Source organism: Oleiagrimonas sp. MCCC 1A03011, assembly GCF_003267965.1.
Classification (GTDB): Bacteria; Pseudomonadota; Gammaproteobacteria; order Xanthomonadales; family Rhodanobacteraceae; genus Oleiagrimonas; species Oleiagrimonas citrea.
Genome location: NZ_MSPY01000003.1, coordinates 392,490 through 504,971 on the forward strand (window position 1 = coordinate 392,490; position 112,482 = coordinate 504,971).

Consider the following 112,482-nt stretch of genomic DNA (forward strand, 5'->3'; position numbering starts at 1 on the left):
TGGTGCGCCGCGTGCCCGTCTGCTATGACGCGGCCTGCGGCGAGGATCTTGGCCCGGTTGCGCAGACGCTGGGGTTTTCCATCGAAGAACTCGTGCGTCGGCACAGCGCGCCGATCTATCGCGTGGCCATGATCGGTTTCGCGCCCGGTTTTGCCTACCTGCTGGGCATGGATCTGGCCTTGAACATTCCGCGGCGTGACACGCCGCGAACCCGAGTACCTGCTGGCTCGATCGCCATCGGCGGTGCCCAGACTGGCATCTATCCGCGTGAATTGCCCGGCGGCTGGCAGTTGATCGGGCGGACGCCGTCACGCTTGTTCGATCCGACCGATGTTGCACGCCCCTGTCTGCTGGCACCGGGCGACCGGGTGCGCTTCGAGCCCGTATCGCACGAAACGTACGCGCGCTTGCTCACGGGGCAGGGCGCATGATCGAAGTGCTCGACCCCGGCCTGTTGAGCAGCCTTCAGGATCTCGGACGCCCCGGATGGGCCCATCTGGGCATCGGTCGAAGCGGTGCGGCCGATGCGCCGGCGCTGCGTCTGGCCCAGGCACTGGTCGGCAATCCAGCCGATGCCTGCGGCATCGAATGCACGCTGCGCGGTCCGAAGCTGCGCATCGAGGCCGGTGCACACGTCGCCTTGACCGGTGCGCCCACGCCGCAGGCGCGTCTCAATGGCGAACCGTTCTCCGCCTGGACCTCGGTCTGGTGTCCGGCTGGGAGCGAGCTGGATATCGGTCCGATGGCCGCAGGTTGCCGCAGCTACCTGGCCATCGAGGGCGGCATTGATGGCCCGCCATGGCTGGGCAGTCGAAGTGTCGACCTCAATGCTGGTCTGGGGCCGCTGGATGGCCGGGCACTGCGACGCGGGGATCGGTTGCCGCTCGGACCGCGACGTCTGCCTGAGCGCGCGACGTCCAACTGGTCGCTGGATCCTCGGCCGTGGTTCATCGATGTGGCTTCCCACACGCCGATGCGGTTGCTGGAATCCCGTCACACCGCTGTGCTGAGCGAGGCCTCGCGCGATGCGCTCACGCAATCGACGTTCCAGGTGACCGCCGACAGCAACCGCGTCGGCATTCGACTGCAAGGCGAACAGGCGCTGCAGCTGCGCGATGCCACCGAATGCATCAGCGAAGGCGTGGTCGCCGGCGTCATGCAGCTGCCGCCCGGCGGACAGCCGATCCTGCTGGCGGCCGAGCATCCCGTTACCGGTGGTTATCCACGCATTGCGCAACTGGCAGCGGCCGATCTTCCTCGCCTCGGTCAGTGCCGGCCGGGCGATGCGTTGCGCTTCGAGTGGATCGATCTGCAGCAAGCGCGCCATCTGCTTGCCGCGCAGCGCCGAAGTCTCGATGATCTGTGCAGGAACATCGCGCGACGACTGGAGCAGGGCACATGAAGCGCATCGATCTCAATTGCGACATGGGCGAATCCTTCGGTCCCTGGAACATGGGCGCGGACGCCGAAGTCATGCCGTGGATCACCTCGGCGAACGTCGCCTGCGGATTCCATGCCGGCGATCCCTCGATCATGCGTAGGACCGTGGTTCTGGCGGCGGAGTCCGGTGTTGCGGTCGGCGCGCATGTGGGATTGCCCGATCTCGCCGGATTCGGCCGACGCGCCATGGCGCTCAGTGCTCAGCAGGTCTACGACCTTGCCGTGGTGCAGATCGGGGCCTTGAGCGCGGTCGCGCGCACGCAGGGCGTGAAGGTCATGCACATGAAGCCGCATGGCGCGCTCTACCACATGGTCGAACGGGACGAGGGTCTCGCCAAGGCACTGGCACGCGCTGTGTACGACATCGATGCGAGCATGCGCCTGCTCGGCCGTTCCGACGGCCGGCTGGTTGCATGCGGTCAGCAACTCGGATTGTCCGTCGCACATGAAGTCTTCGCAGATCGGCGTTATCTGTCTGACGGACATCTGGTGCCTCGTGGCGAGCGTGGCGCCGTCATCGAGGATGTGAACATTGCAGCCGCGCAGGCGGTGAAACTGGCGGAAGAGGGCGCCGTCGAAACGGTCGACGGAACCCTGCTTTCGCTTCGCGCGGACACCATCTGCGTGCACGGTGATCGACACGACGCGGTGGCCTTTGCCCGTCTCATGCACCAGCAGCTCAGGGCATCAGGCGTTGAACTGCGCTCGACCGAGCATTGAGCCGCCAGAGCGTCCGACAGCGCGTTCATCACCGACGCTTTTTTCCCAACATGCTGCGAAGTACGCCGTCACGGCGTATCAGAGCGTGATACAGCGCGGCGTCGACGTGCCCGAGGATGACGACGAAGAAAAGCATCGCCAAGATGATATGCGTCTGCCGGTTCGCTGGTGCGGCGCAGATGTGAACGCGCATAGACCACGGAGCGGGCCGGAAGCAGCGGATCGTCGGAGATGCGGATGCCTTTCGGGGGCGCGGTCGGGTCGCAGTTGATGTCGCGGCACGTTCCCGTGGTTTACGACGTGTTGGCGGTCAGTACCAGGGTGCTCGCGTCTACTTGCTGCGGATTCGCGGACCACACGCGGGTAGCGTCGTCGGTGGAGTTGTCGATGAAGTTGCCGGCGTGCCGGAATGCGCCGCCATCGTCCTGATGGATGGACGATGAAGGTTGGAGACCTGCGATGCGAAAGATCAGGCGTCGCCGCCTTCGAGCTCGGAATCGATGTACAACGTGACCTGTACGCGCTGATCGGCCTGGCGGCGCGACATCGGTTGCGGACCGGGTGCGCCGTTCAGGCGTGCGCGAAGTTCCGGATCGAGGCGATAGGAAAGCGCCGTCTGCAATCGCGGCGGCAGCGGTTCGTCGATCGTGGCCAGTTCCTGCTTGCGCGGATTGGCATGCGAAGGGCCGGCCTGCATGGCTGCGCGTGCGCGGCGGTCATCCTCGACCGGCTCGGACTTGCCCAGTACAGGGCGACTGGATATCGGCAGCTTCAACACGCTGATACGTCCTTGCGCGACACGTCCCCCGCGATGGGTGGGTGACTTCATGGTCGAACCTCGGCGATGATCGGAAAAGGCATCCTGCACGGGGGATAGTGGAACCGATGGCACGCATCTATCAAGTCTGGACCATGGGAGAGGCGGATGTGCGCGTCGCACTGGTGCACGATCGCGGCCAGGCCGATGTGTGGGTGCATCGCGTATCCAGCTGGGGGTTGGCCCATGGCGACACGCGCTGGTTCATCACTCGCGAACGCAATGATGCGACCGCCTGGGTCTACTTCTGCAGTATCGGCATGGCGCAGGTGAAGGTCTGTTTCGTGGACAGCTACGGCGAAACCGGCTGGCGCGATCCCGAGAAGGCGCGACGGGGCCTGTTCGCGTCACGACGCGGGTTTTCCTGAGGCCGGAAGGCGAATCACCGAAAGGTTGCGCATGCCGAGGATGCTGGCAATGCGGGCGGACGACTGCTGTGCGTCCGCCGTCGACGGGAAGCGTCCCACGGCGACCACGATCCAGCGATGGCCGCCTGCATCGAGCACGCTGATCCGAGTCAGCGGCAGGTCGATGCCCACGGTTTTCACGCGGCGCTCCTCGTCGTCGGCGGCCCGCTCGGAAACATACATGCCCAGTTGCAGCGCATACGCCGTCGCGCCTTTCTTCGGCGCGGGATGCTTCACGGTGGAGGTCACCAGCAAGGCGTTCAGCGTGGCTGTCGTGGATGCGCTGGGCGGTGCCGAGGCGGAGGCGCCGACTGCAGGATTCGATGCCTTGCCGGCGGTCAGCTGCGGCGTAGGCATGCCGGGTGGCGGGGTAGACGAAGACACGCCGGGCAGGTGCCCGACCGCGCTCTCGATGCGCTGCTGCCAGGTGTCCGGGGCCATCACGCCTGCCACGAACATGCATGCGCCGAACAGAACCACCAGAAGAATCAGCGCCAATTTCGCCAGCATGTTGCCATCCCTGTCGCAGCGATCGTCGCCACCCGCGGTCCATGGTGCCATTCCGGTCGCGGCAAGGCGAGGGGAGGCGCAATGCGAATATTTCGCATTGAATCTGCGAATGGCTTCGTGGTACCACTTGCACCTCGTTCGATATCGAACTCGGGGAGCATCGGACGCGTCGCAGGTTCCATTCACAGGTGCCGGTTCACGCCGGAAGCCGTGGCAAAGCGACCGCTGCAATGGTCTCCCGTACAATTCAGGGGCGTGTCATGGATGATGCATTGCGATTCAATCTTCTCGGTTCTTCGCCTCAGTTCGCCCATGTGCTGGCGCAGATCCGTCGCGTGGCGCGGTTCGACATCACGGTGCTGGTCAGTGGGGAAACCGGCACGGGCAAGGAACTCGCCGCTCATGCCGTGCATTATCTCGGCGACCGCGCCGGCGGCCCCTTCATCCCCATCAACTGCGGTGCGCTGTCCGAATCGCTGGTCGAGAGCGAGCTGTTCGGACACGAACGCGGCGCCTTCACCGACGCCCGTCAGGCCGCGCCGGGACTGATCAGCGAAGCCGACGGCGGAACGCTGTTTCTGGATGAAATCGACGCTTTGTCGTCCAAGGCGCAGGCGTCGCTGCTGCGTTTCCTGCAGGACGGTACCTACCGCCGAGTCGGCGGTACGCAGATGCGGCAGGCCGATGTGCGCCTGATCGCCGCCAGCAATGCGGATCTCGATGCGTTGGTCGAGTCGCGCCGTTTTCGACGCGATCTGCTGTATCGGCTCAAGGTCCTGCCGCTACACATGCCGCCGCTGCGCGAACGCGGGGAGGATGTCGTGGAGCTGGCGCAGACCTTTCTCGACCGCCTCAATCAACGCTACATCGACGACATGCCCGGCAAGCGGTTCCATCCGCGCACGATTGCGGCGCTGGCCCATCACGACTGGCCGGGCAATGTGCGCGAACTGGAGCATTTCGTGCAACGCGAGTTCCTGATGTGCGAGGACAGGGTGATTCACGCGATGCCCGACCATCACGCCAGCGATTCGCGCTCGCATGCCGCCGAACCTCGTTTCAATGGTGCTTTTCGTGAGGCCAAAGCCAGGGCCATCGCGGAATTCGAGCGCCGTTACGTGGCCAGCGCGATGAAGCGTGCCCACGGCAATATCTCCGAAGCCGCGCGTATGGCCGGCCAGGATCGCAGTGCGTTCAGCAAACTTGTGCGCAAATATAGGGAAAAGGCCGAACCCGCCGTGAGGCGGGAGAAGCACTCCGTCGATCCATGAGCCCAACAATGACAAGAGGAGCTTCTTCAGCTTCCGATCATGGCAAGCAAGTCACCACCCGAGACCGCAACCGGGGATGAGCGCATTCATGCAGTAGCCGATGCCATCGCATCCCATCTGCAGCGGCATCCACGCAGCGCGGATACCGTTCGAGGTATCCGTCAATGGTGGCTGCAAGCCGTTGCCGTGAATGCCTCCGATGCCGAGGTCGAGCAGGCGTTGTCCCTGCTGGAAGCAAAAGGCATCGTGGAGTCGTTGCATGCCGGACCGCAACGGCTCTGGCGTCGCCGTCGACACCGCTGACGAATACTTCGTTCGATTCACTTCCTGCGTAGAACTTCATGCCGTCCGGAATTGGAGCGGTGATGTACGACTGTGCCCGGGGAGCGAGCCGGGGCATTTTTCACACGCCGTGTAAAAACTGACACACCCCGCGCGAATGTCATACACAGGAAATACGGTAAGTCATGAAAGCGCATGCTCATGTGCTTTCACCTCGTGCGCGGCGATTCCCGCCATCTCGATGCTCATGTTTCGAGTGGGTGGAAAAGCACACGGCGGAAGTGGTTTTCCCAAAGAGAAATTTTGTAAAATCCAATGAAAACAATAAATTAAATAGTTGGCACGCATCTTGATAACAGTCATCGCACGGCTACATCGGGCGGCATTCGAACGAACGGAATCCGCAGCCTTCCACCAACCGAGGCGCGAACATGACTGTCGAGAGTATTCAGAAGAAGTTGTTGCGTGTGCGTCCGCCGCGCGTACGCATCACCTATGACGTGGAAACCGGCGGTGCCAGCGAGAAGGTCGAATTGCCCTTCATCGTCGGCATCTTCGCCGACCTGTCCGGAGAGCGGAGCGCGGATTCGTTGCCGGCGGTGAAGGATCGCCGCATGCGCGACATCGATGCGGAATCCTTTGACCGGATCCTGTCCGAGTGTGGACCGACGATTCGGCTGGATGGTCTTCCGGATCTGATCACCGGCGATGGCAAGAAGCTCAATGGGCCACTGACCTTCAACTGCCTGGCCGACTTCGAACCGTTGGCCGTGGTCAACAAGGTTCCCAACCTGCAGCAGCGCTACAAGGCGCGTGGCGATCTGCGCAGTTTGCAGTCGATGGCCGAATGCAACGATTCGCTGGCGAGCCTCCTCGATCAGACGATCCAGGATGCCGACGCGATGGGGGCGCTGAAAAAGCTGTTCCCGACCGACAACGCCGAGGACTGGGTCAAGGTCAATGTGGCGCCGTCCTCCGCGCCGGCGCAGGGGCCTGTCGAAGGCAAGGACGTACCGGTCGCCCTGATGACGCAGTTGGTGGCGCAGATGGGTGACAGCGTCAAGACGGCCGAGGCAGCGAAGGATGCCGCCGACGCCGCGCAGGAGGCTGCCGAAAATGCCAAGCAGGCGGCCACGGATGCGGATGCCGCGCTGGAAACGGCCAAGAAGGCGGCCAAGGATGCCGCCGATGCGCTGGACAAGGCCGAAACGGCCGCCAGCAAGGCTACCGGCGATACGGCTATCGCCAACGCCAACAAGGCGTTGATCGAGGCGCGCAAGACCAAGGACGATGCCGACGCCGCGTTGCTGATGGCCCAGTCCAAGGCCGACGCCTCCGATGCCATGGCCGAACAGGCGACGCAGACCGCCAGCGATCGTCAGGAAGCATTCCTGTCCATCGACCCGCTGTCGCGTGCGCGCCGCCTGTCGGCCCGTCTCGCCCACGAGATCATCGTGCCGATGGAGAGCAAGGACCTGACGCACGTGGAACTGGGCTGCAATGGCCTGATCGACGAACGCGTGGGCGGCATCGACGTGCAGATCGGTCGCCAGCTCGACGTCATCATGCATGCGCCGAACTTCCAGAAGCAGGAAGCGACCTGGCGCGGGCTGTTCTATCTCGTGTCGCGCTCCGAGACCGGCACCATGCTCAAGCTGCGCGTGTTCAACGTCAGCAAGGACGATCTGCGCAAGGAGCTGGAGAAGGCGGCCGATTTCGATCAGAGCTGCATCTTCAAGATGATCTACGAGGCCGAGTTCGGCACCTACGGCGGCATGCCCTACAGCATGCTCGTGGGCGACTACGAATTCGGTCGTCTGCCGAACGACATGTCGCTGCTCAGCAACATGACGACCATTGCCGCGTCCGCGCATGCGCCGTTCGTCGCTGCGGCCGCGCCTTCGCTGTTCGGCCTGGACGGCTTCGACAAGCTGGCCAAACCGCGCGATCTGGCTCAGTTGTTCGAGTCACCGGAAATGCAGCAGTGGGTCGAGTTCCGCGGTACCGAGGACTCGCGCTATGTGGCGCTGACGCTGCCGCACGTGCTGCTGCGTCTGCCGTACGGCAAGGACTCGCGTCCGGCCGAAGGGCTGCACTACGAGGAAACCGTCACCGGCAAGAACGGTCCGGAACACAACGCCTTCCTGTGGGGCAACGCCGCCTACGCACTGGCCGAGCGCATCACCAATGCGTTCGCGCTGTATCGCTGGACGGCGGCGATCCGCGGTGTCGAGGGCGGCGGCCTGGTCAGCGGTCTGCCGATCTTCACCTATCGCGATGACGCCGATCTGGTGAACATGATCTGCCCGACCGAGGTGTCCATCACCGACCGCCGCGAGAAGGAACTGAACGATCTCGGCTTCATCTCGCTGTGCAACTGCAAGGGCACCGGGCAGGCCGCGTTCTTCGGCGGTCAGACGGCCAACCAGCCGCGCCAGTACCTGACCAACGACGCCAACGCCAATGCGCGTCTGTCGGCGATGCTGCCGTACATGCTGGCCGCCTCGCGTTTCGCGCACTACATCAAGGTCCTCATGCGCAAGAAGGTCGGCGCATTCCTGACCCGCGGCAACGTCGAGGCGTATCTCAATACCTGGATCACGCAGTACGTGCTGCTGGACGACAACGCCTCGCAGGACGTCAAGGCCAGCTATCCGCTGCGCGCCGCACAGGTCAATGTGACCGACGTGCCCGGCGAACCCGGTTCGTACAAGGCGACGGTCTTCATCAAACCGCATTTCCAGCTCGAAGAGCTGACCACTTCGATCCGTCTCGTCGCCGACCTTCCCAAGGGCTGATCGCCTAGGCACCGGATCCCATACAAGGAGCGACCATGGACCTCATTCTCTTGCAACCCGGCGACCCGTCGATCTTCGGCGGCAAGAACAGCTGGGACAACGGCGGCAGCCTGATCGACGATGAGTGGCGCGACAAGGTGCTCAAGCTCGGTCAGTGCATGGAGCTGGTCTCTGTGCACCACGGCATGAAGCAGCAGATCACCACCGACGTCAGCAACTCCGCACGTACGTCCGGCCGGCCCATCATCACTGAGTTCACCTGCGTGAAGTACGTCGACAAGACCTCGGTGAAGATGTACGAGGCGTGCCTGGCGGCGAAGACGCTCGGTTCCGGGGCGAAGAACCCGACCAAGATCTACATCGCCCGCAACTCGGGCGAGAGCACTGCCAACATCATGACCATCGAACTGCGTGACGCGATCATCAGCGAGATCCAGTTCCAGTCCAACGCGGACGACATGCCGACCGAGCAGTTCAAGCTCAACTTCACCGAAGTGCTGTGGACCTACACGGTCCAGCGCGCCGACATGAAGTCGGCCGGCAATCTGTCGGCAGGCTGGAGTATCTCGCGCAATCGTCCGATCGGTCAGTTCACCTCCTGAAGCCGTCGCCGCGTGCCGGCGAAGGGAAGTCCGCGATGCAGTTTCTGCTCGAAAAGCTGGTCAACCGGGATGAACCCGGCATGGGCAAGGCGCCGCCGTTCGAGCTCGCTGCGGCGGTGGCGGAGCAGATCCAGCGTCTGGTGCAGTGCCGCCCGAGCGTCGCTTCCGGCGACATCCGCATCGATGACTTCGGCATGCCCAGCATCGTCGAATTCGGCATCGGAAGCAGCGACCGCGAGCGTTACGGTCGCTGGCTGATGCGTGCGATCGCCCATTACGAACCGCGTTTGCTGGAACCCCGGTTGGAGTGGGTCGAAGGCGATCGCGACTCGTTGACGGCGGCGTTGAAGATCCACGGTCGGCTGCCTGGCGAGAGCACGGCACGCGAGTTCCGCTTTGCCGTGCCCCGGGCGGAGCAGCGTCGATGAATCTGGACACGCCGCGCCTGAAAATGTGGTTCGAGAGCGAGCTGGCTTCGCTGCGCGACGAGGCGGACGAGTTCGGCCGTTCGTTCCCGGCCATCGCCCAGAACCTTCAGCTCAGCAACGGACGCAGCGGCGACCCGCATGTCGAGATGCTGATGCAGTCCTTTGCCTGGTTGACCGGACGTCTGCGCTATCAGCTCGAAGCGGATCAAGCCGTGTTGCCGAACGCCTTGCTCGGCATCCTGTATCCGCATCTCGAGGCACCCTTGCCGGCCATGCTGCTCGGCGAGATCGACGTACGTGCCGATGGTGCGAATTTCGTGCACGGCGCAGCGCTGGAGCGGGGGCGGCTGGTGTCTGCGACGGCGACCTCCGAGGATGGCCAGCAGATTCGCTGCCGGTTCCGCACCTGCTTTCATACTCCGCTGTGGCCACTCAAGGTCACGCAGCTGGGCACGGTCGCGACCAATGCCTTCGCGCTCGATCCTTCCGACACGCGCACGGCTTCGGTGCTCCGGGCGAAGGTGCGCGCCTTCGGCAAGGACAGTCTGCAGGCACTGAAACCGCCATTCCTGCGTTTCTGCATCCATGCCGAGAACAAGCATGCGTACCGTCTCTACGATGCGCTGGCGCTGCATCTGGTGCGCATGGCCGTCCGTATTCCGGGGCAGGAAGAGCTGCGCTACATCGAACCCGAACATCTGCGCTGGTGCGGTTTCGACGAGGACCAGGCTGTGCTCGACGCCCACCCGTTGACGCATCCGGGCTATCGGCTGGTGCAGGAGTACTTCGCGTTTCCGCAGAAGTTCATGTTCTTCGAGGTCGACGGGCTCGACCTGAGCGGCGGCGACAAGGAATTCGAACTGCTGTTCCTGCTCGATCTACCGCCTATGAAGGCGGCGATGGACGCTTCACTGCTTCGCCTGAACTGCTTGCCGCTGGTCAATCTGTTTCCACAACGCCTCGAACCGTTCGTGCTGGACCAGCAGAAATACGAATACCGGCTGATCGGCGACGAGCAGCATCATCGCTTCTGCGAGATCTACTCGCTACGCGAGCTGGTGTCGATCCTGCCCGGCAAGAGTCCTCGGCCGATTGCGCCGTACTTCTCGATGGACGAGGCGGCGAATCTGGAAAGTCAGGATTATTTCTATGCCTCGCGGCGCGGCATCAACCAGACCGGCGCCGTGCACGGCACGGAGACCTACATCTCGTTCCTCGATCCCGACTTCGCGCCGGCGCACCCGGCGGAGGAAATGATCGGCGGCACCGCGGTGTGCACCAACCGCAGACTGCCGTCGCGCTTGCGCGCCGGAAAACTGCTGTACCTGGAGGGCGCGGGCGCGGTGTCTTCGCTGACTGTGGCCAGCAAGCCGACGCCGAACCAGCCGCCGCAGATGATCGGCGATCGGCCGTGGGCGCTGGTTTCCCAGTTGTGTCTGAACCATCTGTCGCTGGTCGACAGCGACAACGGCCCCGAGGCGCTCAAGAACCTGCTGCGCTTGCATGTGGGCTCGGCCAGCGTCGACGGCCATCGCCAGATCGACGGCATGCGCGGGCTGCAGACCCGACGGGTGCAACGCGCCATGCCGAAGGGGGCAACCGTGCGCGGTTTCACCGATTGCCTGCAGATCCGCCTACAGGTCGATTTGGGGCATTTCGAGGGCGCCAGCGCCGCGCTCTTCGCATCCGTGCTGCGGCACTTCATGGCGCTCTACGCGGAGGTCAACACCGTCGTTGAACTGATTCTGGAATCGACCACCCATCGAGGGGAACTGAAGATATGGCCTCCACTGACTGGCGCACAGGCGAACCTCTAGCCGCGCGCCTGCAGGCGCGGCCGGCGAGTTTCGACTTCTTCCAATGGGTACGACTGGCGTCGTGGCCCGATGCGGACAGCGATGCAGCCACGCGCGAGCAGGGCGCTTCGCGCGTGCATCCGAATCTTCGGTTCCGAGGCGAATTGTCATCGGCATTCCCGGGCAGCGAGATTTCGGCGGGTCGCATGCGCATACCGCGGCGCATGATCGGCGAGAAACGCCGCAAGGAACTGTTCGTCTCCAATTTCACCGTGCTCGGCATGCTCGGTCCGATGCCCGACAGTTTCACCGAATGGGTACGTGAACGACTCAACGAGCGCGACGCCGGCATGGCGGAGTTTCTCGATATCTTCAACCACCGCATCAGCACGCTGCGCTACGAACTGAAAGCGGCCAGCGTGCCCGCTTTCGATGCGCTGCGTCCGGAGCGCACACGCTATGCGGCGGCGGTCGGCGCCCTCATGGGACTGGTCGCATTCGATGGCGCTGCCGCCCGCATTCTGGACCAGCGAGTGCCCCTGCCGCGGCGTTCGCTGCTGGCGCTGGCCGGTCTGCTTTCGAGCGGACGGCGCAGCGCGGCCACGGCGGCCCGCGTGCTGACGCTGTACCTCGGCGCTCCGGTTCGGGTGCGTTCGCTGCTGGGCGGGTGGCGCGACATCGAAACCCGCGACCGTACGCGGCTCGGACACCGTCGTCTTGCCGATCCGGCGCCGCTGGGGCGTCGAGTATGGGTCCAGCATGCGCGTGTGGGCATGGATATCGGTCCGCTCGACTACCGGGCGCTGTGCGCCTTGCTTGCCGACCGTGCACCGAAAGGCCTGGATCAGCGCAGTGACACCTTCGGACGCAATCACGGTTCGCTGGTGGCCATGCTGCACTATCTTTTCGATCGTCGTGTCGACGTCCTGGTTACGGTCTCGCTGCACGACATGCACTTGCCTGAGGCGATACTGCGTCTGCCGCGCGGACGCGCCGAAAGCCACGGCCTGCGTCTGGGTCAAACGGCCTGGTTGCGTGGAACACCACGCGCCTCGCGCAAAGTGCAGTTCCTGGTGCGCGCCGACAGCGACAGGGCGGTGGCCGCATGAGTCCGCGCAGCGAGCACAAGGTCGGTGTGACCCATGTCGATACGGTCGGCCATGCCGGCGAACCGGATTCGCCGCTGCTGTGGCTGCATTGCGCCATCGCCATGCCGGGCAATCGCTGGCTGGGGGACGAAACTTTCCGGCTGATCGACTTCAAGGGGCAGGAGAGCATCTCCCAGCCCTTCGAGTACCAGTTGGAGCTGCGCGGCAACACGAATCCGTCCGCGCCGCTGGAACTGGACTTCAGTGCGCTGATGGGTCGACCCATCACGGTCGGCATCAACGATGCGATCAAGAGCGACCGACCCGATGCCGCCGCGCGATTCGTGCAGGCGGTGAAGCAGGGTAGTGCGCCGGGCATGAACGTCTTCAACGGTGTGGTGACGTCGTTCTCCATGGCGCAGCCCGCGGTCTACAAGATCACCATGAAGCCGGCGCTGTGGAAGCTGACGCTGACCAACAACTACCGCGTGTATCCGCAGATGAGCGTGCACGACGCCATCGAGCAGCTGATGCGCCGTCACTACCTGGACTATTCGCTGGAGGACATCTCCGGGCAGAACAATCTCGCGGTGGCCCGCGTGCAGGACTGGTTGCAGTCGGGCGAGAGCGACTACGCCTTCCTGCAGCGCCTGATGAGCAAGGCGCACATCTTCTACTACTTCAAGCACTACGGGGACCGGCACGTGGTCGTGTTCTCGAACCGTGCGGTGTATCCCCAGGCATTCGGCGACCGGCCGCTGCGCTACACCTACACGTCGATCGACGACCTGGGTCGTCATTTCAACGATGTGGTCTACCAGTACAGCTACGAGCAGTCGCTGGCCAGCAGCGGCGTCAGCGGCGGTTTCGTGCACCAGGAAAGCGCCTCCGAGGAGGACACGGTCGCCGATTACCAGACCTTCTCGTCGCAGATGCCGGCCGATCCCGGCGAGCTGCCGTTCAACCAGTACCGGACCTACGAATACGGCTTCAGCAACGACAGCGCACAGGAATACGTGAAGAACACCGCGTCGTGCCTGGCGTCGTCGGCGAGCCAGCTCAACGGCGGCAGCATGTGCTGGCATTTCCGCGTCGGTCACCGCTTCACCCTGCGCGGCGACATGGACGAGGGCACCTCGCCGCGTCCGGTTCGGCCGACGCTGGAGAACCGGCAGTTCGTGCTCAGTCAGGTGCAGCATTCGGCGTCCAGCCAGGGCAGCTACACCAACACATTCGAGGCGACCGAGGCGGAAGGGCTGCTCAGTCCGTTCTCGGTCCAGGATACCCAGCAGGGTGCGATCATCGCCCGCGTGGTCGATGTGGAAGGGCAGCGTCCGCAGGACTGGCGTTTCTATGAACCGCAGAACTTCGACCCGGAGTCGGCGCGCCTGCGCGACACCCAGGCCTCGCCGACGGATCTGATGACCAAGGGCGTCTACGTGCAGTTCTCCAGTCCCGGTTCGCCTGGCGATCCGGTCTGGGTGAAACTGGCGCCGCACATGCAGACCGTGCCGGAAATCGGCGTCATGGTGCTGGTTTCCCGCGCCAATGACGAATCCGAGCTGCCCGAGGTACAGAGCATCGTGCAGGCCAACGGTTCGCTGGTGGTCACGCCTTCCGGCTGGACCGCGAACACGAACGTGGGCAGCAGCTACTCGACCAGCTACGGCGACAACCAGAGCATCCGCTTCGGCCTGCATTCGGACTACGACCTGGACAAGGCGGTCAATATCGTCACGTCCAAGTACGACACCGGCGACTATCGCGACACGAGTTATTCGCAGGGTGGAAGCTACAGCTACTCCACGTCCGAGAACGGCAAGGACGGCCTGTTGAGCCGGTCCGATTCCTTCGGTTGTACCTACAGCACGCACGAGGGCGCCGAGGTGTGGAGCAAGAGTACCGTCGGCAAAACGACCTCGTACTCGACCGTGACCGGTGACAGCTACAGCGAGGACGTTTCGCAGGGCACGGCGACGCGCAAGTCGACCCAGAACATCGTGGTCGGCACGTCCACCACGGCGATGCAGACCAACATGTCCGCGACCGGCATGAACAGCTCGACCGAAACCGTCGGCGTGACCACCAGCGCCTCCGCGATCGGAGTCAGCACCGGCATGTCGATGACCGGCGTCGCGCTGCAATCGTCGGTGACCGGCGTGCGCACCGAGAGCTCGTTGACCGGCATGGTCACCAGCGCCTCGCTGACCGGCATGAGCAGTTCGGTTTCGGCGACCGGCTCGACGGAAGCCGTGTCGGTGACCGGCAGCGCGATCGACACGCGCGTCACGGGGTCGAGCATCACGACCTCGGTCACTGGCAGCAACATTCAGACCAACGTCACCGGCTCCAGCGTCGATACCAGCGTGGTCGGTGCGTCCACGCGTCTGAACGTCGTCGGCGAAAGCACCGGCATCTCGGTCACCGGCTCCAGCACCGAGATCGGCGTGTCTGGCTCGGAGACCCACATCGGCGTGAAGGGCGATACCACGTCCGTGGAAATCGTCGGCGGCGGCATCGCTTTGAACGTGGCCGCGGCCCGCATGGCCGTGGACATCACCGGGATCAGCATCTCCATCCCGATCACGTACATCTACGTATGAGGCGCGCATGAAGATAGTCAAACCCATGACGCTCGGCCTGATGCACCGCCCGTACCGGTGGCGCGGACGCGACCGCCTGCTCACGGCGACCCTGCAGTTCTTCCAGCTGGGCGGGCGCGCGGAAAGCCTGCTGCGCGACAACCTGCAATGGCGCAAGCTCATCGATCAGCTTCCGATGGGTCGGCCGCTCGATGAATTGATGCCCAAGCAGCGCGGCGAAGTGTTGCTGACCGGGCAGGCGCATGCGGCGCATGGGTTGGCCACCACCGAAATGACGGTGCGGCTGACGCTGGGCGAGATCGACAAGTCCGTGCGCGTCATCGGCGACCGGGAATGGATGTACGGCATGCTGCCACTTTTGCAGATCACGCCGCCCGCGCCTTTCACCAGCATGCCGCTGCGTTGGGAGAACGCGTTCGGTGGCGATCGGCATCCGGGCAATCCGAAGGGGCGCGGATACCTTCCCAAACGACTCGCCGCGCTGGTCGGCCGCAACCACGGAAGCATGCCGAATCTGGAGCGCGTCGGTGAGCCGGTGCGCAATCATCGGCGTGTCTACGAGCCCGCCGGGTTCGGCCCGCTGGACGTGAGCTGGATGCCGCGTCGGCAATGGATCGGCACCTACGACAAACAGTGGCATGCCAAGGGATTCCCTGGACTGGCCGACGATACCGATCCCGAATTCTTCAATGCCGCGCCGCTCGACCAGCGTATCGAGAGCTTGTTCCAGGGCGGGGAAGGCTATCGGCTCGAAGGCATGCATCCGCAGCGTCCGGTGATCGAGGGATGTTTGCCCGACATGCGGCCGCGTGTGTTCCTCCACCGCAAGGGCGCCGCGGCCGATGTGGTCGAAGAAGTGCCGCTGCGCTTCGATACCGTCTGGTTCTTTCCGGAAGTCGAGCTCGGCGTGGCGATTCACCGCGGCGAGGCGATGACCCAGGATTCCATGGCGCTCGACATCGACGCGCTCATGTGTGCCTACGAGCATCAGTCCGACGCACCGCGCCCCGTCCAGCACTATGGCGAAACGCTCGCCGTGCGCATGAACCGGGATACGCTCGCGCGGCACGTATTCAACGAGTCCCAGCTCACGCCCGACCTCGATGCCGCCACACAGGCCCGGCACGCGCACGAAGAGGAACAGGAGCGTGCGAAGAAGCGGCGTGCACGGGAGACGCGCGAGGCGGACATGCGCGCCGAATTCGAGGCGCACGGAGGATTGCCGCCTGCTGAGGCACCGCAGGAAGAGGAGGATCCGGTCTCCATTCAGACACCTTCGGCAGCAGCGTTGAAGCGTGGCGATTTCGACTTGGGCCCGCTTCTGGACAGCGCGCAACAGGCGGCCGAGCAGGCGCGCCAGAAGGCCCAGGCGCGGCGCGAGGAGGCGCTGGCGAAATTCGGCGAACTGCCGGAAGCCGCACCGCCCACCGCGATGAACGAAGCCGAGGCCCTCGACCTGGCGCAGCACGGTGATGTCGCGCTGGGCATGTTGTCCGAAATCGGCGACACGCAGCCATCGCCGCCGCCTATCGCACAACTCGAGGATCTCCAGCGCAAGGCGCGTCTGGCCGCGCCTACACCCACGGCGCCGGTGCGGCCCCTGACGTCCGCCGCCGCCACGGCGATCGGACAATGGATCGTGCAGCGCGTGCGCGAGGGCGAGTCTCTGCGCGGATGCGATCTGGCCGGCGCCAATCTGCGCGGCGCAATTCTGTCCGGCGCCGATCTCAGCGGAGCATTGCTGGAATCCTCCGACCTCAGCGGAGCGCGACTGGAAGGTGCGAACTTCAGCGAGGTGGCGTTGACCGGCGCGTGCCTGGACGCAGCCGACTGCACCAGCGCGATGTTCGACGGCGCCAACCTGGCGCGAACCAGAGCGCGTCGCACCGTGTTCCGAAGCGCCAGTTTCAAGGGCACCCAATCCGCCGAATCGGACTGGCAGGACGCCGATCTCAGCGGCGCGCACATGGATCAGTGGACGGCGTCCAACATCAACCTGGTTCGCGCCGACCTGCGCGGCACCCGGCTCAGCGACTGTGTACTGCTGCATGCACGCGGGCAGGGCAGCCGCTGGGAGCACTCGCACTGGGAGAGAACGGTCGCGCTGGGTTCGGATTTCAACGCCAGCGACTGGAGCGAGGCCGCGCTGGAGCGCAGCGTGCTGATGGAATGCCTGCTCACTGACAGTCGCTGGTCCGGAGCCCGGTTGATCCGGGTCCAGGCCGGTGGCGGCGCCGACTGGAGTCGTGCCGACCTGCAGCGCGTCGATGCCGACCGCAGCAGCTGGCGCGATGCCACGCTGCTCGATGTCGATCTCACCGACGGTGAATTCCGGCAGTGCGATTTCAGTGGCGCCAATCTGGCTGGGTCCACGCTTCAACGCTCGCTGTTCTACCGTTCGCTGTTCATGGGCAGCGATCTCGGCAGCGCGCGGGCCGAGGCCGCGGACTTCTATCAGGCCATGTGCCGACGCGCGGATTTCCGCGACGCGGATTTACATGGCGCCAACTTCATGCAGGCCGATTGCACCGAGGCGCACTTCGATCACGCCTGTCTGGACGAAGTGCGTCTGGAGCCGGGGCGGAGGTTGCCGCGATGACGAGTTGGGACGACATCGCCCGTCTGCAGCGCATGGGCAAGCCTCTGCACGACGTCGACCTGGGCGAACTCGACGGAAGCGGTCGGCACATCGACGGGCTCGTGCTGAGCAAGGTGCGCTGGCGCAACGCGCGTCTGCGCGGTGCGACGCTGAATCGAGCGACCTTCATCGACTGCGATCTCGAAGGCGCCGACTTCGAGGCGGCGAACCTGGAAAGCTGCAGCTTCACGAAGACCCGGCTGGGCGGTTCTTCCTGGTCGAAGGTGAAGGTTACGCAGAGCGCCTTCACTGCATGCGCACTGCCCGCCAGCACCTGGTCGAAGGCGGAGTGGTCGGTCAGCGTCGCCACCCGCAGCGACCTGCAGCGCAGCGACTGGAGTGCGGCGACGATGCATCGAAGCGTGTTCGCCCAATGCGAACTCGATCAGGCCGCATTCCGAGGCGCGATACTGGACCAGTCGGTGCTGCCGGATGTCGATTTCCGCAGCCTGGACATCCTGGGTCTGAACGCGAAGGCCTGCGTGCTGAAGCAGGCCCGTTTCGACGGCATGGACCTGCGTTCGGTGTCGCTGGAGCGCTGCCTGCTGGAAAGCGCATCCTTCGTCGGCAGCGATCTTCGCGGCACGATTCTGCGCGAGGCGAATCTGCGCAAGGCGCACCTCGCACAGTGCAGGGCCGAAGGCGCCGATCTGAGCCGCGCGTTGCTGCTGGAATCCGTGCTCGAGGATGTCGACGCCCGCGATCTGTGCGCACCCAACGTGATCTTCCAGGGCGCGGAGCTGCGCCATGTACGCCTGGACGGCGCGAAGCTCTCCGCCAGCAACTGGGACGAAAGCCGTCTGCAGGATATCGATTTCACCGGCGCCGATCTCACCTACGCGCGATTCGAGCATGCCCGCGGCGAGCGCGTCGCCTTCGATCACACCGATTTTCGTCACGGCAACCTTCACGACGCACGTCTCGCCGATGCGTCGTTCGAGGATGCCCGATGTACCGGCCTCCGCGGCACCTCGGCACAACGCCTGGCCGTCGAAGCCCGATCCCTCTCACTGGAGATGCACTGATGTTCGCCACCCAACGACGCCGATTCACTCGTGCGCAACAAGCACCCGAATGGTCCGAGGCCGTAGTCCGCGAAGCGCTGGACGGCGGCATCTGGTTGATGCAGGACGGACGCAGCGCACGGCAGGCCGTGTCCTGCCTGATCACGCCGCAGCCCGGCGACGTAGTCCTGCTGGTTCGCACCGCCGAAGGCCGCTACCACGTGCTGCATGTGCTCGATCGCGAGGAACGTGAGGAGGTGGTGATGGCCGTGCCCGGCGCGCAGCGTCTGTCGATCCGCCAGCCGGACGTGGACGTGACCGCCGAGAAGACCATCTCCATGCGCGCCGCCGACACAGTCGACATCACGGCTGCGCGCGGTCCGCTTTCGCTCAATGCGCGCAACGTGTTTACCAGCGCGGCCGAGTCCCTGGTGCAGACGGCCAGCCACTACGTCGGTCAGGTCGAGCACTTCCTGGTTACTGCACGGCAACTGCTGCGCATCGACAGCGAGCAGGCCCTGATCACCGCGCGGCAGGATGCCAAGATCGACGCCGAGCGCGTCAGTCTGGGGTGATCGGAAGATGTTCGCGAACACCAACCTCGGCGTGATGAGCCTCGCTTTCCCGGACGTCTGCAATGTCCCGATCGCGGGCGTGCCGACGCCGACGCCGTTCCCGAATATCTCGCTGTCGTTCATGGACATCCCGGTGCAGTTCGAGATCATCATCGGCGGGGGGCTGGGCGAGAACCTGCTGACCATCAGCAGCATGACGCAGGGCGACGAAGCCGGCCTGCAGGGTGGCATCGAGTCGGTCATGTTCATGGGGCCGGGGCGCACGCTGCTGGGCAGTTTCACGGTGTATGTGGGAGGCATTCCGTGTTCGCACCTCTTCGACCTGACCGGCCAGAACGGCATGCTGCCGAACGCCGAGGGTACGTCGCTGACGCCGGCGCAGATTTCCGTTCTGGTGTTCAGCTGATGCGCCGCCGTATCGCCATCGTCACGTTCACGCTGATGGTTCTGACCGGACTGTCCGGCTGCAGTTTCCTGTCCAAGCTGGTGCCGTGGGGCGGCAAGACCGCGGCGGTGAAGGACATGCGCGTGGTCGCGGTGCCGGACGCGAATGCCGATTCGGCCACGGCACTCGATCTGGTGTTCGTCTACGACAAGACGGCCATGGCGCTGATACCGAAGACATCCCCGGACTGGTTCAAGAAGAAGGCCAGCCTGCGCAATGGTCTCGGCACGTCCGCCGACGTCGTGTCCCTGCAGGTCACGCCGGCCTCGATGGTCGATGCCGTCAAGCTTCCCAAGCGGCACGGCAAGGCCGTCGCCGTCTATGCCTTCGCCGGTTACCTGAGTCCGTCGGGGCAGGGCCGCATCGACCTGACCGGATACAAGCACCCCACGATCTGGCTGGAAGCGTCGGCCGTCCACGTTAGCGAACCCTGAGGTAGAACCATGTCCGCCGCCGACTCCACGCAATTGCTTCCCGAGGCCGTCTCCTGGACGGAGGGCATGCTGCTCTCGCCGCAGCACTTCCAGCAGAACGATATCTACTGGCACGCCACGCTGCGCCAGCGCCTGGCTGCCGTGCAACCGAACTTCTGGGGCATCCAGGAGTTGGCGCTGGACATGACCGAACTGGTCAAGGGCAGGGTGGTCGTCGAGCGTTTGCGCGCGGTGATGGGCGATGGCCTGGTGATCGATTACCCCGGTCACTATGCCCCGCAGCCGCTGATGCTCGATCTGTCCAAACACGACTGGACCGGCGCGCCGAATGTCACCGTGCACCTGCGGATTCCGGTCCGCGGAAGGGGCGCGGCCAGCAACATCGGCGACATGCAGCGCTACACCACCGAGCCGGGTGCGCTGGAAGCGGATGAAAGCAATGTGCAGGACGAGATCAATGTCGACCGGCTGCGTCCGCGCATCGGACTGTACGTCGGCGACAGCGTACCCAAGAGCTACTGCTCGTTTCCGCTGCTGCGACTGCGCGGCGACACACGAGGCGTGCATCTGACCGATTTCCACCCGCCCATGCTCGATCTGGCCGCGAGTGCATTCCAGGGCGATGTGTCGCTGCGCAATCTACTGGACAATCTGTCGGCCAGATTGTGGGCCAAATACCGCGAACTGCTCGGGGTGCGTATCGGCGAACAGCCGCGCTACGGCGAGGACAGCGTCGCACAGGTCTACGCCGCGCGTTGCCTGGCGATGGCCTTGCCGGCCTTCGATGTGGCGCTGAAGTCCGGAGTCGCGCATCCGTACGAGTTGTACGTGGCGCTTGCGCAATTGGTCGGCTTTGTCGCGGCCACGCCCAGTGCGCCGCAACCGCCGGCCTTGCCCGGTTACGTGCACAACGACTGCATGCCGGCGTTCCAGCAGGCCATCCGCTACATCACGACCCAGATCGACCAGCTCAATGCGGACTACCGGGTACTCGAATTCGAGCCGGTCGGCCGTTCGGGCTTCCGTTGCCGTTTGCCGGCGGGCACGCGTACCGACTCGCTGTTCATCGAACTGCGTCCCCGTTCCGGCCAGACCGGTCCGGCGCTGGGCAACTGGTTGCGCAACGCGCGCATCGCCGCGCATGAAATGCTGCAGACGCTGCTCCGCCGACGCTTCCCCGGTGCCGGCGTGCGCGAGGCCGACGCCACCAGGATCGCTGCGCTGAATCTGCGTCCGGGATCGTTCGTGTTCGAGATCCGCAATGCCAACATCGAACTCGACGAGGGCAAGACCCGACGTCTGATCGTGGACGATGACGAACTCGTGATCCTCGGCGAACCTGGCGACGAAGTGCCAGCGTCGATTCTCCTGTATCTGCCGCGCACGCGCGAAGCCATGCCGACGGCGCCACCGAGTGGAGACGGTTGATCGATGTTGATGAGGCGATCCGACCGGAATTTCCTGCTCGAGCATTTCTCGGCGTTCTACGAGGAACTCGCGCGGATCAAACAGGCTGCACGCAGTCAGGAACTGACGCGCCTGCTCGAACCGGATACGCCGCATGCGGAAATCGATCCGCACGTGATGGCCGAGCGCGTCGCCGCGCGGCTGCTGGCCGTGATGGATGCGCAGATGCATGAAGTTCGCGGCACCGCCACGGGTGCGGAAATGGATGCCTATCGGCGCACCCGCTACGTGATGGCGGCGCTGGCCGACGAGATCTGCATCTTCGATCTGTCGCGTCCCGGCACCAACGACTGGACCGCGCACTGGACCGAACATCTCATCGAATACTCGATCGCACGCAGCCGCATTGCCGGCCGCCAGTTCTTCGCGCTGGCCAAGGCGCTGGTGGAATGCCGTGCGCCTTCCGTGCTGGAAGCGAATCTGGCGGCCGTCTTCCTGCTGGCCCTGCAGCTCGGTTTCCAGGGCATGTACCGCGGTCCGGAAGGTCGCAATGTCCTGCGTGCCTACCGCAGCCGGCTGTACAAGCTTGCCCGTCTGGGCGACATCGGAAAGCAGCGCGAGCACGCCTTCCCGCAGGCCTACGACTATGCGGTGCAAGTGGATGAGTCGAGCGTGCAGATTCGACCGGCGCTGTCGCCGTGGCTGCGAGCGGCCGCCTATGTCACCGTCGGCTACCTGCTGGTGTCCTCGGCCATCTGGCTCACGTTGACCTGGTCGGTGGTGAACACTCTGGGTGGTGCGCCATGAGCACGTTGTTCATCGTGAGCTTGGTCGTCGCGGTCGTTGCACTGGCACTGATCGTGGTCTTGATGTGGCGGGCACGGCGCGCCAAGCGCCCGCCGAAACCTTCGGTCGCACCGCAGCCCAAGCAGAGCAGATGGAAAAGTCTGTTCGATGCCTTGCGGCGGCGTTTTGCCGTGATCGAGCGTGCCGTTCGCTATGTGCTGGCGCGCCGTGACTGGCGCTATCGCAGCCCGTGGCTGCTGCTGATGGGACTGCCGGGCGACGGCAAGAGCAGTGTGGCCGCATCCATTCCACCAGCGATGCTGCATCGAAAGACCCGCAGCGATAGCCGCCAAGAAGCCTACCTGAAGTCCTGCACGCCCTACGCACACTGGCACTTCCTCGATCAGGGCATGCTGCTCGACCCGGAAAGCGGCGTGAGTCTTCCGCCCGGCAATACCGAGGTGGATGCCCGCTGGAACAGCCTGCTCGAAGACATCGACAGCCTGCGCCCGGACCGCGCGCTGGACGGCATCGTGTGGGTCGTTTCGGCCGAGCGCCTTCTGCGCGGCGACGATGCGGCCTTGACGGAGGACGCCGCACACGCGTTCCGGCGCATCCAGGAAGTGCAGGAAGCCTTCGCCTTTGCGCTTCCGGTCTATGTCGTGGTCAGCCACAGCGATGCCGTGCAGGGATTCGATGCGTTCTGGAAGGCGCAGCCGGAGGCATTGCGCGCGGAGATGATCGGCTGGTCGAGTCCCACCATCAACGACAACGGCACGCCCGATGCCTGGGTCGAAGAAGCCTTCGGCAAGCTCTCGCGCGGACTGCGCGATCTGGTGCTCGATGCCGCCGCCAGTCACGATCACATCGACGACGTCGACGATTTCTTCCTGTTCCCGCGTGCGATGGGCGGATTGCAGTCGGCATTGCAGCGCTATCTGGGCATTGTCTTCAAGCCCAACAGCTACGAGACACGCGCATTCTGCCGCGGCATCTATTTCACGGGCGCCATCCGTGCGGAGAACGTCAAATCCGACTCCCCGCGTCGTGACATCGCTTTCGTCGAAGGTTTCCTCCGCGACAAGGTCTTCGCCGAACGGCGTCTGGCCCAGCGTACCCAGCGTGGCTTCTTTGCCCGCAATCGCCTGATCCGTCGCATCCAGGTCGGCATGGTCGCCGCAGCCCTGTTGCTGGCAGCGGCATTGCCCTGGTCGACATGGCGGCTCCATGCGCAGGTCGACGCTTTGCGCAGTGCGCTGGTCGACATCCATCTCAGCGCCAAGGCGCAGCATGAGGGGTGCCTGGGCCGCGATCATGTATACGGATTGATTGCCCAGGTGGCACAGCTGGACACGCATATCGGGCGTGTGGCGATCCCGTTGTCCTGGGTCGATGATCGCGTGAGTGACGGCGTGGCACGGGAAGTGTCCTCGAAGACGCTGGGGTCCGTAGTCTTTCCGGCGCTCGCATGCCAGCTCCGGCAGCGCATGCTGGAACTGTCGCGCACCACCCTGACCACGAAGAACGGGAACAGCACGCCGGGGCAGGACTTCGATGCCGAGCGCGGACAGCTGACGCAGATGCTCAACGCGCTGTCGACGCTGGAAACCAATCTCGACCGCCTGGCCCGACTGTCCGAACCCGGCTTGCGGAGCCGGCGCAAGGCAGAGTTGCAGGAATTGTCGGCACTGGCTCTGTACGTATACGGAAAACCCTTGCCGGCCGTGGCGATGCGTCCGCGGAGTGCGTTGACGACGGCCCTGGCCGAAACCACCTACGGCAATGCGCCGCATCTTTCGTCGCAGCAGCGCGACAGCTACACGAAGCGCATCGATTCGATGGTGCGGCAAGTACGCGACGACCTGCTCGATGACGTCGATTCCGGACCGCGCTTGCTCGGCAGGCTGCAGGCGACACGCGCACCGATCCTGGACCCGCTGCGCAACTTCAACGACTGGCTGGACTGGATCAACAGTTCATGGCTGACGTCGACCGCCTACGACAACCCGTGCGAACGCACCCGGCGCGCCATCACGCCCGGTATCGAACAGCTGATCGGCATTCATCACTACGATGACTCCCTGCGCAATGCGCTGAGCTATCTGAACGAAAAGTCGTGCTACCAGCCTGCCGTGGACAGTCTGCGTCAGGCACATCTCGCACCCTACGGTTCCCTGTTCGTGGTCGATGCGGCCACCGAGCAGCTGCAGGGCATCAGCCCGGGGTTCCAGCGTGAGGCAACAGGATTGAAGGCACTCGCCACACTGGGGTTTGCGCAAGTCAAAACACTGCAACCCTTCAGTTGCGACGGCTCGGTCAGCGGCTGGAAGTCGGGCACCTTCACCGAAGTGCTGACGCAATTGCGCGACTACCAGAATTTCATCGCTGCACAGCTGCCGCCGAGCGGGCAGAGCGGAAGCGACGACACACCGCTCTATCAGCGTCTGGCACTGACCCAACTGGATGCGGTGGCCGAGAGCGATATCGCACAGAACCAGCTCGGCGCACCGGATACGCAAGATGCGGCGGGACTGGACGCGACCTCGCAACTGGATCGGGAACTCGCCGCCGAGAGTAATCATCTGTCCACGGCACTGGGACCGATCCTGCAGGCACAGCAGCAGCTTCGACAGTTGCAGCTGACGCCGCTGGCGAATCGCATCGGCCAGTGCATGCGCAACTACGCTTCGGATCGTCTGGCCGACGTGTCGGGTCTGGCCGTCGCCAGCCAGCTCTACGATCCGCCGGTCCAGTCCGCCGACGACAGCAGCAACAGCGTGTTCGATCTCGGCCCGCCGGCCGTGGTGCAATCCTATCTGAGTCGTCAGCTGGAGCGCGTGCAGGTACTGGCCGGCTATGCCGCTCCGTTCGTGACGTTGCTGAAGAACTCCACCGGCACCAACGACAGCCAACGCAAGAACGACCAGACCGATGCGTTCTGGGGCAACACTATCGATGCGCTCAACAGCGCGGTGCAGTTTTCCGATCCGGCAGGTCAGACGGCCAAGCTCGATGATTTCTTCGTCAAGCAGTTGCAGCCGATGACCTACGACAACTGCGCCGCCACGCTGGCCGCCTACAAGGGTTCGACGCTCGGCAACGACCTGTTCTCCAAACGCCGCGAGGCGATGGAGAAGGTCGCGAGCATGGCCTGCACTGGACACGGGCAGTCCAGCATGGATCTGCATTACTACCGTATCGCCATGCTGTTCAACAGTCAGATCGCCGGACGCTATCCATTCGGCGCAGCGGGTACGCACGATGTCTCACTGAGCAATGTCCGCGCGTTCTTCGTCTACTACGACAGCGAGAAACCGGAGCTGGAGACCTGGCTGAAGACAGCTCAGGGCGACAAGGCCGCGAAGATGCGCGACTTCGTCGCAAAGCTTGATGCCGTGGAGTCCTTCCTCGCGGGCAACCTGCTGGCCAAACCGCAGCCGAAGCCGCTCGATCTGGGAGTCGGTTTCCGGGCCATGCCACAGAAATCGCCGTACAGCGACCAGTTGATCGCCTGGAATCTGAGCTCGGATGGCAGCGCGGCGACGTGGCCGAATGGCGACAGCACGCTTCCATGGAACTACGGGCAATCGCTCACACTGTCGCTGCAGTGGGCAACGGGTTCACGCTTCATGCCGTTGCCGGACGCGAGCCAGCGCGATCTCCAGGTCAGCGGCGACGACGCCTTGTTCAGCGCCAGCGGTCCCTGGGCGCTGCTGCATCTACTCGATCTGCATCACGCCAGTAGTGTGACTACGGACAGCATGAATCCGGGACGGCAATGGCTGCAGTTCAACGTGCCCATGATCCATCGGGACAGCACCGGCAAATCGTCCGCTTCGGCATCCACCACGTCGCCGCAGCGTGCCACGTTCTACCTGACCCTGGACCTCAGCGCCCAGGACCCGAAGACCAAGAAACCCACCTCGCTCGATCTACCCGTGTTTCCGCAGAACGCGCCGGTTCTCTGGTGAGCCGTTCAGCGATGAGGATCCGACCATGAATCAGCCCGCACATGCCACGCCATCGCCCTCGACATCGGACGCAGTTGCTTCACCCGCTCATGATGCCCGGGTTTGCGATTATTTCGTGCGGCACCTCGGCGAGGACGCCGCACGTCTTCTTGATACCATCGATGGTTCGCATCCGGCCGGACAGAATCTGCGCGGTACCCCCACAATGCGTGCGATCGAGGAGGCGCGGCGCAGCGATGATCCGACCTTGCCCATGGGGCCGTGGGCGGTGGAGCTCAAGCATGCCAACTGGCCGAGCGTGTCGAAGCGCATCGTCGATGCACTGTGCACACGCAGCAAGGATCTACGACTGACCGCCTGGCTTCTGGAAGCCGAAATCCATCAACGCGGATTCGCCGCCCTCGCGCCATGCATCGACCTGATGCGCGAAGTCTGTATCCGCTGGTGGGACGACCTTCACCCGCATCCTCTGGACGGCGACCAGGAACCGCGCGCCAACATCGTGCGCTGGGTCAACGACAAGCTGCTGGCCACGCTGTCACTGGTGCCGCTCGTGCAGATCGACGAACACGTCGCCAGCTGGTCGGGCTGGGAACTCGCGCATCACCATGAGCGTATTCGTGCCGCCAACGGCTCCTTGCCCGAGGAAGCCGAAGAGGTCGCTTCGCTGGAAGACCTGCAGGCGCTGCTGGCCCAGGTGTCGCCCACGCTGCTGCGCAGTCGCCATGCCGAGATCGCCGGTGCACGCGAGGCGATCGCCGCGCTGGATGCCGCCTTACGCGAGTTCATGCACGACGACGCACCGACTTTGCACAAGATGGACGGGCTGCTGGCTCGCATGCAATCGCTGTTGCGCGGAGAACTGTCCCGTCGTCACGAACCGCTGGAAGAACCCGAGGCTACGCCGATCGCGAACATGGATGAAGCCGAGGCCGAGACTTCGGTTGTACGCGCCGAGAAGGCAGACGACAGCCATCCCGCCACCGGTGCACGACGGACGACCGGCAACCGCGAACAGGCCTATCGAGAACTGGCTGGCATCGCCGAGTACTTGATGCAGATTGAGCCGCACAGTCCGGTGCCGTATCTTCTGCAGCGAGCCATTGATTGGGGCCGCCTCGACGCGGCCAGCCTGTACCACGAGCTGTTCCTGAAGGCCGGCGGGCAAGTCAGTATTTTCGAGCTGATGGGCCTGGCCGGCACCGAGGCGGTCGACGAGGAAGGAGAGGGCAGCGATGGCTGACATCTGCCTCGCGGAGCGCTCGATTCATCCCGTCGACACCGGCCCTGACGAGGGGGCGTTTCGCGCACCGGGGCAGGTGGCGCATTTCCTGCCTCACGTATCGGCGCGGCCGCCGGTCCCCGAACAACGCGGTGCTCGTCTCGTTGCGCTGCGCGAACAGCTGCACGACATGCCGGAGTTGCTCGAGGCGAAATGGCATGCCGACCTGCGAGGGCATCTGTTCGCGCATGCATGCGCATGCGATGACTGGCCGCTGGTCGCTCACCTGGGCTTCGCGATGGACGCGTTCGGAGAACTCTCCCCCGATGCACTCTGCCGAGTCGCCGAAGCATGCTGGCGCATGGGAGACATTGCATCGACCGTCGACCTTCTACGGCGGGTTCTCCTGCAGACGCCACGACATCGGCAAGCGGTGCTCCTCTCCGATGGCCTGCATGCCTGGTTCCAGGCCAGCCGTCGGGCAGGGCGCGATATCGTCATCGACGACGACACGCTGAGTCTGCAGCCGCTAGAGCACCACCACGTCGACGACTTCCGCTGGCACTACGCGGACCCGAGCATGATCGACCTGTGTTGTCTGCCCGATTTCGTCGATGACGACGACTGGCACGACTGGCTCGATGAAATCCATCAGGAGGGCGACCAGGCGCTATTCGGCATATGGCATCGCCACTGGGGATTCATGGGCTGCGTGAGTCTGATTTTCAGCGGTGACCTTGGGCTTTTCTATTATTGGATCGGTCGTGACTTTCGTGGCGCCGGTCACGGCCCTCGGGCCGCTCAGTTACTTCTAGAACACGCCCGGACAGAGTGGGGCATGCGCGCATGCTACGCCAAGGTGTACGCGCACAATCATCCCTCGCTGCGCGCTCTGGCCAAGATCGGATTCGTGCACACCGGTATACCGATCTTGCGCGCCGGCGCCGCACCGGAACATCTCGTGCGCTGGCCGGAAGCCGATGGCGTGTTCGACGAGGAAGCCTGGTCGTTTCTGCAGAAGATCGACGCGACGACTCAGGTGCTCAGTCTGGCTGCCGGAAACGAAGCCCTATCACACTGCCGTCATGCGTTCCGTCGCGGCGTTGTCATGCCCGCAGGCGGTTCGCTGAGCGAGATGCTCGGAGTGGATTGCCATGTTCAGTAGTTCACGCAAGCGAAAATTCAGCGAGATCAGTTCATCACCATCGACCATCTCCAAAATGAGAAGCCTGGAGCCGCCCAGAAAACGACGAAAGCTCAACCCGAAGCCGAAATCGAAACCATTCAACTTCAAAAGCCTGGATCTGAAGCAGACCGTCAACGAGTCCGGTCTCTGGCACATGGACTCGACGCAGCTCGGACTCCTCGACAAACAGCGTCCGACATTCCTCAGCACCACCAGCCCCAAGAGCAGCGATATCCGCATCACGTCGTCCACGGGGTTCAATCAGCAATGGGGCAACAGCGCGGACGAGAACGTGCGCACCCAGTTGCAACGCGATCAGCGCAAGCACATGACGCGTGACGAGGCCGAGACGGTTTTCAATCAGCGCAGCCAGCAATCCGCATTGGTCTGGAAGACCGGGTCGGAGACTCTGACCCAGTACGGGGATGAATCGGATACGTCCGAGCCGATTTCCGCGCATACCCCCGGCGTGAAGCACGAAGTCATCGGGGGCACCAAGGGCGCGATGACCAAGGAGCATGGCCGTCGCGACATGCGCCGGCAGTCCATCGTCAAGACGACGCTCGATGACGAGGATCGAGGCCCCCATGACACGGCCATCATGTCCAGACTGGCAACGATCCAGTTGATGCAATCACCGAAAGAGGAGCTGCAGACCGTCAAATCGCAGGTGCTCTCCTCGAAGAAACCGATTTTTTCGCAGTTCACAGACATCGGTCAGGTCTCGGGAAAGACCAACGGTCCCAAGTTCGATAGTTTCACCGATCGGCTTCAGGTGATTCGCGAAACGGACAAGATGCATGCGGCGAAATCGTTGCTGGCTCGCGGCCTCGACGAGTTGGTGCCGGATACCCACAAGACTCTTCTGAGCCAGTCGAAAGGCAGCGTATCCGGTGCGATGAAATTGCTCCATAAGCAGAGCACCAGTTCCAAGCCGAGCATCACATTCAATACCAAGCCGAAGTCGGATACGGAACGACTCGACCGAAGGGGGCGGAGCCTGCATAGGATGAAGAAAATCGATCGTCCGCTCAGTCCAGTGCGTCGCGTTTCCTCATCCGGCTACAAGTTCTGAAAAGCCGCAAGTGGATCACCTCCTGCGGACGCACTTCGTTTCGGGATTAGGATGCCTCTTGAGGACAAACTGACACTCGATGACAGGCGGGAGGTAATGCGTCTAAGGCGTGCTTTACCTGGGTTCCAGGCGCTGGCGGATCAAGCTCGAACTGAATCGACCATGTTCTGATCCTGGTTATGAGGAATTTAACAGAGTAGGTCGTTCCATGTGGCGTTGCAGTCGCCTGTTTGGACGAAATGCCGCCGCTATGCTGATCTTCAGCCATGCTCCCTACAGCGCATCTAGCGCAGGTGTTGCACTTCTAAATAGCACCACTGTTGCACGCATCCAATAGGTGATGCCTGTACGAGGTCCAAGATCGCACTGCGATCCTCTGACAGAAGAACGGCCAAGGCGCGGAAGATGTCACTGGAGAACCCTGGCCACCGCATTCGGCGCAGTGATCAAAGTGCTCAGCCGGAATCAGGATTCACACCACTAAAACGGCAGGTCGCCTCGACCGGCGCCATGGAAAGCACTGGCTGCGCACTCCCCAGATCGCCTGGGATTTTGTCCGGACCGGTCTCAGTGCCTGCCATGCGCCTCGCTTCGAGGGCGCCCCGGGAAGTCTCTGGCAGCTCATTCCACCAGCTGGGGCGTAGCATCAGATTTTCCTGATCCTCGAAACCACCGTGCATAGCGGCGTTGGCTTTTTGGTCGTCGGCAAGCGCCTCGAAGGAACGCACGTAACGCTCGGCCGGGCCGTCCGATTGGCCAGTCCAAGCCAACGTAAAGAGAGTCTTGCCGTTCCAAGGCGTCAGAGTGGCGCACAGCATCTCGAATGGGGCATCACCATGGCCCAAGCGCTGCAAAGGTGTGCCGCGGATATCGCTCTCCGGATAAAAGGCACCGGAGTAAGCGAGGGGAAGGAGCTCGGAGAAGAGCCACCCTACGGCGCGAAACCCAGCATAGTTCCCGCTTCTATACATCTGGTCCAATCTTTCCTTCATTGCCGTCAGGTCCGCCGCTAGTAGCTCAGCCCCGACCTGCATGCTAAGAATCGTGCGCTGGTAGTGCGCTTGACATTCGAGTTGGCAACCTGCATCCAGCTGTCGATAGAGCCCCACGCGCGCATGAGCGAGCGCTTGGCGATGGCGGGAGTACGCTAACGCGCGGAATGCTAAGAGGAACAACGCAGCTATGTCGAGGGGGCGCGGCCCTGATTCCACCGGAGCAAATAGGGTGCCGTCGTGGGCATTGCAGAAACCTTCGAACGTGGAAGCAACGCCGATGCCTTTGGGCACCTGACGCAACACCCCGTCATCCAGCAAAAGCTCGGTCACGTGGCCGTCTTCGGCCAGTACGCTCAACCCGCCGTTCTTCTGGATGGTGTGCGCGTCGACAATCTTGCCGCATCCATTGGGCGCGTCCGGATGCGCGCAGGTGCGTGGTAATTTCAGGCGCTTTATCGCCTCCTCAAAGGCCTTTTGGTGCGGCAGCTCGGCGTGCTCTCGGTTTTGGTGGCATGAGCCGAACGGCTGCCCCGAGTGGCACCAGCACAGGTCGCTTGCCGCCATGTTGTTACGTGGCCAGATTGAGGGGAGCGGCATCGGCGCCGCCGTGAGAGATGGGTGGTCCGGCATACGAGGCTCAAAGGAGGTATTGAACAAGTTCGAGCTTATGACGAACGCCGGCGGGTCACCACCGTAGCTACAGCTGTCGCCATCATGTTTCGGCCTCGCTTGGGTGGGGTATGTCGTCAGGGATGCATAGAGAACATGCTAGAACAGTCTGTGATCGCTCACTTACCAAGGGCATTGGGTAAATGAGCTTAAGGAACAGTAATGCGAGGAAAGCAATGAAAGTGATTGACGCAGATTCAACACTGAAGGATCAGATTAAAGACATCAGCAATGCGCACATACGCATCGTGACTGCCTACGTTACGGACGTCTTGGAAACACTTCAGGAACTAGTCAGCCGCAATTGTCGAGTCGAGATCATCGTTGGAACGATTGACTGCTTCAACCATCCTAAGCACCTAGCCCAGATCGGCGTGTTGCCAGGTATCGATCTGCATGTCGACTTCAGGCGCCAGAATAGCGTGCATTGGAAGCTCTATTTACTTGAGCCATTTGACGTCATTATTGGCAGTCCGAACTTCACTGGCAGAGGTCTCAAGACTAGCCGGGACATCGCTGTTTCTTTTAGTGATCAGACGATGTTCGTGGAGTTCAAGCAGCGCATCAACGTGTTGTTGAAAGCGCCTCGCGTGATCAAATTTGGCACTGCCGCATACCAACGCGAGATGGCACAGTACGAGGCTGACTTTGAGATCGAACAGCGCCATCGCCGGTCAGCGATCGCTGATGGCTCGACGCCCTCGGTATCGGACTGGCTTGCGGACGAACGCAATCAAGAACTGAAACTCTACGTATGGGAAGACCACCACCAAGAACCGGAGAAGCAGCGTGCACGCGAGATGGCGGTCAAAGGGAGGAAGGCGGCGGCCATGCCCGAGTCAGAAAAATCGCCAATCCGTGAGTTTTTCACGACGAGTCAAAAGCGCACCCCGTTGAAGGCTGGTGACATCGTGCTGTGCTGCAGAACTAGCGGAGCCTACATGGATTTCTTTCGTTTGGACTTGATCGAACGAGGTGGTGACGGACTGCTATACATGATAGACATGAAGTCATCGAAGCCGGCGCGTTTGTTCAACCTTTCTGAAGCGAAGGCGCGTCTTGCTGGGTACGTCCAAGACAACGAGCTAGTCGGTCCGGTTACCATCACTCGCTCCGAACTACTGGATCTCTTCAACATAAGTGCATAGGTGAAAGGGGCTCTTGTAGGTACCCTCGCACGGTGGGCCGAGAGTTGTTCAGAGGCCGAGTTTGTTGCGCGGACCTCGTAGCTGTCGCTTAAACTTTGCCCGTAGGCCCCGCAGAAGTGCAGGGCCCTCACAAGGGAAGGGAGGCCGGCATTAGTACCGGCACCATTGCTAGATGAGGAAGTTCATGGTCGACACCGCCCAGTCCCCCGCTGTCATCGCTGAGGATAATCCCCCGTCGCCATGGAAACCTCATGATCACCCCGATTACGACATCCATCTCAGCGCTGCATGCCAGGCTGCACTCCGTGCGCTTCCCAGCATGCCATTCAAAGATCTGAGGGCCTTTGTCAGCGACCCGAGGCCAACACATCGTAAACTGTACGAGGCACTCACACCTCCTGATCATCCCGAATACGCTGGCACTTATCGAGGTGAGCCGGGCACGTCGCTTGAAAATCGCATTGTGGTGGTTCAGAGCCCACTTGGCGGCAAACCTCAGCCGCTACAAAGCCCGGGCCAAGTTCCCGGGGATATGGCGAAGATGTGGCAGAGCGGTCTGCAACAGCTCTTTGTTCAGCAAGACTACTGCACGCCCAAGGATGTATTCGAAGCTGCCGTAAAACTGTTCTATTTTTTTGGACGAATCCATCCGTTCCTAGACGGAAACGGGCACATCCAGCGTCTCATTTTTGCGGCGCGGATCGCGGCCGATTCGAGGCTGACGCTGCATGACTCTTGGACCATTCACCCGCGGCCTTACGATATTGAGGTAGCTAGGGTGCTTGAACTCGACGATTCTGTGAAAAGCATGCAAGGGCTTGCGCGAGAATTTAAACAGCATGTCGTTTGCCGCTGAGAAAGCCACTCATAACACTCATAAAATGAACTCGGACCCTAAAGCCTCCCGTTACTCGAAGCGGGGGACATCAGTTACGGGCGCGTGGCTAGATCGCCGTACTTCGGTGCAAGTGTCACATCGTCATTTCGGCTGGTCGTTGAGATGAAACCTCTCCCTAGCCACCAATGCGTACGTTTTCGTGAGGAAGAACGCCCAGAGCCCGCTGTAGAGCCATTCTCGCCGGCTGCAGCGGTGATGAAGAACTCTCAAGGGATCCTCCGAAGGATCTTCGCGTGATGAAGAACTCTCACGAACAGCCAGGTGCTGCGTCACCGATGACATGGTTAAGCGGGGGACATGATTAGCTGGTGAGGTGACACGATTAGCTGGGGAGCGACATCAGGACAGACGCGCAACAGTAACGGAACGTCTTGTTATTGACATAATATACATTATGCGCAATAAAAAGTGCCGTACCGGAAGTTCGCGGAAGCGCTTCGGCACTGTCGAGCATATCCCCGTTGTCTGCGCATCGGCATGGATTTGGGTTACTTTGCTTAGCGAGTCTGCATGCTGCAAATCTACTTGGTCGAATCTACGAGGTTCTCATGAGCCAGTGCCCGCCAGAAGCGATCAATGTCGTCACCGACGATGACCTGTTCGCGCGCTGCTTCAGTTCGAGTCCGACAGCGCTGCTGCTGGTCGAATTGCGCGCTCCGACGTTTCCGATCGTCAGCGTCAACGCCTCGGCCGAGACGCTTTTCGGGCGCGATGCGGAGTTCTTGTGCGGCATCGCCTGGGAGCGGGCGTTCGGCGCTGAATCGCCGTTTGCGGACATCTTGCAGGGCCTCCGCAATGGCGTGGGCGTTCCCGATGCGCTCGGCACCTACACGAAAGACCGGGAGCCTCCGTTCTGGTGTCGATTGCGTTCGCGCCTCATCTTGTCGCAAGACGGCGTCGCCACACATGCGTTGTGCACGGCTTCGGATGTCAGCCAGGAGATCGACAACGAAGCGTCCCGGAACTATCTGGCGACCTACGACACGGTTTCCGACCTGCCCCGCATCCACGTCTACGAGGAACATCTTTCCGCCGAATTGGCGCAAGCGATCCATCACTGCTATCGACTTCTGATGTGCTACATCAATGTCGACCGCTTCGGTGTCATCAACGAAACCTACGGCTTCGATGTCGGCGATCGCCTGATTCACTGCATTGCCGACCGCCTGGCCGAGTGCGCGGGCAGTCGCGAGCTGGTGTGTCGTCTGGCCGGCGATGAGTTCGTGCTGGCCGTGCCAGACCACGCCTCGGACACCGATCAGTGGGAACTGGCGCAGCGGCTGCTGGATGCGCTCAACGAGCCGATCGTGCTCGACGAGCTCGGTTTGCGACTCACGGCCAGCATCGGCGTCGCCAGCTTTCCCGACACCGCCACCAGCGTGCACGAGTTGATGCAGCAGGCTTCGGTCGCGGCGCGCGAGGCCAAGCGCGAAAACGGCGGCGACAGCATCCGCGTGTTCAGCAAGGAGCAGCGCGACGAATTGGACGAGCGTCTGCGCATCGGCGCGCATCTGCGCAACGTGGTCGAACGCGACGAGCTGGAACTTCACTATCAACCCGTGATCGACGCCGGCAAGCGCGAGATCGTAGGTATGGAGGCGCTGGTGCGCTGGCGCAGTCCGCAGTTGGGTCTGGTCATGCCCGAGCGCTTCATTTCCCTGGCCGAGGATTTCGGCATGATCGCCGAACTCGGTCAGTGGGTGCTGCTGCGCGCATGTACGCAGGCGCGCAGCTGGCTGGATCAGGGCGTGGGCGATTTCACGCTGTCGGTCAATGTGTCGGGTCTGCAGATGCGCGGGCAGCAGTTGATCGAGGACGTCAATCGCGCGTTGAACAAGTCGCGTCTCCCTGCCCGTCTTCTGGAACTGGAGCTGGCCGAAGACGTCATCATGACCAACGTCGAGCACGTCACGTCCGTGATGCGCGAGTTGCGCAAGATCGGCGTGAAGCTGGCCATGGACGATTTCGGCATCGGTCAGTCCAGCCTTGGTCACCTTCAGCGTCTGCCGGTGAATCGGCTGAAGATCGACCGCTCGTTCGTCGCGGCCGTGCCAGACGACGTCAGCGCCGCGCGCATCTCTCGTGCGGTGATCGGCCTGGCTCACGAATTCGGTTTCACGGTGGTTGCCGAGGGTGTGGAAAAGCCGGTGCAACTGGCTTTCCTGGAGCGCAACGGCTGCGAATTCGTGCAGGGCAATTTCTTCAGCAAGCCGGTAAAGGAAGAAGCCATGCTGGCCATGCTGCGTCGTCCGGAACTGGCGCCGCGCGAGGAAATCGGCGACGACCAGGGCGGCACGATCCTGCTGGTCGACGACGAACAGAACGTGCTGCGCGCCCTCGCCCGCCTGCTGCGCCGCGATGGCTACCGCATATTCACGGCGTCCACGTTCAAGGAAGCCTTTGAAATCCTCGGCACGCACCCGGTCCACGTCGTGGTCTCCGACCACCGCATGCCCGACGGCAAGGGCACGGAATTCCTCGGGCGCGTGAAGGAGACTCACCCGCACACTGTTCGCATGATCCTGAGTGGGTACGCGGACCTGGGCGTCGTCACCGAAGCAATCAACGGCGGCGCAGTCTATCGCTTCCTCACCAAGCCCTGGGACGACGACGAACTGCGCAAGACGCTTCATGAGGCGATGCGCATGGCGAGACAGGGAGCCGCCACGGAGACCGACTCCTAGCCCGGCTCACCGCTCGACGCACTCAATCGCTGTCGAATTCGTTCTCGTCGATGAAGATGGCGCCGGTTTCGTCGCGCTCGACATGCGTGATCCCCGGGCTGTCAGCCTCCAGATCGCGCAATGCCTCTTCCTGTCGCGAAATCGTGCTGCGCTGAACACGCACCACGTCGGCAAGGCGCTGATTCTCACGTAGCAGCATGCAGTTGCGCAGGGCTTGCGCCACACCCATCTGCAGCTCGGTATCGTTCCACGGCTTGTCGATGAAGCGGAACACCTGGGTATCGTTGACCGCCGACATCACGGTCGGCAGGTCGGCATGTCCGCTGATGACGATGCGCATGGCATCCGGCTGCAGTTCCCGTGCCTGCCGCAGGAAATCGAGGCCATTCATGATCGGCATGCGCAGGTCGGAAATGACCAGGTCATAGTTGCGCTCGCCAAGACTCGCCAGCGCCTCGTGCGGATCCGTGAAACCCTTCACAGCACACGGCGCATCGAGCCATTCCGAAGGCATCCGCGCCAGCACGCGGGTCATGGCCTTGACGATCTGCGGCTCGTCATCGAGCACCAGCAGGGAATACGCGGAGATTCGTTCGTTCATGAGGTCGCTTCCGTACCGTGGTTCGCCTGACGCAAAGGAAGGGTGATGACGAAAGTCGTGCCCTTCCCGATTTCCGACTCGACCGTGATGCGGCCGCCATGCTTCTGGATGATGCCGTAGCTGATGGAGAGGCCGAGGCCGGTCCCCTTCCCCACTTCCTTGGTCGTGAAGAAGGGCTCGAAAATATGCAGCCGGGTTGCCTCGTCCATGCCGCAACCGTTGTCGCTGATGCGGATGCCAATGTGATCCCCGGAAAGTTCGGTATGAATCTCGATGGCTCCGTCGTCGTCGATCGCTTGCGTGGCGTTGACCAGAATGTTCATCAGGACCTGATTCAGTTCGGTCGGATTGCATTCGATCAGCGGCAACTGCTGGAAGTAGGTTGCGAAACGGATGCGCCCGCCTCCAAGGCTGCGCACGATGTCGAGCGTGGTCTCGATCGCGCGATGTACATCGAACAGACGGAAGGACTCGGTAGGATCCAGACGCGAGAAATCGCGGAGATTCTGCACGATCTGGCGAATGCGCTCGACGCCTTCGCGTGACTCCTCCAGCAGCGCCGGAAGATCCTCGGCGATCATCTGGTAATCGGCCGCCTGCTTGCGCATGTCCAGCGCATCCAGACGCTGCTCGGGCGTCATCTCGCGATCGCGCACCAACTGATCGCTGAGTTCGAGAATGCCAAAGAGTTTGTTGAGGTAATCGCGCAGGGTGCCCAGGTTCGACTGCACGTAGCAGATGGGATTATTGATTTCGTGCGCCATGCCGGCAGCGAGCTGACCAACGGTGGCCAGCTTCTCGGCGTGAATCAGGCTTTGCTGCTCATTGGCGGACTTGCCGTCCAGCGTCGATGTAGGTGTCGACGCCTGCATGGCATCAGGCGCGGCTTCGTTGCGTGCGGGACGCACGGTCACGCTGACTTTTCCGTCGTCGCCCGACACACGCCATTGCCGAATCACCCCGAGTGCTCGCCCGCCCTCGGTGGCACAGTCGAAACGATCCTCGCAATCGCGCGGCGCATGCTCGGCATCGGCCACATCCGACTGCGGCGGATGGTCGACAAGTCGCTGCAGCCCCTGCCGGATATCACTGTGTATCACTCCGGCCAGACGCTGCGCGGATGCATTGGCGAAACACACCGCACCTCGATGATCGAGAACGATCACGGCAACCGGCAACGCCCCAAGCACCGCCGTTGCAGCGGCCAGGTCGAAATCATCGCCCTGCGCTGCATCACGGCATGCGTCCAGCCCCTTGCTGACGTTCATAGTCATCGGACCTTCCCGGTACTCAAGCGCGCGCTGAACCGAGGATCAGCGCATCCACATGCGCTGCGCCATGAACTTCGTACAACTTCAAGGCTATCAGAGACTTGCCGAATGTACAGCCCGGGATGGAAATCGTTGCGCGAACTTTCCGTGAGGCGCAGATAAACGACAGCGGCCATGATGCCGCTTGGCTCCAGAACATGCGATCTTTCCCGTTCGAGGGTTTACCCGAGCGGACGCACGCCGCCGGCAAGCACAGACATCATCATTCCGACTCCAGGTCGCCCGCGACGCCGGAATTCAGTCGCATAATGCGCAGCGAAATCGTTTTCATGTGTGATGCTTGTCACGTATCCGCCGGATGCCTTGCACGACCACGGCACGCCCCTGAGGCGTCCTTCAGTGCGAAGAGGTGTCGGCGTCGTTCCAGCACTGCAACACTGCCGGCCAGGGACGGTACGATGTCTTTCCGGATGCGTCTTTCGTGACGTAATAGAGCCGCTGGCCGTAGCAGCGAATGCGATGCTGGCGGCGAGCGACACCCACTTCGCAACGCCAGCGGGCCTTGTCCGGGGAAACATTCACGCAGCTCGGAAAGGAACTGCTCGCGGGGGCGGGAGCATGTACGGGAGGAATTGCTTCGGCCGAATCGACACGGCTCGACTCGCGGGATCGGTAGACCACCATCCCCGCCAACACCAGCGCGACGACACCGGCCGCGGCAATCCATCCATCCACTGTCTTCATGTTCGCGCCGATACTCGCCACTGACTCGCTGAGTCGCGCATCATAAGGCGATGCAGCCTCAGACGATACGAGATGGATGCTGCAAGCCCGCCGGACAGGCAAAAAAAAACCGCCCCACAAGGCAGGCGCTACAGCTACGAATCGGGGGGAGGAGGAGGACCGAAGCTGTGTTGGTTGCGCCGCTTGTGAGGCGGATACTCGCCGTCCAGGGGGGGAGGGGAACGGCGAGATGGGTGCATCTTAGGCTTGCACTTACCTGTTATCAAATATATTTTTCAGCTGTAACAAATATGGAAAACCTATATGTTTAACCTGCGCCAGTTGCGCTACTTCGTGGCCGTGGCCGAGACCCTGAGTTTCACACGCGCCGCGCAGAGCCTGCATATCTCGCAACCGCCGCTTTCGCAGCAGATACGCGCGCTGGAGGATGATCTGGGCGTGCGTCTGCTGGATCGGACCAAGCGCCGCGTGCGTCTGACTGAACCCGGTCGTCTGTTCCTGGAAGAAGCGCGCAAGCTGCTGGCACAAGCCGAAAGCGCTCGCGTCACGGTCATGCACGCGGCGGCAGGCTACGGCGGGCGTCTTCGGCTGGGCTACCCGGTCTCGGTCGCCTTTCACCCGGCCCTGCCCCGTACATTGCTCGAATACGCACAAGTGGCGCCGACCGTTCAGGTCGAACTGCGTGAGATGTACACCGGCGCGCAATACGAATCCCTGCTCGCCAACCAGATCGATGTCGGCTTCGTGCGCGCACACCCGGCGCAGAGCCTGCGGGGACGCGACCGCCTGCACATCCGGGTACTGGATCGCGAGCGCATGCTCCTGGCGATGCCGTCCGCGCATCCGCTGGCCAAACGGTCCCGAATCGCCCTGCGCGAACTGGCCGACACGCCGTTCGTGGCCCAGCCCGGACGTTACGGAACCACGCTCTACGATGCGCTGATGACCCTTACGACCCGTGCTGGCTTCCATCCCGCCATCGTCCAGGAAGCACAGCAGGTGACAGGATTGCTGGCGCTGGTCTCGGCCGGCATCGGTGTGACCCTGGTGCCAGCGTCGCTGCGCGCGGTGAAACTGACGCATGTGCGCCTGCTGGAGCTGGAAGACCCGGATGCGTTTCTCATGCTGGGCCTGGCCACACGCAAGGAAGACAATGGCCCGGTCCTGCAGCGTTTCCTCGGCGTGGTCGACCGTCTGCAGGAACAGGCAGCCGAGAACGATGACGGATGATCTTCGCGTGCGAACAAGAACTTGCCATCACCAAGGCGCATCGCTACAATTGCGGGCTTGTCATCCGCGTTAAGCACATTTTCGGGAGTTTGCCGTGAAGGTTCTGTCCTCGCTCAAGTCTGCCAAGCAGCGCCACCGCGACTGCAAGGTCGTGCGTCGTCGCGGCAAGGTGTTCGTGATCTGCAAGAGCAATCCGCGTTTCAAGGCGCGTCAGCGCTGATCGCGGCACTGCTGCACAGGCACAGATGAAGGGTCGCCGTTGGCGGCCCTTTTTCGTATCCGCCGCCCGCTGTGTGCGCCGTCATGAAAACCGCGTCGCACCATGGATAAGGCGAGGTACATCTGCTACAACATGAACGTTGGCGCCGTGGCGCATTCGTGCGGAGTTTCATCCATGTCCAAACATCTTGTTTCCCTGCCCGCCCTGGCTCTGGCGCTGGTGATCGGCGCGGCCGTCGGCGCCCCTGCGCATGCCGACAATCTGTTGGTCCATCGCGTGCAGAAAGAAAGCACCATGAACATGCCCACGCGCGGCATGACGATGGCGCAGGTCGAGCACAAGTTCGGCGCGCCGCAGCGCAAGCTGGATTCGCGGGGCGGCGACACCCCCAAGCACCCGGTCATTCATCGCTGGGAATATCCGGGCTACATCGTCTATTTCGAGCGCAGCCACGTGATCCACAGCGTGCTGAACACGCCGGCGGGCAACAACAAGCACCCGCAGAATACGCACTGACCGAAACATGACCCCGACTCGAACCGTACTGCCTTCGGAATGGGAACCGCAGGCAGCGATCCTGATTGCCTGGCCACATGCCGGCACCGACTGGGCGTCTCGTCTCAGCCAGGTGGAACGGACTTATGTCGCGCTGGTCGCGGCCATCGTCCGTTTCCAGCACGCCGTGATCTGCGTGCCCGATGCCGAGCTCGAACATGAGGTGCGTCGCCACCTGGAAACTGCCGAGGTCGACCTGCAGCGCGTACGCTTCGTGCAGCGTTCGTACGACGACACCTGGCTGCGCGATTCCGGCCCCATCACGCTGCGCACGCCCGAGGGTTTCCGTCTACTGGACTTCCGTTTCACCGGCTGGGGCGGCAAGTTCGAGGCCAGCCGCGACGACGAGCTGGTGAGCGGCCTGGTCGAAGCCGGCGTCTTCGTGGAAGCCGAACACCGCCGCATCGACTGGGCACTGGAAGGCGGCGCCATCGAGAGCGACGGCGCGGGCAGCATCCTGACCACCTGGCGCTGCCTGCATCAGCGTCATCCGCAGCAAACGCGCGAAGCCATCACGGCCATGCTGACCGAGTCGCTCGCCGCCGACAGGGTCTTGTGGCTGGAGCACGGCTATCTGCAGGGCGACGACACCGATGCCCACATCGATACGCTGGCGCGGTTCGCACCCGGCGACGCCATTGTCTATCAGCACTGCGACGATGTCTCCGATCCGCATCATGCGGAACTGGAGCTCATGCGCCGCGAACTGGAGGCGCTACGCACTCGCGATGGCGCGCCCTATCGTCTGCATGCCTTGCCCTGGGCTGCGCCGGTGGTCGACGACGGGCGGCGCCTGGCGGCGTCGTACGCCAACTATCTGGTTCTGAACGATGCCGTGCTGGCCCCGGCCTACGACGACCCCTCCGATGAGGTTGCCGCGGCGGTGCTGGCCGCGGCTCATCCGGGGCGGCGCGTGGTGCAGATTCCCTGTCGACCCTTGATCTGGCAAAACGGCAGTCTGCACTGCGTGACCATGCAACTGCCCGCCGGCCTGCTGGCATCCGCCTGACGCACGGAACAAGGAAAACCCGAATGGATGCGCGCATCATGGTCCGGCTTGTTCTCGCTGTTCTCCTCCTGACTGTCGCCATCTCGGCGCAGGCCGGTTCCAGCTTTACCGTGACTGTCGACGCCGGCGACGGTCACGGTCATGTGCGACGGCATTTCGTGTATCCGGCCTGCGGGGGCGACAACGTCTCACCGCACGTGCATTGGACGCACGCCCCACACGGCACCCGGGGATTCGCCCTGACCGTGTTCGATCCGGACGCCAATCGCGGCAAGGGCTGGTGGCACTGGTTCGTGATCGACCTGCCTGCGACGGCGACCGCACTGCAGGAAGGCGCCTCGCCCCGAGCGCCCGCGCACAGTCTACGCAACGATTTCGGCACACGCGGCTGGGGCGGTCCATGCCCGCCGGTCGGCGACGGCCCGCATCACTATGTGTTCACGCTGTACGCGCTGGACACAGCCACGCTCGGACTGCCCGCCAACGTTACGCCGGCCGCCGCACTCGAGGCCGTTCACGCACACACGCTGCGTCGCGCCAGCACGACCTTCGTCTACGCACGCTGAACAATCGGCCTTCGGGGCATGCCTCGATGCCCCATCGCCGCTAGACTTGGCGACTGCCCTTCACCGTTCCAGGACATCGCATGGCCCGCATGCTGAAAACCGCACTGCTGCAGGAAACCGACCGAGGTAGCCGCGACGCCAACCTCGACGCCATTGAATCGGGGCTTCGCGAAGCCGCGGCGCAGGGCGTCCAGCTGGTGCTGCTGCAGGAACTGCACAACGGCCCGTATTTCTGCCAGAGCGAGAATGTCGACATCTTCGACCTGGCCGAATCCATTCCCGGTCCGAGCACGGAACGGCTGGCAGCGCTGGCCGCGGAACTCGGGCTCGTCGTGGTCGCCTCGCTGTTCGAGCGACGGGCGGCCGGTCTCTACCACAACACTGCCGTGGTGTTCGATCGCGACCGAGGGATGATCGGACGCTACCGCAAGATGCATATCCCCGACGATCCCGGATTCTATGAGAAGTTCTACTTCACACCGGGCGACCTGGGCTTCGACCCCATCGATACGTCGGTCGGTCGGCTCGGTGTGCTGGTGTGCTGGGATCAGTGGTACCCGGAAGCGGCGCGGCTGATGGCACTGGCCGGTGCGGAGCTGCTGCTCTACCCCACCGCGATCGGCTGGGATCCGGCTGACGATGCCGCCGAGAAGGAACGCCAGCGCGAAGCCTGGATCACCGTGCAGCGCGGCCACGCCGTCGCCAACGGTCTGCCGTTGCTCGCCTGCAACCGTACCGGCTTCGAGGCGGACCCGAGCGGCCAGGGCCGTGGCATCCAGTTCTGGGGATCGAGTTTCGTTGCGGGTCCGCAGGGCGAGTTCCTGACCCAGGCCGGCCGTGATGCACGCGAGTTGCTGATCGCCGAGATCGACATGACCCGCAGCGAGGACGTCCGCCGCATCTGGCCGTTCCTGCGCGACCGTCGCATCGACGCCTACGCCGACCTGCTGAAGCGTTTCCGCGACTGATTCCACGCTCGCTGGAGCCGGCGTGGGTTGTCCTGCCCGCCGGACGCCCCCATGCTCGAACCGTTGCCTGCCTGATCCGAATTCATGAACGATACCGTCGCATCCCTTCCCTCTAGCGAAACGCCCGACGCCCTCGACGGCCAGCCGATCGAACGCGTCACGCGTGACGGCGTCGAATACGTGATCCTGGGTACCGCTCACGTTTCCCGCGCCAGCGTAGCGGCGGTCGAGGCGCTGTGCGAACGCGAAACCTTCGACGCCATTGCCGTGGAACTGTGCGACAGCCGCGCCCGCAGCATGCTCGACCCGGATGCATTCAAGCGCATGGACCTGTTCCAGGTCATCCGTCAGGGCAAGACCGGCATGGTCGCCGCCAGCCTGGTGCTGGGTTCGTTCCAGAAGCGACTGGCCGAACAGTACGGGATCGAGCCGGGCGCGGAGATGAAAGCCGCGATGCAGTGCGCTGACCGCGACGGACAACCGCTGTGGACTGTCGACCGCGACGTCGGCCTGACCCTGAAGCGCGCCTGGCGCTCGCTGGGCTTCCGCGAAAAGTTCGGTGTGCTGATGAGTCTGGTCGGCAGCCTGTTCGAACGCGAGGACATCGCCGAGCACGAGATCGAGAAGCTCAAGTCCGGTGACATGCTGGAAGGCGCGTTCAGCGAATTCGCAAAATCCTCGGAAGGGCTCTACAACGGATTGATTGCCGAGCGCGACGCGTTCATGGCGGCGCGCCTTCGCGAGCAGGCTGCGCAGGCGCCCGATGCACGCAAGGTATTGGTCGTCATCGGCGCGGGGCATCTGAAGGGTTTGTGCACGCACCTCGCCGAACAGAACGATGATCCAGGCACGCGCATCGCCGAACTCGAGCGCATGCCGCCGGCCGCGCGCTGGCCGCGCTATCTCGGTTTCGGCCTGGTGCTGGCCATCTTCATCGCCATCGGCTTCGCCTTCCACCGCAGCACGGCGCTGGGCACCGATGCCCTGCTGACCTGGGTGCTGTGCACCGGTCTGCTCGGCGCAACCGGCGCCATTATCGCCAGAGGCCATCCATTGTCCGTGCTCACTTCGTTCATCGCCGCACCGCTGAAGCCGATCCGCATGGCCATTCCGGCCGGGGCTATCGGCGCACTGACCGAGGTCTGGTTGCGCAAGCCGCAGGTCAGCGACTTCGAGGGCATGCGCGACGACATCGGCCACTGGCGCGGCTGGTGGCGCAACCGCGTGGTGCGGGTGTTCCTGCTGTTCACGCTGGTCAATATCGGCACCGTGATCGGCGAATACATCGCGGGCGTGCACATCATCCACAGCCTGCTCTGAACCCGGAGCAATCTGGCGCAACCAGCCGCATTGAACAAAAAAAACCAGCACTGACATGGACATGGCGCGCTTGTCATCAGGCGTTCAGGACACGCTATACTTAACGCTTCGCCTATCTATCAACCGGCCCGCTGGGCCGCAGACAGCTGGATGACCTTGATGACGCGACTGCCTCTGCTCGCCCTCGTCGCCGCAGCGTCGGTGCTGGGCCTGAACACCGCTCACGCGGCCAATGCCACCCAGGGCGACGCAGCCCACGGCAAGACCCTGGTCTACACCTGCGCCGGCTGCCACGGCATCCCCGGTTACGAGAACGCGTACCCGAACTACCGCGTGCCGAAGATCGCCGGTCAGCATCAGCAATACATCATCGATGCCCTGCATGCCTATCGCGACGGTGACCGCAGTCACCCGACCATGCACGCCCAGGCCAGCAGCCTGAGCGAGCAGGACATCCACGACATTGCCGCCTACCTGTCGAGTCTGGCCAAGTAAGCCGCAACGGAGCGAGAACACAGCATGAAGAGCGTGATCACCCTATCCCTCCTCGTCGCCGTCCTGGCGCTGAGTGCTCCCGCCGCCCATGCCGACGGCAACGCCGCTGCAGGCATGAAGAAAGCCACCAGCTGCTTCGCGTGCCACGGCAAGGACGGCCAGTCCATCGCGCCGAACTATCCGCGCCTGGCCGGCCAGTACCAGAACTACATGGAACAGGCGTTGCACGAGTACAAGAGCGGTCAGCGCAAGAACGCCATCATGAAGGGCATGGCCGCCCAGCTGTCCGAGCAGGACATCAAGGATGTGACGGCCTACTTCTCATCGCTGCCGAGCAAACTCAGCACGCTGAAGTACCACATCCAGGGCGCCAAGGAGATGGGCGCGAGCAACTGACGCGCATCCCCTTTCACACATGAAAAAACCCGGCCTGCGCCGGGTTTTTTCATATCTCCTGTGCGGGAGTCGCGCGGCCCAGCATCAGGACACGGCCGACGCGCCCTTGCGACCCTCGTAATACGGATTCTCGCCGCTGCTGTGATCGGTTGCATCGCGCACGGCGGTGATCTCGGGCACCTGCTCACGCAGGGTCTTCTCGATACCGTTCTTCAGCGTCACGTCGACCATGCCGCATCCGTGGCAGCCACCGCCGAACTGCAGCACCACCACGCCGTCGGCGGTGACTTCGAGCAGTGAGACACGACCTCCATGCGAAGCGATCTGCGGATTGATCGTAGCCTCGATCACGTAACGCACACGCTCGACGATGCCGGCTTCCTCTCTGGGTACCTCGCCCTTGATCCTGGGCGCACGGATGTTCAGCAGGCCGCCCGTGGCGTCGGGCTCGAAATCGATCGATGCACCCTCCAGCCAGGACACGCTGTCGCCGTCCACATGCACTTCGAAACCGTGGCACTCGACCGTCCACTCATCGCCGCGCAACTCGCTCGGCTCGCAGAATTCCAGTTCGCAGCTGGCTGCGGGCGTACCGCCCTTTTCCACGCGAAGACGGATGCCCAACCCCTCGATCTGCTGCTGGGCAATCAACTTGCGGAAGTGGTCCTGGGCGCGTTCGGAGATCTCGATCATCTTGCATCCACGCGGCGCGACGCCGCTCGTTCGAATCAGAACCATTTTAGTACGATTTGATGGATGCGTCTGCGCCTTTGACAATCACAAGCGCAGCCCCGACGCTTCACGCCTTTACCCTGTCCGAAGGAGAACCGGCATGAACTTCAACGAACTGGCCCTCGCGCACTGCGAACCGCAGAAAGGCCGACAAGCGCTGGACCACGACACCGTCGCGGCAATGCTCGCCGAAGTGCCTGGCTGGACGCGCACCGAGGATGGCAAGGCCATCGTCAAGGATTTCCCGTTTCCGGATTTCCGTCACACGCTGGGCTTCATCAACGCGGTCGGCTTCATGGCCAACCAGGAAGACCACCATCCCGACCTCGAAGCCGGTTATGGCCACTGCCAGATCCTGTGGTCCACGCACGACGTCGACGGCCTGTCCCTGAACGACTTCATCTGCGCAGCGCGCGTCGAAGCGCTGCTGCGTTGATTCAGCTTTTTCCGCGCTGGCGCTTGACGCCGACGCGTGCCGGCAAGGCATCCAGCACGGCGCGCAGATCGTCCGGCAACGGCGCGGAAAAACTGTAGGCGCGCTCATTCAGCTCGAACTCGAAGTGTGCGGCGTGCAGGAACAGGCGGTTCAGTCCCTTCGCTTTCAGGCGCTGGTTGGCTTCCCGATCACCGTATTTCGGATCGCCCGCGACCGGATGCCCGGCATGCGCGGCGTGCACGCGAATCTGGTGCGTCCGACCGGTATCGATCGTGACCTGCATCAGACTGGCGTCGGCATAGCGCTCGACCTCGCGGAAGAACGTCAGCGCCGGCTTGCCGTCGTCGGCCACGCGCACCATCCGCTCGCCCCCCTGCAGCGCGAACTTGCGAAGTGGCGCATTGACGTCGAATTTCGCCCGTCCCGGCCGGCCGGTGAGCAGCGCCAGGTACTGCTTGGTGGTCTGCCCCTCACGGATCAACGCCTGCAGCCCGGTCAGGCCGGCACGGCTTCGTGCCAGCACGAGAACACCACTGGTATCCCGGTCGAGCCGGTGAACGAGTTCGATCGACTCTTGTGGCCGCGCAGCACGCAGCAGTTCGATCACACCGAAATCGACGCCGCTTCCGCCATGGCTGGCCACTCCCGAAGGCTTGTCGATGACCAGGAAGTGCTTGTCCTCGAAGATCACCCGCTCGTTCAGTTCGCGCGCCCGCCCCTCCGGCGGCGCCCCCGCGCCGCGCTCGGCCGTGCGCACAGGGGGAACACGGAGCGTATCACCTGCATTGAGACGCGTGTCCGGCTTGACCCGTTTGCCATTCACACGCACCTGCCCTTTGCGAACCAGTCGATAGATCAGGCTCCGCGGCACCCCCTTGAGCAGGGCCGCCAGGGCGTTGTCGACGCGCTGACCGTCACGATCGGCGCCAATTTCAAGATTTTGCACGCCGTTAGAGCGCTCGGACGGGCTTGCCGTATGCATTGCTAAGTTCCAGATTCAAAAGCTATACTGCCGATGCGTTGGACCGGTCCGGAAGCCTACATCTCCGGTTCCGGCGACCGTCCGTCACGGCGGTGAAATCTGCCCCGGTCGCGTCCATATCGGCGATCGAAGGCCTGTTCCCGTCATCGTAACGGTTCGGCTCGTGGTTTGTCCGCTGCTTTGACGGCGCTGGCAGCCCCTTCGCAAGGCCCCATGTATCACTTCGGAGCACCGGACACGCTTCGAACCCATCACGCACCTCGCAGAGGCGCGATCCCCGGCAGGCCGCCCCATGGCGCCGCCGCGGCGCGCGGCCCCGCGGGATGCCAAGGAACTACTACAAATGAAACGCATGTTGATCAACGCAACTCAGCGTGAAGAGTTGCGCGTGGCCATCGTCGATGGTCAGAACCTGTACGACCTCGACATCGAGATTCCCTCCCGCGAGCAGAAGAAGGCCAATATCTACAAGGGCCGCATCACTCGCGTCGAACCCTCCCTCGAAGCCTGCTTCATCGACTACGGCGCCGAACGCCACGGCTTCCTGCCGCTGAAGGAAGTATCCCGCGAGTACTTCCCCGACGGGGCCGACCCGCACAAGAGCGGCATCCGCAACCTGCTCAAGGAAGGCCAGGAACTGATCGTCCAGGTCGAGAAGGAAGAGCGCGGCAACAAGGGCGCGGCCCTGACCACCTACATCAGCCTGGCCGGCCGCTACATGGTGCTGATGCCGAACAATCCGAAGGCCGGCGGCGTCTCCCGACGCATCGAGGGCGAGGATCGCGCCGCGCTGAAGGAAGCTCTGGAACATCTGGAAGTGCCCGACTCCATGGGCCTGATCGTGCGCACGGCCGGCATGGGCCGCAGCGCCGAAGAACTGCAGTGGGATCTCGACTACCTGCTGCAGCTGTGGAAGTCCGTGTCCACCGCTGGCGCGTCGAAAAAGGCTCCGTTCCTGATCTATCAGGAATCGCGTCTGTTCATCCGCGCCCTGCGCGACTATCTGCGCGGCGACATCGGCGAGATCCTCATCGACGAACCGGCGATGTACGACGAAGCGCATGAGTTCATGCAGCAAGTCATGCCCAATTCGTTGCGCAAGCTGAAGCTGTACCAGGACACGACCCCGCTGTTCTCGCGCTTCCAGATCGAGACGCAGATCGAGAGCGCGTTCGATCGCACCGTACGCCTGCCGGCTGGCGGCTCCATCGTCATCGACCCGACCGAGGCGCTGACCTCGATCGACATCAACTCGGCGCGCGCCACCAAGGGCAGCGACATCGAGGAAACCGCGTTCAACACAAACTGCGAGGCGGCGGTCGAGATTGCCCGTCAGCTGCGCATCCGTGACGCCGGCGGCCTGATCGTGATCGATTTCATCGACATGGACAGCCCCAAGCATCAACGCGAGGTCGAGGAAACACTGAAGGATGCGCTGAAGCAGGACCGCGCCCGCGTGCAGGTCGGCCGCATCTCGCGCTTCGGCTTGCTGGAGATGTCGCGCCAGCGCCTGCGTCCGAGCCTGGGCGAATCGACCAAGATCGTCTGCCCGCGCTGCGACGGCCACGGCCATATCCGCAGCGTCGAATCGCTGTCGCTGTCGGCCCTGCGTCTGGTCGAAGAGCACGCCATGAAGGAGAACACCGGACAGGTGCTGATTCAGGCACCGACGCCGGTGGCCAACTTCCTGCTCAACGAGAAGCGCGCCAGCGTGGTCGAGATCGAGATGCGCCACAAGGTGCACGTGGTCATCGTCGCCGACGACAAGCTGCGCACCCCGCACCTGGAAATCACCCGCATCCGCGAAGTGGACATGGGCGAGCACACCAAGCCCAGCTACGCGCGCCTGACCGAGCTCGAAGCCGAGCCGTTGCGCAAGATGGGCCAGGCGCTGGGCAGCACCGAGGAACCTTTGGTCAGCCGCATCGCCCACGCAACGCCTGCACCGACCCCGGTCCAGGTCGAAGCCACCCGCGCCGAGGCTCCCGTCGCCGCACGCCCGGGACTGCTCAAGCGCCTGTTCGGTTTCCTCTCCGCAGGCGAGGCCGTCGAGGACAAGGCTGACGAGACGAGCAAGAAGAAGCCGCGTTCGAGCGAATCGCGCGACGAGCGTGGCCGCAATCGCGGCGAGCGCAAGAGCGGCTCCGATGCACGCCGCCAGAGCAACGACCGCCGAAGCGGTTCGTCTTCCCGCAACAACCGCTCGCAGCGTGGAGAAAGCGCTACACGTGGCGAAGGCACGCGCAGCGAGAAGAGTTCGCGTTCGAGCCGCGGTGGCAAGTCCGGTTCCGGGCGCGGCAATCGCAACAACGAACGCGGCAGCGATGCGAAGTCACCCGCGCGCACCAACGCCGAGCCGTCTTCGCGCATCAAGCGTGGCGGCGAAAAGCCGACGGATGGCGCACAATCGTCCGATGACGTCACCAAGCGTACGCAGCAAACGGCACCGCAAACGACCACGGTCGCTTCGGCCGCCGCGCCTGCCGCCGCACCGAAGCAGGACGGCTCCACCGGCACCACAGCTCCGGAGACGAATGCACCCGCCGATAGCGATGCCAAGAGCAGCAGCCAGCGTCGTCGCCGCGGTCGTCGTGGCGGTCGCCGCCGCCGCCGCAATACCGGTGGTGAGGCTTCGGCGAACGCGCCGACGAACGCCACCGAGAAATCCGGCAACGATTCGGCACCGAACGCCGGTTCCGACTCGACGGCGAACAGCGGCCGTGATTCCCGCGCCGAATCCGCGGGCAAGAGTCGCGAAAAGGAGCCTTCACAGGCTACGTCGGGCAACGAAAAGCGGTCCACGAGCCCCGCTGCGCAAGCACCTTCCGCCTCGGACACGCCGCAGCGCAAGGAAGCCGCATCCAATCCGGCCTCCGAACCGAAGAAGCGGGTGGAATCTTCGGAATCCACTACTACAGCTGCGCAGCCGAACGCCGAGAAGCGTGCCCCGGCGCCCTCGCCTTCGGCTCCGCGTAATCCGCCGGCTTCGGCTTCAACCGAGCAGTCACCGGCAAGCAACGCTTCGCCGTCGACCACACCGTCTTCGACCGAGCACAAAGCGACGGCTCCGGCCAAACCGGAAACGCCGCCTTCTGCTCCGGCCAAGGCGATCGACAAGGGTACGCCAGCGCCGGCTCCTGCTGCAGCGGCCCCGAAGCCGGCACCGGCACCGGAACCCGCTTCCAGTGCGGCAGCTCCGGCATTGCACTCGTCGGTCCCGAACAAGCCGCAATCGCCTCGCCCGCCCGCTTCGACGCCTGCGTCGGCCGCTCCGGCACCGGCAGCAGCATCCCAGGTGCCGTCCGGCAAGGAAGAACGTGCGAGTGCACCGCGTCCGGCACAAAACCCGGCCCCGGTCTCGACGGCCTCTGCACCCGTTGCTCCGTCGTCCCGCCCGACTGCCCAGGCACCGAAGCCGAGCCCGTCTGAGCCAGTCCGCAGCACGGCCTCGCCCAAGGAGTCGGTCGCCAAGCCTGCCGAGCCGAGCACCCCGGCGAAGGTTCCCGCGCAGGAGCGCATGCCGTTCCCGCCTCCTGCACGGGAAAAGCCGACCTCGAGCGAGCCGAAGCAGGCACCCGCACCCGTTCCGAAACCCACGAGCGACGCTGCCGGCAAACCGGGTTCCGACGACACGCCCTGAGCGATCGTCACCGGCCCCGGCGAGACCGGTTCGAAAACCCGGCGCGCATTGGCGTGCCGGGTTTTTTCATGCCCGCATAACACTGCATGCCTCGACGAACGGCTGTTCGCAACGACCAAGCACTGACAAGAACGGAATCAGCCGCCGCAGCCATGCCGCGACAGCGCACCTGCGGATACGGCACAATCGATATCCCTACCCATTCTCGAGCCATGGCCACTCATCGCCCCATCCCCTCCCTGCACAGACCGGTTCGCGACTGGGTGCTCAAGGCCTTTCCCCGCAACCCGGAAAGCGGGATCGATTACAGCAACCCGCAAGGCGATCCCGGGCTGTTCGGCCCCGATTCGGTAACATGGCGCATCCACGCGGATTTCCCCGGCATGCTCTCCGGCGGCTTGTGTGCATTGATGCTGCAGACGTTGCACCCACGCGCGCTGGCCGCCATCTGGGACCATTCGAACTTCCGCCAGGATCTTGTCGGACGCCTTCGTCGCACCACGACCTTCGTCGGCGGCACCACGTACGCGCCCCGCGACCTCGCACAAGGCATGATCGACCGGGTACGCCACATTCATGACGCCATCGCGGGATACACCGCAGACGGAAAACCCTACGCGGCTTCCGAGCCCCACCTGCTGACCTGGGTGCATGTCACCGAGGCCTACGCCTTCCTGCAGGGATTTCGGCGTTACAGCCGACTGTCCGTGCCAACGCCGATCGCGGACAGGTACTACGACGAAGTGCGCCGCATCGCCGAGGCGCTGGGCGCTTCGCAGGTACCCGTCAGCGAGCGGGACGTCCTTAACTACATGCAGGAGATCCAGCCGGAGCTGCGGTTCGATGAACGGTCGCGTGAAGTGCTGCGCGTACTCGCGAGCATCCGCCTTCCCGTACCCGCAGCCGGACTTTCGCGGGAACTGTTTCTGCATGCAGGCGCCGCGCTGCTGCCCGGCTGGGCCGTTTCGCTCATGCAGCGCACTCCGGTTCAACGCATGAAGGCACGTGTTGCGTCGCGCACGCTGTACGCGATGGCCCCGGTGTTCCGCAGCGCTCTGCGCGATGGCGTGGCCTCGCAATCATGCCTACGCATGAACCGTACACCGGACATCCTGCGCGAATTCCCCCCTGGGAACGATGCTGTACGTCAGGAATCTTCCAGCGAGAACGTGCGCACGACGCGATAACCTGCAGCGTTCCCGAGCACGCCATGCATCAAGGAAAACCGATCCACGCGCCAGTGCACTGGTGACGTCAGCGTGCCCGTTCGCGGCGGGGCAGGACGACGGAGAATCGTCACATGCGGAACAAATAAAGTTGAGTCCGTCTTGAGTTTGAAACCATGGGTTTGAAGCCGTTCGCAAAGATGCGCATGCAGTTGTTGCAAGGGCTGCGGGCAGGTCGTGCATCCGAGCCACAGGACTTCATCGCCGAAATGACCGACCCGGTCCAGATCCAGCACGAAGCCCGGCATACGGACCTGCTCGGCGGCAAGCACGGCCTGCCCGATCTCGTGCTCCAGCCTGTCGACATATCGACCTAGATAGGCCAGCGTGAGGTGATAGCGAGTCGAAGCAATGCGCCGCTCGCCCTTCCGCTCGCGACCGCCCAGTACCCTCGAAGCGGCTCCGAACAGATCTGCGCGGATGTCCGGCTGCGGCCAGAGCGCGAAGAAGAGACTATGCGCCATACCGGTCATGGTCTCATAGGGCAACTGCAGCATGATTCATCGCGCATACGAAAACGCCCCGGCCGCCATGCGGTCCGGGGCGTTCTCCAGACATTCAACACGTCTTACGACGTCTGACTACCGGCGAAGTCGATCACCAGCGAGACACGACGGTTGTTGGAACCCGCGTCGTGCGTCTTGCCCGGCTCGACCTGACGGTTGGTCGCTTCGCCGTAGCTGACCGCACGCACCTGATCGGCGTTCATGCCTGCGTCGTTAACGAGGTAATTACGCACGGCTTCGGCGCGCTTCATGCCGAGCTTCTTGTTGTACGCGGCCGAACCGGCCGGATCGGTGAAGCCTTCGACCGTGACCACAGCATCGGAGTGATGCGCGTTCATGACCTTGGCGAACTGATCCAGCATCGCCTTGTCGCTGTCCTTGAGATCGGACTTGTTGAAGTCGAAGTGCGCGACGGTATCGACGCTGATGCGGCCTTCCATCGCGGTGATGCGGGTGTCGTACTGCGCAAGCTTCTGCTGCATATCCTGCGACAGCGAGGTGATCTGCTGCTGCAGGTCCTGATCCTTCGCCTGCAAGCGCTGGATCGCGGCGTCGAAGTCGGTCTTCTTCACGTAGTTCGTGCATCCGCCCAACGCGAGCGTAGCCACTGCGACAGCCATACACAGGCTCTTGTAGTTCTTGAACATCATGGAATCCTCGTTGGCCTCAAGAAAAGCACCAGCGCGCAACGGGCGCGACCGATGACAGGTTAACAACCTACTGCATATTCAGGTTCAGGGCCAAAGATTTCATGACATGAGATTTCAGCACCGTTCAGACAGCTTTTCATTGCCGCAGACCTTGTGTGACCTGGTCCGCGAAGACGCAACGTGAACACTTGCGGCGAAGCCAACTGGATGCTTGGGAGCGCACCTCGCTACACTGGAAAGATTGCGGGACGCATCCATCCGAATACGACGACGGGAGTCGCATCATGCTGCGCATCACCTTCTATGTTCTCTCGCTGCTGTCGCTGGCAGCGATCGGCCTGCTCGGCCCTTCCCATCCCGGCGCCTACTATTTCCTGATTCCGATCGTCCCCCTGATCGGAGTCGGCCTGCATGACATCTTCATCGCGCACCAGAACGTGCTCAGCAACTATCCGGTGATCGGGCACCTGCGCTACATCATGGAATTCATCAGTCCGGAAATCCGGCAGTATTTCCTGGAAAGCGACAAGAGCGGCCGACCGTATACCCGCCAGCAGCGTGGACTCATCAAGGCGCGCGCGTACGGCGGCGAAGCCGTCCATCCTTTCGGCAGCGAATACGACGTGGACGAGAGCGGCTACAACCTGGCACTGCATTCGCTGGCCGTGAAGACTGTCCCCGAGGCCGAGGCGCGCGTAACTATCGGCGGCCCGCAGTGCAGCAAGCCCTATCACAGCTCACGGCTGAACATTTCGGCGATGAGCTTCGGGGCCTTGAGCAGCCACGCTGTGCTGGCCATGAACAAAGGAGCCAAGCTCGGCGGCTTCGCCCAGGACACCGGCGAAGGCGGTCTGACGCCGTATCACCTGAAGCACGGTGCGGACGTGATCTGGGAAATCGGTTCCGGCTACTTCGGCTGCCGCACCCAGGACGGTCGCTTCGACGACGAGCAGTTCCGCAAGAAAGCCTGCCAGGATCCGATCAAGATGATCGAGATCAAGCTCTCTCAGGGGGCCAAGCCCAGCCATGGCGGCGTGTTGCCGGGACCGAAGGTGAATGCCGAGATCGCGGCAATCCGCGGCGTGCCGGAAGGCAAGGATTGCGTATCGCCCGCAGCGCATCCGGAATTCGACTCACCGCGCGGCCTGCTAAATTTCGTCAAGCGTCTGCGTGAACTGAGCGACGGACGTCCCGTCGGATTCAAGCTCTGCCTCGGGCGGCGAAGCGAGTTCCTGAGCATCTGCAAGGCCATGGTGGAAACCGGCATCCTGCCGGACTTCATCACTGTCGATGGCGCCGAGGGCGGCACGGGGGCCGCACCGGTCGAATACTCGGACCGTCTCGGCCTGGTAATCGACGAAGCGCTTCCCTATGTGCACAACGCCCTGGTCGGATGCGGCCTGCGCGACAAAATTCGCCTGATTGCCAGCGGCAAGATCGTGGACGGCTTCGACATGGCACAGAAGATCGCGATCGGCGCCGACCTGTGTAACGTGGCGCGCCCGATGATGTTCGCGGTCGGCTGCATCCAGGCACAGCGCTGCCATACCAACACCTGCCCGACCGGCGTCGCCACGCAGGACATGCGCCGCGCGCGCGCCATCAAGATCGATGCGCGAGCGGTGAACGTGCAGCGCTATCACGCCGCCACCATCCGCAGCTTCCTCGACATCACCGGCTCGCTGGGCGCCGCCACTCCGTCCGAACTCGGACCCGAGTATTTCATGCAGCGGCTGCCGAATCAGGAGCCCTACAGCTATGCCGAGATGTATCCCGCACTGGAAGAAAAGTCGCTGCTCGGCGACAACGTACCGGAGCGTTTTGCCCGCGACTGGGCCCTGGCCAGCGCCGACCGTTTCTGAGTCAGGAACTGCACGACAGCATCGAGCAGCCCGCGCGCTGCGCCGCCCAGTCGGGGCGGCGCGCGGCATATTCGTCACGACCAGGCTGCTCGACATACGGCTGCCGCAGCACATCCAGCAGGTTCTCCAGCGTCTGAAGATCCCCCTGTTCGGCTCGCTCGATGGCCTGATGCGCAAGATAGTTGCGCGGGACGTAGCAGGGGTTGGCGGCCTGCATCCGCTGTTGCCTCGTGTCTGCGTCCAGCGCATCCGCATCGATGCGTTTGGCGTACCGGACCAGCCAATTGCGTAACGGCTCCTCGTATTCCGCACGCAGCGCGCTGTCGTAGAAGGTGCCCTCCAGCGATTCCATGGACGGCCTGCGCACATCGATGTCGATCAGGCTACGGAACGTCCGCGTCATGTCCATCTGCGCCTGCTGCATCAACGCATGAAGTTCCTGTAGCAGCGGCAGATCGTCGTCGCGGAACTGATCCAGTCCCAGTTTCCGGGCATGACTCGAACGGCTTTCACGCTCCAGCGTGTCGGCGTAATGCTGCAGTCCCTTCTGCAAGGCTTCGTCGTCACCGACCACTGGAGACAACGCTGCGGCCAGACAGCCAAGGTTCCAGTAGGCCACGTTCGGCTGCTGGCCGAACCGGTAGCGACGGCGCTGCGCATCCGTGGTGTTCGGTGTCCAGTCCGGGTCGTAGGGTTCGATCCAGCCGTAGGGGCCGTAGTCGATGGTCAGGCCGAGCACGGACATGTTGTCGGTGTTCATCACGCCATGGACGAAACCGACGCGCATCCATGCCGCGATCATGCGGGCGGTACGCGCACAGATCTCCGTGAACCACTCGGCCCGACGCGCCCGGCCGTGACCGGACAATTCCGGGAAGTCGCGATCAATGGTGAATTCGACCAGTTGTTCGAGCAAGCGCGTATCGCCACGCGAGGCCGGCAATTCGAAATGGCCGAAACGAAGCAGCGACGGCGCCATGCGGCAGACGATCGCGCCCGGTTCCGCCTGCGGATGACCGTCGTAGAACATGTCGCGCACGACCTGCTCGCCGGTGCCGACCAGGCACAGCGCCCGCGTGGTCGGTACACCCAGGTGATGCATCGCCTCGCTGCACAGATACTCGCGCAAGGACGAACGCAGCACCGCGCGCCCATCCGCGCCGCGCGAATACGGCGTGCGACCGGAGCCTTTCAGCTGCAGCTCCCAGCGCGCTCCCTGCGCATTCACGACCTCGCCCAGGGTGATGGCGCGACCGTCGCCCAGTTGTCCCGCCCAATGACCGAATTGATGGCCGCCGTAGTTGCCGGCGAACGGTTGTGCGCCCTCGACTGGCTCGCGGCCCGAGAACAAGTCGAGAAATGCCGCATCGATGTCACCGGCATCGAGATCGATCAGAGCGGCAGCTTCCGGCGACCAACTCAGCAACGTCGGTGCAGGCATGGGCACCGGATCGACCAGCGAGTAGACCGCATGCTCGACCGCACGCGGCACATCCCCGCCACCGGATTCCCCCGGCAGCTCACGAACGAAGCGATTGTCGAAATGCAGTTTGCGCATGCGGCTCTGGCGTTTCCGTATCGAACCCCTGCACCCGTTCAGGACGCGAGGCATCACGCCTTGAAGATGGTGTCGATCTCGGTGCGCTGCAAGACGCGCCAATCCCCCGGTGCCAGATCCTGCAGCCCGAGCCCGCCAATGCGCTCGCGATGCAGCGATTCCACATGATGGCCGCATGCGGCGAACATGCGCCGCACCTGGTGGTATCGACCCTCGGTCAGCACCACACGCGCCTGCCGCGCACCGAGCGCTTCGCAGACAGCGGGCGCCAAGGCCGTCGTCTCCCCCTTCAGCACCAGATCGCCGGCCGCGAAGCGCTCCGCCTCGTCGCCGCGCAAGGGGGCTGTGACCGTCGCCACATAGGTTTTCGGCACATGATGCTTCGGCGAGATGATCCGGTGCAGCAATGCGCCATCGTCGGTCAGCAACAGCAGACCACTGGTGTCGCGATCGAGACGGCCGACGCTGGAAAGCACCGGACGGCGCTGTAGGAAACGCGGCGGCAGCAGATCGTAGACCAACGGCCCGGCATCGTTGTGCGAGCAGGTCACGCCGACGGGCTTGTGCAAGGCGATCACCATGCCTTGCGGCGGGTCCAGCGCCTCGCCGTCCACGCGCACCCGATTGTGTTCGACGACATCATCGGCGTACAGGACTTCGCCGTCGACATCGGTGATGCGGCCCGCGCGGAACATCGCCTTGACCTCCTTGCGGCTTCCGTACCCGAGATTGGCAATCATGCGCAGCAGCTTCATCCGCGTGCCCCGCGACGGCCGCGCACGGCCTCGATGACCTTGAAGCCGCCCTGCTCGGCGTGCGTGCGCACAGTCTCGAACTCATGCGCCAGCGTGGCTTCGTAGGGAAGGTGCCGATTGGCCACCAACCACAACGCGCCGCGCGGACGCAGCGCGGAAGCCGCGGTACGGATGAACGCCTGCCCCAGCTCGGGGCGATCTGCGCGTCCCTGATGAAACGGCGGGTTGCTGACGATGAAGTCGTACTCGGCAGGCAGGCCTTGCGTGACGTCGCGCCAATGCACATCCACCTGCGCGGCATGCGCGCTGTCACGGACGGCCCGCTCGATATTGCGACGCGCGGGCTCCAACGCCCGCGCATCGGCCTCGTAGAGGTCCAGCGCCTCGATTTCCTTGGCGCGCTCCAGCAGCATGACCGACAGAAAACCGTAGCCCGCACCGAGATCGGCCACGCGACCATGAATCGAGGCTGGCAGATGCGCAGCCAAAAGCGCCGAGGCCGCATCGATGCGATCCCAGGCGAACAGCCCGGGACGACTGAGAAAGCGTCCATCCAGAATCGGTCGCAACGCATCCAGCGCGCACCATTCCGAAAGCCGTTCCGGGTCGATGTGCGCCTGTGTCAGGTCGCTCCAGAACACGCGGCATTTGCGCCGCGACACGTGATGCACCGTACCGGTCAACTGCTGAAGATCGCGTTCGCCGCTGCGCGCACCGCCGATATTGGGCATGGCCGCCACCACGACGCCATCCGGATGGGTGCATTGCACCGCCCGCGCCAGCCACGCGCGCGCCTCGTCGCGCTGCCGCGGCGGCAACAGTACCGTCAATGCGAAACGTTCCCCGTCCAACGTCTCGATGTCACTCGACACGGCGTGACCCTGCTGCTCCAGCTCGCGCGCCAGCGGTTTCAGGTTCTGCACACACTGCCAGTCGTGCGCATCCGGCAAGGTCTCCAGCATTTCCGCACGCGCGCACAGAAACAGGGCTCGACCGCTCGCCGGCGCGCCGCTGACGCCTTCGCGCAGCGTTTCGGCCAGCGCCAGGGGCGCCGCGTTCTCATTCCGGGGCATGGCGGTCATAGGATGTCCGGGATTCTGACGTTCCGATATTGAGGTGTGCATTCTAACGGTCCTTATGCACTATCCGATGTGGAATGTGGCAACGATGGCAAAAGCGTCTACCATGGTCACGAGCTTCACGGAGAGGCCCGCCGAATGAAGTACACGCTCTGTCTGATCGCCCTGGTGCTGACCGCGTGCATGACCGGGATCGGCATGCTGGGATCAGCACATGCCGAGAACACGCCGCCCTCCGGCTTCGTGGCGCAAATCGATCTGGATGGGCCGATTGGCCCGGCCGCGGCCGAATACGTCCACGACCGCTTTGCGGAAGCGCGCCGAGACGGTGCTCGGGCGATCATCCTGCGTCTGGATACGCCCGGCGGACTGTCGGCCTCCATGCGCAAGATCATCGCCGACATTCTGGCTTCGGACATTCCCGTGATCGGCTACGTCGCACCGGGTGGCGCGCGTGCCGCATCGGCCGGCACCTACATCCTCTACGCCAGTCATCTCGCCGCGATGGCGCCTGCCACCCATCTGGGCGCGGCCACTCCCGTTTCGCTGGGCGGAAAGACGCCCATGCCCAAACCGCTGCAACCCGGCAAGAAACCGGCTTCTTCCGGCAGTAGCTCCCCCCCGCCCGCCTCCGCCGGCGAGGACGCCGAGAACAACAAGGTGCTCAACGATGCCATCGCCTACATCCGTTCGCTGGCGCAATTGCGCGGCCGCAACGCCGCCTGGGCGGAAAAAGCCGTGCGCGGCGCCGCCACGTTGACCGCCGACGAAGCCGCCAAGCAGAACGTGATCGACTTCGTCGCGCCCGATGTCGCCTCGGTACTGCAGCAGGCCGACGGCCGTCGCGTGCGACTCGGCGAAAAGCAGGTGGTGCTGCATCTGGCCGGCCTGTCCGTGCGCAGCTACGAACCGGGCTGGCGCACCCGTTTTCTGGGCATCATCACCAATCCGACCATTGCCTATCTGCTGCTGATCGCCGGTCTGTACGGACTACTGCTGGAAGCATTCCATCCCGGCGCGCTGTTTCCGGGCATCGCCGGCGCCATCTGCCTGCTTATCGGCCTGTATGCGCTGCAATTGCTGCCGGTAAACTATGCCGGACTGGCGCTGATGGCCCTGGGTGTCGGCCTGGTGATCGCCGAGGTGATCACGCCGACCATCGGCGCACTGGGAGTCGGCGGAGTGATTGCGTTCACGGTGGGGTCGATCATGCTGTTCCACAACGACGTGCCCGGTTTCGGCGTCAACATCGGCGTCATCGCCGGTCTGGCCATCTGCGCCATTGTCACGCTGGGCGGCGTGATGTGGCTGCTGCTGCGCTCGCGGAGCGCACGCTCGTTCAGCGGTGATGCGCAACTGGTCGATCACCAGGGCGAGCTGCTCGAACCGCTTCCCGCCGGCGGCGAAGCCTGGGCGCGCATCAACGGCGAACGCTGGCGCGTGCGCAGCGAAAGCGGCACCGAGCTTCCCGACGGCGCCCGTATTCGCGCACGGCGCCGCGACGGACTGATACTGTGGGTCGAGGCCGATTGACGGCACGACCGAGGCCAACCCGGCCAGGACAATCCTCGTAAGGAGAATCACATGTTCGGACTAGGTGGAATCATCCTTCTCTTCGTGGTGGTGCTGCTGATCTCGGCGATCAAGGTGCTGCCCGAATATCAGCGCGGCGTGGTGCTGACGCTGGGCCGCTACACCGGCACCAAGGGCCCCGGTCTGGTGATCCTGATCCCGATCATCCAGAGCATGACCCGCGTCGATCTGCGTGTGGGCGTAATGGACGTGCCGCCGCAGGACGTCATTTCGCGCGACAACGTCTCGGTGCGCGTCAACGCGGTGGTCTACTACCGCATCATCGAATCGGACAAGGCCGTGCTGCAGGTGGCCGACTTCTATCAGGCCACCAGCCAGCTTGCGCAGACGCGCCTGCGTTCGGTGCTCGGCCAGCATGAGCTCGACGAAATCCTGTCCGAGCGCGAGTCGATCAACAAGACGCTGCAGAAGATTCTCGACGAGGCCACCGATCCCTGGGGCATCAAGATCACCGACGTCGAGATCAAGGACGTCGACCTCAACGAAACCATGGTCCGCGCCATCGCTCGCCAGGCCGAGGCCGAGCGTGAACGCCGCGCCAAGGTCATCCACGCCGAGGGCGAAATGCAGGCCGCCGAAAAACTGCGCGATGCCGCCACCATGCTGTCCCAGCAACCGCAGGCGCTGCAGCTTCGCTACCTGCAGACCCTGGCCGACATGGCCAGCAGCGGCAAGTCCACCACCATCGCCTTCCCGCTACCGCTGGACCTGATCAAACCGCTGATGTCGGCGCTGGAAAAGAGCCAGTGACAGTCAGAACTCAGGACGCCGCGGCGGGCATGCCTGCCGCGGCGTCGGCGATCCAGGGCAGGTCCGGCTGCCGTTCGGCGATCGAGGCGATGATGTCTTCGTAGTCGTGCAGGTCACGCGCGAGATGCGCCCGCCCACCCGGACCGAACATGTTTTCGAACTTCCTCTCCGGCGGACGCAGCACGCCATCCGTGGAACCGTCCTTCCACGGCTCGTCCTCCAAGTCGGCGATCGGCTTCAACCCTGTTCTCGGATCAGAGGACTTCTGCTCGGGAGGTCCGGGCAAGGCCTGCAAAAACTCACGCACGCGCTGCGTCGACGTGAACAGGCATTCATAGGGCAAAACGGTGTGTCGCGGCCGGCCGGCGAACCGGACATGCTCCTCCAGCGCCGCACCCAGTACGGCAGACTTCCAGCGAACACATTGTGTCGGCTATAGCGCAGCTGTCCGTCGAGAACTGAAGCCATCACGTCCTCGCCCTTGCGCAGCACGTGCAGGAAATGCGCCTCGGGCACTTCTTTCTCCAGTACGTCCAGATACGCCAGATGATCGGGCGTCTTCTCCACCCAGCACGAGCATCCACGCTCCAAGGCCATCGCGTCGAGAATGCGGCAGAATTCACGAATGTAGCCTCGGCCGCTGAGTTTTCTGCGGAGACCCGGCACGTCGTCGTAGGCCTTGAAGGCATTGTCCAGACAGCGGCGCATGTCGCCATGCGTCTTGCCCCGCGCAAGACGCAGGCGACGTCGCCACTTCTTCGCCGCACTCCGGTCGTCCTGCAGCCAACGATCGAAATGACCGAGCAGGCGCAGCATGTAGTTGGTCTCGCCGAACGAGAGTACGTCCGGGCGTTCCGCCAGCAACGCCTGAATCACGGTCGTTCCCGATCGAGGGCAGCCGACGACGAAGATCTTCCGGACGGGCGATGAAGCAGTCATGGTCATGAATATCCCGGTAAGACGATGGATTTCAAGGAAATACGTGGCGTTCCCGTTGCTTCCTGCGTCTTTTCCGCAACCATGCGGAAGGACTTCCGACATATGCCGATCGTTCAGGCTTAGGGTACCTTAATCAGTTGGTCCACCGAGAGAACCCACCATGCGTACACGTAGCTTCGCCTTTGCGTTGCTGACGGCATTGCTGTTCGCCCTGCTGTCGACACCGTCCCTGGCAGCCGATGCCGCCAAGAAGAAGGACGGCGACATGCAATTGCCGCCTTTCCCGGCCGATGCCCACACCACCCAGGTCACCCATGTGGCCGGCAAGACGGTCAAGTACACCGTAACGGTCGGCAGCCTTCCGATTCGCAACGACAAGGGCAAGAAGATCGCCGAGGTCATGTACACGGCGTACGTCGTACCCGGCAGGAACCGACCGGTCACGTTCGCCTTCAACGGCGGTCCGGGCGCCTCTTCGGTGTACCTGAATTTCGGCGCCATCGGCCCGAAGAAGATCCGCTTCGGCGACGAAGGCGACAATCCCTCCGATGCGCCGACCCTGCACGACAATCCGGGCACCTGGCTGGATTTCACCGACCTGGTGTTCATCGACCCGGTCGGTACCGGCTTCAGCCGCTCGCTGGAGTCGCAGAAGCAGACGGTGAAGGATTTCTACAGCACCGATGCGGACATCCACTATCTTTCGCGCATCGTCTACGACTGGCTGATCAAGAACGGCCGCATGACCTCGCGCAAGTACCTGGTCGGCGAGAGCTACGGCGGCTTCCGTGGACCGCGCATCACCGAGTACCTGCAGACGCAGCTCGGCGTGGCGATGAACGGCGTGGTGCTGGTGTCGCCCTACCTCGATCCGAACAGCTACAAGAACGGCGAAGTCTCGCCGCTGCCGTGGATGCTGACCCTGCCCTCGATCACTGCGGCGCACCTCGAGCGCGAAGGCAAGCTGACGCCGCAGGCGATGCAGAAAGTCATCGCCTACACGCGTGGCGAATACGCGCATACGTTGATGCTCGGCCACACCGATCCGGCCGCTCGTGAACGCATGATCCAGCGCGTGACCCAGATGACCGGCCTGGACCCGACCTTCGTCAAGCGTTCCGGCGGCCGCCTGGACACCGGCGCCTATCTGCGCGAAGTGCATCGTAGCCAGGGCAAGCTGGGCAGCGTCTACGATTCCAACCTGACCGGCTGGGACCCGTTCCCGTATGCGCCGGAACAGGAAAGCAACGACCCGATGCTGAACGCGATCATCGCGCCAACCACCGAGGCTATGGTCAACTTCATCACACGCACGGTCGGCTGGAAGTACGATGGCCGCTACTACGCGCTCAGCTACAAGGTGAACCGCCTGTGGCACAAGGACGACGACGCCGACAGCGGATCGGTCAAGCAATTGCGCGAAGCCGTCGCCAATGACGGCAAGCTGCGCGTGCTGATCGCGCACGGCTGGAACGACCTGTCCTGCCCGTTCATGGGCTCGATCCTGGTCGTCGACCAGATGCCGAAGATGGGCAGCGCCAAGCGCGTGCAAGTACGCGAATACCCGGGCGGACACATGTTCTACACCCGGCCGGACAGCCAGAAAGCGTTCCGCAAGGACGTCAAGGCCCTGTTCGAGGCGCGCTGAGCGCCCTTCCCTCGCGCCGGTCGCTTCAGGCCGGCGCGTTCTCTTCCAGCCAGACCTTCGGCGATTGCACGGCGAACAGGTCGAGCCGTCGCAGACGGCGCGCGAGTTTCAGCAACGCCTTGTCCTTGCTCAGCAGGACATCGGCTTTGGATTGCAGAGCCAGCTCCAGAAACTTCTGGTCGTCCGGGTCCCTGCAGCGCGGAAGCGCCTCCGTTCCCTCGTCCACCGGCACTTCCAGGCATCGATGCAAGGCATCGAATGCTTCGATGGCATGTACCCGTTGTGCGGGCGACAACTTGAACAGCGGATATTGCAGCACGTGCAGGAATTCGTCGCGGCAGGCCGGACTGGTCACCGCATCGCATGCGCCACTTTGCAGCAACTCCAGCAGGGGCCGCCAGTTCGGATCGCGGAACACGTAGAGATCGAGCAGCACGTTGGTGTCCAGCACCAGGCGTGGCCGCGGTGTCGTGCCCGCGTCGGACATCGGAGGATGCCGAAGCAACCAGGCTTCCAGTGCCAGATAGTAGTGCTCCAGCTCATCCTCGTAGGCATCGAGAATGCACGGATCGCAACCGCTTCCGCAGCAATCGGACGGCAATGGTTTTTCAGGCGCCTGCGGACGCGGATCGTCATCAATCGACATACCGGACATTGTACGCAGGCGTGCGCGAACCGTCGTCCGGCTCAGAGCTCGAATCGATAGGCCAGCTTGATCAGGAACTGTTCGCTGTCGCGCAGGCTGAAACTCTGTCGGAACTGGGTCCCGGTCGAAGTCAGCAACGGTTCCAGCGCGTAGCCACCACGGCCATAGACGATGTACAGATTCGACAGAGGCGCGAGCTGATAGCGGTAGCGGATCTGGAAACCGAGATTGCGCAGGCTGAAATCCTCGACCGGCTGCGTGGTCGCATGCGCGCGCATGTCTGCGCCGACCTGGTAGGCCTGCCGCACGCGGGCATTGAGTCCCAATGCCTGCAGACGCACGCGCAATTCCTGGCGCTCGCTCAGATTCCAGTTCAACGCCGCGTCCAGCTCCAGGGTGCGGCCATCGAAGCTGCCGACCAGGTTGTCGCGCTGCCAGATCAGCCAGTTCGGCTGGTAGGTGTACGATACGCCCGGCGTGATGCTGAGGCTGTCGGTGAAGAAATACGTCGGCAGAACTTCGACCTCGTAGCCGATCCGTCCCAGCCCAGTCAGGTCGTTGCCGCTCACGCTGGCGGACAGATCCCAGGCCCAGGCACCATGACGGGGCAGGCTTCTTTCCGCATAGAGATTCGCGTTGGCTCGTGTGCGCAAGACATGGTGTCCGCGCGTCAGCAGATCGTCGTGACCGGGCGCATCCAGATTCAGCTGCAGGAAATCGCTGCCTCCATCGCGCCGTTCGTTGTTGCTGATGATGCGGAACTGCCGCTGCAGGGTCAGCCCCTGGTCGTTGGTCATGTTGATGATGCGCCAGCGCCATTCGTGCGAGGCATAGACCGACGAGGCGGGCAAGTCGGTGAAACGACGACGCACTTCCCAATGCACGTAGTTGAGATTGTTTCTTGGAAGGTATCCGAAATCATTGATATCCAATGATTTCCCAAAATGCATGACCAGCCACTGCTGCGTCCAACGAGGATTCATCTCGTACTGGATCACCGAGGTCGCACCGCTGCCGTGGGTCGTCGCGCCACGCTGGCGGATGGTGTCGCCCACCACGTTGCTGGTGACGGTCCAGGCCGCGTTCGGCTGCCAGACATGATCGACGCCAAGCACCGTGGCATCGCGATCCAGAAATGGATGGTCGACGCGTGTGAGCAACGCGCCCACGGTCTGAGTCTGGAAGTGATGACTGACACGCAGGGCGTCGAATGTGCGGCCGGCCGCTCCGCTCTCCTGTGCCGACAGCACACCGTAGTGCGTATCGCCGATGCTGCCGTTGAGCTTCAGGGCACCGGCGATATCGGCCGGTCCGCTGCCGTCGTCGGCCGGACCGCCGACGCGTCGCGTGTAGATCAGCTGACTGTTGTCGATCAGCAGGCCGAAATCGAAGAGGCCCTGGTTCTCGGTGAAGAAGGGACGCTTATCGCTGAAGAAAGTCTCCTCGGCGCCGAAGTTGACCACCAGATCGTCGCTCTCGACCTGCCCGAAATCCGGATTGACCGTCGCCGTCAGCTGGGTCTGACCGTTGGGTTTCCAGAAGATATCAGCACCGGTCTTGAACTGGTTGCCGCCATGCACCTGGTCGTGCACAGCGGAAACGTAGGGCGTAACGGCCAGCAACGACTGCCTGTAGGACGGCAGCGTCACCTTGTGGAAGTCGGACAAAAACCGCGCGCGCGTGAAGCTGGCGGTCGGCCAGGCCATGCGCTCGCCGGTGGAACCGATCACGCGATCGAGATACAGCCCGATGGTGCGCTGCCCGTTCGTGGCCCGACGCATGGGAGCGATGTACCAGGGAATGAGCATCTCCACGGTCCAGCCTTGTGCATCCTCGCTGACCGCATGCTTCCAGTCGCCGTCCCAATCCTTGTTGAAGCTGGATTCGTTGGTGATGACTTCGTCGATGACGCTGCCCGACAACGCCACCGTGAAGTCATAGCCGGTGCGCCCGTCCCCGTCGAAGTCGATCATCACGTTGACACGATCCACCTGCGCCTCCTCGTCGCGACGCGTGCGCTGATGCGTACGCGTCACACCGGGCGGCTGCGTGACGCGAAAGGCCACTGCCAGCCCTTTCGGCGTGGACAGCACCCAGGCTTCGGTGGGCAGCGAACCGGGCTTGCCAGTGAGCGGCTGCACATCGCGGAACTGCGTGATATGACGCGCGCCAGCCCACTCGCCCGGCGCCATCCGGCCATCGATCTTCACTTTCGCCATCGCGGGCAGTGCCACCAGACACAGACACAACAGCGCATGACGCGTACACGTGCGCAGAACGGAATGTCGACTCGAAGGCATACCGGACACAATCGAAAAGGAAGTGCACGCAGTCTAGGCAGGCTACATGTCGGTGCCGACTGGCAGAGGTCATGCCAACCTTTTCCGTCTCACCGGCATCACCGTCTAGTTGGAAACTTTCTCGATGAACACGACCACTACCGCAGATTCAAACCTTCGGCTCCGCCTCGATGCGCTGCACGGCGCGCCGATAGGCCGGGCGCGCGTGGATCCGCTGCAGGAATCGCTCGATGCAAGGGATCGGTACCCCCACGTCATCCCGCACGGAAAGCGCTTCGAGGGGTGTGCTCATCTGGATATCTGCCGCCGTGAAGTCCTCGCCGGCGAACCAGGCGCGTTCGGCCAGGGAGCGCTCGACCCATTCCGCATTGCGCTCCAACCCGGGTTGGAGATAGCCACGGCGCACACGCCCGGAAATCGCCCGCGCCAGCGGACGCACCGGCCACGGCGCACGGTCGATGCGATCGAACACCAGCCCCATGACCAGAAAGGGCATCAGCGAACCTTCCGCATAGTGCATCCAGTACGTGTACTCGCGCCGCTCCTCCGTGCCCGGAGAGGGCTGCAGGCGTCCGTTCCCGTAGGTGTCCAGCACGTATTCGATGATCGCACCGGACTCGGCCAGCACGAGATCGCCATCGGAAAGAATCGGTGCTTTGCCCAGCGGATGCACCGCCCGCAGCGAAGCCGGCGCCAGACCCGCCGCATTGCGCGCATATCGCCGCAGCGTGTACTCGATACCCAGCTCTTCCAGCAACCAGACAATGCGCAGCGAGCGCGAGGTTTCCAGGTGATGCACCGTAATCATGAAAAGCGTCCTTCGAGACATGCGCAGACCCTGCGCCGTGCAGGGTTCGCGCCACGTTAGCAGGCTGAAGCATTCGCGCACATGCGCTACCGTATGCCTCCAACGACGAACCGGAACCCGCACCTCATGCAGTCCGAAAACGGCATTCACACCATCGACACGGGCTTTCATCGTCCACGATTCGATGCAGCCTACCTGCTGGTGGAAAACGACCGAGGCGCATTCATCGATTGCGGAACCAACCATTCCGTGCCGCGCATGCTCGATGCGCTCGACCGGGCCGGCCTGCAACCGGAACAGGTCGACTGGCTGATTCTCACCCACGTGCATCTCGATCACGCCGGCGGCGCGGGTGAACTGATGGCGAAGCTGCCGAATGCGAAGCTGGTCGTGCATCCTCGCGGCGCACGGCACATGATCGACCCGAGCAAACTCTGGGCCGGTGCCAGCGCTGTCTATGGCGAGGCCGTCATGGAGCGCGACTACGGGCGCCTGAGGCCGGTGCCCGCCGAACGCGTGGTCGAAGCCGAAGACGGATACGTGGTGGAATTCACTGGCCGCCCGTTGATGTGCCTGGATACGCCGGGTCATGCGCGTCACCACAACGCGGTCTGGGACCCGCACAGTCGCTGCTGTTTCACCGGCGATACGTTCGGCCTTTCCTACCGCGACCTGGATACCGAGGCCGGTCCTTTCATCCTGCCGACCACTTCGCCGGTGCAGTTCGACCCGGATGCACTGCACGCATCGATCGAACGCCTCCGCGCCCTGCAGCCGCAGGCGATGTATCCGACTCATTTCGGGCGCATCGAGGACGTCGAAAGGCTGGCACGCGACCTGCACGAACAGATCGATGCCATGGTCGTCATCGCGCTGGCTTGCGACGAACATCCGGACCGTCATCGGGCGCTGGTCGATGCCTTCGGTGAACTGTACGCACGCCGCGCAGCGCGGCATGGCTGGACCGGCGGCCGCGACCTGCTGCTGGAACTGCTCGACGTCGACATCGAGCTCAACGCCCAGGGACTGGAAGTCTGGCTGGACCGCCTCAAGCGCGATCGATAATGCGGTTCAGGACATCCGCGTACCGTTGGGTACCGGACGTTCCAGCGTGGTGATCACGACGCCAGCCTCGGTCTCGAAGCCGGTGAGCAGGAACTGCGAGCGGACCGGACCGATCTGCTTTTCGGGGAAATTGATAACCCCGACGATCTGCCGCCCGACCAGATCTTCGGGTGCGTACAGTGCCGTGACCTGAGCGCTGGTCTTCTTCTCCCCGTACGACCCGAAATCGACCCAGAGGCGGTATGCCGGCTTGCGAGCCTCCGGAAACGCCTCCACGCGCGTGACCGTGCCTGCGACCAGCAGCACACGCTGGAAATCCGACCACTCGATCGTCTCGACCTGCATCGTGCTCATCGTCGTTCCCGTGCATCCTTCCACGCATCGCGCAGCTGCAACCACCAGTAGCTGGCCTGCGCAGCAAGATAGCCCAGCGGGCGCCAGGCCGACACCAGACCATAACGGTGAAAAGTCTCCCAGTCCCGGTCGTCCCCGGCAATGGCCGCGGCCAGCAATTCGCCGGCCACGCACGTCGGGGCAAGGCCATGGCCGCCGAAAGCCTGCGCCCACCACAATCCCTCTCCGTTACCGCCGACCTGCGGCATCTCGTGCCGCGCATAACTCATCAAGCCGGACCAGGCGTAGTCGATGCGTGCATGGGCGAGCTGCGGATAGACACGGGCCAGATCGCGACGGAGAAGTCTCTTGACGTCTTCCGGAGAGCGGTTGCGAATGGAGATGCGACCGCCCCAGAGCAGCCGATCGTCCCTCAGCTTGCGGTAGTAGTCGAAGGCGAAACGCGTGTCGTATACAGCGCTTTCCGTGGCGATGGTGTCGTGCAGTGCCGCGCCGAGCGGTTCGGTCACCATCACGTAGGTGGCGATAGGCAGCACGGCACGATCCACTTGCGGTTGCAGACCGGACAGATAGCCGCCGCAGGCCAGCACGACCTGGGGCGCACAGAGCTCACCTTCGTCGGTGCGCACGACCCAGGCCTCGCCCTCGCGCGTCAGCGAAACCGCCCGACTGTGTTCGTGGATGGTCACGCCCTGTTTTACCGCGGCGCGCGCGAGTCCCCGCGCGTATTTCAACGGGTGCAGATGCAATGCATTGCGCTCGAACAATGCGTCGGTATAGCGGCGCGTGCGCAACTGCTCACGCAACACGGCCTGAGGCACCCATGTCCACTCGGTATCGAAATGGCGAGCCAGCAGCCGCTGCCGGTCCAGCAGTCGCCGTGGATCGCTGAACCAGTTGGCCCAGAGCACGCCGGCATCGACCGTGTCGCAATCGATGTCGTATTCGGCTATCCGTCCTCGGATCCTTCGAACGGCCTCGACCGTGCGCAGAAAAAGTGCTTTTGCGGCTTGTGCACCGAGCTGATTCAGCAGGGCCTGCTCGCCAAGGGAGTAGCCGGCGAACACGAATCCGCCATTGCGCCCGGAGGCGCCGAAACCGATCCGCTCGCTTTCCAGCAGACAGACATCGCGGACGCCTCGCTCGGCCAGGCCGAGCGCCGTATTGAGGCCGGCGAATCCCCCGCCGACCACGATCACGCTGGCATCGCGGCGCCCCTGCAGCGGTTCGTACACGGGAACGTCTGCCGCCGTGGCTTGATAATACGAAAGCGTGGCGTCTTCGTTCATGCGGACACCTCTGGCCTGATCCGCTCCGCGGCATAGCGGTTCACGGGAAAGCTGCGCGGTGACGAACGCGCTCAGTGATCGGCGAGTACTTCGTGCACGGCCGATGCCAGCTCCGGATCGCGCAACGCAAGATGCAGCGTCGCGCGCACCAGGCCGCGCTTGTTGCCACAATCGAAACGTTGTCCCTGGAAACGGTAGGCCAGCACGCTCTGCTGATGCAGCAGGCCCTCGATGGCATCAGTCAGCTGGATCTCGCCGCCGCTGCCGGGACGTGTCTGCTCGAGCAAATCGAAAATACGACTCGGCAGGACATAGCGTCCGACCACGCCGAGATTGCTCGGCGCATCCTCGGGATTCGGTTTCTCGACCATGTGGCGGATCTTGGCCGCACGTTCGTCGACCTCGTCACCGGTCGCGACGATGCCGTACTTGTGGGTCTGATCGTTCGGCACTTCCTCGACCGCGATCACGCCAGCGTCATGCGTCAGCGCGGCCTCGGCCATCTGGCCCAGCGCGCCCACGCCGTCATGCAGAATCAAGTCGTCGGGCAGCATCACGCCGAACGGCTCGTCGCCCACTACCGGCTTGGCGCAGAGCACCGCATGCCCCAGCCCCAGGGCCTCCGGCTGCGTGACGAAGATCGCGCGGACATGCGAGGGAAGCGTGCTGCGCACCAGTGCCAAAAGCGCATCCTTGCCCTTTTCCTCGAGCTTGGCCTCCAGCTCGTAGGCCTTGTCGAAGTAGTCGGCGATGGCGTGCTTGTAGCGATTGGTGACGAAGATCAGCGTATCGGCACCGGCATCGACGGCTTCGTCCACGGCATACTGGATCAGCGGACGGTCCAGTACCGGCAGCATTTCCTTGGCCACGACCTTGGTCGCGGGAAGGAAACGGGTGCCCAGACCGGCCACGGGAAAGACGACTTTGCGCAAACGCTTGCTCATGCGGCTCCTTCATTTTCTGCAGGGTGCAACGGCACGACGTTGTCGGATGCCGGTGTTTCATTCCAGCGGAACTCCGGAAGCAGATGCGAGATGAGATCCTGCATGGTGTCCTCGTCGCAGTCGCGAACGGACTTCTCGAGTTGGTCCAGCTGCGCACAGAGAAGCTCCCAGGCCATCTCGCGCGAGCGAGCCAGGAAGATCTTCGCATGCATGGTCGCGCAATATTCCTCGCGCGCGTGGAACAACTCCTCGAACAGCTTTTCACCGGGGCGCAGGCCGGTGAACACGATCGGCACATCCTCTCCGGGTTCCTTGCCCGCCAACCGGATCATCTGCTCGGCCAGATCGCGAATGCGGATCGGTTCGCCCATGTCCAGCGCGAAGATCTCGCCTCCCTGCCCCAGCGCCGAGGCCTGCAGAATCAGCTGGCAAGCTTCGGGAATGGTCATGAAGTAACGCGAGATCTCCGGATGCGTCACCGTGACCGGTCCGCCCTTGCGGATCTGCTCGCGGAACAGCGGCACGACCGATCCGGCGGAATCCAGTACGTTGCCGAAACGTACCGTGACGAAATGCGTGCGCCGCGACTGCCGCGAGAAGTTCTGGCAGAAAATCTCGGCCACACGCTTGCAGGCGCCCATGACACTGGTCGGATTGACCGCCTTGTCAGTGGAGATCAGGACGAAATGATCGACACCGCAACGATCCGCCGCGCGGGCAACCACTCGTGTGGTCAGGACGTTGTTGCGCACAGCCTCGCGCATCTGCCTTTGCAGCATAGGCACGTGCTTGTAGGCAGCGGCATGGAACACGATCTTCGGACGATACTTGTCGAACAGGGCATCGACGGCCGGCTGATCGCCGGCGTCAACCAGCAGCGCATGCAGCACCAGCTCCGGATACTGCGCACCGAGTTCACGCTCGATTCGATAGAGGTTGTATTCGCAGCTTTCCACGATGACCAGTTCGCTGGCTCCGAGCCGAGCGACCTGGCGACACAGTTCCGAACCGATCGAACCGCCGCCGCCCGTCACCAGTACCGTGTGCCCACTGATACTGGTGCGGATCGCAGTCCAGTCCAGCTGCACGCTGTCGCGACCAAGCAGATCCTCGATGGCGACATCCTTGATCTGGTTGAACTGCGCGCGCCCCGCCACGACATCGTCCAGACGTGGAACCGTGCGGAACGGCACACCGGTCGCCTGACACAACTCGACCACCCGGCGCATCTGCGCCGTACTTGCTCCGGGCTGCGCGATGAGCAGCATCTCCGCGGCCACTTCGCCGGCCAGCGCCGGAAGCTGATCCAGTCGACCCAGTACGGGGATGCCGTGCACACGCGCACCGCGCAGCGCGGCGTCGTCGTCGACGAAGCCGACCAGCCGATAGCGGCTGTCGCGACGAAGGTCACGCGCCAGCGTCTCGCCGGCGCGACCGGCGCCGATCACCAGGACTCGACGGCTCTTCTGGCTGGCGAAGAGATCCAGGCGGCTGTCCTTCCAGAAACGGTAGGCCAGACGCGGCCCCCCCAGCAGAACCGAGAGCGTGACCGGGTAAAGGAACAACACCGACCGCGGCACACCGGCCAGACGACTGTAGAGAAACAGTGTCAGTCCGATGCCGAGCGTGCCCACGACGGCCGCGCGGGCGATGTTCCAGAGATCGGGCAGACTCGCGAAGCGCCAGAGTCCCTTGTACAGACCGGTCCAGGCGAACACGGCGCCCTGCACGGCCAGCACAATGGGGAATTCGAGAGGCAGGAAATCCACCTGCCCGGTGCTGTGTGCCAGGACATAGCGCAATGCCTTGGCGAGCCACCAGGCCAGTGCGACCATGGCCAGATCGTGCAGCACGACAGCCAGTCTCGGATGGATCACGCCGATCAATCTACGCGTGCGCATGCCCGCCCCTCCTCGACACGCGCTGCAGACAATGTCGACGCGCCAACCACCAGATCAGCATGGTCACCGCATATGCGATCACGCAGATCCAGAATGCAAATCGCGGATCGCGCGCGGACAGCCACGCCAAGGGAGCGATGATCGCCAGGTTGTAGATCAGATAGAGCCATCCGGTTCGTCCGTGGGAAAAGCCGCTGCGCACCAACCATTGGTACAGATGCTCGCAGTGTGCAGTGTACCAACGACGGCCTCGCAGCATGCGGCCGGCCAATGTCATGCCCGCATCGACCATGAAGACCGCATGCAAGATGAGAACCGTCCACAACGCCGCAATATCTTCCCGGCACCATAACGCGGCCAGCATGAACACCAACAAGCCGGCGCCGCCACTGCCCACGTCGCCCATGAAAATGCGTGCCGGCGGCAGGTTATAGACCAGGAACCCCGTTGCCGCGGCGGAGAGCGCGAGATTCAGCATGGCCAGATGCGGCAGCCCCTGCCATGCGCACAACACCGCCGAGAACCACCCGACGAACACCAGTTGCATGCCGAGCATGCCGTCGCTGCCGTCCATGAAGTTGTGCAGATTCACGCTCCATGCGGCAACCAGCACCATCGGGGGCAGCCACCAGAACGACCACCCGGCCGACACGACCAGGTATGCGCAGAACAAGGCAGCCGCCAGCAGATGCACAACCAGTCGCGGCAAAGCCGGAAGGTTTCGGTGATCGTCCAGCCAGCCGACGCAGGCGACCAGCAGCGCAGCCAACAGAAAAGCCGCGCCAAGCATGGAGGGCAAGGTGAACCAAAGCACCGGCGCCATCCCGAGCAAAGCGCCGAGAATCAGTCCCAGCCCCCCGCCACGCGGCGTCGGCAGCGTATGTGAACGGCGCTGTCCCGGGTGATCGAGCATGCCGCGCCGGCGTGCGTAATCGACCATGAATCCGGTGACCAGCACGGCGACGAGCATGGACACCAGAACGGACACGGTCGCCAGGACGAGCAGATGCAGGTTCATGGGCGACTCACTCGTTGGCCACGCCGAGAATCGGCAGCACCGTGGACCAGTTCTTGCAACTCGGACACTGCCAGTGGTGCGCCTTGGCACCGAACCCGCACTGGCTGCAGCGATACATCGCCTGCCCGGCCAACAGCTTGCGCGTCAGGTCGCGCAGGATGAGGAAGTTGGCATGCGCCTCGCCGGATACCTTGTCCATGGTCGCGTCGATGAGCGCCATCAGGCCGCGCACCGAAGGCCGCATGCGCAGTTGCGCAGTGAGGAACTCGACAGCGGCGCGCTCGCCATCGCGTTCGCGGTAGATCTGCGTCAACGCGAGCACGGGCGAGATGCCGTGATACTGCTCGATGACATCCTGCAGAAAATGTTCGGCACGCGTCATGTGCCCGGCTCGGGCATAGCTTTGCAGCAGAGGCGGGAGGATCTCGGGAACGAAGGCCAGATTGGAGCGTGCGGCACATTCATAGCTCTCGATAGCCGCCTCGTCGTCGCCGGCATGCCCATGCATGGCGCCATCGATCATGTGCGCACGCACGCATCCCGCCTCGTGCTCGAACGCCTGCTTCAAGTAATTGGCGGCATCTTCCACGGCGCCGTGATGACGCGCCTGTTCGGCCAGTTCGCAATAGAACTGGGCGATGTCGTGCGATTGCGACTGACCTGTCATCTTCTCCAGGCGACGGGCGTGCTCGATCGCCTGATGCCAGTCTCGTTCGTGCTGGTAGATGGCGATCAAATGACGCAGGGCCGAGGGTGCATGCGCGTTCATCGCGGCCAGATCGGCGAACAGCGTCTCGGCGCGATCGAGCAGACCGGCACGCATGTAGTCTTCGCCCAATTCGAGCAGCGCGACCGTCTTCATGTCGTCGCTGAGATTGGGGCGCGAGACCAGATGCTGATGGATGCGAATGGCGCGATCGACCTCGCCTCGGCGACGGAACAGATTGCCCAGCGCCAGATGCGTCTCGACGGTGTCGCGATTGTATTCGGCCAGACGCAGGAAGACCTCGATGGCCTTGTCCTGCTCCTCGTTGAGCAGATAGTTCAGGCCCCGAAAGTAATCCGAGGACAGTGCGTTCACGCGTGCGCCGGAATGACGCGCACCGGCACGCCGCGCAATCCACCAGCCGCTCAGAAAGGCCAGCGGCAGTAGTGCGCTCAACAGATAGATCGGATTCATGCGTCGGCCACGTCCTTGCGAGCCTTGCGGGTTCGACGCCGGTCGCGCAGGTGCCTCGCGCTGACGCCCCACCAGGCAGTGAATCCGCCCAGCAGCCAGCCCAGCACGAGCGCCGCGAGCAATGCGCCGCCCTTGGGAAGTTCCGCTTGCGCGAAACCGAAGTCATAGCCGACCAGGTCGGCATTCAGTGCGCCGAACACGACGCCGGCGGCAATACAGACGAGCAGCAGAATGAGAATCAGGATGCGCATGCGCAAAGACTACCCGATTGCCCCTTCGACGCACAGACACGCCGTGCGTGCTGCGACGATCAGTCGTCGCCGCCGTTGTTGACGCGTTCGCGCAGTTCTTTGCCCGGCTTGAAATGCGGCACGTGCTTGCCCGGAAGGGCCACGGCCTCGCCGGTCTTCGGGTTGCGGCCCATGCGCGGCGGCCGATAGTGCAGCGAGAAGCTGCCGAAGCCACGCACCTCGATTCGGTCGCCTTCGGACAGTGCGCGACTCATCTGCTCGAGCAGACCCTTCACGGCCATCTCGACATCGCTGTAGGCCAGATGCGTCTGTCCGCGCGCCAGCGCTTCAATCAGTTCGGATTTGGTCATGGTACCCGCAGTTTCCCTGGTGCACAGACCGTACAGCTCCCCTGTCAAGCCGTGCCTTGTTTGCAATCTGCTCCCCCTGTGCATGACGCATGCGGATGCGCCACGCGAGCAGGAATACCCCATCTTTCACAACAAGACCGTGCGGGGCGGCACAAACCGCCCCGCACTCGTCCCTTCCTTACTCGGAGTCGGGCTTGTTCATCTGCTCCTGCAGCAACGCACCCAGCTTGGTGGTGCCGCCGGCAGTACCCTGGTACTCGGCCAGCGTTTCCTTCAGCTCGGCCTCGTCCTTGGCGCGGATCGAGATCTGCAGCATGCGACCACGACGATCCATGCCGGTGAAGCGGGCTTCGACTTCGTCACCGACCTTGAGATGATCGGTGGCGTCCTCGATGCGCTCCTTGGCAATGTCGTTGGCACGCAGGTAGGCCTCGACACCATCGCCCAGGTCGACCACGGCGCCCTTGGCGTCGACTTCCTTGACCGTGCCCTTGACGATCGTGCCGCGCGGATTCGCCGCCATGAACTGGCCGAACGGATCCTGCTCCATCTGCTTGATGCCCAGGCTGATGCGCTCGCGCTCGGGATCGACCGCCAGCACCACCGCCTCGACTTCCTCGCCCTTCTTGAAGTCGCGGATCAGGTCTTCACCACCCTGCCACGAGATGTCGGACAGATGCACCAGACCGTCGATGCCGCCTTCCAGGCCCACGAAGATGCCGAAGTCGGTGATCGACTTGATCTGACCGGAGACCTTGTCGCCCTTGTTGTGCATGGCGGCGAAGGCTTCCCACGGGTTGGACTGGGTCTGCTTGATGCCCAGCGAGATGCGGCGACGCTCCTCGTCGACGTCCAGCACCATGATCTCGATCTCGTCGCTGACCTGGACGACCTTGGCCGGATTGACGTTCTTGTTGGTCCAGTCCATCTCGGACACGTGGACCAGACCCTCGACGCCCGGCTCGATCTCGACGAAGCAGCCGTAATCGGTGACGTTGGAGACCTTGCCGAACAGGCGGCTGCCGACCGGGTAGCGGCGGGAGATGTTGACCCACGGGTCGTCGCCCAGCTGCTTCAGACCCAGCGAAACGCGGTTGCGCTCGCGGTCGAACTTCAGCACGCGCACGTCCAGCTCGTCGCCGACGTTGACGACTTCGGACGGATGGCGCACGCGCTTCCAGGCCATGTCGGTGATGTGCAGCAGGCCGTCGATGCCGCCCAGGTCCACGAACGCGCCGTAGTCGGTGAGGTTCTTGACCACACCGTGCACGATCGCGCCTTCGGTCAGGCGCTCCAGCAGCTTCTCGCGCTCCTCGGAGTACTCGCTCTCGACCACCGCGCGGCGGCTGACGACGAGATTGTTGCGGCGGCGGTCCAGCTTGATGATCTTGAACTCGAGGTCCTTGCCCTCGAGGTAGCTCGGATCGCGCACGGGACGCACGTCGACCAGCGAACCGGGCAGGAAGGCGCGAACGTCGCGAATGTCGACGGTGAAGCCGCCCTTGACCTTGCCGGAGATCTTGCCGGTGACGATCTCGTCCTTGTCGAAGGTTTCTTCCAGGTCGTCCCACACCATGGAACGCTTGGCCTTCTCACGCGAGAGCTTGGTCTCGCCGAAGCCGTCTTCGAGGGCTTCCAGCGCAACCTTGACCTCGTCGCCGACCTCGACTTCGAGGTCGCCGTTCTCGTTCTTGAACTGCTCGATCGGAACGATGCCTTCGCTCTTCAGGCCGGCGTTGATGACGACAACGTCGGGGCGGACCTCGACCACGATGCCGGACACGATGGCGCCGGGCTTGAGTCGGGCGAGGGTCTGTTCACTCTGTTCGAACAGTTCAGCGAAACTTTCAGTCATGTGATTTCCGTAGGATGGTAAAGGCCGAGGCCCGCATGTCCCGTAGGTTGTTCGCAGCCGGACTTGCGCTGCGTTGGATGCGGAGAAAACGGCCCGCCTGTTGTGGGTGCATCGGCACCGTTGATGTCAGTCCGTGCCGCAGCGCGGACTCCGTAAATGAGGCATCGGAAGCAGGTCTGGGAAACTTGCAAACCAAGTCCACGACTGCCCTTTTGCCCCCTTCTCCCCTGGGACGCGGACCTTCAGTCCGGCTGTACCAGGGCAATGACCTTTGCAACCACCGCGTCGATGGGCATGCCGGTCGAATCGACGAGCAATGCGCCCTCGGCGGGTTTGAGCGGAGCCACGGGGCGACTGGCGTCGCGTTCATCCCGTGCCTCGATCTCACGTTGCAGACCAGAAATTGTAACGCTGAGACCCTTTTCCTTCAACTGCTTATAGCGTCTTTTTGCACGCTCGGCAGCACTGGCCGTCAAAAAGACCTTGAACGGCGCATCCGGAAAGATCACGGTGCCCATGTCGCGACCGTCGGCGACCAGTCCCGGACGCTTGCGAAACGCCAATTGCTTGTCCCGCAAGGCTTCTCGCACGGCAGGAATGGCCGCGACCGCGGACGCGGCCGCGCCGCAGGTCTCGGTGCGGATCTCGTCCGTGGCGTCATGCCCGTTCACGACCACCCGGGTGTCGCTGCCGTCCTCGCTCGGCCGAAAGCGGATTTTTGCCGCCAGCGCGCAGCGCGTGACCGCATCGGCATCCGTCAGGTCGATATCCGCCATTGAGGCAGCGTACCCGACCGCGCGGTACAACGCGCCGGAATCCAGCATGTGCCACCCCAGACGTTCGGCCACCAGTCGACTGACCGTCCCCTTTCCGGAACCGGATGGGCCGTCGATGGTCAGCACAGGGGCAAGGGGCTTGGAAGGCATGGCGACTCCGAATCAGGGCAATCCGGACCATTCTAGCCCGCGTTGACCCGTTTTCGGACGCATGCTACAAGCCGAGGGCATTCAGGGGGAATGCGGAAACGTGCCTGATTCATGACCGACCTACCGTCCCTGTTCGAACGCGCCGTGACTGCGGCCCGCCGTCTGCCGGAGCGACCCGACAACGACACCCTGCTACGCCTCTACGCGCTCTACAAGCAAGCCACTGAAGGCGATGCAGACGGCCCGCAGCCGGGTTTCTTCGACTTCGTCGGCTGCGCCAAGCGAGAAGCGTGGGAGCAACTCGCCGGCATGACCGACGACGAGGCCATGCGCAACTACATCACGTTGGTGCGCGCACTCGGCGCCAAGGTCTGAGCCATCCCCGGACTGCACGCCGGACACGCATCCCGATCAGGGACCGAAACCGATCTCGTCGCCCTGATGTTTGCGATCCCAGGCCCGTAATTCATCGCGGATGTGCGCAATGCGCTGTCGTCCCAGCGCATTGTGCTCGTCGTCGAGCACCTGCCCGCCCAACAGCTCGGCCATGCGCTGAGCCGTCGGCAGCATTGCGTCCCAGGCGTCCAGCGCCGAGACCGGGCCCGGAAGCGTCATGAAGAAGCTCAGGCCGGTAGTCGTCAGATCGACAACTCGGCTCAGATCGAAACTGCCCGGCTGCAGCATGTTGGCCACGCTGAAGATCGGCCCCAGCTCTGGCTTGCCTTCGAGCAGTCGATGGAAAATGCCCTTGTGGCCGAAATCCAGCCCGGCCTTGTCGGCGGCCACCACGAGATCGGCCCCCTGAAACACCGCGTTGCCCGGTGCCACTACATTGACCGCAACGATGCGCTCCACCGGCAGATCGGCAGGCCGCTGTCCCAGAGTCGAACGATGCGGATCGTGCGCCGGAGCAGGTGGTGCGGGCGCGGTGCGCTGCGCGGGCTCGATCGGAGGCAGCTCGATTTCCTCGACGTCGGCTTCCGGCTCGCTCTTCTGGGTCTCCAGCAGCGAAGCCTGGAACGGTTCGACCTGCGTGGTGCGCAAGTCCTCGTCGGGCATCGCATCGTCCGCGTCGAGTCCGTCTTCCTCTTGCGCATCGACACCGAATGTCGGTTCGCGACGCTCACCGCGAGAACCGGAGGGCGGCACCGGTTGACGGCGCCCCTGTCCGGGCTTGCGTGGCTGACCAAACAGCCAGATCAGGCCCAACACGATGAGGCCGATGATCAACAACGGAATGCCGACGGCGGGGTTCCAGTGCATGCCCTACTCCAGAGTTCTTTCGCGAACGGTCTTGTGCGCGCCGACGCCGTTCACGTCGACCGATGCCGCCTATTCTTGCGCCTGTCGCAGCGCAAGCCAACCTTCCGAATGGCTACGGTTCAGGCCGCACCCGCCAGACGCGCGGCCTCGGCCAGGTCGACCTGCACCAGACGCGACACGCCCGGTTCGCGCATGGTCACGCCGCACATCTGCTCGGCGGCCTCCATGGTCGACTTGTTGTGGGTCACGAACAGGAACTGCACGCGGTCGCTCATTTCCTTGACGACGTTGGAAAAACGTCCGACGTTGGCCTCGTCCAGCGGCGCGTCGACTTCGTCGAGCAGACAGAACGGCGCGGGATTGAGCGCGAAGATCGAGAACACCAATGACACCGCGGTCATGGCCTTCTCGCCGCCGGACAGCAGCGTGATGTTGCTGACGCGCTTGCCCGGCGGGCGCGCCATGATGGTCACGCCGGTATTGAGCAAATCATCGCCGGTCAGCTCGAGGTAGCCGTGACCGCCGCCGAACAAACGCGGGAACAGTTCCTGCATGCCGGCGTTGACCTTGTCGAAGGTTTCCTTGAAACGCTGACGGGTCTCGCGATCGATCTTCTTGATCGCGTTCTCGAGCGTCTCGAGCGCGCTGCCGAGATCCTCCAGCTGCGCATCCAGGTATTTCTTTCGCTCAGCCTGTTCTTCGTATTCCTGAATCGCCGCGAGATTGACCGGCTCCAGTCGCTGGATGCGCTGCGCCAGGGTCTCCAGATCCTTCTTCCAGACCGAGGCGTCGGCGTCCTCGGCCAGATCCTGCAGCAGCGCTTCCGGTTCCAGGCCGAGTTCGCCGATGGATTCTTCCAACTGCCGCGCGCGAAGTTCCAGCGCTTGCGCGGACATGCGCTTCTCGGACAGGGATTCGCGTTTGGCCTGCAGCGTCTGCTCGAGTTGCTGGCGATCCTGCTCCAGACGCCGCACCTGGGCGTCGCTCTCTTCGACGGCGCGACGCGCCTCGACCAGTTTCTTGTCGACCAGCAGCCGCTGATCCAGGCACGCCTGACGTTCGGCCTCTAGTTCGGCGATCGGACTGGAGCCTTCTTCCAGCTGCTGTTCGATAGCTTCACGGCGCGCCTGCAATTGCTGCAGCTGGGCCTCCATGCGTGACACGGACTGCTTCAGAGACTGCTGCGCGGAACGGCGCGATTCCAGACTGAGCGCCAGCTCATGCGCCTGATCGGAGGCGTCGCGTGCGTTCATGCGCGCTTCCTCGCGCGCTTCGAGCAGAGTGCGACGCTCGTTGTCCAGTTCGCGGCGACGGTCTTCCAGGTCGCCCATGCCGGAAACGGTCTGATCCAGACGCGAACGCGCCTCGCGGGTCTGCTCCTGCAACGCCGCGTGGTGTTCGTTCAGTTCCTTGAGCTCGCCCTCGATCTTCTCGGCACGCGCGCGCGCCGTTTCGACCTTGCCGCGATGACTCTGCAATTGCCCGGCCAGTTCCGAAAGACGCCGGTGCGCGGTGTACAGCTCACGCTGGGCATCGTCACGCACACGCTCGGCTTCAGCCTTCTCGCTGCGCAGCGTCTCGAGTTGTTCCGTCAACATCTCCACGCGCGTTTCCAGTTGCTGCACCTGTTCGCGCAGCTGCTGGATCTCGCGCTCACGTGCCAGCACGCCCACCTGATTGTCACCGGCGCGGCGCACACGCGCCCACTGCGGCGAAAGCCACAGACCGTCGCGGGTGATGACGGATTGCTGCGGCGACAGATCCGCGACCCGCTGCTGCGCGGCCGAGGCGCTGTCGGCGGTATGCACTTGCGCCAGAAGAGCCATGGCCGCAGCCGGGCCCTGCACATGTCCGGCCAACGTTCCCGCCGTCGAAGCAGCGGATTCCTGTGCGACCACGGTGATACTGGCGTCGTCGAGTTGCTCGAGTTCGTCGATCAGCTTGTGCGGATCGTCGACCAGCACGCCATCGAGCATACCGGCAAGCACCGTTTCGACGGCGGTCTCCCAACCGGGCTCGACCTTCAGCGCTTCACCAAGACGACGCGCCTTGTCCAGGCCGAGCCGCGAGAGCCATTCACTCGCTGCGCCCTCGTCCTGACCGAGCGCCGCATGCTGCAGCGCCTCGAGTGAGGACAGACGCCCGGAGGCAGTCTGCAACGCGTGGCGGGTCTGATTGAGCTCGGCCTGCGTCTCGCGTTCACGCTCGATCACGCCTTCGTGGGCCTGCTTGCGTTCTTCCAGTGCGGCACTGAGCGATTCGACCTGAACGCCCTGCCGCTCATGATCGCTGGCCAGCGTCTCGGCCGCGGCGGCCAACGCCTCGACGTCGCTGGCGCGTTGTTCGGTCTGCAGCGCTTCACGGCGGCGCGACAGATCCAATGCCTGCCGGTCCAAATAATCCAGGCGGGTACGCTCGACCTCCGCGGCACGCGACGCCTCGGAAGCCGTGCCCGTGTGCTTGTCCCAGCGCTCCTGCCAGTCGGACAACTTCGCCTCGGCGTCGCGCTGGGCTTCGGCGGTGGCCTGCTTGGCCTCGCGCAACGTCTCCAGCTTGGGCGTGCCCTCTTCCAGCGCGGTGTTCAACGTGGCCAGCTGTTCGCGATCGGCATCCAGATGGCTGACCAGTTCGCCATGCTCGCGCTCGGCGTCGGCCTTGGCGCGCTCGAGACGCTCGGCGGTCTCCTGGTTGTGCCGAACCTGCTGCTCGACACGGGCGATCTCCGCGCCGATGCGGTAGACCTCGCCCTGCACCTCGTTCATGTGCTCGTTGGCGGCGTGATGGTGCTCGCGCGTGGACTCGATGCGCGCCTGCAGTTCACTCTGCTCGGCGACGAACTTCTCGATCTCCAGCTCGGACTTGCGCAGTCCTTCGCCCTGACTCTCGTGCTTGCGGCGCACGCCCCGGTATTCCAGCGCCTGCAGCTCGGCCTGCTTGCGTTTTTGCTCTTCCTTGTAGCCCTTCCAGCGTTCGGCCGCGCGCGCCTGGCGATTGAGGTGCTCGAGCTGTTTCTCGACTTCCTCGCGCACGTCGGAAATGCGTTCGAGGTTCTCACGCGTATGACGGATACGGGTCTCGGTCTCCTTGCGCCGCTCCTTGTACTTGGAGATGCCCGCGGCCTCCTCCAGATGCCCACGCAACTCGTCCGGATGCGAGTCGATGATCTGGCTGATCATGCCCTGCTCGATGATCGAGTAGCTGCGCGGCCCCAGGCCGGTTCCGAGGAAGATGTCCGTGATGTCGCGACGACGGCAGCGGCTGCCGTTGAGGAAGTACTGCGACTGGCCATCGCGGCTGACGGTGCGCTTGACCGAGATTTCCGCGTACTGCGCGAACTCGCCCTGCACCGTGCCGTCGCTGTTGTCGAAGATCAGTTCGACCATCGCCTGCCCGACCGGCTTGCGCGCGCTGGAACCGGAGAAGATCACATCGGTCAGCGAATCGCCGCGCAGGCGGCTGGCCGCACTTTCGCCCATCACCCAGCGAATGGCATCGATGATGTTGGACTTGCCGCAGCCATTGGGACCGACAACGCCGGTCATGTTGGTGGGCAGATGCAGGGTGGTCGGATCGACGAAGGACTTGAATCCGGCCAATTTGATGGTGGTCAGGCGCATGCGTGTCCGTATTCGCTGGAGTTCGCCCGGTCGTCAACGCCGGACTTCATCGGTTCGTGGAGCCATGTCAAGCCGCCACTGTGCCAAGGGTGTCATGCAGGCGCAATCTGCGAATTGAGCAGCCATTTAAATCAATGGCTTGCACAACACTCCTCAGGTTAAATCACCCGCCGGATCCGGCGTTACCGAGCCATTCTTGCGGGCGGACGCCCTACGGGGCCTCTCCCGGCGCGTGGGCCTCGATGGCCAACGCGTGAATACCGTCGCCCATCAACGCCCCCACGGCATCGTAGACCAAACGGTGCCGCTTCAGGGGGAGCAGACCCGCGAAGGCCTCGCTGGTGACGCGCACCCGGTAATGCCCCTGCCCCTCGCCGGCATGCCCGACATGCAAATGACCTTCATCGAGCACTTCCAGCGACACGGGCCGCAGCGCCTCGGCGACCCGCGTGCGAATCTGCTCGACCATCTCTGCGCTCATGGCATCACCTGGATGAACGGCTGCACGTCGACGCGCGCATAGACGCCGGCCTCGACATACGGGTCGGCATCGGCCCAGGCGCGAGCCGCGTCCAGGGATTCGAATTCCGCCACGATCAAGCTGCCGCGGAACCCGGCAGGTCCCGGCTCCGTCGAATCGATGGCCGGGAACGGTCCGGCCAGACGGATGCGGCCTTCGGACTGCAGCGCCTGCAGACGGGCCAGGTGTGCCGGACGCGCGGCTTTGCGCTTGTCCAGTGACTCGGGATGATCGAATCCCATGATGACGTACCACATGGCGGAACTCCGCAAGAACTCGGGCCGCAGAGTCTAGTGCATGCCTGCCCGCGATGGGTCGACACATCATCACGCCGCGCCGCGTCAGCCTCGCGCAACGGCGGCACGATTATCCCTTGAAGGTTTTGGCGCCATTGCGTTTGGCGAAGGGCGCGTACTTGTCGGCCTTGTCCACGAATACCTTGCTGAAACTCTTCCCCGCATGATCCTTGCTGCCGACCACATGACCGAGAGCCGTATGTACACGACTGCCATCACCACCGCCGTAGAAGTCACGCCCCGCCTCGGCGAGCATCAGGTTGCTCATCTTGTGGGCCCATTTCTGACCGCGTGAAGTCAGGCCCGCCTGGCCGAAGGACGTCGCCGCCGCATCTCGGTCACCTGCAATCATGTGCTGCATCCCGGTGGCGACGTGCGACCGCCGCTCCTCGAGCGAGGCATCCGAGCGCCAGTAGACCTTGTCCCCGCTTCCGGCATTCGCCAGCCTCTTGTCGAGACGAACGGCAAGATCGGGGTAATCGTAGATCTTGCTCTTGTCCTTCACCCGGCTGTTCCAGACGGCGGCGATGTCGTTGCCGACGTGCAGCGAATGCACGCCCATCTGGCCCGGGGCGAACTCGACCTTGCGATTGACCGTCTTGACCTGCTTGCGAACCGACTTGATGTCCCCGTGCCCGCGCACGGCTTCCGACATGGACAGGATTGCCCCCGTCTGCTCGGGAATCTTCGAGAAATCGAGCGCCGCGTACTTTTGCACGTCCGCAAGCTTGCGCTTGCCGGGGATGCCCACTCCGCCGGCCATGTTCATGGTCGGCTGCTTGTTTCCCAGATCAAGCAGCGCCCGGTACTCCTCCTGGCTGATCGATTTTCGGCTCTGGCGCTTCGGCAACGACGATTTCGACACCGGAGAAGAACGCTTTTTGTTGATCGGGGAATTCCGTTTGTCGACGCCCAGATCGACCACTTTCTTGGGCGGTCCCTTTCCGCCTCGACCCCGACCAGACATGGCTCCGCTCCTTCGACGCATCGTCCTGATGATGCGTCGAAACTAGATCCGCAGCAGCGGCTCGGTCAAGCCAGGAATGCGCTCAGGCTTCGGGCCGCATGTACGGGAACAGCAGCACATCGCGGATCGATGCCGAATCGGTCAGCAGCATGACCAGACGGTCGATGCCGACGCCCAGCCCACCGGTCGGGGGCAGGCCGACTTCCAACGCGCGGATGTAGTCGGCGTCGAAGTGCATGGCTTCGTCGTCACCCGCATCCTTGGCCTCGACCTGGGCACGGAAGCGCGCGGCCTGATCCTCGGGATCGTTGAGCTCGGAGAAGCCGTTGGCGATTTCCTTGCCGCCGATGAACAGCTCGAAGCGGTCGGTCATGCCCTTGTCGGTGTCGTTCTCGCGCGCCAGCGGCGAGACCTCGACCGGGTGGTCGGTGATGAAGGTCGGCTGGATCAGGTCGCCCTCGACTGTCTTCTCGAAAATCTCCAGCAGAATCTTGCCCCAGCCATAGGACGGCTTGACCGGCACGCCCAGACGCTCGGCATGCGCGGCCATGGCTTCGCGGTCGCGGATGTCTTCCGGCTTGATCTCCGGGTTGGCCTCGAGCACGGCCTGGTCCATGCGCCAGCGGCGGAACGCCGGCCCCAGGTCAATGTCCTGACCGTCCCAGGTCACCTGTGTGGTGCCGAGCACATGTTGCGCGGCATCGCGGATCATGGCCTCGGTCAGGTCCATCACCTCGTGGTAGCTGGCGTAGGCCTGGTACAGCTCCAGCATGGTGAACTCGGGATTGTGCCGCGTGGACACGCCCTCGTTGCGGAAGTTGCGGTTGATCTCGTAGACGCGGTCGAAGCCGCCGACGACCAGACGCTTCAGATACAGCTCCGGCGCCACGCGCAGGTACAGCTGCATGTCCAGCGCGTTGTGGTGGGTGACGAACGGACGCGCCGTGGCGCCACCGGGGATGACGTGCATCATCGGCGTCTCCACTTCCATGAAGCGGCGCGGCTCGTCCTCCAGCCACTGGCGGAGACGGCCGATGATGTGCGAGCGCTTGCGGAAGGTCTCGCGCGCCTCGGCGGTGACGATCAGGTCGGTGTAGCGCTGACGGTAGCGGCGCTCGACGTCGGCCAGACCGTGGAACTTGTCCGGCAGCGGACGCAGGTTCTTGGTCAGCAGCTTCAGCGCATCGACCCTGATCGACAGCTCGCCGGTCCGGGTGCGCATCAGCACACCCTCCGCGCCGATGATGTCGCCGGTGTCCCAGCCCTTGAAGGCGTCGTAGGTGTCGTCACCCAGCGTGCCCTTGTGGATGAACAGCTGAATGCGCGCGGTGAAGTCCTGCAACTGGACGAAGCTGACCTTGCCCTGCACGCGCTTGAGCATGATGCGTCCGGCCACCTTCACGCGGCGCGCCTGCGCCTCGATGGTCTCGGCCGGCCAGGCTTCGGCGTCGGCATACTCGGCCTGCAGGTCGCCGGCAAAGGCATCCGGACGGAAATCATTGGGAAACGCCACGCCCTGCTCGCGCAAGGCACGCAGTTTCTCGCGACGCTCGGCGATCAACTTGTTGTCGCCGGCCTCGGCCTGCGCCGCTGCCAAGGATTCTGCCGGTGCTTCGCCGGAACCGTGTGTTGCCGTCATCGGGGGAGCCTGTACCAAGTGGAACTGCGCAGTGTATGCGAGCGGCCGCGCATCACAAAGCCTTGCGAGGTCATGATCACCCCTGAAAACGACCTATCGGTTGGATATAGACCGTTTACCGCATTGCGGCACGAGATACGTCGAGCAAGCCTAGAGCGATGGGGCCGCAGAACATCGACGCGACACCCGGTATCCCCTACCGAGGAGAAAGCACGATGAAATTCCGTTACCACACCACCCTGCTGACCGCGCTGCTGGCTCTTGTCGCCGCCTTCGCGTCAGCCTCCGCCTTCGCCGCCGACGAGAAGAAGGACGACGCTAGCCACCGCAACATCACCTCCGAATGGATTCTGTGGGTCAAGCGTGGCGATGAACAGGCGTTCGAAGCCGCTATCAAGAAATACGCCGCCTGGCGCAAGGATCAGGGCGAAAACACGCGTTGGGACATCTACCAGCCTGTCGTCGGTTCCGACCTGGATCACTATGTGATCCGTTCCGAGAACCACACCTGGGCCGACTTCGACGCCAACAGCAAGTGGGCCATGGAGCACAAGGCCGGACCGCAGTACATGGAAGACGTGGCGCCATACGTCAAACACGAGGAGCACTACTTTTCCGCCTATGACACCAAGCACAGCCACTGGATGTCGGACGAGGGATACCGCTATTTCGCGGTCTACAGCTATCACTTCAAGCCCGGCAGCCGGGATACCGTCAAGAACGTGCTGAGCAAGATCCACAAGGCGGTGACCGACGAGAAGTGGCCGCACAGCTACGGTATCGAATACACCATCGGCGGCAAGGAGGGCATGAGCGTGGTCATGCCGATGAAAAACTATGCCGACATGGAAGAGCCGGACCCGAACCTGATGAAGGTCGTGGCCAAGTCGCTGGGATCGGAGACGGCCGCGAAAGCACTGTGGCACGATTTCGCCATGGCGATCCATAAACGCAGCATGGCTATCTATATGCACCGGCCCGATCTGTCGACGCCGAAGTAGGACTTCCGCGCGATACACGCGAACAGACAGCCGCTCCGGAAACGGAGCGGCTGTTTCATTTGGATCAGGCGTTGGCGTCGGCGCGTTTGGCGCCAGCTTCGAGACCGGACTTCAGCGCACCCTCGACGAATTCATCCAGATCGCCGTCCAGCACCTTCTGCGTGTCGCTGCGCTCGATACCGGTGCGCAGATCCTTGATACGCGACTGGTCCAGCACGTAGTTGCGGATCTGGCTACCCCATCCGATGTCGGACTTGGTCGCTTCCAGCGCATCCTTCTCGGCATTACGCTTCTGGATCTCCAGTTCGTACAGCTTCGCGGCCAGCATCTTCATCGCACGATCACGGTTGGCGTGCTGGCTGCGTTCGGTCTGACAGGCCACGACCACGCCGCTGGGTACGTGCGTGATACGCACGGCGGACTCGGTCTTGTTGACGTGCTGACCACCGGCACCGGAAGAACGGTACACGTCGGTCTTCAGGTCGGCCGGATTGATGTCGATGTCGATGCTGTCGTCGACCTCGGGCGAAACGAACACCGAGGTGAAGCTGGTGTGGCGGCGATTGTCCGAGTCGAACGGACTCTTGCGCACCAGGCGATGCACGCCGATCTCGGTCTTCAGCCAACCGTAGGCGTAGTCGCCTTCGACCCGCAGCGTGGCCGATTTGATGCCCGCCACTTCGCCGCCGGAGACTTCCAGCAGCTCGGTCTTCCAGCCGCGGTGCTCACACCAGCGCAGGTACATGCGCAGCAGCATCTCGGCCCAGTCCTGCGCCTCGGTGCCGCCGGCGCCGGCCTGGATATCGACGAACGCGTTATTGGCGTCCATCTCGCCGGAGAACATGCGCTGGAACTCCAGTTTATCGACACGGCGCGCCAGCCCGTCGACATCCTTCTGCACGGAATTCACCGTGTCCTCGTCGCCATCGTCGGCGGCCAGTTCCAGCAATTCGCCGGCATCGGACAGCCCGGCGGTCAGACTGTCGATACCGGTGACGATTTGTTCCAGGCGGGCGCGTTCGCGGCCCAGATCCTGCGCACGCGACGGATCGTCCCACACCGTGGGATCTTCCAGTTCGCGGGTGACTTCCTCTAGACGTTCACGCTTGCCCGGGTAGTCAAAGAAACCCCCTGAGCGCGTCGACGCGGCTCTTGAGGTCCGCGATCTGCGCAAGGATCGGATTGATCTCGATCATGATGATGTTCCGTACGAATGCATCGCCCGACGCCATGCCGGGCAAAGGCGCCGAGGATAGCAAATGCCGCTGCGGCTTTCAGTCGCCGGAGACGCCTTCGAGCAGCCAGGCGCGCGCGGCCGGCAACTCACTGCCGGGAAAACTGCGGAACTCGCCGGGAAACAGGGCGCTGATCGCCGGTACCGTCTGCGCGATCCAGCCAATATCGCCCACGATCGCAACCCGCTCGAAACCGCTGAAATGACGCAGCCCGAGCTTGGCGTCGTCCCACATCGCACGCGTTTCAAAGCCGGTGAAGTCGTCGGCGAAGCGGTAGAGCAGGCGCACCTTGTCGCGCAGTGCGAACATCGCCTCGAGGTCGGGCACGATGACGTTCTCGTAATCGTCCGCCGTCACTTCCCCGTGCGCGCTAAAGCCCACCACACCCGCGGGAAGACCAGTCATCTGCTTGATCATGCGCACACACCTCCGTTTCTTCTATATGTCTACGTGGCTCAGGCCTTCAAGTAGCCACGCTCGATGGCCAGACGATACAGGTCCAGCTCTGAACCGGCGCCAAGCTTGCTCATCAGACTGGCCCGATGAATGTAGACGGTCTTCTGACCGATGCCCAATGCGGCAGCCGCCTGTTTCGGCGTCTTGCCTTCGGCCAGCAATAGAAACACCTCGCGTTCGCGCGCGGTCAGACGCACCAGCGGATCGACCTCTTCTCGGGATTGCGTGGAACGACGCCGCGCCACGTCGGAACTGATGTACTGCTTGCCCTGCATCACCGCACGCAGGCCGGCGACCAGCTCTTCCGGCGCCGCCCCCTTGGTGACATATCCGCTGGCACCGCGGCGAAGCGCTTCGGACACATAGGGCTCACTGTCGTGCATGCTGAGAATCACCACACGCGTCTTCGGCGCGATGCTGAGCAGGTGCTCGACCAGTGGTAGACCGCTCGCGTCGGGCAGCGACAGGTCCAGTGCGATAAGATCCGGCGCCGCGCGCGAGACGGCTTCGACCGCCTCGTCGGCATTGCAGCACTCGGCCGTGACTTCGAGATCCGGCTCGATTTCGATCAGGCTCTTGAAGCCTTCGCGAACAATGGCGTGGTCGTCGACCAGAACAATGCGATACATGCCGTGACTCTACCCTCTAATCCATGAGAGCGGGGAGCGTGGCGTAACACCTGCCCGCATGTAAACTGTTTGATTGATGCGTCTCTCCTCGCCAATCTGGAGCCGCGGACCACTGGTCGGCCTATTGTACTTCGCCGCCTGGCTCGTGCTGCTCAACTATGTCGCTCCGCAGTGGATGATTTCACCCGGCCTGCGTTTCGGTGCGCTGTTGCTGGCACGCCCGCGCTACTGGCCGTGGCTGATTGCCGGAGAATGGGCTGCCCACCTTCTTTTCCGCGTCGGGTCCGCTGAAGACGCGGCCTGGCTGCACGCATTCATCACCAACGATGCAGCCGCCGTGCTGGTTGTCGGCGTCTGCATCGCCATCCTGCGACGTTTCGGCCTGAAGGCCACCCTGCGCACCCCCGAGGATGTGGCCCGCATGCTGGCCGCGGCGCTGATCACAGCGTTCGTCAATACCCTGCTCTGCTGCACGCTCAGCAATGTCATCCATGCACAGATGGCCTTGCAGAGCCTGGGCAGCGTGATCGGCAGCGAATTGCTGCGCGAGTACCTGGGCAGCCTGCTCGTCGTGCCGATCATGATCATGGCGGTGCGAGAACCGCCCGAACGCCAGGAGATCGCCCGCACGTTGCTCGAAGCGCTGTTCGTGCTGCTGCCCACCATGATCCTGCTGCTGGTGATGCTGAAGAGCTCGCAACCCCTGCCCAGCTTCGCCCGCATTCTCGCGCTGGTCCCGGTACTGCTGTTCGCCTTCCGCAATGGCTGGCGCGGGGCCATCTTTGCCATGGTGCTCATCAATGGCGGCATGATGGCGTTCACCCGCGTCGACTTGAACCAGTTTCCGTCCACCGAGTCGTTGCTGTTCCTGGCCGTGGCCGGAACCGGCGCACTGGTGCTGGGTGCCGCCTCGGACGCCCTGCGCCGAAGCAGTCGCCGCCTGTCGATCCAGAATGCCCGCCTGGAGGGCGCCAATCGCCGGCTGGATCAACTGGCCCGGCAGCTCAGCGAGGTCGCGCGTCGCAATCTGCGCACCGAGGAACAGCAGCGGCGTTATGTCGCCGCCGAGCTGCATGACGAACTCGGCCAGAACCTGACCGCGATCCAGACCCGCGTGAAACTGGCTCAGACCCGACTGCGCGAGGCCGGACTGTCGGACGTCGCCACCTCGATCAATGACATCCTCGCACACATGCGCGCCGCGGTGCGACGACTGCTGAACAGCCTGCGCCCGACGGTACTGGACGAATTCGGCCTGGCCCGCGCGCTGGAGGAAGGTCCCGTGCGCGACCTGCTGAAAACCGCCGGCGTGGACTACCAGCTGCACCTGCGCGGCAACCTGCAGGACCTGGACGAAGACACCCGCATCACGGTCTATCGCGTGGTCCAGGAAGCGGCCACCAACACCGTACGTCACGCCATGGCCAGCCGATTCGTCCTGCGCGTGCTGAGCGGCCGACGCAATGGACGCCGGATGGTCGCGCTGGATATGCGCGACGACGGCGTCGGACTCGGCGGCGACCACACCGGAAGCGGTCGGCGCAGCGGCCATGGGTTACAGAGCATGCGCGATCGTGTCGCGGCGCTGGGCGGAATCCTGCGCATCCACATCAGTGAAAACGGAACCCGCTTGCGCATCCTGCTTCCTGCGAGTGGCCGCGAGCATTGAAAGCCTGCGAAATCGCAAGGCAAGCATTTGCTTTTATTGGATTTTCCTAACCCTCTTAACGTGTAGGAAATTTTCCAATATTCATCCGTCGTTAACGTGGCTAAGCTTCATCCCAACGTTGTGGGGGAGTCGCCGCCTAGCGGCGATCCGAGCCAATCGTGGGGACGGTTGGTTCAACGGCCCGAAAGGAATCGGGTCTTCCGGAGATGGATCATCCGGAATGCGCAGTGACGCGCCGCCGGGTCGCTCCCGGCTCGAGCCGCGCGAAGAACAAGGAGTTCTTCCGCGGCCTTTTATTTTCCGGCATATCGAACCGCGCGAGCTCGCCTGCTCCGCGGCGCAACGCTGTCTCGATCTCGAGAACGGCTGATTATTTCTTCTGGTCGGACTTCGGTCGCACGTAGAGCACCAGGCTGTGGTCCTGGATCTCGTAACCGTGACGCTCGGCAATCTCGTGCTGCAGCTTCTCGATCTCGTCACTGACGAACTCAATGACCTTGCCGCTGTCTACATCGATCATGTGGTCGTGATGCTGGCCTCGATCGAGCTCGAAGACGGCCTGCCCGCCCTCGAAGTTGTGCTTGATCAGAATACCGGCAGCCTCGAACTGCGTGAGTACGCGATACACCGTAGCCAGACCGATGTCTTCCTGGCTGTCGAGCAGGCGGCGATAGATGTCTTCGGCGGTCAGGTGGCGCTGCGGGGATTCCTCGAAAAGATGCAGGATGCGCATGCGCGGGTGAGTGACCTTCAGGCCGGCCTTGCGAAGTTCTTGCGTTTCCTGATCCATGCGGGGTTCCCGGGGCGCATTTGAACGCCTTGTCTATCTACGCGTAGTGTATCATCGACCCTTTGGACCAAACCGGATTTTCGCGACATGCGCAAGCTCTTTCTGCCACTGCTTCTCGCAGGCTTGGCCGTCCTCATGGCGGGCTGCGGCCTGGTCTACAAACCGACCATTCAGCAGGGGAACCTGATCGAGAAGAAGGTCATGGACCAGCTGAAACCCGGCATGACCAAGCGACAGGTCATGGTGCTGCTGGGCACCCCCGCGATCAGCTCGCCTTTCGACCATGATCGCTGGGATTACATCCAGACCACCAAGATGCGCGGCAAGAAGACCGTGGAGCACAAGCTCTCGCTCTACTTCGAATACGGCGTGCTCGCACGTACCGAAGGCACCTACTATGGCCAGAACGCCAGCAAGGAGCAGGAGCTGCTCGATCAGGCCAAGAAATACCACGTCGAAGTCTCGGGCAAGAGCGCCAAGGGCGACAAGAATCACGGCGACGATTCCGGCGAGTGACGCCCTAGCCTCCTCGATCGGCCCGGCGCCGCCGGGCCTGCATCGGATCCATCTGCAACGGACGATAGATTTCCACACGATCACCATCGCGCAAGCTGTGATCGCGACCGACCTTGCGACTGAAGATACCGACCGGCGCCATCGACACATCCAGATGCGGGCACGCCTGCGCCAGATCGCAGGCAGCAAGCGCTTCGGCCACCGTGGCTCCCTCGTGCAAGCAGAGTTCACGGAAATAGGTACCGCCCGGCCAAGCATGCACCACCTGCACGGTCATATCGTCAGCCATACGCGCGCTTAGCCTCCGCACAGAAATCGTCGACCATGCGGTTGGCCAGGCTCTGGAAGCCGATACGCAAGGCCGCAGCACCCAGCCGCGAGGAGAATTCGAAATCCAGCTCCAAAGCAACCTTGCAACCGGCGTCACCCATGGGCGTGAACGTCCAGACCCCGTCCAGCTTGCGGAACGGACCATCGACGAGCTCCATGTCCAACCGCGCCGGACGATGGCCGCGATTGCGCGTGGTGAAACCATGACGCAACCCGGCAAAGCGCAGATCCAGGCGCGCCACGAGAGTGTCGCCCTGGCGTTCGAGCAGGGTCGCCCCCACACACCAGGAAAAGCGCTTTGGGTATGCTTCGACATCATTGACCAGGTCGAACATCTGTTCAGGCGTGTAACGCACGATGGCGCTTCGGCGGATCTGGACCACGGATTCCTCAATTCATTTCGGACGCCGCACGCGGCGGCTGACAAGCACACAGTCTAGCGAACATGGCCAAGAACAAGGACAAGGCATCGTCGAAAGGCGGCAGCACCATCGCGCTGAACAAGCGCGCACGCCACGAATACCACATCGACCGCCGCTACGAAGCCGGTATCGCCCTGCAGGGCTGGGAAGTGAAGGCATTGCGCGCGGGCCGCATCAACTTCGGCGACAGCTACGCCATCATCAAGGACCGCGAGATCTATCTGTTCGGCACCTCGATTCCCGCGCTGATATCGGCCTCGACCCACGTGATTGCCAACGACCGGCGCACACGCAAGCTGCTGCTGAACCGTCGCGAGATCGACGAACTCATCGGTGCGGTCGAGCGCAAGGGCTACACGCTGATTCCCACCGCGATGTACTGGAAGCAGAACAAGGTCAAGGTGGAGATCGGTCTGGCCAAGGGCAAGAAGGCGCACGACAAGCGCGAGACCGAGAAGGAACGTGACTGGAACCGCGAAAAGCAGCGCGTCATGAACGCGCGTAATCGCTGATTCCCGTCCACACCCGACGCAATAAAGACATCGGCCGATCATGGAGGATTCCATGATCGGCCGATCGGTTTTGGTGGAGGTGGCGGGAGTCGAACCCGCGTCCGAAGGCGTTTGACGCCCGGATCTACATGCTTAGCTCACCGTTGCGTCTCGTTCTGCGGCAGCACGGTGTGCAAAGCGCACCGCAGAACCAGCCTGCTTGATTTGACCTCGGACCGACAGGCAACAATCCGAAGGCGGTCCCGCGTGGATGACCCTACACCGGCCCGCACGGGCACAGACTGGTTCGGGGCTTACGCCTTAAGCGGCGAGAGCGTAATTGCTATCGTTGGCAATTATATGTTTTGCGGCTGGATTAACGAGGAAAGCTGCCCCCTCGGCATGCACCAAGCCATCGCACTACCCCCGTCGAAGCCATGACACCCCCGGGGAAAACTGCGTGCTGGCAGACTCAAGTATATAGGCGCTTCGACGCCATTCAAGAGATGCGCGAGATTCAGCTCGATCTTTTTTCGCCTGGCCCGCATCGCACGCGACGGCCCGACCGAGCACAAATGAAGCCGGCCGCATGGAGCGGCGGCCGGCTTCATCGAAAATGTCCATGCGTAGATCGGCCGGCTCCCGTGTCACTGATTGGCAATGATGTTCAGAATCACGCCAGTCGTGATCGCAACCAGCAGGAAATCGCCATTGTCACTGCGCTGCCAACGATAGCCGGGCGGCGGCGCATGCAAGTGGTGCGCACGCCAGTCGGTAATGACGTAGCGCCTCGAACGATACATCTCCGGCACACGCCCCCCCTTGTGATACCAGCCTTCCTTGCGGCCGCGATCGTGATGCAGGCGCCCATAGCCGTGCTTGCCGGCATGCGGATTTCCGTGACCGCGACCATGGCCACGACCGGCATGTCCCGGAGGATCGGCCAGCGCGGCACCCGCGAACATCAGCGATGCGGCACACAGCGCAACCATCAGTTTCTTCATTTTCATGTGATCTCCCTCGTTCCGGTGAATGCGGGCAGGCAGCGAACCGCACCGGAAAGTGACGGTACAACCGCAATTCATGCCTGAGGCCAGCCTGTTGGACACCGGCAGAAGCCTGGCTGAACGGCCGACCCGCCACGCTCTTTGTGCGACAGAAATCGCATTTCAGAGCCGTTTTCGCCCGCTCAAGCGGGGCCTAGGCCACAGGTCATAGTTGACGATCTCGATCTTGGTGTTATAGTTCACTACAACACCAGTCACCTAGGCCACCAAGGAGGCCGTCATGAGCACTCGCAAGACCATCGCCGCCGTCGCGTCCGTCGCCATCCTGGTTTCCACGGTCACCGTCTTCCGCACCAGCGCGAATACGCCCGTCACGTACGCCAAGTCCGCGGCCGCCGCCGCACTGAACCATGCCGCCGCCACCGAACTGGCTCCGGTCGTCGTCTATGCCTCTGCCCTGCCGCGCGATACAGTCGGTTCGCTCGATGCATCGTTCGACCATGGCGTGAAGGCCGACGCCGGTCTGTCGTCGCTGGAAAGCAGCGCGCTGCGCATCGGTTCGCAACTGTCCATGCCCTACTACTCGTTTGCCTCGAATCTGCACACCCTGATCAAGGAATAAGGCATGACCATCACCTGGAACGACAACGTCCCGATCTATCGCCAGCTGCGCGCACGCGTAGTGGCGATGATCCTGGACGGTGCGCTGGCCGAGGGCGACGCCCTGCCCTCGGTGCGCCAAGTGGCCGCCGACTACCAGATCAATCCGTTGACGGTATCGAAGGCCTATCAGGAGCTGGTGGACGAGGATTTGGTCGAAAAACGTCGCGGACTGGGAATGTTCGTGACCGAGGGCGCACGCAAGGCACTGCTGGGCTCGGAGCGGGATCGTTTCCTGCGCGAGGAATGGCCCGCCATCCATGCCCGCATGCAGCGGCTGGGACTCACCCTGGAGCAGCTGATGAAGGCTGCCGACGACAACAAGGAGAATGCTTCATGAGCGCCGCAATCGAAGCCGTCAGGCTCACCAAGCGCTACAGCAGCACGCTTGCGCTGGACGAGGTCGATTTCAGCATTCAGTCCGGGCGCATCATCGGCCTGATCGGCCCCAACGGCGCCGGCAAGACCACAGCACTCAAGGCCATCCTCGGTCTGACCGACTTCGAAGGCTCGTTGACCGTGCTGGGCAAGGACCCGCGCAAGTCGCGTGAGGACCTGATGCGCGACGTGTGCTTCATCGCCGACGTCGCGGTGCTGCCGCGCTGGATCCGTGTCGCCCAGGCCATCGATTTCGTCGAAGCGATCCATCCGCGCTTCGACCGCGCACGCTGCGAACATTTCCTCGCCCGCACCAAGCTGCAGCCGCAGCACAAGGTCAAGCAACTGTCCAAGGGCATGATCGTGCAGTTGCACCTGGCGCTCGTCATGGCCATCGACGCCAAGCTGCTGGTGCTCGACGAGCCGACGCTGGGCCTGGACATCCTGTACCGCAAGCAGTTCTACCAGAGCCTGCTGGAGGACTACTTCGACGAGGACAAGACCATTCTCGTGACCACGCACCAGGTCGAGGAGATCGAGCACATCCTCACCAACCTCATGTTCATCCGCGACGGCAAAGTCGTGTTGGACACCGACATGGATAGCATGGGCGAGCGCTTCATCGAAGTGATGGTCAATCCGGACAAGGCCGACGCCGCACGCCAGCTGCAGCCGCTGGACGAGCGCAACGTATTCGGCAAGAACATCTTCCTGTTCGACGGCATCGAACGCGCACAGCTGGAAGCGCTCGGCGAAACCCGCCGGCCTTCGGTCAGCGACCTGTTCGTCGCCACCATGAAAGGAACCTACGCATGAAGACCTTCTACTGGCTCATCAAGCGCGAATTCTGGGAGAACCGAGGAAGCTTCTTCTGGGCGCCGGTGGTCACCACAGGGGTGTTCCTGATCCTGAACATCATGGGCATCATCACCTTCGAGGTGTTCGCGGCTCAGCGCGGCATCAGCATCAGCGGCATGAACATCAATCAGCTGGTGCAGAGCATGGATGCCAAGAACATGGCCAACATCGGCGTCGGCATCGACTTGGCAATGATGTCGTCCGGCTATCTGATCGGCATCGTGCTCGGCATCGTGGTGTTCTTCTACTGCCTCGGCGCGCTGTACGACGATCGTCGCGACCGCAGCATCCTGTTCTGGAAGTCGCTGCCGATTTCCGACCGTGACACCGTGCTGTCGAAAGTGATCAGCGCCACCGTGGTGGCACCGGTGATCGCGACCATTTGCGGCCTGCTCGGTGCGGTAGCCATGCTGCTCATCGTCATGCTCGTCGCGATGTTCCACGGCGTGCACCTCTGGACCCTGCTCGGCTACGCACATCCCTTCCGCACGCTGGCCACCATGGTCGCCCTCATCCCGGTCAACCTGGTCTGGGCCCTGCCCGCGGTCGGCTGGCTGCTGCTCTGCTCGGCATGGGCCAAGAGCAAACCGTTCCTGTGGGCACTGGCCGTTCCCGTCGGCGCCGGCATCATCGTCAGCTGGTTCAACGCGATGGGACTGCTGAACGTATCCAACGGCTGGTTCTGGAAGAACATCGTGGTGCGCTCGCTGTTCAGCGTGTTCCCCAACGGCTGGGTCGAAAGCCAGGAAATGACCCACGTGAACATGCAGGGCTTCAACCTCAGCGACCATTTCGACAAGTTCGTCGGCGTCGGCAATGCATGGAGCCAACTGGCTCGCGCGGACTTCATCATCGGCGCCGTGATCGGCGCGGCCATGATCGCGGCGGCCATCTGGTTCCGCGGACGCCGCGACGACTCCTGACGATCAACATGCTTGCGTCCGGACCGCAGGTCCGGGCGCCCTTGCACGGAGACTCAAGCCATGACCTCGCCACGTATCTTCCTAGTCGCCTCCGCACTTGCGGCGACCTTCGCGCTGGCCGCCTGCGGGCGCAACCATCACACCTACATCAATGTTTCACATGGCAACATCGTGCTGCAGGACGACCAGGTCACGATCCACGCTGACGATGCCCCCGACGCCATCGTCACCGCCAACGGTGACCTTCGCATCGGCGGGCGGACCATCGCCGTCGACGCCAGTCAGCGGCGATTGCTGCGCACCTACTACCAGGATGCCGAACGGGTCGGCCACCAGGCCATCGAAGTCGGCAAAGCCGGCGCCGACATGGCCGGCGGCACGATCGGCGATGTATTCAGCAATCTGGCCGACGGCCACCCGGACCGCATCGACGCCGCCGTGAAAAAACGCACCGATGCTCTTCTGGTCCACGCCTCGCGCATCTGCGACACCCTGCAGTCGATGCAGGTCACGCAGGAGGCCATTGCTGCCCAGCTCGACGCCTTCCGTCCCTACACCCGCCTGAAGGCCTCGGATGCGCAGGAATGCCGCGCAGACATTGCCAAGGAACGCAGCAAGCTCGCCAAGTCCGACGATTGACGCAAGTCTCGGTTCCGCGAACAAAAAAAGCGCCCGGCATGCAACCGGGCGCTTTTTTCGTACATCGAAGACGGCAAGACGCCGTCCATCCGCGCTTACTTGCCGTGGATGCCGCCCTTGGTCAGTTCGACCGGATCCAGCAGCTTCTTCAGTTCCTCGTCGGACAGGCCGGTGGTCTCACGCGCCACGTCCATGATCGGACGCTTTTCCTTGTAAGCCTGCTTGGCCGTGGCCGCGCCCTTCTCGTAGCCGATCACCGGGTTGAGCGCCGTGACCAGCACCGGGTTCTTGTCCAGTGCACCGGCGATGTTGTCCTTGTTGACCTTGAAGGTCGCGATGGCCTTGTCCGCCATCAGGCGCGAGATGTTGGCCAGGATCTCGATCGACTGCAGCAGGTTGTAGCCGATCACCGGCAGCATCACATTGAGCTGGAAGTTGCCGGCCTGCCCGCCGACGGTGATGGTGGCGTCGTTGCCGATCACCTGCGCGGCGACCATCGCGGCGGCCTCGGGGATCACCGGATTGACCTTGCCCGGCATGATCGACGAGCCCGGCTGCAGAGCTTCCAGTTCGATCTCGCCCAGACCGGCCAGCGGACCGGAGTTCATCCAGCGCAGGTCGTTGGCGATCTTCATCAGCGACACGGCGTAGGTCTTCAGCGCGCCCGACAGCTCGACCGCGGCGTCCTGCGAGGAGATGCCCTCGAAGTAGTTCTCGGCCGACTCGAACTTCACCTTGGTCATCTTCTTCAGTTCGATCGCCACCGACGGACCGATCTTCGGATCGGCGTTGATGCCGGTGCCGACCGCACTGCCGCCCAGCGGCAGGCGACGCATGCGCTTGAGCGCGTCCTCGATGCGCTCGATGGCCGAACCGACCTGTGCGGACCAGCCCGACAGCTCCTGACCAAAGGTCACCGGCATCGCGTCCATCAGATGCGTGCGGCCCGTCTTGGCCACGTTCTTGAGCTGGCGCGCGCGCTTGTCGATGGCCTTCTTGAAATGCTTCAGCGCCGGCAGCAGCTGCTCGCTGGCGGTCAACGTGGCGCTGACGTGGATCGCCGTCGGGATCACGTCGTTGGAGCTCTGGCCGTAGTTGACGTCGTCGTTCGGATGCACCTTGCGATTGCTGGCACTGCTGGCCAGGTGCGCGATGACCTCGTTGGCGTTCATGTTGGAGCTGGTGCCCGAACCGGTCTGGAAGATGTCGATCGGGAACTGGTCGTCGACCTCGCCGGCAATGACCTTGTCGGCCGCCTTGCGGATCGCCGCCGCCTGCACCTTAGGCATGTGACCCAGCTTGGCGTTGGCCTCGGCCGCGGCGGCCTTGATCAAGCCCAGTGCGCGGATGAACTCGCGCGGCATGCGCAGGCCGGAGACCGGAAAGTTGTCCACGGCGCGCTGCGTCTGCGCGCCCCACAGCGCGTTGGCGGGCACCTGCAGTTCGCCCATGCTGTCGTGTTCGGTTCGAAACGTGCTCATGCTGACTCCGGGTGAAGGCTCGATGAAAACGGGCATTATAGCGAGCCGCGGCGTCCATCCGGTGACTGCAGGCGGAACCTCTACCAGTCGTGCGCCGGCAGGCTGTCGAATACGCGGTGCAGGCCCTCGTCCCACTCCCGGTTGATGCGGGCCAGGTACGGGTCGTCCTCCATCAGTCTTTCACGAGTCTCCACACGAAGACTGTCGGCGCGATAGATCAGGAGATCGATCGGAGCGCCCACCGAAAGGTTCGAGCGGATCGTGGCATCGAAGGAGATCAGCGCGCACTTCACCCCCGCTTCCAGGGAGGACCCGCGTTGGATCATGCGGTCCAGGATCGGCTTTCCGTACTTGATCTCGCCGATCTGGAAATACGGGGTGTCATTCAGCGCTTCAATGAAATTGCCCTCGGAATAGACCAGAAAAAGACGCGGGGTCTCGCCCGCGATCTGGCCGCCGAGAATGAAGCTCGCCGAGACATCGATGTTCTGCTCGCGCAGGTACTTCTCGTCGTATTCGCGCACTTCGCGCATGGCATCGCCCAGCAAGCGGGCCGCCTCGAACATCGAACCCACATTCCACAGCGAGGCCGCCTGCGGGTCCTTGCGGGCGCGCAGGTCGAGCAGGTTCAGCGCGTTCTGCGTGACCGAGAGATTGCCCGCCGAAAGCGCCACCATCACGCGCTCGCCGGGATTCTCGAACACGCGCATCTTCTCGAACCGGGCGATTTTGTCGATGCCGGCGTTGGTGCGCGAGTCGGATACGAAGACGAGCCCCTCGTCGAGGCCCATGCCGATGCAGTACGTCATTGAATGTGCCCGGGAACGCAACGATGGAGAAGACCGTCAGCTTACCACCGCACCGGTGTTGCGACCGGGTTCGACGGAACCGGCATTGCCGGTCGCGGTCGAGGTCATGAAGGCGTCGACGATCGCCTGCGTGAGGCCATGGAGCTGCTGCATGAAGTCATCCAGGAACGCCTTGATGCCCTGGTCCAGCACCTCGCTCATGCAGCCGTAGCGAAGCCGCGCCGCGAGCGCGCCGGACTTGCGCACCACTTCGCTGCGCGGGTCTTGGGCCAACACCTCCAGGATTCGGTAGATCGACTGGGTGCACGCAGTCAGCGAGTGCGGCATGTCCGGCTGGAAGATCATCATCTCCGACACATGCAGCGGATCGACCGCATCGCGGTAGTTCTTGCGGTAGGTCTCGAAGGCCGACATGGACTGCAGCATCGCGCTCCACTGGTAATACTGGATGAAGTCCCGCGAGCTGCTCTCGTGCTCCTCGGACTGGGCGTACTTGATGTCCAGCAGGCGCACGGTGTTGTCGGCCCGTTCGACCGCCGTGCCCAGCGCCATGAAGTGATAGCCCTCGTCACGTCCCATGGTGCCGAAGGTGACGCCGCGGAACGCCGCCGAACGGGTCTTGACCCATTCCAGGAACGCGCTGACGCCGTCGCTGTCGGCAGCCCCCTCGCCCGCCTCGGCCAGATCCAGCCAGGAAGTGTTGAGCTCCTGATACATCTCGGCGGTGATCGCGCCGCGCTGGGCCCGGCCCAACTCGCGACCGTGGAACAGGCAGTTGTGGATCGACGACGGATTGTCCGCGTCCAGCATCAGCCACTGCCGCACCGTCTCGGGTTCGATCTCGCCGCGCGCCGCGCCGAACAGCTCCAGCTGCCCGAGCGCGTCCAGCCCACGCCGCCAGGCCGTGGTGGCCGACTTGCCCGGGTCCAGACGCTCGGGAAGCAGGGAGATACGCTGGGTCAGATCGACCAGCCGGGCGATGTTCTCGGCCCGCTCGACGTAGCGCGACAGCCAGTATAGGTCGCTCGCGGTTCGACAAAGCATGCTCAGTCCTCCAGTACCCAAGTGTCCTTGGTTCCGCCGCCCTGCGAGGAATTGACCACCAGGGAGCCCTCGCGCAGCGCCACCCGCGTCAGTCCGCCCGGCACCACCATCGTTTCGCTACCGGACAGCACGTACGGGCGCAGATCCACGTGGCGCGGCGCGACGCCGGATTCGACGAAGGTCGGGCACGTCGACAGGGACAGCGTGGGCTGGGCGATGTAGCGCTCGGGTTCGGCCAGGATCCGCTGGCGGAAGGTCTCGATCTCGGCCTTGCTGGCCGTGGGACCGATCAGCATGCCGTAGCCGCCGGCGCCCTGGGCCTCCTTGACCACCAGTTCATCCAGGTGCTCGAGCACGTAGCGCCGGTCGTCGTCCTGACGCAGTCTGTAGGTCGGCACATTGAGCAGGATCGGATCCTCGCTCAGGTAGAAGCGGATCATCTCCGGCACGTAGGGATAGATCGACTTGTCGTCCGCCACGCCGGTGCCGAACGTGTTGGCCAGGGTCACGCGGCCGGCCGCCACGGCCGAGAACAGCCCCGGCACGCCCAGCACCGAATCAGTGCGAAACACCTGCGGATCGAGGAAATCGTCGTCAATGCGGCGATAGATCACGTGCACGCGGCGCGGCCCGCGCGTGGTGCGCATGTAGACCGTCTCGTCGTCGACGAACAGGTCCTGCCCCTCGACCAGCTCCACGCCCATCTGCTGGGCCAGGAAGGCATGCTCGAAATAGGCCGAGTTGTACGAACCCGGCGTGAGCACAGCGGCGACCGGCTCGTCCAGGCCCTCCGGTGCGACCGACTGCAGCGTCTCCAGCAGCAATTCCGGATAGTGCTCGACCGGAGCCACCGCCTGTGCGGCGAACAGCTCGGGAAACAGGCGCATCATCATCTTGCGGTTCTCGAGCATGTAGGACACGCCCGATGGCACGCGGAGATTGTCCTCCAGCACGTAGTACTCGCCTTCCCCGGCGCGCACGATGTCGATGCCGGCGATGTGCGCGTAGACCTCGTTGGGCAGGTCGATGCCCTGCATCTGCGGCCGGTACTGCGCGTTGCGGAGTACCAGCGACTCCGGCAGCACGCCGAATTCGAGGATACGGCGATCGTGGTAGATGTCGTGCAGGAACATGTTCAAGGCCCGCACGCGCTGGATCAGGCCGGCCTCCAGCACCTTCCACTCGCCGGAAGGAATGATCCGCGGCGCGATGTCGAACGGAATCAGGCGCTCCCCGCCGCTCTCCTCGCCGTAGACGGCGAAAGTGATGCCCACGCGGTGGAACGAGATTTCCGCCTGTCTTCGCTTCTGGGCGATGCGTGCGTCCTGCGTGCCGTTCATCCATTCGGCGAAGCGCGCATAGTGGGGCCGGATTGTGCCCTCGGCATCGTGCATTTCATCGTACGGCGGTCGTGCGCTCATCCAGAACTCCCCGCGCCAGCCGGACTCCAGCCGGCGCTTTTCACGACAAGTCCTCGACCATGCTCGCACAGGACGTGTGAAGATGCAGATAATCACGGCGCGTCGGACCGCGCAGCGGGACGGTCTGCGGGCATCTCCATTACAATGGTTCGCTGGTCCCCCTGGAAGCCTGTTTCATGTCCCTGACTCCGCTGACCGCACTCTCGCCGCTGGACGGCCGCTATGCCTCCAAGGTCGAGGCGCTGCGACCGATCTTCAGCGAATACGGCCTGATGCACCGTCGCGTGCGCGTCGAGATCGCCTGGCTGCTGGCGCTGGCCGCCGAACCCGGCATCGCCGAACTGGCGCCCTTCTCCGCCGCCGCCGCAGCACGTCTGCAGGCCATCGCCGACGACTTCTCGGTCGAAGACGGTCAGCGCATCAAGGACATCGAGGCGACCACCAACCACGACGTGAAAGCCGTCGAGTACTTCATCAAGGAACGCATCGGCGACGACGCCGAACTCGGTCCGGCGAAGGAATTCGTGCACTTCGCCTGCACCAGCGAGGACATCAACAACCTGTCCTACTCGCTGATGCTGCGCGATGCGCGCGAAGCCGTACTGCTGCCGCAGCTCGATGCCGTGATCGGTCGTCTGCGCGACATGGCACATGCGAATGCCGACCTGCCCATGTTGTCGCGCACGCACGGCCAGACCGCCTCGCCGACCACACTGGGCAAGGAACTGGCCAACGTCGTCGCGCGCCTGGCCCGCCAGCGTAGCCAGCTGGCGAACGTCGAGGTCCCGGGCAAGATCAACGGCGCGGTGGGCAACTACAACGCCCATGCCGTGACCTATCCCGAGGTCGACTGGCGTGCCTTCTCGCAGCGCTTCGTCGAGGGCCTGGGCCTGGACTGGAACCCGTACACCACGCAGATCGAGCCGCACGACGGCGTTGCCGAGTACTGCGACGCGGTACGCCGCGCCAACGTCATCCTGATCGACCTGTCGCGTGACATCTGGGGCTACATCTCGCAGGGCTACTTCAAGCAGGCGCTGAAGGAAGGCGAAGTCGGCTCCTCGACCATGCCGCACAAGGTCAACCCGATCGACTTCGAGAACGCCGAGGGCAACTTCGGCGTCGCCGATGCACTGCTCGGCCACTTCGCCGAGAAACTGCCGATCAGCCGCTGGCAGCGCGACCTGACCGATTCCACCGTCCTGCGCGGACTGGGCACTGCCTTCGGCCACACGCTGGTGGCGCTGGCCTCGCTGCAGAAGGGCCTGGGCAAGCTGGAGGTCAACCCCGAGCGCCTGGCCGCCGATCTCGACGCCAACTGGGAAGTGCTGGCCGAGGCCGTGCAGACGGTGATGCGCCGCTACGGCCTGCCCAATCCCTACGAGCAGCTGAAGGCGCTGACTCGCGGCCGCGGCATCACGCGCGACTCGATGCGCGAATTCATCGGCCAGCTCGACCTCCCCGAGGCCGACAAGCAGCGACTGCTGGACCTGACGCCTGCCGGCTACATCGGCCTGGCCGCGGACCTGGCGCGCAACGCATGACGCAGGACGGCGCGGTCGGCCAGGTCGACGAGCGCCGCGCACAGGGCGTCATCGAGCTGCAGGTGTCGCAGCTCGAGACGTCCCTGTCGTTCTACACCGCGATCGGATTCGCCATCGAGCGTCGCCACGGCGACTTCGTCGCACTGACCGGTCACGGCTGCCGCCTGTTCCTGGTCCGCGATGCCTCCGTGCCGGAGACCTGGCCGCGCGGGTGCAACCTGCGCATCGTCGTCGACGACGTGGACGCGATCCGCCGCCGGATCGAGGAAGCCGGTCTCCCGATCGCGCGCGAGCTGGCCGACCGCCGCTACGGCCTGCGCGATTTCAGCATCGCCGCACCCGATGGATTCCATCTCCGCTTCGCGCAACTTCTGCCCTGAACGCCGCTGCGACGCCTGGCGCGAACGCATTCCTGACACGACGAACCAACCGGTACAATACGCCGATGACCGCACGCACACGTTCCAGCACGCCCCTCCCGATCGAGGTCCGTGGTTCGTCCCGGCAACCGCTCGGCATGCCCGCCGCGCGTTTCCTCGAACTGTACTGGCAGAAGCATCCGCTGCTGATCCGCAACGCCTTCCCCAACTTCGAGCTGCCGCTGCAGGCCGAGGATCTGGGCGGCTTGGCCTGCGAAGAGGCCGCGCTGTCGCGCATCGTCCTCCGCGACCGCGAGCAGGACACCTGGGAACTGCGTCAGGGACCGTTCGAGGAAGACGAGTTCGCCCAGCTTCCCGAGGAAGACTGGACCCTGCTGGTGCAGGACGTCGACAAGTGGGACGCCGATGTTGCACAGCTACTGAATCCGTTCCGCTTCCTGCCCTCCTGGCGCATCGACGATGTCATGGTCAGCTACGCCGAGAATGGCGGCGGCGTGGGCGCGCACGTCGACCAGTACGACGTGTTCCTGCTGCAGGGCATGGGACGCCGTCACTGGTCCATCGACAGCAACCCCGACGCGCCGCAGGATTTCCGCGACGACGTGGAACTGAAGCTGCTGCGCCAGTTCACGCCCGATCACAGCTGGGTGCTGGAACCGGGCGACATGCTGTACCTGCCGCCGGGCATCGCCCATGACGGCGTCGCCGAGGGCGCCTGCCTGACCTTCTCCATCGGCATGCGCGCACCGGCACAGTCCGAACTGCTGCTGGACCTAGTCGAGCATGTCGCCGAACAACTGCCCGAGAACGAACGCTACCGCGACCCGGATCTGCGACCCGCGCCGACGCCGGGCGAAATCGACGAAGCCGCGCTGAACCGTCTCAGCGAGCGCCTGGGTCCGGCGGCCGAACTGCTATCCCGCGACGCGCTGGCCGAATGGTTCGGCTGCTTCATCACCCGCTACCGCAGCGCGCAGTTCGCCGCGCCACCGGCGCGTCGCCGCTCGCGCAAGCAACTGCTGAACGCACTCGCCGCCAGCGCCACCTTCGTGCGCCACCCGTGGACGCGATTCGCGTGGGTGCGTCGACGCGGCGGCGCGACGCTGTTCGCCGCCGGCAAGGCCTACCGCTGCACCCTGAGCATGGCGCGCTGGCTGTGCAGCGAACGCATTCAGTATCTCAAGGCACCGCCCGACGAAGCCGCGCAGGACGTGCTGCTGGAACTCATCAATGACGGGCATCTGGCGCTGAAGCGAGGCCGCGCCAAGTGACACTGTCCGCCGACTACCACGTCGAGCCTGCGGACTGGAAGGCTGATCGCGACGCCCTGCGCGCGATCCGCGACGTCGTATTCATCCAGGAACAGAACGTGCCCATCGAGGAAGAATGGGACGATCTGGACCCCGACTGCCAGCATGTGCTGGCCCGCGCCGCCGACGGCACGCCGATCGGCACCGGCCGCCTGACGCCACAGCGCACTATCGGCCGCATGGCGGTGCTCGCCGACTGGCGCGGTCGCAACGTCGGCGCAGCCATGCTGCAGGCCCTGATCGACCGCGCCCGCGCGCTCGGCTGGACGCGAGTGAGTCTGCATGCGCAGGTGCACGCCATCGGCTTCTACGAGCGCCACGGATTCCAGGCCGAGGGCGAACCATTCATGGAAGCCGGTATCGAGCACCGCACGATGCATCGCGACCTGGAACCGCTGGAGGCCGCCCCCGGTGAACGCGGTGCCACGGTCGAGCGCCCCGCCTATCGACTGTTGCAGACTGAAACCTGCAGCGATGTCGTTGAGTCCGTACTGCAACTTCTCGCCGACGCACGGCATGCATTCGTCGTCCACCATCGCGATCTCGCGCCCGGCGTGCTTGATCATGACGAAGTGCTGACCGCCGTGCGCAAACTGGCAACCTCCGGACGCGGCGCGGATGTGCGCATGCTGCTGGCCGACCCGGCGCAGGCGCTGCGCGACGATCATCGCCTGATTCCCCTGGTCCAGCGCCTGCCCAGCACGCTGCACCTGCGCCAGCCACTCGAGGACGAGGATCGCGCCTACCCCTCGGCCTTCTTCGCCAACGACAACGGCGGCTACCTGATGCTGCCGCAGGTCGGACGCTTCGACGGACGCGGCGCGACGTTCAATCTCGGGACCAGTCATCAGCTGATCGCCTACTTCGACGAAGTCTGGCAGCGAGCGGCTCCGGCCACGGCACTGCGCAGTCTGGAACTATGAACAAACCCGGGCATGCACACCCGTCATGTTCCGAAACCTTGTCCCAACACCGTAACGAGTGGCTATAATTAACGGGATTTTGAGTCTTGCGGACGAATAGGTCGCCCGCAACGACCCGAAACGACCCTCCGGCGTGCGCCAGCGCGCCCTTTTCGTTTTTGCCGGTGGTGACGTGAGCGCAAACCTGATCCGCGAATTCATGGAATCCTCGCAACTCGGCAGCAACGCCGACTACGTCGAGGAACTGTACGAAACCTGGCTTTCCGACCCGTCGGCGCTTCCCCAATCCTGGGCCGACTACTTCGCCAAGCTGCCCCAGAGCCAGAGCGGCGACGTGCCGCATTCGGCCATCATCGCCCGTATCGAGGCCGCGCAACGCCAGCGCGATCGCCACGGCAACGCCGGCGTGCCGATGAGCGACGAGCATGCCCGCAAACAAGCCGGCGTGCTGCGCATCATGACCGCCTACCGCTCGCGCGGGCACCTGGGTGCCGATCTCGATCCGCTGAAGCTGGCCAACAAGCTGCCGGCGCCGGATCTGGGCCTGCCCTTCCACGGCCTGGCCGAGTCCGACCTGGACACCGAGTTCGACACCGGCACCTACTGCGGCGGCGACGCTGGCCGCATGAAGCTGCGCGATCTGCTGGAGCGCCTGAAGAAGACCTATACGCGGTCGATCGGCGCCGAGTTCATGCACATCAGCGACCACGAGCAGCGCCGCTGGATCTACTCCCGTCTGGAGAAGGCCGCCGGCGAACCGGGCCTGAGCGATGAAGAGAAGCGCCGCGTGCTTGAGCGCCTGACCGCCGCCGACGGTCTGGAACGCTACCTGCACACCCGCTACGTCGGCCAGAAGCGCTTCTCGCTGGAAGGCGGAGACAGCCTGATCCCGATGCTCGACTCCCTGGTCCGCCGCTGCGGCGAGGATCAGGTCAACGAGCTGGTCATCGGCATGGCCCACCGCGGCCGCCTGAACATGCTGGTAAACATGCTGGGCAAGCCGCCGTCGGAACTGTTCGACGAGTTCGAGGGCAAGTTCCAGCATCCAGACGACCCCGAATACAGCGGCGACGTGAAGTACCACATGGGCTTCTCGGCCGACGTGCAGACCCCCAGCGGCAACGGCGTGCACCTGGCGATGGCCTTCAATCCGTCGCATCTGGAGATCGTCGACCCGGTGGTGATCGGCTCGGTGCGCGCACGCCAGACGCGCCGCGGCGAGGCCTGCCACGACAAGGTCCTGCCGCTGCTGATCCACGGCGATGCCGCCTTCGCCGGCCAGGGCGTGGTGATGGAGACCCTGCAAATGTCGCAGGCCCGCGGTTTCGCCGTCGGCGGCACCGTCCACGTGGTCATCAACAACCAGGTCGGCTTCACCATCTCCGATCCGCGCGATGCACGTTCGACCCTGTACTGCACCGACGTCGCGAAAATGGTCAACGCGCCGGTGTTCCACGTCAACGGCGACGACCCGGAAGCCGTGGTGCAGGTCGCCCAGCTGGCCTTCGAATTCCGCCGTCAGTTCAAGAAAGACGTGGTCATCGACCTGGTCTGCTACCGCCGCAACGGCCACAACGAAGCCGACGAGCCGGCCGCAACGCAGCCGCTCATGTACCAGGTCATCCGCAAGCACCCGGTGCCGCGCGCGATCTACGCCGAGCGCCTGGAAAAGGCCGGCGTCATCGACGACAAGCACGCCAAGGGGCTGGTCGACCGCTACCGCGAACTGCTGGAGAGCGGTGGCCCGGTCACCGACCTGAACACGGAACAGGGTGGCACCGCGTTCTCCTGGAGCCAGCACATCGGCGGCAAGCTGGACGAGGACCTCGACACCGGTCTGGACCGCAAGGCCATGTCCGAACTGCTCGATGTCATCCTGAAGACTCCGGAAGACTTCAAGCTGCAGTCGCGCGTCAACAAGATCTACGAGACACGTCGCGCCATGGCCGCGGGCGAGCAGCCCACCGACTGGGGCTTTGCCGAGAACCTGGCCTACGCCGGCCTCATCCAGGAAGGCTACGACCTGCGCCTGGTCGGCCAGGATTCGGGCCGCGGCACCTTCTTCCATCGTCACGCCGTGCTGCACGACCAGCAAAGCGGCAAGACCGCCCTGCCCCTGGCCGACATTGATGCCGAGCGCAACGTCGAGATCATCGACTCGTTGCTCAGTGAGGAAGCGGTGATGGCCTTCGAGTACGGCTACGCCACCGCCGACCCGAAGACGCTGGTGATCTGGGAAGCGCAGTTCGGCGACTTCGCCAACGGCGCCCAGGTGGTCATCGACCAATTCATCAGCGCCGGCGAGTCGAAGTGGAATCGCCTGTGCGGCTTGGTGCTGTATCTCCCGCACGGCTATGAAGGCCAGGGTCCCGAGCATTCCTCGGCGCGCCTGGAGCGCTATCTGCAACTGTGCGCGCTCAACAACATGCAGGTGTGCGTGCCGACTACCCCGGCGCAGACCTTCCACATGATCCGTCGGCAGATGCTGCGCCGCGTGCGCAAGCCGTTGATCGTGATGACGCCGAAGTCGCTGCTGCGCCACAAGCTGGCCGTGTCCAGCCTGGATGAGCTGGCCTCGGGCCAGTTCCAGACTGTGATCGGTGACCAGCGTCTGAAGCAGGCCAAGAAGGCCAAGCGCGTCGTACTGTGCTCGGGCAAGGTCTACTACGACCTGTTCGAGGAAGCCGAGCAGCGCGAACTGACCGATGTCGCCGTCGTGCGCGTCGAGCAGCTGTATCCGTTCCCGCGTGAACGCGTGATCGAGGAGCTGAACAAGCACGCCGGCGCCAAGGAAGTCATCTGGTGCCAGGAAGAGCCCATGAATCAGGGCGCGTGGTTCCAGATCCGTCATCATCTGCAGGCCTGCACGGACGGCAAGTACAAGCTGTCCTATGCCGGCCGCGCGCGCTCCGCCGCGCCGGCCTGCGGTCACGCCAACACGCACGCCGCCGAACAGAAGGCGCTGGTCGAACAGGCGCTGGTCGACCCGATCAGCGACGGCCACACCGCCGAATAACCCGTCTCCTCCACACACGCATCACGCCATACTCAACAGGACAACCCCATGGCCATCGAAGTCAAAGTCCCGGTACTTCCCGAATCGGTTTCCGACGCCACCATCGCCGACTGGCACAAGAAGGCCGGCGACGCGGTCAGTCGCGACGAGAACCTGGTCGACCTGGAAACCGACAAGGTGGTCCTGGAAGTGCCCTCGCCCGTCGACGGCGTGCTGAAGGAGATCAAGTTCGAGTCCGGCGACACCGTCAACAGCGAGCAGGTCATCGCCCTGATCGAGGAAGGCGCGGCCGCGCCGGCGCCGTCCGGCGACGACAAGGCCGAAGCCAAGTCGGAGGCGCCTGCCCCGGCTCCCGCCAAGGCCGAAGCGCCGAAAGCGGCCAAGGGCAGCGAGGATCTGTCCCCGGCCGGTCGCCGCGTGGCCACCGAGGAAGGCATCGACGCCAGCAAGGTCGAAGGTACGGGTCGTGGCGGTCGCGTGACCAAGGAAGACCTGGTCAAGCACGGCAAGGGCGGCGGCGCAGCCGCTGCGGCACCGGCCACACCGGGCGCGCGTCCGGAAGAGCGCGTGCCGATGACCCGCATCCGCAAGCGCATTGCCGAACGCCTGATGCAGTCCAAGGACTCCATCGCCATGCTGACCTCCTTCAACGAGGTCAACCTGGCCAAGGTCAAGCAGATGCGCAAGGACTTCGGCGAGCAGTTCCTGGCCGAGCACGGCGTCAAGCTCGGCTTCATGAGCTTCTTCGTCAAGGCCGTGTGCGAGGCGCTGAAGCGCCATCCGGTCATCAACGCCTCGGTCGACGAAGGCGACATCATCTATCACGGCTATCAGGACATCTCGATCGCCGTGTCCACCGACAAGGGCCTGGTCACGCCGGTGCTGCGCGACGCGCAGGACATGAGCTTCGCCGAGATCGAACAGGCCATCGGCGACTTCGCGGCCAAGGCGCGCAGCGGCAAGCTGAGTCTGGATGACCTGCAGGGCGGTACCTTCACCATCACCAATGGCGGCACCTTCGGCTCGTTGATGTCCACGCCGATCGTGAATCCGCCGCAGAGCGCGATCCTGGGCATGCACACCATCAAGGAGCGCCCGGTGGTCGAGAACGGCCAGGTCGTCGCCGCGCCGATGATGTACATCGCCATCAGCTACGACCACCGCATCATCGACGGCAAGGATGCAGTGCTGTTCCTGGTCGACATCAAGAACCAGCTGGAAAATCCGCACCGCATGCTGCTGGGACTCTGAGCCCCGCTTCTCGGGGCGCGTCCGCGCGCCGCGCCCCGAACGACCCACCCTCTTTCATTCCGCGAGCGAAGCAATGAGCGAACAGAAATTCGACGTCATCGTCATCGGCGGCGGCCCCGCCGGCTATGTGGCCGCGATCCGCGCCGGGCAGCTGGGCCTGAAGGCCGCCTGCATCGACGCCTTCGAGGGCAAGGACGGCAAGCAGGCGCTGGGCGGCACCTGCCTAAATGTCGGCTGCATCCCGTCCAAGGCGCTGCTCGATTCCTCGCGCCAGTTCGAGAACGTCACCAGCCATTTCGACGCCCACGGCATCAGCACCAAGGACGCCAAGATCGACGTCAAGACGATGGTTGGCCGCAAGGACAAGATCGTCAAGCAGTTCACTGGCGGTATCGGCATGCTGTTCAAGTCGAACAAGGTCACGTCCTTCTTCGGCACCGGCAAGCTGCTCGCGGGCAACAAGGTCGAAGTGACCGGCAA

105 protein-coding genes, 1 other RNA gene and 1 pseudogene (2 of these 107 running past the window's edge) are annotated in these 112,482 nt (G+C 63.6%); 60 read left to right on the forward strand and 47 right to left on the reverse strand.

Annotated features, from left to right (window positions below):
* The 3 genes in view from pxpB to BTJ49_RS08360 are tightly spaced (each overlapping or abutting the next) and all read left to right on the forward strand, a layout consistent with a single transcriptional unit that may run on beyond the window.
* On the forward strand, positions 1-431 hold the 3' portion of the coding sequence (pxpB, locus tag BTJ49_RS08350; RefSeq protein ID WP_240601783.1) for a 5-oxoprolinase subunit PxpB. The gene continues 280 nt to the left of window position 1, outside the view; only the last 431 of its 711 coding nucleotides appear in the window; its start codon lies off the left edge, out of view; its stop codon occupies positions 429-431.
* Entirely contained in the window at positions 428-1,402 is a 975-nt protein-coding gene (locus BTJ49_RS08355; protein ID WP_113064909.1) for a biotin-dependent carboxyltransferase family protein, read from the forward strand. Before pxpB ends, BTJ49_RS08355 begins: the two co-directional genes overlap by 4 nt.
* Positions 1,399-2,160: a 5-oxoprolinase subunit PxpA gene (locus BTJ49_RS08360; RefSeq protein WP_113064910.1), complete on the forward strand. Its 762-nt coding sequence runs from the start codon at positions 1,399-1,401 to the stop codon at positions 2,158-2,160. Before BTJ49_RS08355 ends, BTJ49_RS08360 begins: the two co-directional genes overlap by 4 nt.
* Positions 2,161-2,188: 28 nt before the next feature.
* Here BTJ49_RS08360 and BTJ49_RS15955 read toward each other — a convergent pair.
* Both BTJ49_RS15955 and BTJ49_RS08375 read right to left on the reverse strand, forming a co-directional pair.
* A pseudogene (locus BTJ49_RS15955) lies at positions 2,189-2,302 on the reverse strand (cytochrome b); the annotation flags it as partial.
* Between the two features lie 327 nt (positions 2,303-2,629).
* The gene (locus BTJ49_RS08375) at positions 2,630-2,989 is read right to left on the reverse strand and encodes a hypothetical protein (protein ID WP_146742306.1); all 360 of its coding nucleotides are present in this window, start codon (positions 2,987-2,989) and stop codon (positions 2,630-2,632) included.
* A 56-nt stretch (positions 2,990-3,045) separates the two neighbouring features.
* Between BTJ49_RS08375 and BTJ49_RS08380 the strand changes: the two genes are divergently transcribed.
* Entirely contained in the window at positions 3,046-3,345 is a 300-nt protein-coding gene (locus BTJ49_RS08380; protein WP_113064914.1) for a DUF6150 family protein, read from the forward strand.
* Here BTJ49_RS08380 and BTJ49_RS08385 read toward each other — a convergent pair.
* Positions 3,325-3,894, reverse strand: a complete 570-nt coding sequence (locus tag BTJ49_RS08385; protein ID WP_168184697.1) for an SPOR domain-containing protein — start codon at positions 3,892-3,894, stop codon at positions 3,325-3,327. The two genes, BTJ49_RS08380 and BTJ49_RS08385, sit on opposite strands and share 21 nt — an antisense overlap.
* A gap of 260 nt (positions 3,895-4,154) precedes the next feature.
* Here BTJ49_RS08385 and BTJ49_RS08390 point away from each other — a divergent pair, with 260 nt between their 5' ends.
* The 19 genes from BTJ49_RS08390 (at position 4,155) to BTJ49_RS08480 (ending at position 29,505) form a co-directional block, all read left to right on the forward strand.
* Positions 4,155-5,165: a sigma-54 dependent transcriptional regulator gene (locus BTJ49_RS08390; RefSeq protein ID WP_113064916.1), complete on the forward strand. Its 1,011-nt coding sequence runs from the start codon at positions 4,155-4,157 to the stop codon at positions 5,163-5,165.
* A 39-nt stretch (positions 5,166-5,204) separates the two neighbouring features.
* Positions 5,205-5,468, forward strand: a complete 264-nt coding sequence (locus BTJ49_RS15505) for a hypothetical protein (RefSeq protein ID WP_146742307.1) — start codon at positions 5,205-5,207, stop codon at positions 5,466-5,468.
* Between the two features lie 410 nt (positions 5,469-5,878).
* Positions 5,879-8,245 carry a type VI secretion system contractile sheath large subunit gene (tssC, locus tag BTJ49_RS08400; RefSeq protein WP_113064918.1) on the forward strand — a complete coding sequence of 789 codons (2,367 nt, stop codon included), beginning with the start codon at positions 5,879-5,881 and terminating at the stop codon, positions 8,243-8,245.
* Between the two features lie 35 nt (positions 8,246-8,280).
* Entirely contained in the window at positions 8,281-8,847 is a 567-nt protein-coding gene (locus tag BTJ49_RS08405) for a type VI secretion system tube protein Hcp (RefSeq protein ID WP_113064919.1), read from the forward strand.
* A 35-nt stretch (positions 8,848-8,882) separates the two neighbouring features.
* Positions 8,883-9,275: a hypothetical protein gene (locus BTJ49_RS08410; RefSeq protein WP_113064920.1), complete on the forward strand. Its 393-nt coding sequence runs from the start codon at positions 8,883-8,885 to the stop codon at positions 9,273-9,275.
* Entirely contained in the window at positions 9,272-11,092 is a 1,821-nt protein-coding gene (gene tssF / locus BTJ49_RS08415) for a type VI secretion system baseplate subunit TssF (RefSeq protein ID WP_113064921.1), read from the forward strand. Before BTJ49_RS08410 ends, tssF begins: the two co-directional genes overlap by 4 nt.
* Positions 11,056-12,180, forward strand: a complete 1,125-nt coding sequence (tssG, locus tag BTJ49_RS08420) for a type VI secretion system baseplate subunit TssG (protein ID WP_113064922.1) — start codon at positions 11,056-11,058, stop codon at positions 12,178-12,180. The genes tssF and tssG overlap by 37 nt, the downstream gene beginning before the upstream one ends.
* Positions 12,177-14,762: a contractile injection system protein, VgrG/Pvc8 family gene (locus BTJ49_RS08425; RefSeq protein WP_113064923.1), complete on the forward strand. Its 2,586-nt coding sequence runs from the start codon at positions 12,177-12,179 to the stop codon at positions 14,760-14,762. Before tssG ends, BTJ49_RS08425 begins: the two co-directional genes overlap by 4 nt.
* 7 nt (positions 14,763-14,769) lie before the next feature.
* Positions 14,770-17,361, forward strand: coding sequence for a DUF2169 domain-containing protein (locus BTJ49_RS08430; RefSeq protein WP_113064924.1), 2,592 nt, complete (start codon positions 14,770-14,772; stop codon positions 17,359-17,361).
* Complete coding sequence (locus BTJ49_RS08435) at positions 17,358-18,425, forward strand: pentapeptide repeat-containing protein (protein ID WP_113064925.1); 1,068 nt, start codon at positions 17,358-17,360, stop codon at positions 18,423-18,425. The genes BTJ49_RS08430 and BTJ49_RS08435 overlap by 4 nt, the downstream gene beginning before the upstream one ends.
* Positions 18,425-18,979, forward strand: a complete 555-nt coding sequence (locus BTJ49_RS08440) for a DUF3540 domain-containing protein (RefSeq protein WP_168184698.1) — start codon at positions 18,425-18,427, stop codon at positions 18,977-18,979. The genes BTJ49_RS08435 and BTJ49_RS08440 overlap by 1 nt, the downstream gene beginning before the upstream one ends.
* Before the next feature lie 7 nt (positions 18,980-18,986).
* Positions 18,987-19,385 (forward strand): DUF4150 domain-containing protein, encoded by a 399-nt coding sequence (locus BTJ49_RS08445; RefSeq protein WP_113064927.1) that lies wholly within the window; start codon positions 18,987-18,989, stop codon positions 19,383-19,385.
* Positions 19,385-19,858, forward strand: coding sequence for a hypothetical protein (locus BTJ49_RS08450; RefSeq protein ID WP_113064928.1), 474 nt, complete (start codon positions 19,385-19,387; stop codon positions 19,856-19,858). The genes BTJ49_RS08445 and BTJ49_RS08450 overlap by 1 nt, the downstream gene beginning before the upstream one ends.
* Before the next feature lie 9 nt (positions 19,859-19,867).
* Positions 19,868-21,286, forward strand: coding sequence for a type VI secretion system baseplate subunit TssK (gene tssK / locus BTJ49_RS08455; RefSeq protein WP_113064929.1), 1,419 nt, complete (start codon positions 19,868-19,870; stop codon positions 21,284-21,286).
* A gap of 9 nt (positions 21,287-21,295) precedes the next feature.
* Positions 21,296-22,072, forward strand: coding sequence for a DotU family type IV/VI secretion system protein (locus BTJ49_RS08460; protein ID WP_168184699.1), 777 nt, complete (start codon positions 21,296-21,298; stop codon positions 22,070-22,072).
* Positions 22,069-26,022, forward strand: coding sequence for a type VI secretion system protein (locus BTJ49_RS08465; protein ID WP_113064931.1), 3,954 nt, complete (start codon positions 22,069-22,071; stop codon positions 26,020-26,022). Before BTJ49_RS08460 ends, BTJ49_RS08465 begins: the two co-directional genes overlap by 4 nt.
* 25 nt (positions 26,023-26,047) lie before the next feature.
* Complete coding sequence (gene tssA / locus BTJ49_RS08470; RefSeq protein ID WP_113064932.1) at positions 26,048-27,265, forward strand: type VI secretion system protein TssA; 1,218 nt, start codon at positions 26,048-26,050, stop codon at positions 27,263-27,265.
* On the forward strand, positions 27,258-28,409 hold the full coding sequence (locus tag BTJ49_RS08475; RefSeq protein WP_113064933.1) for a GNAT family protein: 1,152 nt from the start codon (positions 27,258-27,260) through the stop codon (positions 28,407-28,409). Before tssA ends, BTJ49_RS08475 begins: the two co-directional genes overlap by 8 nt.
* Positions 28,399-29,505: a hypothetical protein gene (locus tag BTJ49_RS08480; protein ID WP_146742308.1), complete on the forward strand. Its 1,107-nt coding sequence runs from the start codon at positions 28,399-28,401 to the stop codon at positions 29,503-29,505. The genes BTJ49_RS08475 and BTJ49_RS08480 overlap by 11 nt, the downstream gene beginning before the upstream one ends.
* A 455-nt stretch (positions 29,506-29,960) precedes the next feature.
* On the opposite strand, the gene BTJ49_RS08485 is transcribed toward BTJ49_RS08480, so the two are convergent.
* Positions 29,961-31,064, reverse strand: coding sequence for an SEC-C metal-binding domain-containing protein (locus BTJ49_RS08485; RefSeq protein WP_168184700.1), 1,104 nt, complete (start codon positions 31,062-31,064; stop codon positions 29,961-29,963).
* A gap of 281 nt (positions 31,065-31,345) precedes the next feature.
* Here BTJ49_RS08485 and BTJ49_RS08490 point away from each other — a divergent pair, with 281 nt between their 5' ends.
* The 3 genes from BTJ49_RS08490 to BTJ49_RS08500 all read left to right on the forward strand — a co-directional run bounded on the left by BTJ49_RS08490 (position 31,346) and on the right by BTJ49_RS08500 (position 35,899).
* Positions 31,346-32,317 (forward strand): phospholipase D family protein, encoded by a 972-nt coding sequence (locus BTJ49_RS08490; RefSeq protein ID WP_168184701.1) that lies wholly within the window; start codon positions 31,346-31,348, stop codon positions 32,315-32,317.
* Positions 32,318-32,501: 184 nt separating this feature from the next.
* The gene (locus BTJ49_RS08495) at positions 32,502-33,173 is read left to right on the forward strand and encodes a Fic family protein (protein ID WP_168184702.1); all 672 of its coding nucleotides are present in this window, start codon (positions 32,502-32,504) and stop codon (positions 33,171-33,173) included.
* A gap of 590 nt (positions 33,174-33,763) precedes the next feature.
* Positions 33,764-35,899, forward strand: coding sequence for an EAL domain-containing protein (locus tag BTJ49_RS08500; RefSeq protein WP_113064938.1), 2,136 nt, complete (start codon positions 33,764-33,766; stop codon positions 35,897-35,899).
* A gap of 22 nt (positions 35,900-35,921) precedes the next feature.
* Here the strand turns inward: BTJ49_RS08500 and BTJ49_RS08505 are convergent, their stop codons facing one another.
* The 3 genes from BTJ49_RS08505 to BTJ49_RS15510 form a co-directional block, all read right to left on the reverse strand.
* Positions 35,922-36,500 (reverse strand): response regulator, encoded by a 579-nt coding sequence (locus BTJ49_RS08505; RefSeq protein ID WP_113064939.1) that lies wholly within the window; start codon positions 36,498-36,500, stop codon positions 35,922-35,924.
* Positions 36,497-37,774 carry an ATP-binding protein gene (locus tag BTJ49_RS08510; RefSeq protein ID WP_113064940.1) on the reverse strand — a complete coding sequence of 426 codons (1,278 nt, stop codon included), beginning with the start codon at positions 37,772-37,774 and terminating at the stop codon, positions 36,497-36,499. The genes BTJ49_RS08505 and BTJ49_RS08510 overlap by 4 nt, the downstream gene beginning before the upstream one ends.
* Positions 37,775-38,167: 393 nt before the next feature.
* Complete coding sequence (locus BTJ49_RS15510; RefSeq protein ID WP_146742310.1) at positions 38,168-38,515, reverse strand: hypothetical protein; 348 nt, start codon at positions 38,513-38,515, stop codon at positions 38,168-38,170.
* Between the two features lie 303 nt (positions 38,516-38,818).
* Between BTJ49_RS15510 and BTJ49_RS08515 the strand changes: the two genes are divergently transcribed.
* The 9 genes from BTJ49_RS08515 to BTJ49_RS08555 all read left to right on the forward strand — a co-directional run bounded on the left by BTJ49_RS08515 (position 38,819) and on the right by BTJ49_RS08555 (position 45,274).
* On the forward strand, positions 38,819-39,745 hold the full coding sequence (locus tag BTJ49_RS08515) for a LysR substrate-binding domain-containing protein (protein ID WP_113064941.1): 927 nt from the start codon (positions 38,819-38,821) through the stop codon (positions 39,743-39,745).
* 94 nt (positions 39,746-39,839) lie between these two features.
* A complete protein-coding gene (ykgO, locus tag BTJ49_RS08520; protein ID WP_008215056.1) occupies positions 39,840-39,965 on the forward strand; it encodes a type B 50S ribosomal protein L36 in 126 nt (41 codons plus the stop codon).
* Between the two features lie 174 nt (positions 39,966-40,139).
* Complete coding sequence (locus BTJ49_RS08525; protein WP_113064942.1) at positions 40,140-40,481, forward strand: hypothetical protein; 342 nt, start codon at positions 40,140-40,142, stop codon at positions 40,479-40,481.
* Positions 40,482-40,488: 7 nt separating this feature from the next.
* Positions 40,489-41,529, forward strand: a complete 1,041-nt coding sequence (locus BTJ49_RS08530) for an agmatine deiminase family protein (RefSeq protein WP_113064943.1) — start codon at positions 40,489-40,491, stop codon at positions 41,527-41,529.
* 23 nt (positions 41,530-41,552) lie between these two features.
* Complete coding sequence (locus BTJ49_RS08535) at positions 41,553-42,095, forward strand: YbhB/YbcL family Raf kinase inhibitor-like protein (RefSeq protein WP_206098384.1); 543 nt, start codon at positions 41,553-41,555, stop codon at positions 42,093-42,095.
* An 80-nt stretch (positions 42,096-42,175) separates the two neighbouring features.
* Positions 42,176-43,063: a carbon-nitrogen hydrolase gene (locus BTJ49_RS08540; protein WP_113064944.1), complete on the forward strand. Its 888-nt coding sequence runs from the start codon at positions 42,176-42,178 to the stop codon at positions 43,061-43,063.
* Positions 43,064-43,147: 84 nt separating this feature from the next.
* Positions 43,148-44,383 carry a TraB/GumN family protein gene (locus BTJ49_RS08545; RefSeq protein ID WP_113064945.1) on the forward strand — a complete coding sequence of 412 codons (1,236 nt, stop codon included), beginning with the start codon at positions 43,148-43,150 and terminating at the stop codon, positions 44,381-44,383.
* 159 nt (positions 44,384-44,542) lie between these two features.
* Positions 44,543-44,878, forward strand: a complete 336-nt coding sequence (locus BTJ49_RS08550; protein WP_113065107.1) for a cytochrome c — start codon at positions 44,543-44,545, stop codon at positions 44,876-44,878.
* A 24-nt stretch (positions 44,879-44,902) separates the two neighbouring features.
* Positions 44,903-45,274 carry a cytochrome c gene (locus BTJ49_RS08555; protein ID WP_113064946.1) on the forward strand — a complete coding sequence of 124 codons (372 nt, stop codon included), beginning with the start codon at positions 44,903-44,905 and terminating at the stop codon, positions 45,272-45,274.
* Positions 45,275-45,358: 84 nt separating this feature from the next.
* On the opposite strand, the gene BTJ49_RS08560 is transcribed toward BTJ49_RS08555, so the two are convergent.
* Positions 45,359-45,967 carry an NfuA family Fe-S biogenesis protein gene (locus tag BTJ49_RS08560; RefSeq protein ID WP_113065108.1) on the reverse strand — a complete coding sequence of 203 codons (609 nt, stop codon included), beginning with the start codon at positions 45,965-45,967 and terminating at the stop codon, positions 45,359-45,361.
* Between the two features lie 139 nt (positions 45,968-46,106).
* Between BTJ49_RS08560 and BTJ49_RS08565 the strand changes: the two genes are divergently transcribed.
* Entirely contained in the window at positions 46,107-46,442 is a 336-nt protein-coding gene (locus BTJ49_RS08565; RefSeq protein ID WP_113064947.1) for a 4a-hydroxytetrahydrobiopterin dehydratase, read from the forward strand.
* Between the two features lies 1 nt (position 46,443).
* On the opposite strand, the gene BTJ49_RS08570 is transcribed toward BTJ49_RS08565, so the two are convergent.
* Positions 46,444-47,424, reverse strand: a complete 981-nt coding sequence (locus BTJ49_RS08570; RefSeq protein WP_113064948.1) for an RluA family pseudouridine synthase — start codon at positions 47,422-47,424, stop codon at positions 46,444-46,446.
* A 343-nt stretch (positions 47,425-47,767) separates the two neighbouring features.
* Here BTJ49_RS08570 and BTJ49_RS08575 point away from each other — a divergent pair, with 343 nt between their 5' ends.
* Positions 47,768-51,064: an Rne/Rng family ribonuclease gene (locus tag BTJ49_RS08575; RefSeq protein WP_113064949.1), complete on the forward strand. Its 3,297-nt coding sequence runs from the start codon at positions 47,768-47,770 to the stop codon at positions 51,062-51,064.
* 212 nt (positions 51,065-51,276) lie between these two features.
* On the forward strand, positions 51,277-52,251 hold the full coding sequence (locus tag BTJ49_RS08580; RefSeq protein WP_240601784.1) for an oxygenase MpaB family protein: 975 nt from the start codon (positions 51,277-51,279) through the stop codon (positions 52,249-52,251).
* Here the strand turns inward: BTJ49_RS08580 and thpR are convergent.
* Entirely contained in the window at positions 52,212-52,787 is a 576-nt protein-coding gene (gene thpR, locus BTJ49_RS08585; protein ID WP_113064950.1) for an RNA 2',3'-cyclic phosphodiesterase, read from the reverse strand. The two genes, BTJ49_RS08580 and thpR, sit on opposite strands and share 40 nt — an antisense overlap.
* 71 nt (positions 52,788-52,858) lie before the next feature.
* On the reverse strand, positions 52,859-53,446 hold the full coding sequence (locus BTJ49_RS08590) for an OmpA family protein (RefSeq protein ID WP_113064951.1): 588 nt from the start codon (positions 53,444-53,446) through the stop codon (positions 52,859-52,861).
* A gap of 284 nt (positions 53,447-53,730) precedes the next feature.
* On the opposite strand from BTJ49_RS08590, the gene BTJ49_RS08595 reads away from it, so the two are divergent.
* Positions 53,731-55,308: an FMN-binding glutamate synthase family protein gene (locus tag BTJ49_RS08595; protein ID WP_113064952.1), complete on the forward strand. Its 1,578-nt coding sequence runs from the start codon at positions 53,731-53,733 to the stop codon at positions 55,306-55,308.
* A gap of 1 nt (position 55,309) precedes the next feature.
* Here the strand turns inward: BTJ49_RS08595 and BTJ49_RS08600 are convergent, their stop codons facing one another.
* Genes BTJ49_RS08600 through BTJ49_RS08610 form a run of 3 tightly spaced genes read right to left on the reverse strand, consistent with a single transcriptional unit; the run spans position 55,310 to position 58,703 of the window.
* Positions 55,310-56,866: a YdiU family protein gene (locus tag BTJ49_RS08600; protein WP_113064953.1), complete on the reverse strand. Its 1,557-nt coding sequence runs from the start codon at positions 56,864-56,866 to the stop codon at positions 55,310-55,312.
* A gap of 53 nt (positions 56,867-56,919) precedes the next feature.
* On the reverse strand, positions 56,920-57,621 hold the full coding sequence (locus BTJ49_RS08605) for a pseudouridine synthase (protein ID WP_113064954.1): 702 nt from the start codon (positions 57,619-57,621) through the stop codon (positions 56,920-56,922).
* Positions 57,618-58,703, reverse strand: coding sequence for a class I SAM-dependent methyltransferase (locus tag BTJ49_RS08610; protein ID WP_240601785.1), 1,086 nt, complete (start codon positions 58,701-58,703; stop codon positions 57,618-57,620). The genes BTJ49_RS08605 and BTJ49_RS08610 overlap by 4 nt, the downstream gene beginning before the upstream one ends.
* A gap of 135 nt (positions 58,704-58,838) precedes the next feature.
* Between BTJ49_RS08610 and BTJ49_RS08615 the strand changes: the two genes are divergently transcribed.
* Together BTJ49_RS08615 and BTJ49_RS08620 are read left to right on the forward strand one after the other, a co-directional pair.
* Positions 58,839-60,233 (forward strand): nodulation protein NfeD, encoded by a 1,395-nt coding sequence (locus BTJ49_RS08615; protein WP_113064955.1) that lies wholly within the window; start codon positions 58,839-58,841, stop codon positions 60,231-60,233.
* A gap of 51 nt (positions 60,234-60,284) precedes the next feature.
* Entirely contained in the window at positions 60,285-61,043 is a 759-nt protein-coding gene (locus BTJ49_RS08620) for a slipin family protein (RefSeq protein ID WP_113064956.1), read from the forward strand.
* A gap of 10 nt (positions 61,044-61,053) precedes the next feature.
* Here BTJ49_RS08620 and BTJ49_RS08625 read toward each other — a convergent pair whose 3' ends face one another.
* Positions 61,054-61,284, reverse strand: coding sequence for a hypothetical protein (locus BTJ49_RS08625; protein WP_113064957.1), 231 nt, complete (start codon positions 61,282-61,284; stop codon positions 61,054-61,056).
* Positions 61,281-62,084 (reverse strand): sulfotransferase, encoded by an 804-nt coding sequence (locus BTJ49_RS08630; RefSeq protein WP_113064958.1) that lies wholly within the window; start codon positions 62,082-62,084, stop codon positions 61,281-61,283. The genes BTJ49_RS08625 and BTJ49_RS08630 overlap by 4 nt, the downstream gene beginning before the upstream one ends.
* Before the next feature lie 58 nt (positions 62,085-62,142).
* Between BTJ49_RS08630 and BTJ49_RS08635 the strand changes: the two genes are divergently transcribed.
* Entirely contained in the window at positions 62,143-63,630 is a 1,488-nt protein-coding gene (locus BTJ49_RS08635) for a peptidase S10 (RefSeq protein ID WP_113064959.1), read from the forward strand.
* Positions 63,631-63,655: 25 nt separating this feature from the next.
* On the opposite strand, the gene BTJ49_RS08640 is transcribed toward BTJ49_RS08635, so the two are convergent.
* From BTJ49_RS08640 to BTJ49_RS08650, 3 genes are all read right to left on the reverse strand, one after another.
* Positions 63,656-64,276 (reverse strand): putative toxin-antitoxin system toxin component, PIN family, encoded by a 621-nt coding sequence (locus BTJ49_RS08640; RefSeq protein ID WP_343125525.1) that lies wholly within the window; start codon positions 64,274-64,276, stop codon positions 63,656-63,658.
* Between the two features lie 41 nt (positions 64,277-64,317).
* Complete coding sequence (locus BTJ49_RS08645; protein ID WP_113065111.1) at positions 64,318-66,495, reverse strand: DUF5916 domain-containing protein; 2,178 nt, start codon at positions 66,493-66,495, stop codon at positions 64,318-64,320.
* A 229-nt stretch (positions 66,496-66,724) separates the two neighbouring features.
* On the reverse strand, positions 66,725-67,384 hold the full coding sequence (locus BTJ49_RS08650; protein WP_113064961.1) for a glutathione S-transferase: 660 nt from the start codon (positions 67,382-67,384) through the stop codon (positions 66,725-66,727).
* Between the two features lie 126 nt (positions 67,385-67,510).
* Between BTJ49_RS08650 and BTJ49_RS08655 the strand changes: the two genes are divergently transcribed.
* The gene (locus BTJ49_RS08655; protein WP_113064962.1) at positions 67,511-68,449 is read left to right on the forward strand and encodes an MBL fold metallo-hydrolase; all 939 of its coding nucleotides are present in this window, start codon (positions 67,511-67,513) and stop codon (positions 68,447-68,449) included.
* Positions 68,450-68,455: 6 nt separating this feature from the next.
* Here BTJ49_RS08655 and BTJ49_RS08660 read toward each other — a convergent pair whose 3' ends face one another.
* From BTJ49_RS08660 to cmk, 10 genes are all read right to left on the reverse strand, one after another.
* Positions 68,456-68,803, reverse strand: coding sequence for a tRNA-binding protein (locus tag BTJ49_RS08660; RefSeq protein WP_113064963.1), 348 nt, complete (start codon positions 68,801-68,803; stop codon positions 68,456-68,458).
* On the reverse strand, positions 68,800-70,092 hold the full coding sequence (locus tag BTJ49_RS08665) for an FAD-binding oxidoreductase (protein WP_113064964.1): 1,293 nt from the start codon (positions 70,090-70,092) through the stop codon (positions 68,800-68,802). Before BTJ49_RS08665 ends, BTJ49_RS08660 begins: the two co-directional genes overlap by 4 nt.
* A gap of 71 nt (positions 70,093-70,163) precedes the next feature.
* Complete coding sequence (gene galU, locus BTJ49_RS08670) at positions 70,164-71,036, reverse strand: UTP--glucose-1-phosphate uridylyltransferase GalU (RefSeq protein WP_113064965.1); 873 nt, start codon at positions 71,034-71,036, stop codon at positions 70,164-70,166.
* The gene (locus BTJ49_RS08675) at positions 71,033-72,937 is read right to left on the reverse strand and encodes a nucleoside-diphosphate sugar epimerase/dehydratase (protein ID WP_113064966.1); all 1,905 of its coding nucleotides are present in this window, start codon (positions 72,935-72,937) and stop codon (positions 71,033-71,035) included. The genes galU and BTJ49_RS08675 overlap by 4 nt, the downstream gene beginning before the upstream one ends.
* Positions 72,924-73,955, reverse strand: a complete 1,032-nt coding sequence (locus tag BTJ49_RS08680; RefSeq protein ID WP_113064967.1) for a glycosyl transferase family 4 — start codon at positions 73,953-73,955, stop codon at positions 72,924-72,926. The genes BTJ49_RS08675 and BTJ49_RS08680 overlap by 14 nt, the downstream gene beginning before the upstream one ends.
* A 7-nt stretch (positions 73,956-73,962) precedes the next feature.
* Positions 73,963-75,135: a lipopolysaccharide assembly protein LapB gene (gene lapB, locus BTJ49_RS08685; protein ID WP_113064968.1), complete on the reverse strand. Its 1,173-nt coding sequence runs from the start codon at positions 75,133-75,135 to the stop codon at positions 73,963-73,965.
* Entirely contained in the window at positions 75,132-75,386 is a 255-nt protein-coding gene (locus BTJ49_RS08690) for a LapA family protein (RefSeq protein WP_113064969.1), read from the reverse strand. The genes lapB and BTJ49_RS08690 overlap by 4 nt, the downstream gene beginning before the upstream one ends.
* 59 nt (positions 75,387-75,445) lie before the next feature.
* Complete coding sequence (locus tag BTJ49_RS08695; protein WP_113064970.1) at positions 75,446-75,736, reverse strand: integration host factor subunit beta; 291 nt, start codon at positions 75,734-75,736, stop codon at positions 75,446-75,448.
* Between the two features lie 178 nt (positions 75,737-75,914).
* Positions 75,915-77,591 (reverse strand): 30S ribosomal protein S1, encoded by a 1,677-nt coding sequence (gene rpsA, locus BTJ49_RS08700; RefSeq protein ID WP_113064971.1) that lies wholly within the window; start codon positions 77,589-77,591, stop codon positions 75,915-75,917.
* 242 nt (positions 77,592-77,833) lie between these two features.
* Entirely contained in the window at positions 77,834-78,517 is a 684-nt protein-coding gene (gene cmk / locus BTJ49_RS08705) for a (d)CMP kinase (RefSeq protein ID WP_113064972.1), read from the reverse strand.
* A gap of 111 nt (positions 78,518-78,628) precedes the next feature.
* Here cmk and BTJ49_RS08710 point away from each other — a divergent pair, with 111 nt between their 5' ends.
* Entirely contained in the window at positions 78,629-78,892 is a 264-nt protein-coding gene (locus BTJ49_RS08710) for an acyl-CoA-binding protein (protein ID WP_113064973.1), read from the forward strand.
* 36 nt (positions 78,893-78,928) lie between these two features.
* On the opposite strand, the gene zipA is transcribed toward BTJ49_RS08710, so the two are convergent.
* The 6 genes from zipA to lysS all read right to left on the reverse strand — a co-directional run bounded on the left by zipA (position 78,929) and on the right by lysS (position 86,819).
* Positions 78,929-79,780, reverse strand: a complete 852-nt coding sequence (gene zipA, locus BTJ49_RS08715) for a cell division protein ZipA (protein ID WP_113064974.1) — start codon at positions 79,778-79,780, stop codon at positions 78,929-78,931.
* A 119-nt stretch (positions 79,781-79,899) separates the two neighbouring features.
* Complete coding sequence (gene smc / locus BTJ49_RS08720; RefSeq protein ID WP_113064975.1) at positions 79,900-83,397, reverse strand: chromosome segregation protein SMC; 3,498 nt, start codon at positions 83,395-83,397, stop codon at positions 79,900-79,902.
* A gap of 211 nt (positions 83,398-83,608) precedes the next feature.
* The gene (locus BTJ49_RS08725) at positions 83,609-83,878 is read right to left on the reverse strand and encodes a BolA family protein (RefSeq protein ID WP_168184703.1); all 270 of its coding nucleotides are present in this window, start codon (positions 83,876-83,878) and stop codon (positions 83,609-83,611) included.
* Positions 83,875-84,174, reverse strand: a complete 300-nt coding sequence (locus tag BTJ49_RS08730; RefSeq protein WP_113064976.1) for a YciI family protein — start codon at positions 84,172-84,174, stop codon at positions 83,875-83,877. The genes BTJ49_RS08725 and BTJ49_RS08730 overlap by 4 nt, the downstream gene beginning before the upstream one ends.
* 109 nt (positions 84,175-84,283) lie before the next feature.
* Complete coding sequence (locus tag BTJ49_RS08735) at positions 84,284-85,180, reverse strand: hypothetical protein (RefSeq protein WP_146742311.1); 897 nt, start codon at positions 85,178-85,180, stop codon at positions 84,284-84,286.
* Positions 85,181-85,262: 82 nt separating this feature from the next.
* Positions 85,263-86,819 carry a lysine--tRNA ligase gene (lysS, locus tag BTJ49_RS08740; RefSeq protein ID WP_113064978.1) on the reverse strand — a complete coding sequence of 519 codons (1,557 nt, stop codon included), beginning with the start codon at positions 86,817-86,819 and terminating at the stop codon, positions 85,263-85,265.
* 215 nt (positions 86,820-87,034) lie between these two features.
* On the opposite strand from lysS, the gene BTJ49_RS08745 reads away from it, so the two are divergent.
* Positions 87,035-87,820 carry a hypothetical protein gene (locus BTJ49_RS08745; RefSeq protein WP_113064979.1) on the forward strand — a complete coding sequence of 262 codons (786 nt, stop codon included), beginning with the start codon at positions 87,035-87,037 and terminating at the stop codon, positions 87,818-87,820.
* A gap of 64 nt (positions 87,821-87,884) precedes the next feature.
* Here BTJ49_RS08745 and prfB read toward each other — a convergent pair.
* From prfB to BTJ49_RS08760, 3 genes are all read right to left on the reverse strand, one after another.
* Positions 87,885-89,016, reverse strand: a protein-coding gene (gene prfB, locus BTJ49_RS08750; RefSeq protein WP_113065113.1) for a peptide chain release factor 2 whose coding sequence is annotated in 2 segments (ribosomal slippage) — positions 87,885-88,940 and positions 88,942-89,016 — 1,131 coding nt in all. Because the reading frame shifts where the segments join, the coding sequence is not laid out codon by codon here.
* A 78-nt stretch (positions 89,017-89,094) separates the two neighbouring features.
* Positions 89,095-89,472 carry an STAS/SEC14 domain-containing protein gene (locus BTJ49_RS08755; RefSeq protein ID WP_113064980.1) on the reverse strand — a complete coding sequence of 126 codons (378 nt, stop codon included), beginning with the start codon at positions 89,470-89,472 and terminating at the stop codon, positions 89,095-89,097.
* A gap of 38 nt (positions 89,473-89,510) precedes the next feature.
* The gene (locus BTJ49_RS08760; RefSeq protein ID WP_113064981.1) at positions 89,511-90,140 is read right to left on the reverse strand and encodes a response regulator transcription factor; all 630 of its coding nucleotides are present in this window, start codon (positions 90,138-90,140) and stop codon (positions 89,511-89,513) included.
* A 76-nt stretch (positions 90,141-90,216) separates the two neighbouring features.
* Between BTJ49_RS08760 and BTJ49_RS08765 the strand changes: the two genes are divergently transcribed.
* Positions 90,217-91,809 (forward strand): MASE1 domain-containing protein, encoded by a 1,593-nt coding sequence (locus tag BTJ49_RS08765; protein ID WP_113064982.1) that lies wholly within the window; start codon positions 90,217-90,219, stop codon positions 91,807-91,809.
* A gap of 370 nt (positions 91,810-92,179) precedes the next feature.
* Here the strand turns inward: BTJ49_RS08765 and fur are convergent, their stop codons facing one another.
* Positions 92,180-92,599, reverse strand: a complete 420-nt coding sequence (gene fur / locus BTJ49_RS08770; protein WP_113064983.1) for a ferric iron uptake transcriptional regulator — start codon at positions 92,597-92,599, stop codon at positions 92,180-92,182.
* An 87-nt stretch (positions 92,600-92,686) separates the two neighbouring features.
* Here fur and bamE point away from each other — a divergent pair, with 87 nt between their 5' ends.
* Complete coding sequence (gene bamE / locus BTJ49_RS08775; RefSeq protein WP_113064984.1) at positions 92,687-93,115, forward strand: outer membrane protein assembly factor BamE; 429 nt, start codon at positions 92,687-92,689, stop codon at positions 93,113-93,115.
* A 4-nt stretch (positions 93,116-93,119) separates the two neighbouring features.
* Here bamE and BTJ49_RS08780 read toward each other — a convergent pair whose 3' ends face one another.
* Positions 93,120-93,404, reverse strand: a complete 285-nt coding sequence (locus BTJ49_RS08780; RefSeq protein ID WP_113064985.1) for an RnfH family protein — start codon at positions 93,402-93,404, stop codon at positions 93,120-93,122.
* On the reverse strand, positions 93,397-93,828 hold the full coding sequence (locus BTJ49_RS08785) for a type II toxin-antitoxin system RatA family toxin (RefSeq protein WP_113064986.1): 432 nt from the start codon (positions 93,826-93,828) through the stop codon (positions 93,397-93,399). The genes BTJ49_RS08780 and BTJ49_RS08785 overlap by 8 nt, the downstream gene beginning before the upstream one ends.
* Positions 93,829-93,890: 62 nt before the next feature.
* On the opposite strand from BTJ49_RS08785, the gene smpB reads away from it, so the two are divergent.
* Entirely contained in the window at positions 93,891-94,379 is a 489-nt protein-coding gene (smpB, locus tag BTJ49_RS08790; RefSeq protein WP_113064987.1) for an SsrA-binding protein SmpB, read from the forward strand.
* A 71-nt stretch (positions 94,380-94,450) separates the two neighbouring features.
* Here smpB and ssrA read toward each other — a convergent pair.
* Together ssrA and BTJ49_RS08800 are read right to left on the reverse strand one after the other, a co-directional pair.
* Positions 94,451-94,806: a transfer-messenger RNA gene (gene ssrA / locus BTJ49_RS08795) on the reverse strand.
* A 199-nt stretch (positions 94,807-95,005) separates the two neighbouring features.
* Entirely contained in the window at positions 95,006-95,368 is a 363-nt protein-coding gene (locus BTJ49_RS08800) for an RcnB family protein (RefSeq protein WP_240151513.1), read from the reverse strand.
* Between the two features lie 277 nt (positions 95,369-95,645).
* Between BTJ49_RS08800 and BTJ49_RS08805 the strand changes: the two genes are divergently transcribed.
* The 5 genes from BTJ49_RS08805 to BTJ49_RS08825 are packed head-to-tail and all read left to right on the forward strand — an operon-like array spanning position 95,646 to position 98,823.
* The gene (locus BTJ49_RS08805) at positions 95,646-95,987 is read left to right on the forward strand and encodes a hypothetical protein (protein WP_113064989.1); all 342 of its coding nucleotides are present in this window, start codon (positions 95,646-95,648) and stop codon (positions 95,985-95,987) included.
* 3 nt (positions 95,988-95,990) lie between these two features.
* On the forward strand, positions 95,991-96,365 hold the full coding sequence (locus BTJ49_RS08810) for a GntR family transcriptional regulator (RefSeq protein ID WP_113064990.1): 375 nt from the start codon (positions 95,991-95,993) through the stop codon (positions 96,363-96,365).
* Positions 96,362-97,219 (forward strand): ABC transporter ATP-binding protein, encoded by an 858-nt coding sequence (locus BTJ49_RS08815; RefSeq protein WP_113064991.1) that lies wholly within the window; start codon positions 96,362-96,364, stop codon positions 97,217-97,219. The genes BTJ49_RS08810 and BTJ49_RS08815 overlap by 4 nt, the downstream gene beginning before the upstream one ends.
* Positions 97,216-98,184, forward strand: a complete 969-nt coding sequence (locus BTJ49_RS08820) for an ABC-2 transporter permease (protein WP_113064992.1) — start codon at positions 97,216-97,218, stop codon at positions 98,182-98,184. Before BTJ49_RS08815 ends, BTJ49_RS08820 begins: the two co-directional genes overlap by 4 nt.
* Positions 98,185-98,244: 60 nt before the next feature.
* On the forward strand, positions 98,245-98,823 hold the full coding sequence (locus tag BTJ49_RS08825) for a DUF2884 family protein (RefSeq protein WP_113064993.1): 579 nt from the start codon (positions 98,245-98,247) through the stop codon (positions 98,821-98,823).
* Between the two features lie 95 nt (positions 98,824-98,918).
* On the opposite strand, the gene BTJ49_RS08830 is transcribed toward BTJ49_RS08825, so the two are convergent.
* The 4 genes from BTJ49_RS08830 to BTJ49_RS08845 all read right to left on the reverse strand — a co-directional run bounded on the left by BTJ49_RS08830 (position 98,919) and on the right by BTJ49_RS08845 (position 103,578).
* Positions 98,919-100,304 (reverse strand): class II fumarate hydratase, encoded by a 1,386-nt coding sequence (locus BTJ49_RS08830; RefSeq protein ID WP_113064994.1) that lies wholly within the window; start codon positions 100,302-100,304, stop codon positions 98,919-98,921.
* A gap of 80 nt (positions 100,305-100,384) precedes the next feature.
* The gene (locus BTJ49_RS08835; RefSeq protein ID WP_113064995.1) at positions 100,385-101,113 is read right to left on the reverse strand and encodes a peptidase; all 729 of its coding nucleotides are present in this window, start codon (positions 101,111-101,113) and stop codon (positions 100,385-100,387) included.
* A 36-nt stretch (positions 101,114-101,149) separates the two neighbouring features.
* Positions 101,150-102,157, reverse strand: a complete 1,008-nt coding sequence (locus BTJ49_RS08840) for an alpha-E domain-containing protein (RefSeq protein WP_113064996.1) — start codon at positions 102,155-102,157, stop codon at positions 101,150-101,152.
* Between the two features lie 2 nt (positions 102,158-102,159).
* Positions 102,160-103,578, reverse strand: a complete 1,419-nt coding sequence (locus BTJ49_RS08845) for a circularly permuted type 2 ATP-grasp protein (RefSeq protein ID WP_113064997.1) — start codon at positions 103,576-103,578, stop codon at positions 102,160-102,162.
* Between the two features lie 176 nt (positions 103,579-103,754).
* Here BTJ49_RS08845 and purB point away from each other — a divergent pair, with 176 nt between their 5' ends.
* The 7 genes from purB to lpdA all read left to right on the forward strand — a co-directional run.
* Positions 103,755-105,122: an adenylosuccinate lyase gene (gene purB / locus BTJ49_RS08850; protein WP_113064998.1), complete on the forward strand. Its 1,368-nt coding sequence runs from the start codon at positions 103,755-103,757 to the stop codon at positions 105,120-105,122.
* A complete protein-coding gene (locus BTJ49_RS08855) occupies positions 105,119-105,502 on the forward strand; it encodes a VOC family protein (RefSeq protein ID WP_113064999.1) in 384 nt (127 codons plus the stop codon). The genes purB and BTJ49_RS08855 overlap by 4 nt, the downstream gene beginning before the upstream one ends.
* A 65-nt stretch (positions 105,503-105,567) precedes the next feature.
* On the forward strand, positions 105,568-106,773 hold the full coding sequence (locus BTJ49_RS08860; RefSeq protein WP_113065000.1) for a cupin domain-containing protein: 1,206 nt from the start codon (positions 105,568-105,570) through the stop codon (positions 106,771-106,773).
* Complete coding sequence (locus BTJ49_RS08865; protein ID WP_240601786.1) at positions 106,770-107,735, forward strand: GNAT family N-acetyltransferase; 966 nt, start codon at positions 106,770-106,772, stop codon at positions 107,733-107,735. Before BTJ49_RS08860 ends, BTJ49_RS08865 begins: the two co-directional genes overlap by 4 nt.
* A 172-nt stretch (positions 107,736-107,907) precedes the next feature.
* On the forward strand, positions 107,908-110,751 hold the full coding sequence (locus BTJ49_RS08870) for a 2-oxoglutarate dehydrogenase E1 component (RefSeq protein ID WP_113065001.1): 2,844 nt from the start codon (positions 107,908-107,910) through the stop codon (positions 110,749-110,751).
* A 48-nt stretch (positions 110,752-110,799) separates the two neighbouring features.
* Positions 110,800-112,002 (forward strand): dihydrolipoyllysine-residue succinyltransferase, encoded by a 1,203-nt coding sequence (gene sucB / locus BTJ49_RS08875; RefSeq protein WP_113065002.1) that lies wholly within the window; start codon positions 110,800-110,802, stop codon positions 112,000-112,002.
* A 73-nt stretch (positions 112,003-112,075) separates the two neighbouring features.
* On the forward strand, positions 112,076-112,482 hold the beginning of the coding sequence (gene lpdA / locus BTJ49_RS08880) for a dihydrolipoyl dehydrogenase (protein WP_113065003.1). 1,021 nt of this gene lie beyond the right edge of the window; the window shows 407 of its 1,428 coding nt (coding positions 1-407); its start codon is at positions 112,076-112,078; its stop codon lies off the right edge, out of view.

What these genes read in the sequence shown, in the direction of transcription:
- BTJ49_RS08355 (WP_113064909.1), top strand. Translation starts at nt 428, where the DNA reads ATGATCGAAGTGCTCGACCCCGGCCTGTTGAGCAGCCTTCAGGATCTC.
- BTJ49_RS08360 (WP_113064910.1), top strand. Translation starts at nt 1,399, where the DNA reads ATGAAGCGCATCGATCTCAATTGCGACATGGGCGAATCCTTCGGTCCC.
- BTJ49_RS08375 (WP_146742306.1), bottom strand. Translation starts at nt 2,989, where the DNA reads ATGAAGTCACCCACCCATCGCGGGGGACGTGTCGCGCAAGGACGTATC.
- BTJ49_RS08380 (WP_113064914.1), top strand. Translation starts at nt 3,046, where the DNA reads ATGGCACGCATCTATCAAGTCTGGACCATGGGAGAGGCGGATGTGCGC.
- BTJ49_RS08385 (WP_168184697.1), bottom strand. Translation starts at nt 3,894, where the DNA reads ATGCTGGCGAAATTGGCGCTGATTCTTCTGGTGGTTCTGTTCGGCGCA.
- BTJ49_RS08390 (WP_113064916.1), top strand. Translation starts at nt 4,155, where the DNA reads ATGGATGATGCATTGCGATTCAATCTTCTCGGTTCTTCGCCTCAGTTC.
- BTJ49_RS15505 (WP_146742307.1), top strand. Translation starts at nt 5,205, where the DNA reads ATGGCAAGCAAGTCACCACCCGAGACCGCAACCGGGGATGAGCGCATT.
- tssC (WP_113064918.1), top strand. Translation starts at nt 5,879, where the DNA reads ATGACTGTCGAGAGTATTCAGAAGAAGTTGTTGCGTGTGCGTCCGCCG.
- BTJ49_RS08405 (WP_113064919.1), top strand. Translation starts at nt 8,281, where the DNA reads ATGGACCTCATTCTCTTGCAACCCGGCGACCCGTCGATCTTCGGCGGC.
- BTJ49_RS08410 (WP_113064920.1), top strand. Translation starts at nt 8,883, where the DNA reads ATGCAGTTTCTGCTCGAAAAGCTGGTCAACCGGGATGAACCCGGCATG.
- tssF (WP_113064921.1), top strand. Translation starts at nt 9,272, where the DNA reads ATGAATCTGGACACGCCGCGCCTGAAAATGTGGTTCGAGAGCGAGCTG.
- tssG (WP_113064922.1), top strand. Translation starts at nt 11,056, where the DNA reads ATGGCCTCCACTGACTGGCGCACAGGCGAACCTCTAGCCGCGCGCCTG.
- BTJ49_RS08425 (WP_113064923.1), top strand. Translation starts at nt 12,177, where the DNA reads ATGAGTCCGCGCAGCGAGCACAAGGTCGGTGTGACCCATGTCGATACG.
- BTJ49_RS08430 (WP_113064924.1), top strand. Translation starts at nt 14,770, where the DNA reads ATGAAGATAGTCAAACCCATGACGCTCGGCCTGATGCACCGCCCGTAC.
- BTJ49_RS08435 (WP_113064925.1), top strand. Translation starts at nt 17,358, where the DNA reads ATGACGAGTTGGGACGACATCGCCCGTCTGCAGCGCATGGGCAAGCCT.
- BTJ49_RS08440 (WP_168184698.1), top strand. Translation starts at nt 18,425, where the DNA reads ATGTTCGCCACCCAACGACGCCGATTCACTCGTGCGCAACAAGCACCC.
- BTJ49_RS08445 (WP_113064927.1), top strand. Translation starts at nt 18,987, where the DNA reads ATGTTCGCGAACACCAACCTCGGCGTGATGAGCCTCGCTTTCCCGGAC.
- BTJ49_RS08450 (WP_113064928.1), top strand. Translation starts at nt 19,385, where the DNA reads ATGCGCCGCCGTATCGCCATCGTCACGTTCACGCTGATGGTTCTGACC.
- tssK (WP_113064929.1), top strand. Translation starts at nt 19,868, where the DNA reads ATGTCCGCCGCCGACTCCACGCAATTGCTTCCCGAGGCCGTCTCCTGG.
- BTJ49_RS08460 (WP_168184699.1), top strand. Translation starts at nt 21,296, where the DNA reads ATGAGGCGATCCGACCGGAATTTCCTGCTCGAGCATTTCTCGGCGTTC.
- BTJ49_RS08465 (WP_113064931.1), top strand. Translation starts at nt 22,069, where the DNA reads ATGAGCACGTTGTTCATCGTGAGCTTGGTCGTCGCGGTCGTTGCACTG.
- tssA (WP_113064932.1), top strand. Translation starts at nt 26,048, where the DNA reads ATGAATCAGCCCGCACATGCCACGCCATCGCCCTCGACATCGGACGCA.
- BTJ49_RS08475 (WP_113064933.1), top strand. Translation starts at nt 27,258, where the DNA reads ATGGCTGACATCTGCCTCGCGGAGCGCTCGATTCATCCCGTCGACACC.
- BTJ49_RS08480 (WP_146742308.1), top strand. Translation starts at nt 28,399, where the DNA reads ATGTTCAGTAGTTCACGCAAGCGAAAATTCAGCGAGATCAGTTCATCA.
- BTJ49_RS08485 (WP_168184700.1), bottom strand. Translation starts at nt 31,064, where the DNA reads ATGGCGGCAAGCGACCTGTGCTGGTGCCACTCGGGGCAGCCGTTCGGC.
- BTJ49_RS08490 (WP_168184701.1), top strand. Translation starts at nt 31,346, where the DNA reads ATGAAAGTGATTGACGCAGATTCAACACTGAAGGATCAGATTAAAGAC.
- BTJ49_RS08495 (WP_168184702.1), top strand. Translation starts at nt 32,502, where the DNA reads ATGGTCGACACCGCCCAGTCCCCCGCTGTCATCGCTGAGGATAATCCC.
- BTJ49_RS08500 (WP_113064938.1), top strand. Translation starts at nt 33,764, where the DNA reads ATGAGCCAGTGCCCGCCAGAAGCGATCAATGTCGTCACCGACGATGAC.
- BTJ49_RS08505 (WP_113064939.1), bottom strand. Translation starts at nt 36,500, where the DNA reads ATGAACGAACGAATCTCCGCGTATTCCCTGCTGGTGCTCGATGACGAG.
- BTJ49_RS08510 (WP_113064940.1), bottom strand. Translation starts at nt 37,774, where the DNA reads ATGACTATGAACGTCAGCAAGGGGCTGGACGCATGCCGTGATGCAGCG.
- BTJ49_RS15510 (WP_146742310.1), bottom strand. Translation starts at nt 38,515, where the DNA reads ATGAAGACAGTGGATGGATGGATTGCCGCGGCCGGTGTCGTCGCGCTG.
- BTJ49_RS08515 (WP_113064941.1), top strand. Translation starts at nt 38,819, where the DNA reads ATGTTTAACCTGCGCCAGTTGCGCTACTTCGTGGCCGTGGCCGAGACC.
- BTJ49_RS08525 (WP_113064942.1), top strand. Translation starts at nt 40,140, where the DNA reads ATGTCCAAACATCTTGTTTCCCTGCCCGCCCTGGCTCTGGCGCTGGTG.
- BTJ49_RS08530 (WP_113064943.1), top strand. Translation starts at nt 40,489, where the DNA reads ATGACCCCGACTCGAACCGTACTGCCTTCGGAATGGGAACCGCAGGCA.
- BTJ49_RS08535 (WP_206098384.1), top strand. Translation starts at nt 41,553, where the DNA reads ATGGATGCGCGCATCATGGTCCGGCTTGTTCTCGCTGTTCTCCTCCTG.
- BTJ49_RS08540 (WP_113064944.1), top strand. Translation starts at nt 42,176, where the DNA reads ATGGCCCGCATGCTGAAAACCGCACTGCTGCAGGAAACCGACCGAGGT.
- BTJ49_RS08545 (WP_113064945.1), top strand. Translation starts at nt 43,148, where the DNA reads ATGAACGATACCGTCGCATCCCTTCCCTCTAGCGAAACGCCCGACGCC.
- BTJ49_RS08550 (WP_113065107.1), top strand. Translation starts at nt 44,543, where the DNA reads ATGACGCGACTGCCTCTGCTCGCCCTCGTCGCCGCAGCGTCGGTGCTG.
- BTJ49_RS08555 (WP_113064946.1), top strand. Translation starts at nt 44,903, where the DNA reads ATGAAGAGCGTGATCACCCTATCCCTCCTCGTCGCCGTCCTGGCGCTG.
- BTJ49_RS08560 (WP_113065108.1), bottom strand. Translation starts at nt 45,967, where the DNA reads ATGATCGAGATCTCCGAACGCGCCCAGGACCACTTCCGCAAGTTGATT.
- BTJ49_RS08565 (WP_113064947.1), top strand. Translation starts at nt 46,107, where the DNA reads ATGAACTTCAACGAACTGGCCCTCGCGCACTGCGAACCGCAGAAAGGC.
- BTJ49_RS08570 (WP_113064948.1), bottom strand. Translation starts at nt 47,424, where the DNA reads ATGCATACGGCAAGCCCGTCCGAGCGCTCTAACGGCGTGCAAAATCTT.
- BTJ49_RS08575 (WP_113064949.1), top strand. Translation starts at nt 47,768, where the DNA reads ATGAAACGCATGTTGATCAACGCAACTCAGCGTGAAGAGTTGCGCGTG.
- BTJ49_RS08580 (WP_240601784.1), top strand. Translation starts at nt 51,277, where the DNA reads ATGGCCACTCATCGCCCCATCCCCTCCCTGCACAGACCGGTTCGCGAC.
- thpR (WP_113064950.1), bottom strand. Translation starts at nt 52,787, where the DNA reads ATGCTGCAGTTGCCCTATGAGACCATGACCGGTATGGCGCATAGTCTC.
- BTJ49_RS08590 (WP_113064951.1), bottom strand. Translation starts at nt 53,446, where the DNA reads ATGATGTTCAAGAACTACAAGAGCCTGTGTATGGCTGTCGCAGTGGCT.
- BTJ49_RS08595 (WP_113064952.1), top strand. Translation starts at nt 53,731, where the DNA reads ATGCTGCGCATCACCTTCTATGTTCTCTCGCTGCTGTCGCTGGCAGCG.
- BTJ49_RS08600 (WP_113064953.1), bottom strand. Translation starts at nt 56,866, where the DNA reads ATGCGCAAACTGCATTTCGACAATCGCTTCGTTCGTGAGCTGCCGGGG.
- BTJ49_RS08605 (WP_113064954.1), bottom strand. Translation starts at nt 57,621, where the DNA reads ATGAAGCTGCTGCGCATGATTGCCAATCTCGGGTACGGAAGCCGCAAG.
- BTJ49_RS08610 (WP_240601785.1), bottom strand. Translation starts at nt 58,703, where the DNA reads ATGACCGCCATGCCCCGGAATGAGAACGCGGCGCCCCTGGCGCTGGCC.
- BTJ49_RS08615 (WP_113064955.1), top strand. Translation starts at nt 58,839, where the DNA reads ATGAAGTACACGCTCTGTCTGATCGCCCTGGTGCTGACCGCGTGCATG.
- BTJ49_RS08620 (WP_113064956.1), top strand. Translation starts at nt 60,285, where the DNA reads ATGTTCGGACTAGGTGGAATCATCCTTCTCTTCGTGGTGGTGCTGCTG.
- BTJ49_RS08630 (WP_113064958.1), bottom strand. Translation starts at nt 62,084, where the DNA reads ATGTCGGAAGTCCTTCCGCATGGTTGCGGAAAAGACGCAGGAAGCAAC.
- BTJ49_RS08635 (WP_113064959.1), top strand. Translation starts at nt 62,143, where the DNA reads ATGCGTACACGTAGCTTCGCCTTTGCGTTGCTGACGGCATTGCTGTTC.
- BTJ49_RS08640 (WP_343125525.1), bottom strand. Translation starts at nt 64,276, where the DNA reads ATGTCGATTGATGACGATCCGCGTCCGCAGGCGCCTGAAAAACCATTG.
- BTJ49_RS08645 (WP_113065111.1), bottom strand. Translation starts at nt 66,495, where the DNA reads ATGGCGAAAGTGAAGATCGATGGCCGGATGGCGCCGGGCGAGTGGGCT.
- BTJ49_RS08650 (WP_113064961.1), bottom strand. Translation starts at nt 67,384, where the DNA reads ATGATTACGGTGCATCACCTGGAAACCTCGCGCTCGCTGCGCATTGTC.
- BTJ49_RS08655 (WP_113064962.1), top strand. Translation starts at nt 67,511, where the DNA reads ATGCAGTCCGAAAACGGCATTCACACCATCGACACGGGCTTTCATCGT.
- BTJ49_RS08660 (WP_113064963.1), bottom strand. Translation starts at nt 68,803, where the DNA reads ATGAGCACGATGCAGGTCGAGACGATCGAGTGGTCGGATTTCCAGCGT.
- BTJ49_RS08665 (WP_113064964.1), bottom strand. Translation starts at nt 70,092, where the DNA reads ATGAACGAAGACGCCACGCTTTCGTATTATCAAGCCACGGCGGCAGAC.
- galU (WP_113064965.1), bottom strand. Translation starts at nt 71,036, where the DNA reads ATGAGCAAGCGTTTGCGCAAAGTCGTCTTTCCCGTGGCCGGTCTGGGC.
- BTJ49_RS08675 (WP_113064966.1), bottom strand. Translation starts at nt 72,937, where the DNA reads ATGCGCACGCGTAGATTGATCGGCGTGATCCATCCGAGACTGGCTGTC.
- BTJ49_RS08680 (WP_113064967.1), bottom strand. Translation starts at nt 73,955, where the DNA reads ATGAACCTGCATCTGCTCGTCCTGGCGACCGTGTCCGTTCTGGTGTCC.
- lapB (WP_113064968.1), bottom strand. Translation starts at nt 75,135, where the DNA reads ATGAATCCGATCTATCTGTTGAGCGCACTACTGCCGCTGGCCTTTCTG.
- BTJ49_RS08690 (WP_113064969.1), bottom strand. Translation starts at nt 75,386, where the DNA reads ATGCGCATCCTGATTCTCATTCTGCTGCTCGTCTGTATTGCCGCCGGC.
- BTJ49_RS08695 (WP_113064970.1), bottom strand. Translation starts at nt 75,736, where the DNA reads ATGACCAAATCCGAACTGATTGAAGCGCTGGCGCGCGGACAGACGCAT.
- rpsA (WP_113064971.1), bottom strand. Translation starts at nt 77,591, where the DNA reads ATGACTGAAAGTTTCGCTGAACTGTTCGAACAGAGTGAACAGACCCTC.
- cmk (WP_113064972.1), bottom strand. Translation starts at nt 78,517, where the DNA reads ATGCCTTCCAAGCCCCTTGCCCCTGTGCTGACCATCGACGGCCCATCC.
- BTJ49_RS08710 (WP_113064973.1), top strand. Translation starts at nt 78,629, where the DNA reads ATGACCGACCTACCGTCCCTGTTCGAACGCGCCGTGACTGCGGCCCGC.
- zipA (WP_113064974.1), bottom strand. Translation starts at nt 79,780, where the DNA reads ATGCACTGGAACCCCGCCGTCGGCATTCCGTTGTTGATCATCGGCCTC.
- smc (WP_113064975.1), bottom strand. Translation starts at nt 83,397, where the DNA reads ATGCGCCTGACCACCATCAAATTGGCCGGATTCAAGTCCTTCGTCGAT.
- BTJ49_RS08725 (WP_168184703.1), bottom strand. Translation starts at nt 83,878, where the DNA reads ATGAGCGCAGAGATGGTCGAGCAGATTCGCACGCGGGTCGCCGAGGCG.
- BTJ49_RS08730 (WP_113064976.1), bottom strand. Translation starts at nt 84,174, where the DNA reads ATGTGGTACGTCATCATGGGATTCGATCATCCCGAGTCACTGGACAAG.
- BTJ49_RS08735 (WP_146742311.1), bottom strand. Translation starts at nt 85,180, where the DNA reads ATGTCTGGTCGGGGTCGAGGCGGAAAGGGACCGCCCAAGAAAGTGGTC.
- lysS (WP_113064978.1), bottom strand. Translation starts at nt 86,819, where the DNA reads ATGACGGCAACACACGGTTCCGGCGAAGCACCGGCAGAATCCTTGGCA.
- BTJ49_RS08745 (WP_113064979.1), top strand. Translation starts at nt 87,035, where the DNA reads ATGAAATTCCGTTACCACACCACCCTGCTGACCGCGCTGCTGGCTCTT.
- BTJ49_RS08755 (WP_113064980.1), bottom strand. Translation starts at nt 89,472, where the DNA reads ATGATCAAGCAGATGACTGGTCTTCCCGCGGGTGTGGTGGGCTTTAGC.
- BTJ49_RS08760 (WP_113064981.1), bottom strand. Translation starts at nt 90,140, where the DNA reads ATGTATCGCATTGTTCTGGTCGACGACCACGCCATTGTTCGCGAAGGC.
- BTJ49_RS08765 (WP_113064982.1), top strand. Translation starts at nt 90,217, where the DNA reads ATGCGTCTCTCCTCGCCAATCTGGAGCCGCGGACCACTGGTCGGCCTA.
- fur (WP_113064983.1), bottom strand. Translation starts at nt 92,599, where the DNA reads ATGGATCAGGAAACGCAAGAACTTCGCAAGGCCGGCCTGAAGGTCACT.
- bamE (WP_113064984.1), top strand. Translation starts at nt 92,687, where the DNA reads ATGCGCAAGCTCTTTCTGCCACTGCTTCTCGCAGGCTTGGCCGTCCTC.
- BTJ49_RS08780 (WP_113064985.1), bottom strand. Translation starts at nt 93,404, where the DNA reads ATGGCTGACGATATGACCGTGCAGGTGGTGCATGCTTGGCCGGGCGGT.
- smpB (WP_113064987.1), top strand. Translation starts at nt 93,891, where the DNA reads ATGGCCAAGAACAAGGACAAGGCATCGTCGAAAGGCGGCAGCACCATC.
- BTJ49_RS08800 (WP_240151513.1), bottom strand. Translation starts at nt 95,368, where the DNA reads ATGAAAATGAAGAAACTGATGGTTGCGCTGTGTGCCGCATCGCTGATG.
- BTJ49_RS08805 (WP_113064989.1), top strand. Translation starts at nt 95,646, where the DNA reads ATGAGCACTCGCAAGACCATCGCCGCCGTCGCGTCCGTCGCCATCCTG.
- BTJ49_RS08810 (WP_113064990.1), top strand. Translation starts at nt 95,991, where the DNA reads ATGACCATCACCTGGAACGACAACGTCCCGATCTATCGCCAGCTGCGC.
- BTJ49_RS08815 (WP_113064991.1), top strand. Translation starts at nt 96,362, where the DNA reads ATGAGCGCCGCAATCGAAGCCGTCAGGCTCACCAAGCGCTACAGCAGC.
- BTJ49_RS08820 (WP_113064992.1), top strand. Translation starts at nt 97,216, where the DNA reads ATGAAGACCTTCTACTGGCTCATCAAGCGCGAATTCTGGGAGAACCGA.
- BTJ49_RS08825 (WP_113064993.1), top strand. Translation starts at nt 98,245, where the DNA reads ATGACCTCGCCACGTATCTTCCTAGTCGCCTCCGCACTTGCGGCGACC.
- BTJ49_RS08830 (WP_113064994.1), bottom strand. Translation starts at nt 100,304, where the DNA reads ATGAGCACGTTTCGAACCGAACACGACAGCATGGGCGAACTGCAGGTG.
- BTJ49_RS08835 (WP_113064995.1), bottom strand. Translation starts at nt 101,113, where the DNA reads ATGACGTACTGCATCGGCATGGGCCTCGACGAGGGGCTCGTCTTCGTA.
- BTJ49_RS08840 (WP_113064996.1), bottom strand. Translation starts at nt 102,157, where the DNA reads ATGCTTTGTCGAACCGCGAGCGACCTATACTGGCTGTCGCGCTACGTC.
- BTJ49_RS08845 (WP_113064997.1), bottom strand. Translation starts at nt 103,578, where the DNA reads ATGAGCGCACGACCGCCGTACGATGAAATGCACGATGCCGAGGGCACA.
- purB (WP_113064998.1), top strand. Translation starts at nt 103,755, where the DNA reads ATGTCCCTGACTCCGCTGACCGCACTCTCGCCGCTGGACGGCCGCTAT.
- BTJ49_RS08855 (WP_113064999.1), top strand. Translation starts at nt 105,119, where the DNA reads ATGACGCAGGACGGCGCGGTCGGCCAGGTCGACGAGCGCCGCGCACAG.
- BTJ49_RS08860 (WP_113065000.1), top strand. Translation starts at nt 105,568, where the DNA reads ATGACCGCACGCACACGTTCCAGCACGCCCCTCCCGATCGAGGTCCGT.
- sucB (WP_113065002.1), top strand. Translation starts at nt 110,800, where the DNA reads ATGGCCATCGAAGTCAAAGTCCCGGTACTTCCCGAATCGGTTTCCGAC.